The organism is Acinetobacter sp. YH12252 (assembly GCF_013417365.1).
Taxonomy (GTDB): domain Bacteria; phylum Pseudomonadota; class Gammaproteobacteria; order Pseudomonadales; family Moraxellaceae; genus Acinetobacter; species Acinetobacter towneri.
On record NZ_VPEA01000007.1, the window covers coordinates 1 to 115,343 of the forward strand.

The 115,343-nt window shown below is 40.9% G+C and carries 116 protein-coding genes, 1 tRNA gene and 1 pseudogene (1 of these 118 running past the window's edge); 81 read left to right on the plus strand and 37 right to left on the minus strand.

The genetic code is table 11. The features are described 5' to 3' along the window. Positions 1–180: 180 nt before the first annotated feature. Entirely contained in the window at positions 181–912 is a 732-nt protein-coding gene (gene gloB / locus FTV28_RS08285; protein WP_179990106.1) for a hydroxyacylglutathione hydrolase, read from the minus strand. Between the two features lie 209 nt (positions 913–1,121). Further along, positions 1,122–2,357, minus strand: coding sequence for a pyridoxal phosphate-dependent aminotransferase (locus FTV28_RS08290; RefSeq protein WP_004971448.1), 1,236 nt, complete (start codon positions 2,355–2,357; stop codon positions 1,122–1,124). A gap of 153 nt (positions 2,358–2,510) precedes the next feature. On the opposite strand from FTV28_RS08290, the gene msrB reads away from it, so the two are divergent. Further along, positions 2,511–2,930 (plus strand): peptide-methionine (R)-S-oxide reductase MsrB, encoded by a 420-nt coding sequence (msrB, locus tag FTV28_RS08295; protein WP_168419425.1) that lies wholly within the window; start codon positions 2,511–2,513, stop codon positions 2,928–2,930. Continuing rightward, positions 2,927–3,406, plus strand: a complete 480-nt coding sequence (locus tag FTV28_RS08300) for a glutathione peroxidase (RefSeq protein ID WP_096902294.1) — start codon at positions 2,927–2,929, stop codon at positions 3,404–3,406. Before msrB ends, FTV28_RS08300 begins: the two co-directional genes overlap by 4 nt. A gap of 73 nt (positions 3,407–3,479) precedes the next feature. Here FTV28_RS08300 and dapC read toward each other — a convergent pair whose 3' ends face one another. The 5 genes from dapC to FTV28_RS08325 form a co-directional block, all read right to left on the minus strand. Further along, positions 3,480–4,649, minus strand: coding sequence for a succinyldiaminopimelate transaminase (dapC, locus tag FTV28_RS08305; protein WP_104851821.1), 1,170 nt, complete (start codon positions 4,647–4,649; stop codon positions 3,480–3,482). A gap of 20 nt (positions 4,650–4,669) precedes the next feature. After that, positions 4,670–7,336 carry a [protein-PII] uridylyltransferase gene (gene glnD / locus FTV28_RS08310; protein WP_179990108.1) on the minus strand — a complete coding sequence of 889 codons (2,667 nt, stop codon included), beginning with the start codon at positions 7,334–7,336 and terminating at the stop codon, positions 4,670–4,672. A 27-nt stretch (positions 7,337–7,363) separates the two neighbouring features. Continuing rightward, positions 7,364–8,581, minus strand: a complete 1,218-nt coding sequence (gene purT, locus FTV28_RS08315; RefSeq protein WP_179988445.1) for a formate-dependent phosphoribosylglycinamide formyltransferase — start codon at positions 8,579–8,581, stop codon at positions 7,364–7,366. Between the two features lie 181 nt (positions 8,582–8,762). Next, positions 8,763–9,110, minus strand: coding sequence for an L-valine transporter subunit YgaH (ygaH, locus tag FTV28_RS08320; RefSeq protein ID WP_179989735.1), 348 nt, complete (start codon positions 9,108–9,110; stop codon positions 8,763–8,765). Next, complete coding sequence (locus FTV28_RS08325; RefSeq protein ID WP_179989883.1) at positions 9,107–9,844, minus strand: AzlC family ABC transporter permease; 738 nt, start codon at positions 9,842–9,844, stop codon at positions 9,107–9,109. Before FTV28_RS08325 ends, ygaH begins: the two co-directional genes overlap by 4 nt. 119 nt (positions 9,845–9,963) lie before the next feature. On the opposite strand from FTV28_RS08325, the gene FTV28_RS08330 reads away from it, so the two are divergent. Next, complete coding sequence (locus FTV28_RS08330; protein ID WP_026438320.1) at positions 9,964–10,455, plus strand: hypothetical protein; 492 nt, start codon at positions 9,964–9,966, stop codon at positions 10,453–10,455. 127 nt (positions 10,456–10,582) lie between these two features. Here the strand turns inward: FTV28_RS08330 and ychF are convergent, their stop codons facing one another. Beyond that, positions 10,583–11,674: a redox-regulated ATPase YchF gene (gene ychF, locus FTV28_RS08335; protein ID WP_004971435.1), complete on the minus strand. Its 1,092-nt coding sequence runs from the start codon at positions 11,672–11,674 to the stop codon at positions 10,583–10,585. 268 nt (positions 11,675–11,942) lie between these two features. Between ychF and FTV28_RS08340 the strand changes: the two genes are divergently transcribed. After that, positions 11,943–12,707 (plus strand): glutathione S-transferase family protein, encoded by a 765-nt coding sequence (locus FTV28_RS08340; protein ID WP_096902290.1) that lies wholly within the window; start codon positions 11,943–11,945, stop codon positions 12,705–12,707. 79 nt (positions 12,708–12,786) lie between these two features. Here FTV28_RS08340 and FTV28_RS08345 read toward each other — a convergent pair whose 3' ends face one another. Continuing rightward, the gene (locus tag FTV28_RS08345) at positions 12,787–13,791 is read right to left on the minus strand and encodes a hypothetical protein (RefSeq protein ID WP_218944927.1); all 1,005 of its coding nucleotides are present in this window, start codon (positions 13,789–13,791) and stop codon (positions 12,787–12,789) included. A 488-nt stretch (positions 13,792–14,279) separates the two neighbouring features. Between FTV28_RS08345 and FTV28_RS08350 the strand changes: the two genes are divergently transcribed. After that, positions 14,280–14,750: an Lrp/AsnC family transcriptional regulator gene (locus FTV28_RS08350; RefSeq protein ID WP_004971430.1), complete on the plus strand. Its 471-nt coding sequence runs from the start codon at positions 14,280–14,282 to the stop codon at positions 14,748–14,750. A gap of 85 nt (positions 14,751–14,835) precedes the next feature. On the opposite strand, the gene FTV28_RS08355 is transcribed toward FTV28_RS08350, so the two are convergent. Both FTV28_RS08355 and FTV28_RS08360 read right to left on the minus strand, forming a co-directional pair. After that, a complete protein-coding gene (locus tag FTV28_RS08355; protein WP_070155957.1) occupies positions 14,836–15,585 on the minus strand; it encodes a YebC/PmpR family DNA-binding transcriptional regulator in 750 nt (249 codons plus the stop codon). A 99-nt stretch (positions 15,586–15,684) separates the two neighbouring features. Then, on the minus strand, positions 15,685–16,263 hold the full coding sequence (locus FTV28_RS08360) for a 1-acyl-sn-glycerol-3-phosphate acyltransferase (protein WP_104851825.1): 579 nt from the start codon (positions 16,261–16,263) through the stop codon (positions 15,685–15,687). A gap of 307 nt (positions 16,264–16,570) precedes the next feature. Between FTV28_RS08360 and FTV28_RS08365 the strand changes: the two genes are divergently transcribed. Both FTV28_RS08365 and FTV28_RS08370 read left to right on the plus strand, forming a co-directional pair. Next, entirely contained in the window at positions 16,571–16,714 is a 144-nt protein-coding gene (locus FTV28_RS08365) for a hypothetical protein (protein ID WP_154320842.1), read from the plus strand. A gap of 138 nt (positions 16,715–16,852) precedes the next feature. Then, positions 16,853–16,929, plus strand: a tRNA-Ile gene (locus FTV28_RS08370). Between the two features lie 124 nt (positions 16,930–17,053). Here the strand turns inward: FTV28_RS08370 and tehB are convergent. Beyond that, positions 17,054–17,920 carry an SAM-dependent methyltransferase TehB gene (gene tehB / locus FTV28_RS08375; protein WP_179990110.1) on the minus strand — a complete coding sequence of 289 codons (867 nt, stop codon included), beginning with the start codon at positions 17,918–17,920 and terminating at the stop codon, positions 17,054–17,056. Positions 17,921–18,199: 279 nt separating this feature from the next. Here tehB and FTV28_RS08380 point away from each other — a divergent pair, with 279 nt between their 5' ends. From FTV28_RS08380 to FTV28_RS08405, 6 genes are all read left to right on the plus strand, one after another. After that, positions 18,200–18,826 carry a 2'-5' RNA ligase family protein gene (locus tag FTV28_RS08380; RefSeq protein ID WP_096901204.1) on the plus strand — a complete coding sequence of 209 codons (627 nt, stop codon included), beginning with the start codon at positions 18,200–18,202 and terminating at the stop codon, positions 18,824–18,826. Then, on the plus strand, positions 18,823–19,344 hold the full coding sequence (gene cobU, locus FTV28_RS08385; RefSeq protein ID WP_096901203.1) for a bifunctional adenosylcobinamide kinase/adenosylcobinamide-phosphate guanylyltransferase: 522 nt from the start codon (positions 18,823–18,825) through the stop codon (positions 19,342–19,344). Before FTV28_RS08380 ends, cobU begins: the two co-directional genes overlap by 4 nt. Further along, positions 19,341–20,399, plus strand: a complete 1,059-nt coding sequence (gene cobT, locus FTV28_RS08390) for a nicotinate-nucleotide--dimethylbenzimidazole phosphoribosyltransferase (protein WP_179990112.1) — start codon at positions 19,341–19,343, stop codon at positions 20,397–20,399. Before cobU ends, cobT begins: the two co-directional genes overlap by 4 nt. Continuing rightward, positions 20,396–21,001: a histidine phosphatase family protein gene (locus FTV28_RS08395; protein WP_179990114.1), complete on the plus strand. Its 606-nt coding sequence runs from the start codon at positions 20,396–20,398 to the stop codon at positions 20,999–21,001. Before cobT ends, FTV28_RS08395 begins: the two co-directional genes overlap by 4 nt. Continuing rightward, entirely contained in the window at positions 20,998–21,741 is a 744-nt protein-coding gene (locus FTV28_RS08400; RefSeq protein ID WP_004976907.1) for an adenosylcobinamide-GDP ribazoletransferase, read from the plus strand. The genes FTV28_RS08395 and FTV28_RS08400 overlap by 4 nt, the downstream gene beginning before the upstream one ends. Before the next feature lie 665 nt (positions 21,742–22,406). After that, entirely contained in the window at positions 22,407–22,616 is a 210-nt protein-coding gene (locus FTV28_RS08405) for a hypothetical protein (RefSeq protein WP_004976903.1), read from the plus strand. A gap of 85 nt (positions 22,617–22,701) precedes the next feature. On the opposite strand, the gene bioB is transcribed toward FTV28_RS08405, so the two are convergent. Next, the gene (gene bioB, locus FTV28_RS08410) at positions 22,702–23,694 is read right to left on the minus strand and encodes a biotin synthase BioB (RefSeq protein ID WP_104851863.1); all 993 of its coding nucleotides are present in this window, start codon (positions 23,692–23,694) and stop codon (positions 22,702–22,704) included. Positions 23,695–23,973: 279 nt separating this feature from the next. Continuing rightward, on the minus strand, positions 23,974–25,083 hold the full coding sequence (queG, locus tag FTV28_RS08415) for a tRNA epoxyqueuosine(34) reductase QueG (protein WP_218944928.1): 1,110 nt from the start codon (positions 25,081–25,083) through the stop codon (positions 23,974–23,976). 21 nt (positions 25,084–25,104) lie between these two features. Between queG and FTV28_RS08420 the strand changes: the two genes are divergently transcribed. Then, the gene (locus tag FTV28_RS08420) at positions 25,105–26,625 is read left to right on the plus strand and encodes an NAD(P)H-hydrate dehydratase (protein WP_179990116.1); all 1,521 of its coding nucleotides are present in this window, start codon (positions 25,105–25,107) and stop codon (positions 26,623–26,625) included. A gap of 24 nt (positions 26,626–26,649) precedes the next feature. On the opposite strand, the gene ruvC is transcribed toward FTV28_RS08420, so the two are convergent. Continuing rightward, positions 26,650–27,195, minus strand: a complete 546-nt coding sequence (ruvC, locus tag FTV28_RS08425; protein WP_004976895.1) for a crossover junction endodeoxyribonuclease RuvC — start codon at positions 27,193–27,195, stop codon at positions 26,650–26,652. 200 nt (positions 27,196–27,395) lie between these two features. On the opposite strand from ruvC, the gene FTV28_RS08430 reads away from it, so the two are divergent. The 3 genes from FTV28_RS08430 to FTV28_RS08440 all read left to right on the plus strand — a co-directional run bounded on the left by FTV28_RS08430 (position 27,396) and on the right by FTV28_RS08440 (position 29,329). Beyond that, positions 27,396–27,779 (plus strand): YkvA family protein, encoded by a 384-nt coding sequence (locus tag FTV28_RS08430; RefSeq protein ID WP_179990118.1) that lies wholly within the window; start codon positions 27,396–27,398, stop codon positions 27,777–27,779. 168 nt (positions 27,780–27,947) lie between these two features. Beyond that, complete coding sequence (locus tag FTV28_RS08435) at positions 27,948–28,523, plus strand: FxsA family protein (RefSeq protein WP_004976892.1); 576 nt, start codon at positions 27,948–27,950, stop codon at positions 28,521–28,523. Positions 28,524–28,693: 170 nt separating this feature from the next. Next, positions 28,694–29,329, plus strand: coding sequence for a LysE family transporter (locus FTV28_RS08440; RefSeq protein ID WP_096901197.1), 636 nt, complete (start codon positions 28,694–28,696; stop codon positions 29,327–29,329). A 20-nt stretch (positions 29,330–29,349) separates the two neighbouring features. On the opposite strand, the gene FTV28_RS08445 is transcribed toward FTV28_RS08440, so the two are convergent. Further along, positions 29,350–29,559, minus strand: coding sequence for a hypothetical protein (locus tag FTV28_RS08445; RefSeq protein ID WP_154320816.1), 210 nt, complete (start codon positions 29,557–29,559; stop codon positions 29,350–29,352). Positions 29,560–29,871: 312 nt separating this feature from the next. On the opposite strand from FTV28_RS08445, the gene FTV28_RS08450 reads away from it, so the two are divergent. Continuing rightward, a complete protein-coding gene (locus FTV28_RS08450) occupies positions 29,872–30,105 on the plus strand; it encodes a hypothetical protein (RefSeq protein ID WP_004976885.1) in 234 nt (77 codons plus the stop codon). 152 nt (positions 30,106–30,257) lie between these two features. Here FTV28_RS08450 and FTV28_RS08455 read toward each other — a convergent pair whose 3' ends face one another. Then, positions 30,258–30,569 (minus strand): monooxygenase, encoded by a 312-nt coding sequence (locus tag FTV28_RS08455; protein WP_096901196.1) that lies wholly within the window; start codon positions 30,567–30,569, stop codon positions 30,258–30,260. Between the two features lie 158 nt (positions 30,570–30,727). Then, positions 30,728–31,894 (minus strand): methionine adenosyltransferase, encoded by a 1,167-nt coding sequence (gene metK / locus FTV28_RS08460; protein WP_004976883.1) that lies wholly within the window; start codon positions 31,892–31,894, stop codon positions 30,728–30,730. Positions 31,895–32,643: 749 nt separating this feature from the next. Between metK and tkt the strand changes: the two genes are divergently transcribed. The 6 genes and pseudogenes from tkt (at position 32,644) to FTV28_RS08490 (ending at position 37,419) form a co-directional block, all read left to right on the plus strand. After that, entirely contained in the window at positions 32,644–34,632 is a 1,989-nt protein-coding gene (gene tkt / locus FTV28_RS08465) for a transketolase (RefSeq protein WP_179990120.1), read from the plus strand. A gap of 152 nt (positions 34,633–34,784) precedes the next feature. Continuing rightward, positions 34,785–35,000, plus strand: coding sequence for a hypothetical protein (locus tag FTV28_RS08470; protein WP_004976879.1), 216 nt, complete (start codon positions 34,785–34,787; stop codon positions 34,998–35,000). Between the two features lie 221 nt (positions 35,001–35,221). Further along, positions 35,222–35,485 (plus strand): hypothetical protein, encoded by a 264-nt coding sequence (locus FTV28_RS08475; protein ID WP_179990123.1) that lies wholly within the window; start codon positions 35,222–35,224, stop codon positions 35,483–35,485. Between the two features lie 132 nt (positions 35,486–35,617). Next, positions 35,618–36,475 carry an IS982 family transposase gene (locus FTV28_RS08480; protein ID WP_179990197.1) on the plus strand — a complete coding sequence of 286 codons (858 nt, stop codon included), beginning with the start codon at positions 35,618–35,620 and terminating at the stop codon, positions 36,473–36,475. Between the two features lie 15 nt (positions 36,476–36,490). After that, positions 36,491–36,697 (plus strand): annotated as a pseudogene (locus tag FTV28_RS08485) (GNAT family N-acetyltransferase); the annotation flags it as partial. Between the two features lie 137 nt (positions 36,698–36,834). Further along, positions 36,835–37,419 (plus strand): YceI family protein, encoded by a 585-nt coding sequence (locus FTV28_RS08490; RefSeq protein ID WP_179990125.1) that lies wholly within the window; start codon positions 36,835–36,837, stop codon positions 37,417–37,419. Between the two features lie 231 nt (positions 37,420–37,650). Here FTV28_RS08490 and FTV28_RS08495 read toward each other — a convergent pair whose 3' ends face one another. After that, positions 37,651–39,162 (minus strand): aldehyde dehydrogenase family protein, encoded by a 1,512-nt coding sequence (locus FTV28_RS08495; protein WP_004976873.1) that lies wholly within the window; start codon positions 39,160–39,162, stop codon positions 37,651–37,653. Between the two features lie 245 nt (positions 39,163–39,407). On the opposite strand from FTV28_RS08495, the gene FTV28_RS08500 reads away from it, so the two are divergent. Continuing rightward, positions 39,408–40,589: a hypothetical protein gene (locus FTV28_RS08500; protein ID WP_004976871.1), complete on the plus strand. Its 1,182-nt coding sequence runs from the start codon at positions 39,408–39,410 to the stop codon at positions 40,587–40,589. 64 nt (positions 40,590–40,653) lie between these two features. Here FTV28_RS08500 and FTV28_RS08505 read toward each other — a convergent pair whose 3' ends face one another. Beyond that, entirely contained in the window at positions 40,654–41,649 is a 996-nt protein-coding gene (locus tag FTV28_RS08505; RefSeq protein WP_179990127.1) for an alpha/beta hydrolase, read from the minus strand. A gap of 246 nt (positions 41,650–41,895) precedes the next feature. Beyond that, on the minus strand, positions 41,896–43,068 hold the full coding sequence (locus FTV28_RS08510; protein ID WP_004976867.1) for an iron-containing alcohol dehydrogenase: 1,173 nt from the start codon (positions 43,066–43,068) through the stop codon (positions 41,896–41,898). 456 nt (positions 43,069–43,524) lie between these two features. On the opposite strand from FTV28_RS08510, the gene FTV28_RS08515 reads away from it, so the two are divergent. From FTV28_RS08515 to FTV28_RS08535, 5 genes are all read left to right on the plus strand, one after another. Next, positions 43,525–45,528: a hypothetical protein gene (locus FTV28_RS08515; RefSeq protein WP_179990128.1), complete on the plus strand. Its 2,004-nt coding sequence runs from the start codon at positions 43,525–43,527 to the stop codon at positions 45,526–45,528. A gap of 89 nt (positions 45,529–45,617) precedes the next feature. Continuing rightward, positions 45,618–47,330, plus strand: a complete 1,713-nt coding sequence (locus FTV28_RS08520; RefSeq protein WP_179990130.1) for an AAA family ATPase — start codon at positions 45,618–45,620, stop codon at positions 47,328–47,330. A gap of 140 nt (positions 47,331–47,470) precedes the next feature. Further along, positions 47,471–48,454 carry an ion transporter gene (locus FTV28_RS08525; protein ID WP_096901190.1) on the plus strand — a complete coding sequence of 328 codons (984 nt, stop codon included), beginning with the start codon at positions 47,471–47,473 and terminating at the stop codon, positions 48,452–48,454. A gap of 283 nt (positions 48,455–48,737) precedes the next feature. After that, entirely contained in the window at positions 48,738–49,658 is a 921-nt protein-coding gene (locus FTV28_RS08530) for a LysR family transcriptional regulator (RefSeq protein ID WP_131261626.1), read from the plus strand. A 130-nt stretch (positions 49,659–49,788) separates the two neighbouring features. Further along, complete coding sequence (locus FTV28_RS08535; RefSeq protein WP_154320808.1) at positions 49,789–50,964, plus strand: CynX/NimT family MFS transporter; 1,176 nt, start codon at positions 49,789–49,791, stop codon at positions 50,962–50,964. Positions 50,965–51,049: 85 nt separating this feature from the next. On the opposite strand, the gene FTV28_RS08540 is transcribed toward FTV28_RS08535, so the two are convergent. Further along, positions 51,050–51,505, minus strand: coding sequence for a DUF441 domain-containing protein (locus FTV28_RS08540; RefSeq protein ID WP_004976854.1), 456 nt, complete (start codon positions 51,503–51,505; stop codon positions 51,050–51,052). Positions 51,506–51,664: 159 nt separating this feature from the next. Between FTV28_RS08540 and FTV28_RS08545 the strand changes: the two genes are divergently transcribed. Then, positions 51,665–52,387: a pseudouridine synthase gene (locus tag FTV28_RS08545; protein WP_004976852.1), complete on the plus strand. Its 723-nt coding sequence runs from the start codon at positions 51,665–51,667 to the stop codon at positions 52,385–52,387. A 101-nt stretch (positions 52,388–52,488) separates the two neighbouring features. Here FTV28_RS08545 and FTV28_RS08550 read toward each other — a convergent pair whose 3' ends face one another. From FTV28_RS08550 to FTV28_RS08560, 3 genes are all read right to left on the minus strand, one after another. Then, the gene (locus FTV28_RS08550; protein ID WP_004976850.1) at positions 52,489–52,932 is read right to left on the minus strand and encodes a GNAT family N-acetyltransferase; all 444 of its coding nucleotides are present in this window, start codon (positions 52,930–52,932) and stop codon (positions 52,489–52,491) included. A gap of 93 nt (positions 52,933–53,025) precedes the next feature. Next, positions 53,026–53,382 (minus strand): type II toxin-antitoxin system RelB/DinJ family antitoxin, encoded by a 357-nt coding sequence (locus tag FTV28_RS08555; protein WP_004976848.1) that lies wholly within the window; start codon positions 53,380–53,382, stop codon positions 53,026–53,028. Positions 53,383–53,492: 110 nt separating this feature from the next. Then, positions 53,493–54,407, minus strand: coding sequence for a pseudouridine synthase (locus tag FTV28_RS08560; protein ID WP_154320807.1), 915 nt, complete (start codon positions 54,405–54,407; stop codon positions 53,493–53,495). Between the two features lie 216 nt (positions 54,408–54,623). Here FTV28_RS08560 and tsaE point away from each other — a divergent pair, with 216 nt between their 5' ends. From tsaE to hfq, 4 genes are all read left to right on the plus strand, one after another. Beyond that, on the plus strand, positions 54,624–55,100 hold the full coding sequence (tsaE, locus tag FTV28_RS08565) for a tRNA (adenosine(37)-N6)-threonylcarbamoyltransferase complex ATPase subunit type 1 TsaE (RefSeq protein ID WP_096901184.1): 477 nt from the start codon (positions 54,624–54,626) through the stop codon (positions 55,098–55,100). Further along, positions 55,093–57,075 (plus strand): DNA mismatch repair endonuclease MutL, encoded by a 1,983-nt coding sequence (gene mutL, locus FTV28_RS08570; RefSeq protein WP_154320806.1) that lies wholly within the window; start codon positions 55,093–55,095, stop codon positions 57,073–57,075. The genes tsaE and mutL overlap by 8 nt, the downstream gene beginning before the upstream one ends. A gap of 6 nt (positions 57,076–57,081) precedes the next feature. Further along, positions 57,082–58,026, plus strand: a complete 945-nt coding sequence (gene miaA / locus FTV28_RS08575; RefSeq protein WP_167845959.1) for a tRNA (adenosine(37)-N6)-dimethylallyltransferase MiaA — start codon at positions 57,082–57,084, stop codon at positions 58,024–58,026. A 92-nt stretch (positions 58,027–58,118) separates the two neighbouring features. Beyond that, on the plus strand, positions 58,119–58,640 hold the full coding sequence (hfq, locus tag FTV28_RS08580; RefSeq protein ID WP_104851882.1) for an RNA chaperone Hfq: 522 nt from the start codon (positions 58,119–58,121) through the stop codon (positions 58,638–58,640). 169 nt (positions 58,641–58,809) lie between these two features. Here the strand turns inward: hfq and FTV28_RS08585 are convergent, their stop codons facing one another. Further along, the gene (locus tag FTV28_RS08585; protein WP_179990132.1) at positions 58,810–60,108 is read right to left on the minus strand and encodes a peptidylprolyl isomerase; all 1,299 of its coding nucleotides are present in this window, start codon (positions 60,106–60,108) and stop codon (positions 58,810–58,812) included. Further along, complete coding sequence (locus tag FTV28_RS08590) at positions 60,108–62,555, minus strand: LPS-assembly protein LptD (protein WP_167845961.1); 2,448 nt, start codon at positions 62,553–62,555, stop codon at positions 60,108–60,110. The genes FTV28_RS08585 and FTV28_RS08590 overlap by 1 nt, the downstream gene beginning before the upstream one ends. 120 nt (positions 62,556–62,675) lie before the next feature. Between FTV28_RS08590 and FTV28_RS08595 the strand changes: the two genes are divergently transcribed. The 28 genes from FTV28_RS08595 (at position 62,676) to pyrF (ending at position 84,742) form a co-directional block, all read left to right on the plus strand. Beyond that, on the plus strand, positions 62,676–63,689 hold the full coding sequence (locus FTV28_RS08595) for an aminoglycoside phosphotransferase family protein (RefSeq protein ID WP_131261487.1): 1,014 nt from the start codon (positions 62,676–62,678) through the stop codon (positions 63,687–63,689). Then, positions 63,690–64,379, plus strand: a complete 690-nt coding sequence (gene murU / locus FTV28_RS08600) for an N-acetylmuramate alpha-1-phosphate uridylyltransferase MurU (protein WP_131261486.1) — start codon at positions 63,690–63,692, stop codon at positions 64,377–64,379. Between the two features lie 84 nt (positions 64,380–64,463). Then, a complete protein-coding gene (gene rsmG, locus FTV28_RS08605) occupies positions 64,464–65,096 on the plus strand; it encodes a 16S rRNA (guanine(527)-N(7))-methyltransferase RsmG (protein ID WP_131261485.1) in 633 nt (210 codons plus the stop codon). Between the two features lie 22 nt (positions 65,097–65,118). After that, complete coding sequence (locus tag FTV28_RS08610) at positions 65,119–65,901, plus strand: ParA family protein (protein ID WP_096901175.1); 783 nt, start codon at positions 65,119–65,121, stop codon at positions 65,899–65,901. Next, entirely contained in the window at positions 65,898–66,785 is an 888-nt protein-coding gene (locus tag FTV28_RS08615) for a ParB/RepB/Spo0J family partition protein (RefSeq protein ID WP_131261484.1), read from the plus strand. The genes FTV28_RS08610 and FTV28_RS08615 overlap by 4 nt, the downstream gene beginning before the upstream one ends. A 31-nt stretch (positions 66,786–66,816) precedes the next feature. Next, entirely contained in the window at positions 66,817–67,470 is a 654-nt protein-coding gene (locus tag FTV28_RS08620) for a MotA/TolQ/ExbB proton channel family protein (protein WP_168460246.1), read from the plus strand. Positions 67,471–67,479: 9 nt separating this feature from the next. Further along, positions 67,480–67,902: a biopolymer transporter ExbD gene (locus FTV28_RS08625; protein ID WP_004976812.1), complete on the plus strand. Its 423-nt coding sequence runs from the start codon at positions 67,480–67,482 to the stop codon at positions 67,900–67,902. Continuing rightward, positions 67,902–69,629, plus strand: coding sequence for a lipid A export permease/ATP-binding protein MsbA (msbA, locus tag FTV28_RS08630; RefSeq protein WP_179990134.1), 1,728 nt, complete (start codon positions 67,902–67,904; stop codon positions 69,627–69,629). Before FTV28_RS08625 ends, msbA begins: the two co-directional genes overlap by 1 nt. A 3-nt stretch (positions 69,630–69,632) precedes the next feature. Further along, positions 69,633–70,646 carry a tetraacyldisaccharide 4'-kinase gene (gene lpxK / locus FTV28_RS08635; RefSeq protein ID WP_179990136.1) on the plus strand — a complete coding sequence of 338 codons (1,014 nt, stop codon included), beginning with the start codon at positions 69,633–69,635 and terminating at the stop codon, positions 70,644–70,646. Positions 70,647–70,657: 11 nt separating this feature from the next. Continuing rightward, complete coding sequence (gene kdsB / locus FTV28_RS08640) at positions 70,658–71,419, plus strand: 3-deoxy-manno-octulosonate cytidylyltransferase (RefSeq protein WP_004976805.1); 762 nt, start codon at positions 70,658–70,660, stop codon at positions 71,417–71,419. A 14-nt stretch (positions 71,420–71,433) separates the two neighbouring features. Beyond that, positions 71,434–72,423, plus strand: coding sequence for a DNA polymerase III subunit delta' C-terminal domain-containing protein (locus FTV28_RS08645; protein WP_154320798.1), 990 nt, complete (start codon positions 71,434–71,436; stop codon positions 72,421–72,423). Between the two features lie 10 nt (positions 72,424–72,433). Beyond that, positions 72,434–72,775 carry a PilZ domain-containing protein gene (locus FTV28_RS08650; RefSeq protein WP_026438361.1) on the plus strand — a complete coding sequence of 114 codons (342 nt, stop codon included), beginning with the start codon at positions 72,434–72,436 and terminating at the stop codon, positions 72,773–72,775. A 24-nt stretch (positions 72,776–72,799) separates the two neighbouring features. Continuing rightward, positions 72,800–73,573, plus strand: a complete 774-nt coding sequence (locus FTV28_RS08655; protein ID WP_004976800.1) for a TatD family hydrolase — start codon at positions 72,800–72,802, stop codon at positions 73,571–73,573. A 93-nt stretch (positions 73,574–73,666) separates the two neighbouring features. Further along, entirely contained in the window at positions 73,667–74,281 is a 615-nt protein-coding gene (locus FTV28_RS08660; protein WP_004976797.1) for a TetR/AcrR family transcriptional regulator, read from the plus strand. A gap of 6 nt (positions 74,282–74,287) precedes the next feature. Continuing rightward, positions 74,288–74,839: a prepilin-type N-terminal cleavage/methylation domain-containing protein gene (locus tag FTV28_RS08665; protein ID WP_131261481.1), complete on the plus strand. Its 552-nt coding sequence runs from the start codon at positions 74,288–74,290 to the stop codon at positions 74,837–74,839. Next, positions 74,829–75,209, plus strand: coding sequence for a type II secretion system minor pseudopilin GspI (gene gspI / locus FTV28_RS08670; RefSeq protein ID WP_179990138.1), 381 nt, complete (start codon positions 74,829–74,831; stop codon positions 75,207–75,209). Before FTV28_RS08665 ends, gspI begins: the two co-directional genes overlap by 11 nt. Then, complete coding sequence (gene gspJ, locus FTV28_RS08675; RefSeq protein ID WP_131261480.1) at positions 75,206–75,829, plus strand: type II secretion system minor pseudopilin GspJ; 624 nt, start codon at positions 75,206–75,208, stop codon at positions 75,827–75,829. The genes gspI and gspJ overlap by 4 nt, the downstream gene beginning before the upstream one ends. A gap of 13 nt (positions 75,830–75,842) precedes the next feature. Then, the gene (gene gspK / locus FTV28_RS08680) at positions 75,843–76,826 is read left to right on the plus strand and encodes a type II secretion system minor pseudopilin GspK (protein ID WP_171501107.1); all 984 of its coding nucleotides are present in this window, start codon (positions 75,843–75,845) and stop codon (positions 76,824–76,826) included. Between the two features lie 182 nt (positions 76,827–77,008). Next, on the plus strand, positions 77,009–77,605 hold the full coding sequence (locus tag FTV28_RS08685) for a 6-carboxytetrahydropterin synthase (protein ID WP_104851897.1): 597 nt from the start codon (positions 77,009–77,011) through the stop codon (positions 77,603–77,605). A gap of 37 nt (positions 77,606–77,642) precedes the next feature. Further along, entirely contained in the window at positions 77,643–78,356 is a 714-nt protein-coding gene (gene ung / locus FTV28_RS08690) for a uracil-DNA glycosylase (RefSeq protein WP_004976786.1), read from the plus strand. Continuing rightward, on the plus strand, positions 78,353–79,474 hold the full coding sequence (locus FTV28_RS08695; protein ID WP_004976784.1) for an enoyl-CoA hydratase/isomerase family protein: 1,122 nt from the start codon (positions 78,353–78,355) through the stop codon (positions 79,472–79,474). Before ung ends, FTV28_RS08695 begins: the two co-directional genes overlap by 4 nt. Positions 79,475–79,501: 27 nt before the next feature. Further along, positions 79,502–80,029 carry a tRNA adenosine(34) deaminase TadA gene (gene tadA, locus FTV28_RS08700; protein ID WP_179990140.1) on the plus strand — a complete coding sequence of 176 codons (528 nt, stop codon included), beginning with the start codon at positions 79,502–79,504 and terminating at the stop codon, positions 80,027–80,029. A 65-nt stretch (positions 80,030–80,094) separates the two neighbouring features. Beyond that, a complete protein-coding gene (locus FTV28_RS08705; protein ID WP_004976780.1) occupies positions 80,095–80,526 on the plus strand; it encodes an SRPBCC family protein in 432 nt (143 codons plus the stop codon). Between the two features lie 16 nt (positions 80,527–80,542). Next, a complete protein-coding gene (gene cmk / locus FTV28_RS08710; protein WP_179990142.1) occupies positions 80,543–81,235 on the plus strand; it encodes a (d)CMP kinase in 693 nt (230 codons plus the stop codon). Positions 81,236–81,354: 119 nt separating this feature from the next. Beyond that, positions 81,355–83,031, plus strand: coding sequence for a 30S ribosomal protein S1 (rpsA, locus tag FTV28_RS08715; protein WP_004976774.1), 1,677 nt, complete (start codon positions 81,355–81,357; stop codon positions 83,029–83,031). Between the two features lie 159 nt (positions 83,032–83,190). Beyond that, positions 83,191–83,496, plus strand: a complete 306-nt coding sequence (locus tag FTV28_RS08720; protein ID WP_004976773.1) for an integration host factor subunit beta — start codon at positions 83,191–83,193, stop codon at positions 83,494–83,496. Between the two features lie 17 nt (positions 83,497–83,513). Next, positions 83,514–83,879, plus strand: a complete 366-nt coding sequence (locus FTV28_RS08725) for a lipopolysaccharide assembly protein LapA domain-containing protein (protein ID WP_104851900.1) — start codon at positions 83,514–83,516, stop codon at positions 83,877–83,879. 182 nt (positions 83,880–84,061) lie between these two features. After that, the gene (pyrF, locus tag FTV28_RS08730) at positions 84,062–84,742 is read left to right on the plus strand and encodes an orotidine-5'-phosphate decarboxylase (RefSeq protein ID WP_178867766.1); all 681 of its coding nucleotides are present in this window, start codon (positions 84,062–84,064) and stop codon (positions 84,740–84,742) included. Positions 84,743–84,863: 121 nt separating this feature from the next. Here the strand turns inward: pyrF and FTV28_RS08735 are convergent, their stop codons facing one another. Then, positions 84,864–85,769 (minus strand): lysine exporter LysO family protein, encoded by a 906-nt coding sequence (locus FTV28_RS08735; protein ID WP_004976767.1) that lies wholly within the window; start codon positions 85,767–85,769, stop codon positions 84,864–84,866. A gap of 67 nt (positions 85,770–85,836) precedes the next feature. Further along, positions 85,837–87,315, minus strand: a complete 1,479-nt coding sequence (locus FTV28_RS08740) for an NAD(P)/FAD-dependent oxidoreductase (protein ID WP_179990144.1) — start codon at positions 87,313–87,315, stop codon at positions 85,837–85,839. 169 nt (positions 87,316–87,484) lie between these two features. Here FTV28_RS08740 and FTV28_RS08745 point away from each other — a divergent pair, with 169 nt between their 5' ends. The 5 genes from FTV28_RS08745 (at position 87,485) to FTV28_RS08765 (ending at position 94,695) form a co-directional block, all read left to right on the plus strand. Further along, a complete protein-coding gene (locus tag FTV28_RS08745) occupies positions 87,485–88,492 on the plus strand; it encodes an AraC family transcriptional regulator (RefSeq protein ID WP_171501106.1) in 1,008 nt (335 codons plus the stop codon). An 89-nt stretch (positions 88,493–88,581) separates the two neighbouring features. Beyond that, positions 88,582–89,736: a cell division protein ZapE gene (gene zapE, locus FTV28_RS08750; RefSeq protein ID WP_004976758.1), complete on the plus strand. Its 1,155-nt coding sequence runs from the start codon at positions 88,582–88,584 to the stop codon at positions 89,734–89,736. Between the two features lie 358 nt (positions 89,737–90,094). After that, the gene (locus FTV28_RS08755; RefSeq protein WP_004976757.1) at positions 90,095–92,260 is read left to right on the plus strand and encodes a malate synthase G; all 2,166 of its coding nucleotides are present in this window, start codon (positions 90,095–90,097) and stop codon (positions 92,258–92,260) included. A 199-nt stretch (positions 92,261–92,459) separates the two neighbouring features. Beyond that, positions 92,460–93,902: an aldehyde dehydrogenase family protein gene (locus tag FTV28_RS08760; RefSeq protein WP_131261472.1), complete on the plus strand. Its 1,443-nt coding sequence runs from the start codon at positions 92,460–92,462 to the stop codon at positions 93,900–93,902. 115 nt (positions 93,903–94,017) lie between these two features. Continuing rightward, the gene (locus FTV28_RS08765) at positions 94,018–94,695 is read left to right on the plus strand and encodes an SOS response-associated peptidase family protein (protein WP_179990146.1); all 678 of its coding nucleotides are present in this window, start codon (positions 94,018–94,020) and stop codon (positions 94,693–94,695) included. Between the two features lie 54 nt (positions 94,696–94,749). Here the strand turns inward: FTV28_RS08765 and FTV28_RS08770 are convergent, their stop codons facing one another. Continuing rightward, positions 94,750–95,214, minus strand: coding sequence for a MarR family winged helix-turn-helix transcriptional regulator (locus FTV28_RS08770; RefSeq protein ID WP_004976754.1), 465 nt, complete (start codon positions 95,212–95,214; stop codon positions 94,750–94,752). 777 nt (positions 95,215–95,991) lie between these two features. Between FTV28_RS08770 and FTV28_RS08775 the strand changes: the two genes are divergently transcribed. Beyond that, on the plus strand, positions 95,992–97,515 hold the full coding sequence (locus tag FTV28_RS08775) for a TerC family protein (RefSeq protein WP_004976753.1): 1,524 nt from the start codon (positions 95,992–95,994) through the stop codon (positions 97,513–97,515). Positions 97,516–97,782: 267 nt separating this feature from the next. Here FTV28_RS08775 and FTV28_RS08780 read toward each other — a convergent pair whose 3' ends face one another. Continuing rightward, positions 97,783–98,643: an alpha/beta fold hydrolase gene (locus FTV28_RS08780; RefSeq protein WP_179990148.1), complete on the minus strand. Its 861-nt coding sequence runs from the start codon at positions 98,641–98,643 to the stop codon at positions 97,783–97,785. 140 nt (positions 98,644–98,783) lie between these two features. On the opposite strand from FTV28_RS08780, the gene FTV28_RS08785 reads away from it, so the two are divergent. Further along, positions 98,784–99,236 (plus strand): hypothetical protein, encoded by a 453-nt coding sequence (locus tag FTV28_RS08785; RefSeq protein WP_004976749.1) that lies wholly within the window; start codon positions 98,784–98,786, stop codon positions 99,234–99,236. 173 nt (positions 99,237–99,409) lie between these two features. On the opposite strand, the gene FTV28_RS08790 is transcribed toward FTV28_RS08785, so the two are convergent. Further along, entirely contained in the window at positions 99,410–99,646 is a 237-nt protein-coding gene (locus tag FTV28_RS08790) for a hypothetical protein (protein ID WP_004976747.1), read from the minus strand. Between the two features lie 572 nt (positions 99,647–100,218). Next, positions 100,219–101,511 (minus strand): branched-chain amino acid transport system II carrier protein, encoded by a 1,293-nt coding sequence (gene brnQ, locus FTV28_RS08795; protein ID WP_154320787.1) that lies wholly within the window; start codon positions 101,509–101,511, stop codon positions 100,219–100,221. A gap of 366 nt (positions 101,512–101,877) precedes the next feature. Here brnQ and FTV28_RS08800 point away from each other — a divergent pair, with 366 nt between their 5' ends. The 3 genes from FTV28_RS08800 to map all read left to right on the plus strand — a co-directional run bounded on the left by FTV28_RS08800 (position 101,878) and on the right by map (position 104,619). Further along, a complete protein-coding gene (locus tag FTV28_RS08800; RefSeq protein ID WP_168391406.1) occupies positions 101,878–102,492 on the plus strand; it encodes an IS607 family transposase in 615 nt (204 codons plus the stop codon). Continuing rightward, on the plus strand, positions 102,489–103,646 hold the full coding sequence (locus FTV28_RS08805) for an RNA-guided endonuclease TnpB family protein (RefSeq protein WP_179990150.1): 1,158 nt from the start codon (positions 102,489–102,491) through the stop codon (positions 103,644–103,646). Before FTV28_RS08800 ends, FTV28_RS08805 begins: the two co-directional genes overlap by 4 nt. A gap of 178 nt (positions 103,647–103,824) precedes the next feature. Further along, positions 103,825–104,619 (plus strand): type I methionyl aminopeptidase, encoded by a 795-nt coding sequence (gene map, locus FTV28_RS08810; protein WP_004976729.1) that lies wholly within the window; start codon positions 103,825–103,827, stop codon positions 104,617–104,619. A gap of 223 nt (positions 104,620–104,842) precedes the next feature. Here map and FTV28_RS08815 read toward each other — a convergent pair whose 3' ends face one another. Together FTV28_RS08815 and FTV28_RS08820 are read right to left on the minus strand one after the other, a co-directional pair. Further along, positions 104,843–105,742, minus strand: a complete 900-nt coding sequence (locus FTV28_RS08815; protein WP_004976726.1) for a LysR substrate-binding domain-containing protein — start codon at positions 105,740–105,742, stop codon at positions 104,843–104,845. Between the two features lie 74 nt (positions 105,743–105,816). Then, positions 105,817–106,245, minus strand: coding sequence for an HD domain-containing protein (locus FTV28_RS08820; protein WP_004976725.1), 429 nt, complete (start codon positions 106,243–106,245; stop codon positions 105,817–105,819). Between the two features lie 120 nt (positions 106,246–106,365). On the opposite strand from FTV28_RS08820, the gene FTV28_RS08825 reads away from it, so the two are divergent. Continuing rightward, complete coding sequence (locus FTV28_RS08825; protein ID WP_167845971.1) at positions 106,366–106,695, plus strand: hypothetical protein; 330 nt, start codon at positions 106,366–106,368, stop codon at positions 106,693–106,695. A 94-nt stretch (positions 106,696–106,789) separates the two neighbouring features. Here the strand turns inward: FTV28_RS08825 and glnG are convergent, their stop codons facing one another. After that, on the minus strand, positions 106,790–108,268 hold the full coding sequence (gene glnG, locus FTV28_RS08830; RefSeq protein ID WP_096901419.1) for a nitrogen regulation protein NR(I): 1,479 nt from the start codon (positions 108,266–108,268) through the stop codon (positions 106,790–106,792). Continuing rightward, positions 108,255–109,364: a nitrogen regulation protein NR(II) gene (gene glnL / locus FTV28_RS08835; RefSeq protein ID WP_179990152.1), complete on the minus strand. Its 1,110-nt coding sequence runs from the start codon at positions 109,362–109,364 to the stop codon at positions 108,255–108,257. Before glnL ends, glnG begins: the two co-directional genes overlap by 14 nt. A 349-nt stretch (positions 109,365–109,713) precedes the next feature. On the opposite strand from glnL, the gene rimO reads away from it, so the two are divergent. The 7 genes from rimO to rseP form a co-directional block, all read left to right on the plus strand. Further along, positions 109,714–111,057: a 30S ribosomal protein S12 methylthiotransferase RimO gene (gene rimO, locus FTV28_RS08840; protein WP_179988732.1), complete on the plus strand. Its 1,344-nt coding sequence runs from the start codon at positions 109,714–109,716 to the stop codon at positions 111,055–111,057. Positions 111,058–111,141: 84 nt separating this feature from the next. Further along, on the plus strand, positions 111,142–111,870 hold the full coding sequence (gene pyrH / locus FTV28_RS08845; RefSeq protein WP_004976712.1) for a UMP kinase: 729 nt from the start codon (positions 111,142–111,144) through the stop codon (positions 111,868–111,870). Positions 111,871–111,958: 88 nt separating this feature from the next. Then, positions 111,959–112,513 carry a ribosome recycling factor gene (gene frr / locus FTV28_RS08850; protein WP_004976711.1) on the plus strand — a complete coding sequence of 185 codons (555 nt, stop codon included), beginning with the start codon at positions 111,959–111,961 and terminating at the stop codon, positions 112,511–112,513. 3 nt (positions 112,514–112,516) lie between these two features. Then, complete coding sequence (gene uppS / locus FTV28_RS08855; protein ID WP_004976709.1) at positions 112,517–113,269, plus strand: polyprenyl diphosphate synthase; 753 nt, start codon at positions 112,517–112,519, stop codon at positions 113,267–113,269. Positions 113,270–113,272: 3 nt separating this feature from the next. Then, a complete protein-coding gene (locus FTV28_RS08860) occupies positions 113,273–114,097 on the plus strand; it encodes a CDP-archaeol synthase (protein WP_136143951.1) in 825 nt (274 codons plus the stop codon). Then, a complete protein-coding gene (gene ispC, locus FTV28_RS08865; protein WP_179988733.1) occupies positions 114,098–115,294 on the plus strand; it encodes a 1-deoxy-D-xylulose-5-phosphate reductoisomerase in 1,197 nt (398 codons plus the stop codon). 3 nt (positions 115,295–115,297) lie between these two features. Continuing rightward, positions 115,298–115,343, plus strand: partial view of an RIP metalloprotease RseP gene (rseP, locus tag FTV28_RS08870; RefSeq protein WP_179988734.1) — the 5' end (the start) only. 1,310 nt of this gene lie beyond the right edge of the window; the window shows 46 of its 1,356 coding nt (coding positions 1–46); it begins with the start codon at positions 115,298–115,300; its stop codon lies off the right edge, out of view.

Here is a 115,343-nt window from a genome sequence, read left to right on the forward strand (position 1 = left end):
GTTCAAATGGCGATTCAGCGTTTAATTGGTTTTGGGAAAAAAGAAGAGTTTAAGGAAATTTTGGCAATTTTAAGAAAGCAGAATCCTGATAGGATAAGGGTTCTGTGAAATTTGTCGTGTACAGAGTCAGATTTTATAATCCGAGAGAAATATCAGATGCTTTATGATCAAAGCATCAATTTAAAAGTTGTCTTTGAGTTCACGTAATTTCTGAAATTCTTCGACACTTTCGGCTCTTAAAAATGGATTGGTTTCCAGTTCTAGTTCGATGCTGCTTGGCAAAGTGGGTTGATTAAGCATGCGTAAACTTTCAATTTGTTGATAACGCTCTTGAATGGCAACATTGTCGGGTTCTACATGCAGTGCAAATTGTGCATTCGCCAATGTATATTCATGGGTGCAATATACTCGGGTACGCGGAGGCAGCGCTGCCAAGCGGTTTAAAGATTGATACATTTGCAAATATGTACCTTCAAAAACACGCCCACAGCCCATCGCAAATAAAGTGTCGCCACAGAACAATACATCCAACGCATCTATAAAATACACAATATGCCCCAAGGTATGTCCCGGAACGGCAATAACATCGACCTGTAAATCATGAAAATTGATATGGTCTTGGTTTTGTAAAGGATGCGTGATAAACGGAATTTTGCTCAATTCTTCACGTGGCCCATAAACAGGTAAATTACGTTCTGCAATGAGTTCAGGCACACCGCCAATATGGTCTTGATGCCAATGCGTCAACCAAATTTGCGCGATCTCTAAACCATGATTTTGGCAAAAACCTTCAACAGGTTTGGCATCAGTTGGGTCAACCACCACCACTTGTTTGCTGGCACAATGTTCAAGCAACCAAATATAGTTTTGTGATGGTTTCTGCGCATCAATAAGATGAACTTGGTAGTGCATGCTCAGTTCCTGAAACTTAATCGCTTGTGGCTATTACAGCATGCTTTTGCGGGCGTGTAAAAGTGTATCCCCAAGTGTCTGAGTATCGCTTTGCTATGTGACCACTTGATGATGAACAAGAGATGTAAAGATAAAATAGAAATAAAAATCAAATCCATAAAAAATGCCGTGTTTAACACGGCATTTTACAACAGAGATTCGGTGAAGTCTTAGCGGATTTTTGCCAAGAAACGACCTAAACGTGTCATTGCTTCACGTAATTCATTTTCTGCTGGCAAGAACACCACACGGAAATGATCAGGCGTTGGCCAGTTAAAACCTGTACCTTGAACCAACAAAACTTTTTCTGCTTTGAGTAAATCGAGCATTAACTTTTCGTCATCTTCAATTGGATAGACGTTTGGATCAAGTTTCGGGAAGCAATACATTGCACCCTCAGGTTTGACACAAGACACGCCAGGAATGTCGTTCAGCATTTCCCATGCAATGTTACGTTGTTCGTATAAACGACCACCCGGACGAATCAAGTCATTGATAGACTGATAACCACCCAATGCTGTTTGAATCGCGTACTGCGCCTGATGGTTGGCACACAAGCGCATAGACGCCAACATGTCTAAACCTTCAATGTAGTCTGCAGCGCGTGATTTATCGCCTGTAATCGCCATCCAGCCTGAACGGAAGCCCGCAATGCGATACGATTTAGACAAGCCATTAAATGAGATACAGAGTTGATCACCCGCTAAAGCTGCAACCGCAACATGCTCAATGCCGTCATAAATAATTTTGTCGTAAATCTCATCGGCAAATAAAATTAAGTCATATTTTTTTGCCAATGCTACAATTTGTTCCAACACATGACGTGGATAAACCGCACCCGTTGGGTTATTCGGGTTAATAATGACAATACCGCGCGTATTTGGCGTGATTTTGCTTTCCATATCGGCAATGTCTGGATACCAAAAGTTTTCTTCATCACATTTGTAGTGAATAGCAGTACCGCCCGATAAATTCACTGCCGCAGTCCAAAGCGGGTAGTCAGGCATTGGTACCAGCATTTCATCGCCATCGTCCAATAAGCCTTGCATCGCCATAACAATCAGTTCAGACACACCATTGCCGATATACACGTCATTTACGTGCATATCAAAAATGCCTTTTTGCTGATAGTACTGACAAATGGCCTTACGCGCAGGAAAAATCCCTTTAGAGTCGGTATAACCAATTGCATTGGGTAAGTTCAATGCAACATCATTAATAATTTCCTGTGGAGCTTCAAAACCGAATGGGGCGGGGTTGCCAATATTCAGTTTAATAATTTTATGACCGGCCTCTTCCATTTCATTGGCCGCTCGTAACACAGGTCCGCGAATGTCGTAGCATACATGCTCGAGTTTTGATGATTTTTTTATTTCGCGTGGAGTCGTGTTACCAAGTACGGACATAGTTCCATCCAATGATTTTAAGATAAACAAAATATAGATTACTGAAATATCACAATCTATGCTGAAATTTAGCTAGATATTTTGCAAGCTCTAGCGTAAATATGGAAGTACTGAAGCATGACACTGAATGTCAAAGATTTAAAGGAGTTAGTGATGGGAAAACTCAATAAAACAGACCGAGAATGGCAAAGAGAGTTATCACCAGAGGAGTTTCGGATTACACGACAAAAAGGGACAGAGCCTGCGTTCACGGGGAAATATTGGAATACTAAACAAGAGGGTGTGTATAGCTGCCGTTGTTGTGGAACAGCGTTATTCTCATCTGAAACAAAATATGACAGTGGCAGTGGTTGGCCTAGTTTCTATCGTCCAATTCAGCCTGGAGTAGTTGAAGAGCACCATGACAGTTCACATGGTATGCAACGTACAGAGATTGTTTGTCATCATTGTGACGCACATTTAGGGCATGTTTTTGACGATGGGCCACAACCAACAGGATTGCGCTATTGTGTCAATTCGGCTTCTTTAGAACTCAAAACACAAGAAAAAAATGATGAGGGAAATTATCCATGACCAACATTTATCAGTTTGAAGCTGAGTTGTTAGATGGACAAAATAAAGCCTTTAGCGATTATGAAGGGAAGGTTTTGTTGATTGTAAATACAGCCAGCAAGTGTGGTTTTACGCCTCAATTTGCGGGTTTGGAAAAGTTATACCAACAATATAAAGACCAAGGTCTTGAAGTTTTGGGCTTTCCGTGCAATCAGTTTGGTGGGCAAGATCCAGGTTCCAATGAGCAAATTGGGAGCTTCTGCCAAAAAAACTATGGTGTCAGTTTTCCAATGTTTAGCAAAATTGATGTGAAAGGGCCTGAAGCACATGCGATTTTCCGTTACCTGACCAATAACAGTAAAGGTATTTTGGGCAACGGAATTAAATGGAATTTCACCAAGTTTTTAATTGGCAAAGATGGCAAGGTGTTGAACCGTTTTGCTCCGACCACAAAACCTGAAGATTTGCAGGCGGAAATTGAAAAGGCTTTACGATAAAGGCTTGCGCTTGTGCAAGTAAGATAATTAAGGCGATCAGATGATCGCCTTAAATTTAATTGAAATCATTAACTTATAAAATCGCTTTAAGACGTTGAATTACTTGTTCACATTGCGCCAAATCTGCAACCAAAGCTAAGCGAACATGGTTTTCACCCGGGTTACCTTGTGCGGTTTCACGAGATAAATACCGACCTGGCAGCACTTTAATATGGGCTTTTTCCATCAATATTTTGGCAAAATTTTCATCATGGTCGACTTTGAGCCAGTAATAAAAACCTGCATCTGGTTTTTTTAATGGCAGTAAATGCCCAAGTTCCGTTTGGAATAATTCAAACTTGGCGCGATATTGTTGACGATTATCTTCAACGTGCTGTTCATCATCCCAAGCTGCAATAGATGCCAATTGATGTTGTACAGGCATTGCCGCACCATGATAGGTACGATATTGCAAATAAGGTTTTAATAAGTTGGCATCGCCCGCAACAAAGCCTGAACGCATGCCGGGTAAGTTTGAGCGTTTAGACAAAGAATGGAATACGATGCAGTTTTTGTAGTCATCGCGTCCAAGTTCGGCACAGACTTCCAGTAAACCTGTAGGCGCTTGGTCAAACCATAATTCTGAATAACATTCATCAGATGCAATGACAAAATTATATTGATCTGACAGGGCAATCAGCTTTTTAAATTGTTCTTTTGAAAGGACAGCACCCGTTGGATTTCCCGGTGTACAGACAAATAATAAAGCAGTTTTTTCCCAGACTTTTGCAGGTACAGCATCAAAATCACCCAAGTAATTATTGTCTTCGGTGCAATTGATGAAATAGGGTTGAGCACCTGCCAATAAAGTTGCCCCTTCATAAATTTGATAAAACGGATTGGGCATCACTACATAAGGTGCATCTTCACGTCGAATCAATGCTTGTACGAAGGAAAAAATCGCTTCACGTGTACCTGAAACGGGGAGAACTTGAGTGTCTGGGTTAACTTGTTTTAAATGAAAGCGTTGTGTCAGCCAATGGGCAATGCTGTGACGTAATTCAGGCAGACCTTTGCTGTTCGGATAAGTCGATAAATGCTGAAAATTATCAATAATGGCTTGTTTGACAAATTCAGGTGCAGGATGTTTAGGTTCGCCAATAGACAGTGGAATTAACGGCAAATTTGCAGGTTGTACGTCCTGAAATAGTTTGTTTAGCTTTTCAAAAGGGTAAGGATGTAATAAGGACAAACTTGAGTTCATGGATGTTCCGTAAATTGAAGTTAATGTTGACCACAGACCTGATTAGAGGCCTCATCTAAAGCAGCTTTGAGCTGGATGGCAAAGGTATCTGCTTCAGACTTTGTCATTGGGTTGCCATCTTTTTTTGTGACAAAGAAAATATCTTCAGCACGTTCGCCCAGGGTGGCAATTTTGGCGGAGTGAATATCTAAGCCTTGCATCATAAACAAGCCACCAATTTTGGCGAGTAACCCGGGATGATCTAGTGTGGCAATTTCGACCATGTTTTGATTCAGCGCTGCATTGAACGTCACTTCTACTGTGTTTTCAATGTCAAAATGACGTAATTGACGTGGAATGCGGCGTTGCATCAGACCCGGATATTTATCTGACTGTCTCAAGGCATTCACTAAAGCCTCAATCACCATTTCTTCACGTTCAGGGTCTGTTAAGAGTGTGCCAAAACGGTCTAAGACCACGTAAGTATCCAAACTAAAGGCTTTGGTCGCAGTAATAATTCGTGCATCCTGAACGTCAAGGTTCATGCGGTCTAAAATAGCGACAGTTGTGGCAAATAGGTTGGGTTGGTCTTGCGTGTAAATAAAGATTTGTACTGCGTCTTGTGCTGATTTTCGGTGCGCGCGCATGAGTACTAATGGTGCAGGATTATCGCCATGCTCCAAAATCGCGCGGGTATGCCATGCAATTTCATCGGCAGATTCTTTAATAAAGTATTCATCGCCCAGTTCTTGCCAGACTTTTTCAACAGCACTGAGTTCAAAATCTTTAACCAGTAACTCGCTTGCCGCAAATTTGGTGTCTTCAATCAGCATTTGATAATCGACGGGACGCCCAAGTCCTGAGCGAATGACATCACGCGCTTGCGTATAAAGTTGGCGCATTAAGGATGCACGCCATGAGTTCCAGAGTGTTGGATTAGTCGCATTAATATCAGCAACCGTTAAGGTATAGAGATAATCTAAATGCTCCATATCTCCCATTTTTTCGGCAAATTCCTTGACCACATCGGGGTCAGAAATATCTTTTTTCTGTGCTGTGACTGACATCAACAAGTGATTTTTGACTAACCATGCCACAAGGTTACATTCACGTTCAGTAAATCCGTGTTTACGGCAAAACTCAATCGCATCTACCGCACCAAGTTCACTGTGATCACCACGACGACCTTTAGCAATATCATGGAAAATCGCAGCCAAATAAATAATGTCACGACGGGCTAAACGCTGAAATACCGAACTGACCACAGGAAAATCTTTCGCGAATTCAGGTTCTTTGAAGCGGCTTAAATTGCGGAGTAATAGTAAAATGTGCGCATCGACTGTATAAATATGGAATAAGTCGTATTGCATTAAACCTGTAATTTGACCAAAAGCGGGGATGTAATTGCCCAATACACCTAAGCGTTTCATAGTCACCAAGGTATTATACAAGCGGTGCGGTGAGCGCAAAATTGCCATAAACAGCGCTTGATGCGTTGGATCATCACGGAAACTTTGGTCAATACGCTTGGCTGCAAGTGTCAGCAGGCGCAGTGTTCGTGCGCGAATTCCTTCAATTTCAGGACGATTGGCCAATAAATAGAAAATTTCTAAAATTGCGCTTGGTTTTTCTGAGAAAATTTTGTGGTGCTGCACGGCAAGTTTGCCATCGACCAGTTTAAAATTTTCATTAATTTCTTCAATGTTACGTTCATAATTAGGCAAACGCGGGGTAATGACCGACTCATTAAAATAGGCCAGCAACATTTCATTTAAAGTGGAAACTTGCTGTGCAGAGCGATAATAACGCTTCATAAATTGTTCAATCGGGTAATTTTGCGGTTTACCTTCTTCTCGAACATAGCCAAAAGTTGCTGCAATATCTCGTTGATAATCAAACAATAAACGGTTTTCATCACGTTTGGTTAAACGATGGAGATGATGACGGATTTCCCATAAAAAGCTTTCGGCTTCTTCAAGTACACCCAATTCAAATTCTGAAATAAAACCTAAATGCACCAAGTCGTAAATACGATTGACGCGAAAATGGCGTTTGGCAATCCAGCCAATTTGGTTGATGTCACGAATACCGCCCGGAGCATTTTTAATATCAGGTTCTAAATTACTTTCGGTGTCATTGTGCTGCGCGTAACGCTTGCTTTGCTCCTCCATTTTGGCATCAAAAAAGGTTTTATCTGTCCAAGTCTGCGAAACAATACGACGCGGCCATTTGGCAAGCTGCTGATTTCCTGTAATTAAACGCGCTTCAATCAAGGCAGTTGCAACAGTTAAATCACTGGTTGCCTGAATCACACAGTCTTGAATAGTCCGCACGCTGGTGGCAGGTTTGAAGTTGCCAACATCCCATAAAGACGAAATAAAGGTCGAAATAAGTTGTTCTTGTTCTGCTGTAATTGCATCTTCCGATAACACCATAATATCGACATCTGAATAGGGCAGCATTTCTTTGCGCCCATAGCCACCTACCGCAAATAGGCTTAAATCGGTTTTGTCTAATTCAGCATGTTGCCATAAGAAAGTGAGCGCTTCATCAATCAGGTTAGAACGCGCCAAAATCACTTCACGAATGGATTGTCCATTTTCAAAACATTGTTGTAGCTGATTTTCGACATCGGTGCGCCATTGGTTAATGGCCTGAATGTCATGGTTGCTTTTTACATAATTCAGCAAGGGTAATGTAATGATCATGGACAATTCCGTTATGCAATGACGAGCTTAATTTTGATTTTCGTTTAAATGAACACGAACAGTGTCCGCAGTCTGCTGAGCTAGCTCACGCGCTTGCTCTGTGGTTTCTGCTCGCGCAGTGGCAACGCCCATACGACGACGTTCAAAACCTTCAGGTTTGCCAAATAAACGTAAATCTGTATCGGGATGTGCTAATGCAAGATTCAGGCCAGAAAATGAAAGATTTGTTGCATCGACACCTGCATAAATCACCGCACTGGCTGCAACGCTATGGCGTGTGGTATTGACAGGTAAGCCTAAAATCGCGCGGGCATGTAATTCAAATTCACTTTGGAATTGTGAAGCCAATGTCACCAAACCTGTGTCGTGTGGACGTGGAGATACTTCACTGAACCAGACTTTATCGCCTTTCACAAACAGCTCTACACCAAAAATACCGCAACCACCTAAGGCAGTAGTCACTTTGTGTGCAATTCGTTTGGCTTCAGTCAAGGCAGCATCACTCATGGCTTGAGGTTGCCAGCTTTCTACATAGTCGCCTGCATCTTGACGGTGACCAATTGGGTCGCAATATGAAGTTTCGATCGCACCAGTTTCTGGGTTTTTAGCACGTACGGTTAATAAGGTAATTTCAAAATCGAAGTCAATTTGTGATTCAACAATCACAGTGCCTTGATTGACGCGCCCGCCAGTCTGGGCATATTCCCAAGCTGCATCAACTTCATCAAAGCAGGTGACACGCGATTGTCCCTTGCCTGAAGATGACATCACAGGCTTCACAAAGTTTGGATAACCAATGTCATCACATGCAGCGCGGAAAGATTCGAGAGAATTGGCAAAGCGATAAGCGGATGTCGGCAAACCTAATTCTTCTGCAGCCAAACGACGAATGCCTTCACGGTTCATGGTCAAATTTACCGCTTTGGCAGATGGAATCACTGTTGCAATATTTTGCGCTTCAATTTCAAGTAAAACTGATGTCGCAATGGCCTCAATTTCAGGCACAATTAAATTGGGTTGAATTTTTTCAATCAGTTGTTTTAATTCTGTGGCATCTGCCATGTTTAAAGTATAAGCATAATGTGCGACTTGCATGGCTGGCGCATGGTCGTAGCGATCGGCGGCATGTACTTCTACGCCTAAGCGTTGCAGTGAAATTACCACCTCTTTACCGAGTTCCCCTGAACCCAATAGCAAAACTTTAAAAGCAGAAGATTGAAGGGGAGTACCAATGGTCACGCTCATGTGAATCGTCCTTGCTAAAGTGGGCTTTTAGCATAGCAGAACTGTTCCATGAGTTAAGCCCTGTTTGCAACAAAATCATGATTTTGTCATCTACTTATATTGCATTCAGTGCTTTAAAGCAGTTAAGGCTGAATCCTGAAATAGATCATTTGGACGATTCAACCTCTAAATTTCAGCAACATTAGAACGAAAATGGCACATAAGTATAAATTAAACCATAGGTGATGGCTGCGGTAAGCGTTGCAGGTACGATTTTCTTAAACTTAAAATACAAACCTGTCAGCACTAAAAAGCCAATCAACATCGCAAAACTTTTATTGGGTGTTTCAAGCAAAGGTGGCAAGGTTGCAACCACGAGCATAGAGCTAATTGCGGCTATACCAATGCTGCCCAAAGCGATTTTAAGCCATAAAGCACCACGTTGCTGTGAGCCTTGTTGAAACTTTTGAATCACAAAAAATGGCCCAAAACGTGAGGCGAAGTTTGCGATACCGACTATAATACCGACCAAAATAATTTCTAAACTCATGATTTTGATCCTGTATGTTCAGGGTCGGGTTGTTTTAAAACATAGTGTTTAAATAATCCCGCCAAAATACCTGAAGAAATCCCAATAAAAATTGCAGCAGATAAGTCAATAAAATAACAAGCTACGGCAGATACTAGAATGGTGATTCCCACGACAAAGGTGTGTTTCTTTTCAAATGCTGCCAATAAGAAGCTAAGGAATAAAGCGGGCAGTAAAAAGTCGAGCGCCGCTTGCAAAAACTGTGGCATTTTAGTGACTTGATCGGCAAATAATCCGCCTAATAAAGAGCCTAATGCCCAAGACAACCAACTAAATAAACTCAGTCCAAGCATCCATGATTCAGACCATTCCTGACGGCGCTGTGACAGTTTAATCATGCCTGAGGCAAAAACTTCATCGGTCAGACCCCATGACCAAATTGCAGTTTTTTTTAGGTTTAAACGATCTTGAATCAGGTTTTGTAAGGCCGGGCCGTAAAGTAAATGTCGAATATCCAAGGCGATTACCGTTAATGCGGTCATCCAGATTGAAGTTCCACTGCCCAATAAGGCAACGACTAAAAATTGACTCGCCCCTGCATACATCGAGCAAGATAAAAATAAGGCTTCCCATGCGCTAAAGCCGAATTGAGTTGCAGAAACACCAAAAGCAAAAGAAACAGGCAGATAGGTGAAAATAATCGCCTGACTATCTTTTGCACCTTGCCAAAAACTTGCTGCGGGCGCAGTTTGAATATTGTGTACGGACACGACACACCTTGTGGGAGAAAGTTGAACGATGGGTCAAATGAAGATTGTGTATTATACTTGAATTCATTAGCATGATGCCGAATTGTTTGTATGGGCGAACCGATATGTTGAAATTGAAAACACCTGTAATCCTGCTTGCTTCAATGTTATGCAGTAGCCTGTTATTGCAAGCGTGTAGCAATGACAACAACCCGCAAAAAACAGTAGAAATTAAGCCTGCGCCAAAACTCACCAATGATGCGACTGTGTATGCGCAAGCCGCGTGGGAATTAATGAATGAAGTTGAGCCGTACGTGTATCGTAAACAGCGTAACTTAATTGAAGATAAAGTCCGCAAACCTGCCCGTAAATTAAGTACCGACTGGCGTATTAATGTCAAAATGACCGACTCTGTAACGGAAGGGAAATATGCGCTGTGTCGTAAGGCTTTGACCAGTTTGGAAATTTGGGCACGTGCGACGATTGACAGTTCAAGCAGTCTTGCACAAAAACAAGCCGATTATGAACGTGATAAAAAACAATGTGCCGATGCTTTGGCGCATCCTGAATTGGGTAATACCGACCCGAAACAAAAGGGCAATGTGGTGCAGTCTTAGTTGAGATTATTTTGCATTGATGTGATGCAGAATCGCCTATAAAAAAACCTCGATGCTTACATCGAGGTTTTTTTATTGAATCAATGCTCGGCTGTAAGCATTGTTCTAAAACTAAACATAAAAACAATTAAACATTAAAACGGAAGTGTAAAACATCACCGTCTTGTACGATATAAGTTTTACCTTCCAAGCGCCATTTACCTGCTTCTTTTGCACCTGCTTCGCCGTTGTATTGTACGAAATCCTCATAAGCAATACATTCTGCGCGGATAAAGCCTTTTTCAAAGTCAGTGTGAATTACGCCTGCTGCTTGTGGTGCAGTTGCACCTACTTTCACTGTCCACGCGCGGACTTCTTGTACGCCTGCAGTAAAGTAAGTTTGCAGACCTAACAGCGCATAACCTGCACGAATCACTACGTTCAGCCCTGGTTCTTCCATACCAAGAGCTTCTAGGAATTCTGCACGGTCTTCATCTTCAAGTAATGAAATTTCGGCTTCAATTTGGTTGCATAAAGGCACCACAATCGCATTTTCTTCTGCAGCAAGTTTTTTGACTGCATCTAAGTGCGGGTTGTTTTCAAAGCCATCTTCTGCCACGTTCGCAATATACATGGTTGGTTTTAAGGTTAATAAACCAAAACCACGAACCAATTTGCGTTCATCGTCATCTAAATTGGCTGCACGTGCAGGCTTGCCATCATCCAGTAAAGGTTGGATTTTTTCTAAAACGGCTTTGGTCGCTACGGCTTCTTTATCGCCACCTTTGGCAGATTTTGCTAAGCGTGTAATGGCTTTACTTACCGTTTCTAAATCGGCCAAAGCAAGTTCGGTATTGATGGTTGCAATGTCATCTAATGGGTCAATTTTACCATTTACGTGAATGACGTTTTCATCTTCAAAGCAACGAACTACATGCGCAATCGCATCGGTTTCACGAATGTTGGCAAGGAATTGGTTACCTAAACCTTCACCTTTAGATGCACCTGCAACCAAACCTGCAATATCCACAAATTCCATCGTGGTTGGTAATACACGTTGTGGATTTACGATTTCCGCCAATTTGTCCAAACGTGAATCTGGCACAGGTACAATGCCTGTATTTGGCTCAATGGTACAGAACGGGAAGTTTTCCGCTGCAATTGCAGCTTTGGTTAAAGCATTAAAAAGCGTAGATTTACCAACGTTTGGCAGGCCCACAATACCACAATTAAAACCCATGAATAACTCACAACGTGTTATTTAAAAATTAGGCACGATTTTACATGAAAGGGCAGATAAAGTCAGGTCATCGGACAGATGTTTCTCCAATCTAGCGTGCTTGATGCTGTACGTTGAATTTCTTTTCGGAATTGATTTTGAATTGCTGACTGTTTCGCCTGAATTTTGAATAAAAAGTACATTGTAATTATAAGAGGCTATGACTAAAGTATGACAAGCACAGTATTGATACTGCTTTGGATATCAAAATTTTAAATATGGAGATTTTATGCGCATCTTATACCAGTTTCCTTTGTCTCATTTTTGTGAGAAAGCTCGCTGGTTATTGGATCATAAAGAGTTAGATTATGATGCGCAAAACTTAATTCCAGGCGTGCATCGCGCTTTTGCCCAATTAAAAACAGGGCAAAATAAATTACCTATTTTACGTGATCAAGACCGCTGGATAGCAGATTCGACTCAAATTGCTTTATATCTAGATGATATTTACCCCGAACATGCCTTGTTACGCAGTGATGCCGAACAATATAAACATGCGTTGGCCATAAATACTTTGGCTGATGAATTGGGGCAGCATGTGCGTCGATGGGGGTTGGCGCATGCATTATCTGAAAGTGAAGAACCTTTGGAAATTTTAATTGGCGAAAAAGGCTATTTGCGTCAATTTTCTAAATATTCCAAGCCAATTATTAAAGCCTTGGTGTCTAAGGGCTATCAGCTCGATCAAGATAAAGTTGCAGAATCCAAACAGCGGATGGATGAATTAATTGTCATTTTAAATCAGCATTTGATTGATAATTACGGGCGTTATTTTGTGGGTGAGCGTTTAGGTTTGGCCGATATTTCAGTGTGTTCGATGCTTGCACCTATTTTGGAAATTTCTGGAACGCCGTGGGAAAAAGAACATGATGAAGTGATTTCTGAAGAATTTAAAGATTATAAAAAATATTTGCTGGATTTACCTTTAGGGCAATATGTTTCTCGTATTTATCAAACTGAGCGTAATGCACGTGTAGATTGGCGCGGTATTTAAATGTTATCGCCTCAGATAAAATACGCGCAATCTGCGCGTATTTTTTTGGATACTGATGTATAAAATCTAGAACTAAGAGTTAGAACAAAGAATTTAAGTTATTCAAATCAAAATTCTGTACCAAATTTGGCAGGGTAGCTAAATCAAATTGAGTGTCTGATGTGCCACCAGTTAAATTGCCAAATGCATCGCCTAATGCAGGGACTAAGCTATCAATATTGATCTCTGAACTGGTTGTAGATGACGCACCTTGCAGTAAGTCGCTGATGTTAAAATCTGAACCAGAAATTAAGTTGTCAAAACCATCACTCAAGCCATCTAAGCTGAAACCACCAGTTGTATCTCCAGTCAGATTATTTAATAAACCACCTAGATCAAAGTCACTTGCAAGCTGACCTTCAGGATTAAGCAACGCAAGAATTGGTTCTAGAGCAGCGATATCTAGACCACCTAAATCACCACCGATGTTACCGCCAATTAAGCCGCTTGCCAGTTGCGCAATTTGTGCAATATCAAGATCGCCATTGCCTTGCATTAAACCGCCTACTAATTCAGCAATGACCGCGATATCCATACCGCCTAAACCGCCACCGATATTGCTGCCAATCAAGCCGCTTGCCAGTTGAGCAATTTGCGCAATATCAAGATCGCCATTGCCTTGCATTAACCCGCCTACAAGTTCAGCAATCACTGCGATATCTAGACCGCCTAAACCTCCACCGATGTTGCCACCAATCAAGCCACTAACCAGTTGAGCAATTTGAGCAATATCAAGATTACCCGTATTACCACCGATTAACCCACTCACTAATTGGGTGAGTTTCGTAATATCTAAATCACCTGCATTGCTGTCAATCATGCCGCTGAGTAAATTGGTGATGGAAGCAATATCGAAGCTACCGCCATTGGATTGTGTCAGTTTGCTAATTAAACTGGTGATATCTAAGTTGGTATTCGAGCTTGAAAATTGGCTGATTAGATTGGTTAGGCTAGAACTATCTAAGCTGCTGCCAGAGGGTAAACTTTTTAATAAAGAATCTAGGGTAGGGGTGGTCGAGGTCGAACTAGTCAGGCTGCCAAGCAAACCAGAAAAGGTATTGCTTAAAGAGCTACCACTTAAGAGTCCATCGAATAAAGAGCTGGTCTGAGTTTCAACGGTAAATACAGAGCTAATTTTATTTTCAGCAAGCTTAGAGATTTAAAAGCCATGACGACTCCTTGTATTTTTATTGGTTTTGTTGTGCTGCATTGTGCTTATTGTCGAGCGCATCTGTTTTAATACATTTCTATACACTTGTAAAAGATAGACGGTCGGGATTGTGAAAATGTATGAGTAGATTCGTTGTTTTGTTGAGTTTTTTAAATTTAAAAATTTGAAAATCAATAAATTAGAAAGCTGTTCCGTTTGTCTGTTAAGTTGTTCAAAACGATAAGCGGTGATCTGTTGAATCATAAACATTTTGCTTTAATAATGGAAAATAATTTTCGATAAAGATGCTTAGTCTGCAAAATAATTTAAGTATAATGGCAGCATGAGTTTAAATTTTATCAGATTAGATTGAGTGCTTGAAAATGGAATTAGATCGCTACGATAAGCATATTTTAGAAATTTTAAGCAATGAAGATGTCAATTTGAATGAACTTTCCGAGCGGGTTAATCTGTCGGTAAGTTCGGTGCATCGCCGTATTAAAAGTCTGATCGATCATAAAATTATTTCAGGTTTAAAGCGTGAAATTAATTATCAAAAACTGGGCTTTAGTTTGCATGTGTTGTTGCAGGTGTCTTTGAGCAAACACGATACCGATATTTTTGCCAAATTTTTGGATGAATTGGAAAGCATTCCTGAAGTGATACGTGCATTTTTGGTGACAGGACAGACTGCAGATTTTATTGTAGAGGTTGTGGCACGAGATATGGAAAATTACAGCGAAATTTTATTAAAACGGATTGGTAAAATTGAGCATGTGGCAGGTTTGCATTCTAGCTTTGTGATTAAAGAATATGATGTTTTAAACTGTCATGGTTTATTAAATAAAGTTTAATTTATTAGAATCTTAGAATTATTTTGACTGGATCTATAAAAAAACGCACGAGAACGTGCGTTTTTAGGAATTGCAGTTAGACCGATTATGCGTCTAATTGTGCTAAAACTTCATCAGAGAATTCAACGTTGGTATATACGTTTTGAACATCATCTAAATCTTCAAGCATATCAATCATTTTCATAATTTTTTTCGCTTGATCGATGTCTGTAATTTCTGCTTTGGTCGATGGACTCATAACCACTTCAGCATTGTCAGATTTCAAACCTGCTGCTGTTAGCGCATCTTGAACTATACCAAAAGCTTCTGGCGTAGTAATAACCAAAATGCCATCTTCAGACACTTCAATATCTTCTGCGCCAGCTTCTAAAGCCACTTCCATCACTTGATCTTCTAAAGATGAATCTTCAAATGAAATTTCACCACGTTTGGTGAATAGGAATGCTACAGAACCATTGGTGCCTAAGTTACCGTCAGTTTTAGAGAAACAGTGACGTACATCTGGCACGGTGCGGTTTAAGTTGTCTGTCATGGTTTCTACAATAACCGCAACACCACCTACACCATAACCTTCATAGGTTACTTCTTTAAGATCGTCGTTATCTTCACCGCCTGCACCACGCTGGATGGCACGGTTAATGACGTCACGTGTCATGTTAACTGAAAGTGCTTTTTCCACAACAGCACGTAAACGAGGGTTACTTGCCGCATCTGGACCGCCGAGCTTTGCAGCAGTTGTTAATTCACGAATAAATTTGGTAAACAACTTACCACGACTAGCATCTTGTTTGGCTTTACGATGCTTAATGTTGGCCCACTTGGAATGACCCGCCATGCGAACTATGCTCCTTACAGATTGGCAGTATGCCTATCAAAATTTCGCCCATTCTAACATAAGCCCTTTTTTTAGATAAAGGGCAGAGTTTTAGGTTTTTTAAGTGTTGCTTTGAGTTGTTTTTGGCTCAGGAATGACAATATCTAAGCCCACTTGTTCTTTATATAATTGTTGGATAAGTGCCATATCGTGATCTAAATCTGTCGGATAGATTTTGCCAAAAATCCCACCTTGTTTGGTTTGTGAGTTGGCATACATTAAAACGATAGGCACATTGGCTGCTTTGGCAATATGCCAAAAACCTGTACGAATTGGCTTGCGGGCTTCACCTGTTTTTGCGCGAGTTGCTTCGGGTGCGATGACCAAATTGAAATGTTCATTTTGATCAAAAAGTTCGACCATTTGCGACACAATATCTTTGTTAGATTTACGGTCTACTGGAATACCGCCGACTTTTTCTAAAATAGGTTTAAGTGGCCCTTTAAAAAGCTCTTTTTTGATTAAAGTATGGATTTTAATATCATAAATTTGGAACAGAGCAAGCGAGAGGATTGCATCCATCATTGAGGTGTGTTCAAAACCGACGATCACTTGTTTGTTTTCGAGTACGTTGGGTTCTACCTGATATTGCCATCCTGCAAGTTTGAATGCGGATTCGCCTATAAATTTTTTCAACATAGATGTAACAGCTGATGAATCTGGAAATGCATAATTTCTGCTTGTTTTATATAAGAGTCAACAGAAAAATTGTTTGAAATATAGCAATCTCAAGTGATGCAGTTGATATAGCGTTATATCTTTTATTGGTTTTAACTCTAAATACTTTGTTTTTAATATTAAAAATATATGAATTGAGAGAAATTAAGTCTTAAATTGAGCAAAAATGCACTATTCAAATGATTTGTAAATCATTAGACTTTGGTCGTAATTAGCTATGATTCTATTCATCATTTCACTATTCCACGCATCATGGAAGGATACTAAAGTGGCTTATTTGACGACTTTTCTTGTGGCATTGACTGTGTTGTTATTGGTCTTGGTATGGTCAATGTTTGAGTTGTTTTTAGAAGTGCGTAAAGAGAAGCGTTTAAAGTTGCATCGGGCAATGTTTCGGAAAGTGAAGGTGTAGTTTTTATATTTCAATAATAATCAAATTCGTCTGCTGACTATCTATACAGCAATTTCTGAAAATGGCTTGTGTTTTTAAAAAATCTTCGCTAGTATTCTTTGCGCTTGAACTTGTTGAAATATAACAAATTCAATTATAGGGCCTATAGCTCAGTCGGTTAGAGCAGCGGACTCATAATCCGTTGGTCGACAGTTCAAGTCTGTCTGGGCCCACCATATAAAACAACCACTTACGTGCACTAATCGTAAGTGGTTTTTTATTTTAAGCTTTATGTAAGCAATTGAAATCTAGTCTGTGAGCAGCTCAAAAGCTTATTCATTTAAGATTCCACTTGCACATCTACTTCTTCCTCGCCAACAATGTCGCAAAACGCTGTTTAATTCGATTACCATCTGCATCTGTGCGGTGCAATTCACCGACATTTTCATTGTATTTCACAATATCCCAATCAGCATAATAAGCACTTAACTCACCCGCTTTAAAACTAAAAGGGAAGTCCTGTTGCACAGGGTAATCTTCAGTATTCATCGCGCAAACAATTAAGTTAAAGCCTTGAGGTTTGGTCGCTTGCTGCATATGCTGAATAAGAGGAGGGATAGTTTCAGGCGCCAAAAACATCATTACTACGATACAGTTGATGAAGTCATATTCACCAGTAATAGTGGCATCCTGATTGAAATCCCGAACAGCAGTTTGAATAGATGAAATCTGTTCTGCAGCAATAATTTCATTTAATTTTTGGATACTCACTGGGTTCACATCCCAAGCATCCACTTGAAAACCATTTTGGCTCAAATATAGCGCATTTCGGCCTGTACCACAGCCAACATCCAAAGCTTTACCCACGGTTAACTGTGGAAGTGCCATTAAAATTTCAGAATGTGTTGGGCTTAATTTATATTTTTTAACAAAATAATCTTGAGGCAAACAATAAAAACTAAGCTGGCACTCAATATCATCACTGGCAGATACAATTTTATGCCACGCTTGCGGTTCAATAAATGGTGGTTGATTTTCCACGGAAAAAATATGCTCAGATTGTACTTCACCAGATTCATGCAGCATCGAAAAATGCAATTCGCCTTTTAAAATAGTCAACTTCGCCCATGTGCCGACTTGGGTATTGTGTTGTTTTTTAAACCCTTGTGGAATTGAGTCATGATTCCAAATAGGAAGTTGTTTATAACAGATCAATTCTTGTTGCATCATAAACTCCAGTTATACCGATTCTGATGGGGTAAAGCTTCACAGTAATGTAGTGTCTTGTGTAGATTAGAAAATATCATCTTCATTTCAGCATAACATTGCAGACCTGTTTCAGCCATCTTCTGAATTTTATCCATCTCATTAAAATCAAAATTATTTAAATGATGTAGATGGTTAAAATACCAAACTGAAAAATATTCACCTCAAATTGCATGATTTTCATGTCTATTCAGTTGTGAATGTTTTACCATAAGCTGTTTTAATTCATTGAATTATCCCGTGTTTATTCAAGCCAATCAGTACGTTATTCCAACACAGCAGCATGATTATCCTGAATGGCATCGTGGGCGTGAGCGTTATGTGCTTTGGTATTTAGCTGTTCAACATCCAGCTTTAGAATGTTATTTACAACAATTAAAACAGCAATTTTCAGATGTATTATTTCGCCCAAACACTCGCCAGTTTCATATCACCTTATATATTTGTGGGTTTTATGCAGCAAAAAAGCATTGGGAAGATGACTTTCTCGAGTCACAATTTCAACAACAAGTTCAAGCCTTACAGCAGTTGCAACTAGAGCCTTTTCAACTGAAAGTGGGCGGCATCAATAGTTTTGATAGTGCTTTATTTGTAGAAGTGCAAGATCAATCACAGCAACTGGCGCGTATACGTCAGGCACTTAGCGTAGGCGGGGCTGAAATCGCAGCTTTACAGTATCATCCACATATTACTTTGGGTTTATATCAAACAGCGTGTTCAACCAATTTGATTTTGCAGCGTATTCAAAATCTCCCCGTGCAATATTTCGATTTAGATATCCATCATTTAAATTTTGGTTATTATCAGGCACACACTTTACAAGGTCAGCTATTTAGCACGCATCAATTTCCTTTGGAGCACATGTGATTCAACTTATTTTGGGCGGTGCGCGTTCGGGTAAAAGCCGTATGGCTGAGCAAACCGCGCAGCAACTTGGCAAATCCGTCATTTATGTAGCAACTGCACAAGCGGGCGATGCAGAAATGCAGGCGCGGATTCAGCATCATCAACAACAGCGTCCGCAGACTTGGCAATTGTGCGAAGAGCCTTTGTATTTGGCGGAGCAGTTAAAGATGCTGGATCATCCGAATGCTGTGATTTTAGTAGATTGTCTGACCTTGTGGATGAGTAATTTGTTGATGCAATCTGCAGAAAGCTTTGCCGAACAACAAATTTCAGCATTGCTCGAAGTTTTACCTCAGTTGCAAGCCGATATTATTTTAGTGAGCAATGAAACAGGTTTGGGCGTTGTACCGATGGGCGAAATAACCCGAAAATTTGTCGATGAAACAGGGCGATTACATCAGCAATTGGGACAAATTGCAGACAAAGTGCAGTTCTGTGTCGCAGGTTTTCCAATGCTTTTAAAAGGAGAGAAGAAATGACTTGGTGGTTTGCAGCGTGTCAAAAGCCAAATGAACAGATGAAACAACAGGCAATTGCACGACAACTTCAATTGACCAAACCAACAGGTTCATTGGCAGCATTGGAAAATATTGCGATTCAACTGGCGGCTTTGCAAGGAACAACGCAGCCGAATATTGAACGTCCGTGGATATGTATTTTCGCAGGCGATCATGGCGTGATGGAAGAAAATATTTCCGCCTATCCCCAAGCCGTGACTCGGCAAATGCTACAAAATTTTGCCACAGGTGGGGCATGTATCAGCGTCATCGCCCGACAATATCAGGCGCATTTACAAGTGGTGGATTGCGGCTCGGTCGGGGAAGCGTATGAATATGCAGGAGTAGAGCGGCATTGTATTCGTGCAGGCACAGCGAATTTTGCTAAAACCCGCGCCATGACTGAACAAGCGTGTGCAGATGCGATGGCACTTGGACGTCAAAGTGTGGAAGATGCCATCGCACAGCAGGCCTCGATTTATGTCGCAGGTGAAATGGGTATTGGAAATACCTGTTCGGCATCAGCCTTGTCTTGCTTTTTATTACAAGAACCTGCTGAAGCCTTGACTGGCATAGGCACAGGAATTGACACTGCACAATTGCAACATAAAAAACAGGTGATTGATGCTGCTTTAGCTCTACATCAGAACTATGTGCAAGATGATGCTTTTAAAGCCTTATGTGCAGTTGGTGGATTGGAGGTCGCTGCAATGGTGGGCGCGTATATTCGCTGTGCGCAGTTGGGCTTGCCGATGGTGGTGGATGGTTTTATCAGCAGTGCTGCTGCATTAGTTGCAGTGCGTTTAAATCCTCAAGTCCGAGAATGGATGTTGTTTGGGCATCAATCGGCTGAATATGGACATCGTCGCTTATTAGAAGCATTAGGTGCACAAGCCTTGCTGCATCTAAATTTATGCTTAGGTGAGGGCAGCGGTGCGGGCGCGGCATTGGGCATTATCCAACTGGCCTGTGCCTTGCATAATCAAATGGCGACTTTTGCCGAAGCTGCGGTTATTGGTGAGAAAGTATCTTTATGATCATGCTAGACCTATTAAGACATGGCGAAACAGAATTGGGTCATACTTTGCGTGGCTCAACCGATGATGCTTTGACTTTACAAGGTTGGCAAGACATGCAGCAGACTTTAAACACGGCAATAGCTACAGGGCAACGATGGGATATCGTAGCGAGTTCGCCTTTACAGCGTTGTGTGCAGATTGCTCAGACTTTTGCGCTGGAACAGCAATTGCCACTGTATATTGATGCACAATTTCAGGAAATGCATTTTGGTGCATGGGAAGCTATTTCCACCCAAACTTTGTATGAACAATACCCTGAAGATTTAGCTAAATTTTGGATGACACCAACCCAGTTTTGTCCACCACAAGCAGAATCTTTGCCAAATTTTCAGCAGCGCGTTTTGCAAGGTCTGTCCGATCTCAACCAATATTTACAACAACTTGAGCAACAACCTAAACGTGTGTTATTGGTTACGCATGGCGGGGTAATTAAATTACTCAAAGTGATGGCGCAGAAACAACCTTTAGACGATATTTTAAAAATGTCTGCAGCGTTGGGGCAATTGAGTTCATTCCAGTTACATCCCAATGGCAACATTTGCATGCAGGGGCAAACATGACACCTTTTTGGATTGCCTTGCAATTCCTGAGCACTTTTCCTGTTTCTTTAAAACAGATGCCAACTGCAGCGCAAAATGCACAATCACTGCTGTTTTATCCGCTCGTTGGCTTACTAATTGGAGCTGCGCTGTGGGGGATGGCGCATTTATTGCAATTCTTGCCTTTGGTTCTGAGTAGCAGCTTAATTTTAGTGCTCTGGATTTGGCTGACAGGTGGTTTACATTTAGATGGACTGGCTGATACTGCCGATGCATGGGTCGGCGGTTTTGGTGATCCTGAACGTAGCTTAAACATCATGAAAGACCCAAGCAGCGGCCCGATTGGAGTATTGAGCTTACTGATCTGCTGTTTATTAAAATGGTCTGCGTTGTATGTATTGCTCGAACAACAGTATTTGGCATTTTTGCTGTTTGTACCCGTATTGGGACGATTAAGCGCTTTGGTTTTATTTTTAAGCACGCCTTATTTACGTGCCAATGGTTTAGGCACTGCTATTCAGGCACATTTGCCTAAAACAGGCACAAAAATTGTGATCGCATTGACCTTGCTTGCAGGAGTGCTTTGGGGATGGGTGGGTTTGGTGACCGTTCTGACTTTTATCCTTAGCACCTTGTATTTGCGATATAAATTTATGCAGCGTTTAGGTGGAATTACGGGCGATACCGTTGGTGCGAGTATTGAAATAACAGAAAGCATGATGTTATTGGCTATTGCGATTCTTTGGTTTTTAATAAATTAGCTTTTGAGCAGTTTTTCTTGTTTCAAGTGCGCTGAAAATTGAAATAATATAAGCGAATGAATTTACAGCTATTTATGCACTCAATTTCAGCAAGTATGCAGATGAATTTGTCATTTGTCGGAAAGTTCCTAAATTAGATTTGCTATTTTTTTTAAATATGATAATAGTAGTTTATGTCAATCAGCCTTGATGGCATTTGTATCTCAGGATGAGATCACAAACGTGATGTATAAAAATCAAAAGGAATGTCATTTATGATCAAACTGTTAAAGCAAATTTTCTGTATCCATATTTATGAATATGACGCAATGGAAGAAATCGGGGCGCATTTAGAGTGTCGTAAGTGTGGGGATTCTAAGACACAATAATGTTAAGTATTGAATCTGTATTAAAACCAAGTGAGTCTTTATGACTCACTTTTTTATTTTAGGCTAATAGCCTGAATATTTTGCTTAGTCTTGCCTGCATGTATAGATTAGACTGCACTTATCCATCTTCAAAACTACATATATCATTCCCACCTCTTTTGGTGGGGAGACTTCTCATGCTGTACGAAGTTTGATTTATACAAGTGCACAATTAAATTTTCTATCCTCCGCACACTTTATCCCACAAGGTATTCCGCTTAAAATTCTGTATCTAGAAATATTGAACTGACCGTATTTATGGCTAAAAACTTTCAAGAAAAAACGTATATTGTAGATGACAATCTAGCAGATACTTTGACGTGGTTGCTGCATCATCAGGACTGTTATGATCGGTTTTATTATGATGCGATTCAGCAACAACTGACGGTAGAACATGCCAACGGGGTAGATATTATTAAAACAGGGCAGTATTTAAATGCCAGTTACGGAATTTTAATCACCTCTTAAAAGCATTGCCGCATAAACTTATTTTGCTGCATAAAAAACAAAGTCCCTTTGCGGGACTTTGTACATTTGGATGGATGCTAAAACTTTAAGCCATTGCCATCGCATCTACCGACAATTCAGAAACCGTTGGTTTAGCACGTTCAGGCACTAAGCCTAACTTTTGGAACAATTGTTTGTCTTTGCCTTCGCCTGCGTTTGGTGTAGTTAAAAGTTTTTCACCTGAGAATAACGAGTTCGCACCTGCCATAAATGCCAATGCCTGATCTGAATCAGACAACGATTCACGCCCTGCAGACAAACGAATATAGCTGTTTGGCATGATAATACGTGCAACTGCAATAGTACGAATCCATTCAATCACATCTAGCTTTTCGACTTCAGCCAGTGGTGTACCTTCAATCGGAACTAACATATTGATTGGCACAGATTCAGGGTGTAACGGTAAAGTCGCCAATTCATGTAACAAACCAATACGGTCTTGGGTGTCTTCACCTAAACCGACAATACCGCCACTACACACTTTCATACCTGTTTGACGCACAATATCCAAAGTATTTAAGCGGTCATCAAAGCTACGAGTACTAATGACATTCGGATAATATTCACGCGATGTGTCTAGGTTGTGGTTGTAATAATCCAAACCTGCATCTTTTAAGCGTTCTGCCTGAGATTGATTCAACATCCCTAAAGTCATGCAAGTTTCTAAGCCTAGAGCTTTGACTTCACGCACCATTTCTAAAACATACGGCATATCACGTTCATGCGGATTACGCCAAGCAGCGCCCATACAAAAACGTGAAGAGCCTGAGGCTAATGCTTCTTTCGCTTCCTGAATGACTTTATCAACTGCAATACGTTTTTCAGCTTCAAGCTGTGAATCATAATGCGCAGATTGCGAGCAATATTTGCAGTCCTCAGGGCATTTGCCTGTTTTAATAGACAATAAGGTACTGACTTGTACGGTATTGGCAGCAAAATGTTGGCGATGCACACGCTGTGCTTCAAAGACTAAATCCAGAAAAGGTTGTTCATATAACTGCTGAATTTCTTCTCGAGTCCAATCATTGCGTACTGACATAAGTAAAAGTCCATCATCCCTATTATTCATAGTCTGTATCATACACAAATAGTTTGAATCAGAAAGGCATAATCTCCCAATTTCGTGACAAATATTCGACAGAATAGAATTAAAATCATGCAGTCTATTTAGTTGCAAACTTAAGCAATTTTTCTGATATTTCGCTGCAAAATTAAATTTTATGGATTATTATTTTTGCGATGAATTGGTTGCTAAAATTTAGTTATTTGCATAAATTGGCAAGAAAACTGCACTTAAAATATCGCACTATTTGGGTGGTCATTTTTGTTTAATTTTAGGCTGTTTAAGCAATTGTTCCTGAATCGCCCAATCCATATGGATTTGCACAATCTCATCATGCTGTGTTCGCGTTTGCTGCAAAATTTGTAAAATTTGTGCTGAAAAAGGGGCATTACCAAGCCCGATGGCAATATTACGCATAAAACTTTGATAGCCTGTACGACGCAATGGACTACCTTCAGTTTTGGCTAAAAACGTGCTTTCATCCCATTGCCATAAATCTAGCAAGCTGATCTGATCTAAGGCATGTCGAGGGTGAAAATCCTCCACCGTGGTGACTTGGGCAAAGCTATTCCACGGGCAAATCAGTTGGCAATCATCACAACCAAACACACGATTACCAATGCCACGGCGTAATTCTTCAGGAATCACACCTTGATATTCAATGGTTAAATAAGCGATACATTTACGCGCATCCAACATATAAGGTTCAACAATGGCCTGCGTTGGACAAATGTCGATGCAGGCTGTGCAAGAACCGCAATGCGAGGTTGCAGGCGCATCAAAAGGCAAATCTAGTGAAGTAAACAACTCGCCCAATACAAAAAAAGATCCAGATTTTTTATGAATCAGTAAGGTATGTTTACCTGTCCAACCCATACCAGCACTTTCTGCCAGTGACTTTTCAAAAATCGGGGCTGAGTCCGCAAAGGGGCGTGATTCAAAATTCCCCACTTTTTCACGAATACGGGTGGCAAGAGTTTTTAGGCGTCCGCGCATGACTTTGTGATAATCGCGCCCACGTGCATAACGGGCAATAATTGCAGAGTTAGGTGCATCGGGAATGTGTCGTGGACGTGGTGTTTCCACCAAATAATTCATCCGCACACAAATAATACTTTTTGTATTCGGGACTAACAGTGTGGGATTAGCGCGCTTGTCTAAATTTTCTTCTAGAAACTTCATATCCCCATGATAGCCACGTTTTAAATATTCCTGAAAACGTGCTAATTCTGCTTGAGCATCTGGTTTGGCAATGACACAATCAGCAAAACCAAGCGCCAAAGCTTGAGCTTTAATCCACGCTTTCAAGGCGGCTGGATCGTCTTGATGCAGAGAAATATGTGCTGAAGTGGTGGATGTTGCCATAACAAAATAGAAGGGAAGAAAATGCCGCAGCAAGTGTACCATAGCCCTGTTTATCATAGTCAAAGTATTCAAGCGTGGGAGCAGCGCTGGTTTGCCCGTCAAAATAGTTCTTACGGTTTAATGCAGCAAGTGGCGTGGACACTGCATTTACAAATTCGCAAAATTTTTGCAAAACAGCCATCTACAATACAAAAAATTGCTGTGTGTTGTGGACAAGGCAATAACGCAGGCGATGGCTATTTAACTGCAAAATATTTAAAACAAGCAGGTTTTCAAGTCGATATTTATGCCGCAACACGCGGTTCATCGGCAGATTTACATCAGGCTTTTTTAGAAGCTCAGACAGAACAAGTCAATATAATTCAAGGTTTTGCATTTCAACAAAGTTATGACTGCTATATTGATGCATTATTTGGTATTGGTTTAGATCGTCCTTTAAATGATGAGTGGCAGTCGCTTATTCACGCAATGAATCAACAAGCGGGTTTAAAAATTGCGGTTGATATTCCAAGCGGTTTAAATGCCAACACGGGGCAGCCCTTGCCATGTGCAATTAAAGCCGATTACACCTTTACAGCTTTGGGTTTGAAAGCAGGGTTATTTACAGGGCAGGCACAGGAATATACTGGACTGGTCGATGTGCTGGATTTGATTCCAGCCGATGCAGAACTCAAAGCGTTGGCCCAACTCACACCACATTTGATTCAATTACCCGCACGGCAGGCTTTTGGACACAAAGGCAGTTATGGGCATGTGTTGATTGTGGGCGGACATGTGCAAATGGGTGGTGCGGTGATGATGGCTGCAGAAGCCGCATCAAGCGCAGGTGCAGGGAAAGTGACTGTGGTCTGTCATGCCAAACATCATGTGGCGATATTAAGCCGTGCGCCGAATTTAATGTTGCGGGATATAGACGCACTGACAGGCGCAGAAATTCAGCACTTAATTTCACAGGTCGATGCCGTGAGTTTAGGGATGGGACTAGGACGAGATGCTTGGGCAGAACAGCATTATGCAGACTGGTTTGCCGCGCTAAATCAGTCCGAGGTAGAAGTAGTTTACGATGCCGATGCCTTGTGGTTTTTGGCGAAACAAGCGCATTCATCGCATCATCCAGCCCAACTAAAACCGAACAGTTATGCCACACCACATTCAGGTGAAGCTGCGACCTTGCTCAATACTACGGTTGCAGCCATTGAAGCAGACCGTATTGCCGCGATTCAGCAATTGCAGCAACGCTATGCAGGCGATTGGGTGTTAAAAGGTTCAGGTAGTTTGACTTTGCAAGCTGCATCTACAGAACCGCAAGCAAGTTCATTGTGGATTTGTACCGCAGGCAATCCTGGTATGGGTACAGGTGGTATGGGCGATGTGTTGGCAGGCATGATTGCCAGTTTAAAAGCCCAGTTTCATCATAAAATTCAATTGCATGAAATTGTCATGTTACATGCCTTGGCGGGGGATGTATTGGCACAGCAGGGCATGCGCGGTTTACAGGCACAGCACATGAGCCAAGCGATTTATCAGGTTGTGAATCGGTAAAATATAAGCGATGGCGATGCTGATTTAGCGACGTCTGGAGCTTGAGCGACTGCGCCCGCGAGCCATACCGCCCAAGGCATTGAGCACAGCCAATTTGGTCATGCTGCCTGATGCATGAGCATGGCAAATTGCAGCAGCCAAAGCATCGGCAGCATCTTGTTGTGGTTTAATGGATAGATTTAATAGTTTCATGACCATCATTTGTACTTGTTCTTTATCGGCAGCGCCATAACCCACGACAGATTGTTTAATTTGACGGGCGGTATATTCCGCCACTTGTAAATCTAAATTCACCAAAGCGGCAATCGCTGCACCACGAGCCTGTCCCAATTTCAAGGCAGAGTCTGGGTTTTGCGCCATAAACACTTGTTCAACTGCAGCTTCAGTCGGGCCGTGAAATTTCACAATCCGTTCAATCCCTGCAAAAATCCGTTTTAAGCGTTCGGGCATTTCACTGGTTTCGGTGCGAATGGTTCCTGCATCTACAAAACGTAATTTAGCGCCATCACGTTCAATAATGCCGTAGCCCGTTAGACGAGAACCAGGGTCGATTCCAATAATAAGTGACATGCCAAGCCTTAAAAAATTACATCAAGTTGAATTATAGGAGTTTAAATCTCTTTTGTGTGGAGTAATTTCAAAACATTCGGTCAGTAAGCTGCTGTTTAAACCATTGGAATGTATCCCACTCCACATTTTCAATTTTGGACTTCATTTTATTTTAAGTTTTGAGGTGTATATTTTATATACGGTAGCAAATGAGAGTGGCAATGAAGTGGATTGATAGGCTAAAACAGTGGGCGAAGCAAATTAAACGAAATGTTTATGCGGTTTGGTTTGTCGCACGTGATCCTGAAACGCCGTTTATGGCAAAGCTTTTGGGATTGTTGGTCGCTGCTTATGCCATTTCTCCCATTGATTTAATTCCAGACTTTATACCTGTTTTGGGTTATTTAGATGACCTGATTTTAGTGCCATTGGGCATCATGTTGGTATTGCGTTTAGTACCTGCTGAAGTAATGCAGCGTTGTCGCTTACAAGCCGATGCGATCAGTCAAAAACCGAGCAGTTATATTGCAGCATCAGTTTTTATTGCGTTGTGGTTATTATTGGCTTATGCCGCATATTTTTATCTTTATCGTTTAAATATATAGACGTATTAAGTCTGTTATTGGGTGATGATGAAAATATTAATGACAGACTTAACCTTTAAAAATACAATAATGCCCATATTGAAACAACAGCGAATCAAAAAAGCTTGATCCCGATGAAGCACTTGGTTACTGCATTTTATTTATTTTGTTGAGATTAGATTAATTTTCATGAAATTATTTCTTATTGTTCTAATTGGCTTAGTTCTTGAAGTCTTCGTCTGGATTGGTGTGGGCGACCTAGTGGGGAGCATGTGGTACGTGTTCTTTTGGTTTGTCGCTGCTTTCTTCATTGGTTTGAACCTGATTCGTAAATATTCTGCAGGCGTGATGCCACAAATGCAGCAAATGCAAATGGGGCAGATGAGTGCCGATCCTGCGCTGAGCAATAATTTACCTAAAATTTTTGCGGGTTTTTTATTGATGATTCCAGGATTAATTAGCGATGTTTTGGCATTGCTGGTGATGATTCCTGCCGTACAAAATGCCTTTAAAGCGGCAATGATGAAAGCCATGATGAAACGTCAGCAAGCCATGATGGATCAAATGATGGGTGGCATGATGGGCGATATGAATGGCATGGGCGGAGCAGGTCAAAACCCGTTTGCAGATTTAATGCGCCAAATGCAAGACATGCAAAATCAGCAGGGTGGTGGTCGTGATTCCAGTATTATTGATGGTGAAGCACGTGAAATTACCCCCGATGCGAAAAAAATTGAAATGAAAGATGTCAATCCACCTAAATAATATAGGTGATGCTTGATATCAAACCGAATCGTGCTGATTCGGTTTTTTTTATGGGTATTTTTTGGTGAATATGCACGTGAGTGTTTAAACATTGAGGTGTGCATTTAAAGCCTTATTTATTCTCCTACCGCACAAGGTATAATCGGATTTTCAATTCTCCTGATGTATTTATGTCTTTGTTATTCACCATTTGTGCGCTGCATTTTGTGGCACAGCTTAGTCCAGGACCAGATGTTTTATTAATTGCCAAAAGTGCAGCCAGCAATACCCGCCGTAATACCTTGCAGATTATTGCGGGTATTTCATCAGGGATTGTGGTGTGGGTGGTGCTGACCTTATTAGGTTTTACGGTTTTGGTGCAGCAATTTCCTTGGATTCAGCAAGTCTTAATGCTGATTGGCGGTTTATTTCTTGCCAAAATGGGATGGGGCATGTTGTCGGGCGGTTGGCATAGTTGGCAGCAGCGCAAACAGTTTGATGATACTCAAGTGCAAATTCCAGCCGCAAAAAACTACTTTTTATTGGGGCTATTCACCAATTTATCTAATCCGAAAACCTTAATTTATTTTAGTAGTGTATTTGCTTTGGCGTTGAGTTCATCGGCAAGTGCATCTTTGAAAGCCCAATTGGCAGTGATTATTCCAATCCAAACTTTTGTGACATTTACACTATTTATGTTGCTACTTTCTACACCAAAAATGAAAAAGTTATATCAGCGTTCAGGCAGTTATATTGATATGGTCTCGGGCGGATTATTTTTATTATTTGCTGTGTGGTTGTGGTTAGATGCACTGCGTATGTTTTAAAACATAGGTTTTGATGCCAATTAGTTAGATGATTTGATGTTGTCCAAAGCCAAGTTTGACGATTTTTCATTCAGTATTTCGGTTGCAGTCGTGTTTTCAGTTTTATCTAAATGATTGGGCTGATAAGTACGGTTTGATTGCAAAGTTGCTTCGGTATTTTCCGAACCTTGGTATTTACGACTACGGTTGGCACGTTCTCGCAAGCCACCTTTTTTAATGAGTTGCACCACTTTAACTTTACTCCGTGTAATAAAAAAATATGTGCTGAAAGCCAAGCTTGAGTCTAAACTTCAAGTAATCGAGCATGCAGAATTTTAGCATGGCATACCTATTTTAGATGGATAAAGTGACTGTTTATTCAAAAATACGATTTGCGCGAATTGCAGAACTTTGACATTCTAATTCACAAGCGATTGTGTCAGTTAAATCATCCAAAGGATGCAGGCTACAAAGTGTCACAGTTGCTTAAACAAAATTACACTGCATCAGGGTAGATGGTGTAACAATAAAAACAAGAATTACAGTGAAGTAGGAGAATACCTATGCTGTATCATCAGTATCGTTGCGCATGTTGCAATCGGGTGGTGGAATCATCAGAAAAAGAATGTGGTACTTGTGGTTCACACAATATTCGTAGTCCTTATGGTTTCTGGTTATTCTGTATTTTGGCATGCTTGGCAGCAGCCGTTGTGTTTAAAGTCGTGCATGTTTATTTGCAAGATCATCAAGAAGTGCCCGTGCAACAATCGGTGCTTGAGGTGATTCGTACGCAATAACTGCTGCATCCAAGCTTAACGCTTATTTCGTCTATACAAGATTTCAAAAAATCCTGAATCATTAAATGGCTCAGGATTTTATTCAACTGTTTTTTCAATATTGAAGAGACTCACCATTTTATTCTTCAATATGGATGAGCAATTTAAAAAGATTAGCGACTTAAGAAGTCAGCTTGGTTGATTGCAGACAGTGCAGCATTCACCTCAAAAATCTTGCCACGAATATCCTTCACGCCAAAACTTTCTAAACGTGCAGTGTGCATTTTTAAATAGCGTTCAGCATTGGCCGCATGATCAAACAGATAGATTCCACCTGCTTCCTGTGTTTGACCGTTCTCAGTCCAAATTTTCCAAAGCATGCCAGTTTCTAGGTTAATGCTTTCTGCAAGTTCACGGTACGCTTGGCTCATGCTTTCGCCAAATGGGCCTTCAGAAGGGAAATCGACTTGAAGAATAACCGCCATAATAAACTCCTACATCATTATCTTAGATGAGTATTTAAAAAATCTCAGGAATGATTCACTATAACATATTCGTATTTTGTATATTGTGGTTTGACAGCTAAATTTTAGGCATAAAAAAGCCCACCGAAGTGAGCTTGATAAAACTGAAAAGTTTTACATTACAGACCTGCAGAAGCTTTTAACGCCTCAACTTTGTCGGTTTTTTCCCATGTAAATGCAGTGTCAGAACCTTGACGACCAAAGTGACCATAGGCTGCAGTTTGCTTATACATCGGTTGTAACAGGTTCAACATGTTGGTAATGCCGTATGGACGTAAATCGAAGTGTTCACGTACTAAAGCAATAATCAACTCATCTGCCACTTTTGCAGTGTTGAAGGTGTTGATTGAAATTGATGTTGGCTCTGCAACACCAATAGCATAAGACACCTGAATTTCACATTTGTCTGCCAAGCCAGCTGCCACAATATTTTTGGCAACATAACGGCCTGCATAAGCAGCAGAACGGTCAACTTTAGATGGGTCTTTACCAGAGAATGCACCACCACCATGACGCGCCATGCCGCCGTAAGTATCTACAATGATTTTACGACCTGTTAAGCCGCAGTCACCTACAGGACCGCCAATCACAAACATACCTGTTGGGTTGATGTGGAATTTGGTGTCTGCATGGAACATTTCTGCAGGAATCACTTTTTTCACAATTTCTTCAATTACCGCTTCTTTAAGCTGAATTTGAGAAATTTCAGGATCATGCTGAGTAGATAACACCACCGCGTCCAAACGTACAGGCACACCATTTTCATAAGCAAAAGTCACCTGACTTTTTGCATCTGGGCGTAACCACGGCAAAGCACCACTGCGACGTAATTCAGCTTGCTTTTCCATTAAGCGGTGTGCGTAAGAAATTGGGGCAGGCATTAATACATCAGTTTCACGGCTGGCGTAACCAAACATCAAACCTTGGTCACCTGCGCCTTGATCTTCAGGCTTTTGACGGTCTACACCTTGTGCAATTTCAGGTGATTGTTTACCAATCATGTTAATGACCGCACAGGTTGAACCATCAAAACCTAAGTCAGAATGATGGTAACCAATGCCATTTACGGTTTGACGAACAACGGCTTCAAAATCGACATTTGCAGTTGTTGTGATTTCACCTGCCAGTACAACCGCACCCGTTTTTACAAGCGTTTCACAAGCAACCCGCGCATAAGGGTCTTCTTTTAAGATTGCATCCAAAATGGCATCACTGATTTGGTCAGCCATTTTATCTGGATGGCCTTCGCTTACAGATTCCGAGGTAAATACAGCGTACTCGCGCATAAGTCCTATCACAGTTAAATTCAAAAGACGCAATATGTTACATCGAGTTAGACTTTAGGACTAGCGCATTACGACTAAAATGGCTGAATTTATTTCAATTCAATGACTTTTTATCGCATATCTTTTGCTAAAAAATAGATAAAGTATCGGTATGACTATATTTTGACTCAAAAATATTCATGTTGGCTAAAGTATGCTGTCATAATTTTAAACTAAGGAGCACCTTGTTTTTAAGTGGTGAATCATTTTTAAAAACAATATTGTAGATGGGTAATTTAAAGACTTTGAATTGACTTTATCTGCATCAAGCTGCATTTTCAAAAGCTGTTTTAAAATTTTGGACGATGGCTGTGATTCAATTTATTGTGTGAAAAGTGAATAAAATTCAAGATGTGTTAAAATCTGTCTATTATTTCTACAGAATACTGTTGTGTTTTAACTTGTTGCTAGACATTTGATTGGAGTTGCTGCAAGAGCGACATCACAATTCCATCCTGCGTCTATAAATTGAAATATCTATACTTTAGAATTTTGCCAAGAATAGAGCTTAACACGGCAATTAGCTATTTTCTTGTTGTTATAAACGTGAAAACGTCTTTGAATTTGCACGAAAAATACCCTGAATGGGAATTAATGCGGAAATATTGTTGCATAGGCTTTACCCCTCAGGCGTTTTTTTGAGAGAATAGCGGCTGTTTTGAATTCTATTCATCTTCTTCTATTTAACGATTTTTTGTGGACTCTGACCTATGACGACCCCGCTTAACGAACGTCGTATTGCAAACGCAATTCGTGTATTGGCAATGGATGCTGTGCAAAAAGCAAATTCAGGACATCCAGGTGCACCGATGGGGATGGCAGATATTGCCGATGTGGTGTGGCGTGAATTTTTGAATCACAACCCAACCAATCCACAATGGGCAAACCGCGACCGTTTTGTATTGTCTAATGGTCATGGTTCAATGTTGCAATATGCGTTGTTGCATTTAACAGGTTATGATCTTTCAATCGAAGATTTAAAAGCGTTCCGTCAGTTACACTCTAAAACACCTGGCCACCCAGAATTGGGTTATGCACCAGGGATTGAAACCACCACTGGTCCACTCGGTCAGGGGATTGCCAATGCTGTTGGTTTTGCTTTAGCAGAAAAAACACTGGCTGCACAATTTAATAAAGAAGATATTCAGGTTGTAGACCATTTCACTTACTGTTTCTTGGGTGATGGTTGCTTAATGGAAGGTGTTTCACACGAAGCATGTTCATTGGCAGGTACTTTAGGTTTAGGCAAGCTGGTTGTTTATTATGATGACAACGGCATTTCTATTGATGGTGAAGTAGAAGGCTGGTTCTCTGACGATACCGAACAACGTTTCTTATCTTACGGCTGGCAAGTCTTAAAAGTTGATGGTCACGATGCCGATGCAATTCGTGCTGCAACGGTTGAAGCAAAAGCTGAAACGCAAAAACCGACTATTATTATTTGTAAAACTGTTATTGGTTTAGGTTCGCCAAACAAACAAGGTAAAGAAGACTGTCACGGTGCGCCATTAGGCCATGATGAAATCGCTTTGACGCGTCAAGCATTAGGCTGGACAGATGAAGCATTTGTTATTCCTAAAGATGTATATGCCGCTTGGGATGCTAAAGCGAAAGGTGCAGAAGCAGAAGCAGCATGGAATACAACTTTTGATGCCTATGCAGCAAAATATCCAACGGAAGCTGCAGAACTTAAACGCCGTTTAAGCGGTGAACTACCTGCAGAATTCATCGCGCAGGCAGATGCGTTTATTGCTGAAACCAATGCTAAAGCTGAAACTATTGCAACGCGTAAAGCCAGCCAAAATACTTTGCAAGCATTTGGCCCATTATTGCCTGAATTATTGGGTGGTTCTGCAGACTTGGCAGGTTCAAACTTAACCCTTTGGAAGGGTTGCCAAGGCGTTCAGGACAATGCAGCAGGGAACTACGTGCATTATGGCGTACGTGAGTTTGGTATGACTGCTATTGCAAATGGTGTAGCACTTCACGGTGGTTTCATTCCTTACGTTGCAACATTCTTAATGTTTATGGAATATGCGCGTAATGCCGTGCGTATGTCTGCATTAATGAAGCAACGTGTGATTCATGTGTATACCCACGACTCGATTGGTTTGGGTGAAGATGGTCCAACACACCAACCGATTGAACAAATTGCATCTTTACGTGGTACGCCAAACTTAAATACATGGCGTCCTGCAGATACCGTTGAAGCGGCTATTTCTTGGAAATCTGCATTAGTACGCAGCGAAGGTCCAACTGCTTTAATTTTCTCACGTCAAAACTTGCCATTCCAAACTCGTACTCAAGCGCAAATTGAGAACGTGGCAAAAGGTGGTTATGTCTTGGCTGAAGAAAAAGGTGAATTGAAAGCCATTATTATTGCAACAGGTTCAGAAGTGGGCTTGGCAATGGAAGCATACGCGCAGCTTGAAGGTGTACGTGTTGTGTCTATGCCGTGTGCAGAAGAATTTGTGAAGCAAGATGCAGCATATCGTGAAGCGGTATTGCCATCACATATTCGTGCACGTGTTGCGGTTGAAGCAGCGCATGTAGACTACTGGTGGAAGTTTGTCGGCTTAGACGGTAAAGTTATTGGTATGACAACTTATGGTGAATCTGCACCTGCAAAAGACTTGTATCAGTACTTTGGCATTACCACTGAAGCGGTTGTTGCTGCAGTAAAAGAATTAACAGCTTAATTTTTTAATCCAGTGTTTTTAAAGGCGTTCCTGCAAAGGGACGTCTTTTATTTTTGCATATTTGTTTGGTATTCGATGTGATGATCCAACAAATTTTTTCAGTGTAAGTCAGGTTTGTGAATAAACCTCTGTGTAATTGAGTGAGATGAGAAATGAGTTTGTACGAGCAAATTAATGATGAAGTCACTTTAATGGATGCGGGTGAGCAAAAGTGGATTGGACAAGATTTACCACTTGAAGCTATGGTGGCGGTAGAGTTGTTGTTACAGGATTTGGCTGAAGATCAGCAAATCAAAATTCGCCGTAAGAACCATGAAAAGCAATCAGGCTTAAAGCAAGTTGATCGTATTTTGATTGAGAAGCTTTAATCTATTGCGATGAATGCGGTGCATTAAATGGTGTATCGTCAAAAATAGCTTTATTCTATGCGTAGGGTAAAGCTTTTTTTATTGCTGAAAAATAGTTTATAAAATAGCCTAAGCATAATATTCAATGTGAATCATCAAGCATTTCAAGATATAACAATTAGGCAATATCCAAGCATGCAGACAACACAAGTACAGCATAACTAAGTCAAAAAATAGATATTGTGCCGTTAAGCGGAATTCAGTTTGAACAATGGCAAGCACTTTGGCAAGGCTATCAGCAATTTTATCGGGTGCAACTCAGTGATGACGTGACACAACAGACTTGGTCAAAACTAACTGATCCTCAACGACCCTATATTTATGGCTTGGCTGCCGTATATCAAACTCAAGTTGTCGCCATTGTGCATGTAATTGAACATGACAGTTGCTGGACGCTTAAACCTTATGCCTATTTGCAAGATTTATTTAACCTGAGTTCGATATAAAAAAAGAGTAGAAAAAAAGCCCTGTATTTGTAACATATTGGTTCTCAAGACAAAATGTTATAAAACAAGGCTTTTGAATGGATCATATTACCGAATTTTTTTGTATTTTGTATTTTGTATTTTGTATTTTGTATTTTGTATTTTGTATTTTGTATTTTGGATCATTTCTGCAAAAAATTTAATGAATCTTTAGAGAAAGCTTTAATTTCTGATCAAAAAACTAGGTTGAAAAAGTCAGCTTTAAGCTTGTCTGAAGCAATGACCATTGTCATTTTATTTCATCAATCTGGGTTTAGATTCTTTAAATATTTTTATTGCCAAATGATCGTTCCATTCTGGAAATCTGCTTTTCCTAAACTGCTTAGCTACAACCGATTTATTGAAATCATGCCCCGTTGTTTGCAAGCGCTGAGTAGTTTCTTCCATCAAGTGAAAGGAAAAGATACGGGAATCAGTATCATTGACTCCACTAAATTGGTGGTTTGCCATAATCTTCGGATTAAAAGACATCGTGTATTTAAAGGTTTGGCTGGTCGAGGAAAAAGTAGTACGGGGTGGTTTTATGGTTTTAAATTACATTTGATTATCAATAATTTGGGGGAAATTATTAAACTCAAACTGACATTTGGAAATGTTCATGATGTTGCTCTATTGGACTCTTTAACTCAAGATTTAAAAGGGATCCTACTCGGAGACAAAGGCTATTTGAGCAAAGCCAAAGCCGAAGCTTTAGCAGCAAGAGGACTGAAAATATTGACCCCATCACGTCGAAATATGAAAAACAAACCTATCCAAACAGAAGAAGAAAAACAATTGCTTTGCAGAAGAGGATTGATCGAAACAGTGAATGATCAATTAAAAAATTTACATCAACTTGAACATTCACGTCATCGTTCGGTAAATAACTTCATGGTGAATATCATGGCTGCTGTAGTGGCTTATTGTTTGAATCCCAACAAGCCAACTTTCCAAAATATGCTAAAAGGCTAAATGGATTTCATCGAACTCAGGTTATTTACCTTGCCTGAGTATAGAGGGATGGGAATTGCTCAGCAGCTTATTCAGCAGGTGAATCAAACAGCACAACAGCGTGAATGTGATCGGGTATATTGGCTGACCCATGAAGATAATTTACAGGCACGGCAGTTGTATGATCGTGTCGCAAAAAGAACAGGTTTTATTCAATATCGCAGTCCTGTAACGGCGATGTAAAACGCGCACGCATATTTTTACAAATTTATCGTTTCAGTCATGCAACATACCGTTTTATCTTTAATCCTGTATTTGCAGCAAAAATCTATAAACTAAACCTTATTGAAAACGTATCAACACTTTTAGAGATGAACAATATGAACATGAAATCACTTGCTTTAGGTTTGGCTATCGCGTCTGCAGCAACAATGACAATGGCTAAACCAGTGGCTTATCAAATTGACCCAACGCATACGGCTACTGTATTTACTTGGGATCATTTCGGTTTTTCTACGCCATCAGGTAACTTCTCAAACATCCAAGGTACCATCAACATTGATGAGAAAAAACCAGCGAACTCATCTGTGAATGTCACGATTCCATTAAGCAGCATCAACACCAACGTAAAAGCTTTAGATGAGCACTTAATGGCAGCAGATTGGTTTGATGCAGCAAAATATCCAACCATTACTTTTAAAAGTACCAAAGTTGAAACTCAAGACAAGAAAAACTTTAAAATCACAGGTGATTTAACGGTTAAAGGTGTAACTAAGCCAGTTGTTCTTGATGCGGTATTGAACAAACAAGGTCCACACCCAATGACTCAGGCAGCGACTGTTGGTTTTAATGCAACAACATCATTCAACCGTTCTGCATTTGGTATCGCAAGCTATGTACCAAACGTGGGTGATAAAATTACTGTTAACATCACTACTGAAGCATCTGTAGCTGCAAAAAAATAAGCAGTTGTGATTTGATCAAAAAGCATCATTTTTTAAATGGTGCTTTTTTTATGTCCGTGATTTCATCTGCATGACTTTGATGTTAGTAATTTTAGGTCTATGACTTGTAAATCTATGTAGATAAATGGCTTTTTCTGTTTTTCTTTTTGTCCATCTGTACATCCCAAATATAAAAAAATGCGAACCGAAGTTCGCATTTTCATTCATCATGTTAAGGTTGAATTAACCAACTTAGAAGAAGCCAGCAGGTTTAGTTGAGTAGCTCACCAACAAGTTCTTGGTTTGTTGATAATGTTCTAACATCATCTTGTGGTTTTCACGGCCAATACCTGATTTTTTATAACCACCGAAAGCGGCATGCGCAGGGTAGATGTGGTAACAGTTCGTCCAAACGCGACCCGCCTGAATAGCACGGCCTGCACGGTAAGAAGTGTGCGCAGAACGTGACCAAACACCTGCACCTAAACCGTAAATGGTGTCATTGGCAATTTTAATGGCTTCATCAAAGTCTTTAAATGTAGTCACAGAAAGCACTGGGCCGAAAATTTCTTCTTGGAAAATTTTCATGTCATTGGTGCCTTTGAAAATTGTCGGCTCAATATAGAAACCACTGCCAACTTCATGACGTTCACCGCCACCTGTTAAAACTTGCGCACCTTCGGCACGACCTGTCGCAATACAACCCAAGATTTTGTTTTGTTGTTCTTGCGATGCCTGCGCACCAATCATAGTTTCAGTATCAAGCGGGTGACCTGTTTTAATACGTTTAACACGTTCAATGGCTTTTTCAAGGAAACGGTCAGCAATACTTTCCTGTACGAGCGCACGTGATGGACAAGTACAAATTTCACCCTGATTCAGCGCAAACATAGCAAAGCCTTCGAGTGCTTTGTCTAAGTAGTCGTCATCTTGCGCCATAATATCTTCAAAGAAAATATTTGGAGATTTACCACCAAGCTCTAAAGTCACTGGAATGATGTTTTCAGTGGCGTATTGCATGATCAATTGACCGACCTGGGTTGAACCTGTGAATGCAATTTTGGCAATACGTGGATTGGTTGCCAATGGGCGACCCACTTCTACACCGTAACCATTGACTACGTTTAATACGCCTGCTGGCAATAAATCTTGAATCAGTTCGACCAAAACTAAAATACTAGCAGGGGTTTGCTCCGCAGGTTTAAGTACAATACAGTTACCCGCAGCCAAAGCAGGTGCAAGTTTCCATGTTGCCATTAAAATTGGGAAGTTCCATGGAATAATTTGCCCCACAACGCCCAACGGCTCATGAAAGTGATAGGCAATGGTATCTTCATCAATTTCAGAAATTCCGCCTTCTTGGGCACGAATACAGCCTGCAAAATAACGGAAATGGTCAATCGCCAATGGAATGTCGGCAGCCAATGTTTCCCGAACAGGCTTACCATTATCCCATGTTTCTGCCACTGCCAATAATTCTAGATTTTGTTCTAAACGATCTGCAATTTTAAGCAGAATGTTGGAGCGTGTGGTTGGAGATGAGCTGTTCCATTGTGCTTTGGCTTTATGGGCTGCATCTAAAGCCAGTTCAATGTCTTCTGCCGATGAGCGTGGGACTTTGGTAAATACTTTGCCATCTACAGGAGAGATATTTTCAAAGTATTCGCCTTTTACAGGGGCGACCCACTCGCCACCAATAAAGTTTTCGTATTGTGCTTTAAATTGAACTTTTGAACCGGGTTGATTGGGATCTACGTAACGCATAATTCTCTTCCTTTGATGGTTTTTTATAATCTGCCGTCATCTTTACCTTTTATCACAATCCTGTGTCTAAAATCAGGTTAAATTTACGGCTAAGGTATAAGGTACTTTAGTACGTTATTTGATTAGCATACCAATATAAGGTTGGAAAAAGGTTGGAAAGTTGCAGGTTTACAAGCAGCGAACAAATCCTTACAAAAGTAAGCAGTACAATGGATGTAATGCCCACAGGATTGTGAGAATCAGTCATGATGAAAAAACAAGATCTATTGGAAAAAAAACTGCATATTGAACGGTTTAGACAAAGCAGTAGTTTATCGCCGCTGCATGCGCAGCAAATTCAGCAGAGTATTTTAAATTCTTGGCAACGCTCTGAAATTGCAGAAATTCCTGTAGATCGGCAGGCTGCTCCGTTAAATTCCAGTTTATCGCATCCGCAAGGCGGTTCGGCTTTACAGAGAGCTGTGCAAAATTGCGCAGAAGATTTAAAACATATCGCGCAGCAGTCCGACATGGTGGCAGCCGTGGGCGATGTGGGCAGTACGATTATTTGGACGGCAGCGAGCGCTCAAATGCGTAATGTGGCGGAACGAGTACATTTTGTAGAGGGTGGACAGTGGCGTGAAGAGTTGGTGGGTACCAATGCTTTGGCTTTGTCACTCAAAACTCAGCAAGCCAGTTGTGTGTTTTCCAGTGAACATTATATGTCATCGTTACATGACTGGGTTTGTTATGCTGCACCAATTTTAGACCCACATTCCAAACAAGTGTTGGGCGTGATTGATTTATCGACCACTTGGAAAAATCATAACAGTTTGGGTTTGTTGGCAGCAGAGCGCTGTGCTTCTTTAATTCAAAATGCGTTGCTGGAACAGCAAAAACAGCAGCTTTATATTCGCGCGTTTCGTGTGCCACAGGTGTTATTTAATGGCAAAGTGGTGGTGATGACACCGCGTCAAATTGAAATATTGGTGATTTTGGCACTTTGCCCACAAGGCATGAGTTTAGACACTTTACACCAAGCACTATATGGTGAGCGTAAAGTCAGCATGGGAACGCTAAAAGCTGAAATGTCGCAATTACGCGATATTTTAGGGGGGATGCTCGGCTCGCGTCCTTACCGAGTTTTGGCGCATATTGAAGCCGATTTTTTACAAGCTGAGCAGGCTTTAGATGCAGGTTATGTGCAGTCTGCCTTGCAAACGTGTGCAGGGGTATTTTTGGCGAAAACTGAAAGTCCATTTTTATGCGCATGGCGAGATTGTTTAGAATCACGCCTGAGTGATGCCATTTTTAATGCACAAGATACCGATGTATTGCTGAAACATTTGGCGCATAGCCCTGAAGCGATTGATGCGGTAGAGCGTTTAATTGAACTGATGCCAAAGCATCATCCTGCACATCAAATTTTATTAAAATACAAAGCCTAAATGACGAATCAAGTCTTTAGGCTTTCATTTCACTGTCCTTTAGTCTTACTGTTTTTTTTAGTTTTTACAGCCCTTTGCGGTTTAACCAGTCAAACAAGGACTGATACACTTCCGCGCGGACTTCTGGCGCAGAAAGCACCAAATCATGCACGCCATCTTCAATTTGGCAAAGCTGAATATCGCCATGCATGTGATGCCCATATTTTTGCATATCTGCAACATTTAAAATTACGTCAGTGCGTTGCGCAATCTCATTCCATTGGCGTGGATAACTACTTTGACTCGCATGCATAATTAAGGTGGGTACACCCAAATGCACACTGGCATGAATTTCTTTTTGCGCTTCATGAATTGCACGAACAAAACTTAATCGCACTTTTGGATAACGCGGTTTCTTCCATTCCAAATTAAATAACCATTCACCATGATATTGTTTGTGTAGACTTGGTACATAAAATGGATTAAGGCGGCTTGGAAATTTCATTTCTGGCAGCAATTTGCCCAATTGGCTTAAACGAGGAATGCCGAATTTTTTCTCAATCTCGCTCATATTGAAATCATAAAAAGGGCTGTTGCACCATAAACCACGAATCAGTGGATGATTGGGATGATGTGCCACATATAACGTGGTGATTAATCCACCTGTTGAATGTCCTGCCAAAATTACTGAGTCATGTTCTTCTGTGGCAATTTGCTCAAGTGCAGCGGAAATTTCTGCATCATATTCAGACAAGCTGCGCACATTGTACCAATTTTGATGTGACAAATGCGAACGCCCATATTTACGTAAATCTAGGGCATAAAAGTCATAACCATGCTGATTAAACTGGTCTGCCATTTCTGTTTGAAAAAAATAGTCAATAAAACCATGAATATAAAGTACGGCTTTACGGGTTTCCTGTTCGGCTTTTTTGCGTACCAAGGTAGCAATCACTTTGCCTTCATAATCCGAAGGAAAATCCAGCGTCATTTGTTGGTAATCGGCACCCAAAATATCGGGTTGATAGCTTGGTGTTGTTTTTTGTTTTTTACTTAACAGCATAAGGTGTTCGTCATCCATTTTATTTTGACTATATCCTTGATGAGCTGTGCGCATTTGTCAAATTGAATTATGCAAACCCTCTGCATCTAAATCGCTTTAGTTTTATGCTGCGAGTTCATTTTGTTCTGAACAGCAAAAAAAGCAGAACGCATCTGAGATGGTTCTGCCAAAGGGAAGGATAAAAATAAAACAGCAACAGACGAAAATTGAAAAAAGGATGGGAGATGCTGAGCAAATCGTGATTCACTCAGCAGGAGATTCAAATTACATCGCGGCTTTAAAAATTTCGACCACTTGTGCATGATTGGCTTTACGTGGGTTGGTGAGCATGCAGGCATCTTTTTGTGCATTTTCAGCCATAATCGCCAAGTCATCTTCTTTAACGCCTAACTCTGCTAAACCTGTTGGAATACCAATTGAGCTAGATAATTCACGAATTGCATCAATTGCGGCATAGGCGGCTTCTGTGGTGGTTAATCCGTCAGTATTGACTCCCATCAATTCTGCAATATCTGCATAACGCTCAGGGCAGGCAATCAGGTTAAATTCGCAAACATGCGGCAGTAAAATTGCATTACAGACGCCGTGCGGCAAGTTGTAGAAACCACCGAGTTGATGCGCCATGGCATGCACATAACCCAATGAGGCATTATTAAATGCCATACCAGCCAAATATTGCGCATAGCTCATGGCATCACGTGCTTCAATATTTTCACCATTTGCCACGGCAGGGCTAAGCCACTGGCTAATCATACGAATAGCTTTTTCAGCGCAGGCATCGGTAATAGGATTGGCTGCAGTTGAAACGTAGGCTTCTACAGCATGGGTTAAGGCATCCATGCCTGTTGCTGCGGTTAAACCTGCAGGTTTGGCAATCATGAGTTTTGGATCATCAATGGCGATGAGTGGTGTGCAGCGCCAATCGACAATTGCCATTTTAACGTGCGTGTCGGTATTGGTAATGATACAGAAACGGGTCATTTCCGATGCTGTACCTGCTGTGGTGTTAATGGCAATTAGTGGAGTCATTGGCACGGTACTTTTATCAATGCCTTCATAATCACGAATATGCCCACCACCTGCGGTAACTAAGCCAATGCCTTTGGCACAGTCGTGTGAAGAACCGCCACCTAAAGACACAATAAAGTCGCATTGATTGGCATTGTAGGCATCGACACCTTTATGTACGTTAATGTCGGTTGGGTTTGGCTCAGCACCTGCAAAGATATGGCTAGCAACGCCTGCTTCGGTGAGATAGCCTGCAATGGTATCGGCTACGCCAAATTTAAACAGTCCTTCATCTGTCACAATCAGGGCTTTTTTAGCACCTAAATTTTGCGCTCTTACGCCAATTTCTTTGGCACAACCAGGGCCGAAGAGAGACACACAAGGAATATAAAAACCGTTGGTTTGATCTGCAATATTTTTAAAAGCCATGCTCAGATTCCTTCTTGCATTGGGTATTGGAATAATGTGTTGTTATCGCGGTGTTGAACCGTGATTTGAGTATTCAATGCTTTGTGGTGAAATCCTACCTACCAAACACCAACCCTATTTTCTGAGTAAATAATGCAAACTAATCAATTGAAATTTATTTGTTTTTTAATGGGTTTTTATTTTTTCTGAAGTTGTGCGCAGGCTATAGGCAAGGGCTTAAATCTTGTTTATAGTGTTTTTGTATCTCTAATTTTAAGGTGTAGATACCGTTCACATAAATTTCAGGTGTAATTCAATTAATAAGTGGCTTAAGCTCGATTGAAGAATTGTCCACTTTTTGCAGATGGAAATAAAAAACAAAAAATAGGGATGTATCACGTGATGGGTCTAGTCGGTGCAATCAAATAAAAATAAGATGACACTTAGATAGACCGCACTTAAGCATGAGGAGCGTATATGCAGCCAATTTGCCAGCATAGCCAGTTGCATGCCGTTGCACAGCAATTGGTTCGTATTTCCAGTGTGGCCGCAGAAATCTATCAAGATCAAATGGATTTGGTTGGACATTTTACAGCACAAAATTTGTTTCGGATCGATCCTTTGCAGCATCGGGTTGAATTGCTAAACGGTCTATTTAGCCTTGAATTTTATCCGCCTAAATCTAACCCTAGTTTAATTCAGACGCAGTTTGAGTTTGCGGGGCTGCATCAAGAAGCGTTTGAAGATTTTTTTCTGCATGATTTACAGTTTCACACGGGCGATTTAAAGCCACAACACTCCTTATTTTTGCGTAATCAGGCGCAGCAATTACGACATCTGATTATGCAGCAAGCCTATATGTGGGTGGATGGTGCTGCACGTGTTCAACAGTTGCTGCTGCATTTAGATGGTGTACAGGCTCAGATTTTAGATCAAGCCTTGATTCAGTCTGATTATGCCCAACACGCTGTTTTTACAGGTGCTGTACAGCATGGTGCGGTCATTCCAGAGGAAACTTTGACTGCTTTATCTGCATTGTGTGCTTTAGAATTTATTGAGGGTGATACCTTTTTGCCTGTGCAAGCCTTAATGCACAGTTATGATGATTTTTGTTTTAGTGCAGCACAGTTTTTGCCTAAAGCCATGTATCGTATTTTGGCGGTGTCCTTTCCTGAGCGTTTTAATTTGCAGGATTTAATTGACCATCAGGATGATATTCAGTTGTTGTATCGGCATGCCGAAGAAAATGGTCATTTACTGGGTTTTGCCCGCTTAATGCATCGAGAAGTGTGGCAGCGTTCCGATGCATTGGCAAAACCGCATTTCTTAAAATCCTGTCCTTTAATTTGGCAAAAGAAGGTTGCCAAACTGCCGTTATTTGATTATCCACGAGCGGTGAACTGGCTGTTTAAACAGTCTGCACAAGTGTTGGATTGGCTCAGTTTAAATATGCAGCATACCAGTGTGCGGGTCGCAGTGACTGCGCTCAGTTTTGTCGATTGTAGTCAGGCACATCCGCGTATTATTTTAGCGACATTGCAATATTTTCAATATTCTGCGGCGCGTATGTTTATTCAAAGCTGTAATGTGTATGCAACACAGCAGGCTTGGTTTGCGCATGCACATAATGTCAGTCTAATGCCACATGGTGAAAAGCAATCTGTAGATGATCCACGTGTTGCGATTAGTCCTTCCATTTTGTATTTGGATGAATGGATGAGTTTGCTAAAAACCGTGGCGCAGCAAGATGAGTATTTGGTTAAGCATGTATTTAGACGTTTGAGTCGTGTCATGCAAAGTTATATGACTTATTTGCAGCAAATCACACAGGATTTACAGCCTACTTTGTTGGATTATATTCAGCCCGAGAGTCAGCAGCAGCGTGATTTTTATACGGTATTGCAGCGTTATCAGCTTCAACCCGATGATTTTAGGCAGCGTTTTTATTTACGGGCGCAGCATACGCGAGTTTCAGTGTTTGACAGTTATGTGCGTGACTATTTACTGGAATATTTTGCAGCGCATACGCATATTCCTAAAAGTCTGAGTTGGTTGGGGCTGTTTCATCAGGCGGTGCGTTGGCATCAACAAGTGTATAAAGCAGAGCTATTTGCCAAACTGAAAAAAGAAATTCCGTGTAGCACATGGCAGGCGAAAAGCCCGCAGCAAATATTGTACTTTTCAGGTTGGTGTTTTGAAGAACTGACCGATTTAGACCGTATTATTGAAGAATCGAAAAACTTTAAACACTGTTTGGCACTTAGCTATGCCAAGCTAATGAGTGAAGGGCAATATGTGGCTTTTCACATGGCATCGCCACATTATGCGCAGCAATTGACTCTGGGCTGTCATTTTCGGCAGGGGCAACTTGAATTTGATCAGTTGGAATATCCGAATAATCAAAAAGCGGAACAGTTACTGGTGACCATTGCAGAGCAGTTTATTGCATGGCTGAATCCACAATTGCCAGCTAAAGCATAAGACAACAGTTGTCGTATTCGCAGACTTGAGCCTTAACTTTTAGGCAAAAACTCGTTAGGCTATAGCCGTTCAGCAATGGTATAGGTCTTATGAAACAGGAAACTGCACTTAAACTTTTAAAAGCAGGCGAAAATGTCTTTTTAACAGGCTCTGCTGGTGCGGGTAAAACCTATACCCTGAATCAATACATCAATTATTTAAAAGCACGAAAAGTACCTGTAGCCATTACAGCATCTACAGGTATTGCTGCAACGCATATGAATGGCATGACCATTCACACGTGGGCAGGTATTGGTATTAAAGACTTTTTGTCCGATGCCGACCTAAAAAATATGAAAGAGCGCAAATATCTCAAAGAACATTTAGAAAATGCGCAAGTGTTGATTATTGATGAAATTTCGATGTTGCATGCCAAGCAACTGAATTTAGTCAATCAGGTTTTAAAATATTTTAAAGACAGTGATGAAGCCTTTGGCGGCATTCAGGTAATTGTTGCAGGAGATTTTTTCCAGTTACCGCCTGTAGGAAAAAACGATGAGCGCAATCGTGACAAGTTCTGTTTTATGTCAGAGGCGTGGGTCGAAGCTAAATTTCGAGTCTGTTATTTAACTGAGCAGCACCGTCAGGGCGACGATTATTTAAATGACATTCTCAATGCAATTCGTGCACAAAGTATTGATCATCAACATATTCAGGCTTTGGAGCACACCCGCCATCAAGATATTGGCGACACTTTCACACGTTTATATACGCACAATATGGACGTGGACAATATCAACTTTAAGCATCTGAATGAAATTGAAACTGAGAGCAAGCAGTTTGATGCCGTGTGTGATGGCAATGAAAAGTTGATTGAAACGCTGAAATCATCCGTACGTGCGCCTGAAATTTTAAATCTAAAAAAACATGCCAAAGTGATGTTTGTTAAAAACAACTTCGATATGGGCTATATCAACGGCAGTTTGGGCGAAGTGATTGGCTTTGAAGAAGATGACGATCACGGTATTTTGCCTAAAGTAAAATTGACCGATGGCACAGTATTACTGGTCGAGCCTGAAACTTGGTCGGTGGATAATGATGCAGGCAAAACCATTGCCAGTTTCCAGCAAATTCCGCTGCGTTTGGCATGGGCAATTACCATCCACAAATCACAAGGTATGACCTTAGAAGCGGCAGAAATCAATCTTAGCCATACTTTTGAAAAAGGGCAGGGTTATGTGGCGTTGTCACGATTAAAATCGTTAAGCGGTTTGCGTTTATTGGGATTTAATAGCCAAGCTTTGGAACTCGACAGTTTAGCGATTAAGGCTGACCGCCGTTTTCAGGAATTGTCTGAAGAAGCTGAAACGCACTATGAGCTGTTGGATTTAACACCACAACATAATGCATTTATTCGTCACTGTGGTGGCACGTTGAACGAAACCGAAATTTTGCGCAATGAAAAGAAAATTGCCAAAGGTGGAAAAACCAATTATGCGACTGCCACGTTAGATGAAACCCGCGCTTTATTTGAAGAAGGTTATGATATTCAGGATATTGCAGTAGAGCGAGGTTTAACTCCTGCAACTATTATCAACCATTTGGCACGTTTGCAAAAAGAACAAAATCTGGATATTTCAGTGGCACATCCAGGTGAAGAAGTGGTGGAAGAGGTCCGTAAAATTTATAAGCGATTAATGAAGCGTCAAAATGCAGAGCACTTCAGCGATGATGGCGCAATTAAACTGCGCCCGATTGTTGAAGCGACTAGTCCACGCATGGGCTATGATCAGGTGCGTTTAGCATTGCTGTTTATTCAGTAGTTTAGTCATTTGGATAATGATGACTTATACTGCAATTCTGCATTAAAAATGCCCGCTTAACGTCACATAAAATACTATCGTTTTGAGAAAAACTTCGGTTAAACTGCCATCACTGTAAGCCTTAAAATATAATATTCGGTATGGCATTTACACCGTGGTACACATTTCGAAAATTTGTCTATAACAACTTACACGACGATGACTATGAAACATGGTTTAGTCGTTGCATTAACTATTTTTTAATTTTACTGATTTTAGGCAATGCCAGTGCGGTTATTTTAGAGTCGGTGAATGATGTCTATCTTGCCTATCAGGTATTTTTTGACCATTTTGAAAACTTTTCCATCGCAGTGTTTACGCTTGAATATTTGCTGCGGATTTGGAGTATTGCCGAAAAAGACCCGTTTATTTCGCCGTGGAAACAGCGTGTAAAATGGCTTACCAGCGGTGGGGCAATTATAGATTTGTTGGCGATTCTACCTGCTTATATTAACTTCTTTGTGCATCTAGATTTACGGTTCCTAAGAATTTTACGTTTGCTGCGTTTGTTAAAACTGACACGTTACTTTGTATCATTGCAAATTTTATTAAGAGTGATCGAACGGGAAAAAGGATCATTTCAGGCAGTCATTTTTATTCTCTCTATTATGATTGTGATGTCTGCCGCAGGTGTGTATGTGGTGGAAAGCAAGGCACAGCCTGAAGCCTTTAGCTCAATTCCCGCTTCGATGTGGTGGGCAGTGGTGACTTTAACCACAGTCGGTTATGGCGATGTCACACCAATTACCCCTTGGGGCAGAATTTTAGGTGCGTTAATTACGGTATTGGGTGTCGGCTTGGCAGCATTGCCTGCAGGTATTTTAGCCACAGGTTTAGCCAACGAACTTGAACAACGTAAGCAGCATTTAGGGTTGAAATTTAGAGAGCTATTGCAAAATAGTGAGATTGATCTGTTAAATGATCAAGAAAAAATTGAAGATTTACGCAAACAAGTCGGTTTAACCACTGAGCAAACCCAAGATATTTTATTGCAGTTAATTCGTGAGCGTCGTGAAGAAGAGCTGCGTTTAGAACAGGAGCCTTATAAATACTGCCCACATTGTGGAGAGAAGTTGTCGGAGTAAGCGAGGCTTGGGTTAAGAATTTCAATTCTAGTTTGGCTCTGCACGTTGGAAGCCTAAAACATGCTTGCTGAAAGCCATATTATTTTTATGGAATTGTATTGATTTCGTAGTAAATATCATCGAATAAAAACTAAGATGAAGAAAACTCATTATTTACATGCTAAGATTAAATTAATTCATTATTAAATTGAATCATGTTTGGCTTTGTTTCTTATTTTGCAAAATAAAAATGCGACCTAGGTCTAAACATGCAGTCAATAACTTGAAAAACTAGGAACAAGCAATGCTTGAAATTCGCCACTTAAAAACGCTATCAGCCCTGCGTGAACATGGTTCTTTGGTTGCTGCCGCCAATGATTTATGTCTGACGCCATCTGCCATTTCTCATCAACTCAAAGAACTAGATCATTGGTATGGCGTAGAAGTGGTGAACCGTCGTAGTCGCCCTGTGACATTTTCCAATGTCGGACAGCGTTTATTGAAACTGGCGGATGATGTCCTGCCACAAATTCAAATCACCCAAACTGATATTACCCGCATTGTGCATGGTCAAACGGGGCGAATTATTTTTTCTTCGGAATGTCATAGTTGCTTTGACTGGTTGATGCCGCTGCTGAATCAATATCGTCAGCAATACCCTGATGTAGATTTAGATTTTGCTTCAGGTTTTGAAGCCAATCCGCATGAATTATTGCAAAACGCAGAATTTGATTTATTGATTACCGCAGACCCGATTGCCTTAAAAGGTATCGAATATTTTCCAATTTTTGAATATGAATCGCGTTTGGTGTTGTCAAATACTCATCCTTTAGTACGTGCCGAGCGCATTACCGTACAGGAGTTGGCAGAAGAAACCCTGATTACCTATCCTGTCGATAAACACCGTTTAGATATTATGTCTAAGCTATTCATTCCAGCCAATATTCAGCCAAAAGCTATTCGTACTACAGATTTAACCCAAATGTTGATTCAACTGGTGGCGAGTGGGCGAGGGATTGGCGCATTGCCAGATTGGGTGGTGAATGAATATGAGCAAAAAGGCTGGGTAACTTCACGTCGTTTAGACTGCGTTGCTGCGGGAGGATTACGCCGTACCTTGTATGCGGGTTATCGTAGCGAAGAAAAAGAAAAGTGCTATTTTGAAGGCTTTTTGAAGCAATTAGAGAAATTTTCCCAAAAACGCACGCAGTATTATTCAAGTTAAAAATCGTACGATCAGCATCGTAAAGAGAATGCTAATTTATCGCTAAAAACACTAAGCTCATCTAAATCTCCACTAAAAACAGTGAGATGTTCTTGCTAAGCTTGCCTTGCGAAAATTAAGGGAGAGCGCAGTGAGTTCGGTACGTTGGCTGACAAAGGATTTGTGGATTGTTGCTGCGGGTTTTATGGCAGCAATGCATATTGGCAAGTTGCCACCGACTGTACCCATCCTACAAGCTGAACTCGGAATTAGTTTGGTTCAGGCAGGTTTTTTGCTGTCTTTGGTACAAGCTGCGGGCATGTCTTTGGCGTTGTTGCTAGGCAGTTATACCGCAAAAATTGGCTTAAAACGCTGTGTACTTTTGGGTTTGTCTTTATTGGCAGGTGCAAGTTTTGTTGGTGGTTTTGTACATAGCTTTTCCGCACTATTAAGTCTGCGTGTAATTGAAGGTTTTGGCTTTTTACTGATTACACTCAGCGGCCCTGCATTTATTCGTCAACTGGTTGCAGTGGAGCAGTTGCCTGCTAAAATGGGGCTGTGGAGTGCCTATATGGGCGGTGGGATGGGTATTGGTTTACTAAGTACGCCGTTTTTACTGCCCATCTTGGATTGGCAAGGCGTGTGGATGTGTTTGGGATTGTTATCCTTTGCGCTCGCAATCATCATTTATAAAGCCGTACCAAGTGTGCAGATCAGCACGCAAGCCATTGCCATCTTTGAACTGATTAAAAGCACTTTGAGCCATCCACCCGCATGGATATTGGCTTTGGTTTTTGGTGTTTATGCAGGGCAGTGGTTCAGTTTGGTGGGTTTTTTGCCGACCATTTATCAGCAATATCAAATATCTTTACAAACCGCAGGTGTGCTCACAGCTATGGTTGCAATGGCAAATGCGGTGGGTACATTTGTATGTGGGTTGTTATTACAGCGTGGGCTGAGAGCGCAAGTGTTGATGCAAATGGGTTTTGCGGTATTGATGCTATGCGCACTGAGTTTTTATATTTTGCGTGATGTTTTACCATTCATTGTGCAGTTTTTATTGGTCATCCATTTCTCTTTATTTGGTGGTTTAGTCGCAGCTGTGGTATTTGCGCAAGTACTTAATTTTGCACCACAACCGATTGCGATTAGTACCACCGTAGGTTTGGTGTTGCAGTGCTCGGCAATTTCACAATTTTTATTGCCGCCTGTGGTCGCAGCTATCGTATCTGCCACAGGAACATGGCTTTGGGTTGGTATTTTAATGGCCGTTTTATCTGCAATGGGAATGATATTAACATCTATCTTGTTTCGCAAAGTGGCTTAGATTTGGATGGTTTTTATTGAAATTGGTTGATACAAGACGATGAATTCAAGCAAAACCATCTAAACCAAGCGTCCCTAAATCTATGTTAAGAATAGCCAATAAACAAGGTGAGAATTCCTGCTGCAATCAGTGGTCCCACAGGCACGCCACGTAGCACAGCAACACCTGCGACTGTACCAATCAATAAGCCTGCGACCACATCAGGCTGATTGGTCATGAGCTTGACACCACGCCCGCCTAACCATGCCACAAAAACACCAATTGCAATCGCAAGTAAAGATTTCCAACTCAGGAAAGATTTTAGAATTGCTTCGCCTGGAAGTTTGCCACTGGCAATGGGTGTCAGTACGCCAATGGTGAGAATGATAATGCCCAGATTTAAGCCATGCTGCTGCAATAGTGGGAAAAATTCACTTAGCGGCGTAATTCTAAAAACAATCAGTACTGCTGCGGCAATGGTCACAGCCGTATTTTGGCTAAAAATACCGCATGCGAGTAGAACGATCAGCACCATCAGGTTAAGGTCTAATTGAGAGAGCATGGTGATCCATAAAAGGGGAAATAAATTGGAAAAGTGCAGTTATTGTAACTGTTTTGAACTACAAGCGGGCAAGGTACGCAATGTGTTCAGAATTTACGGTGTATTTGGTTTAGAATAGTAGCAAATATATTTATACTTTTTATCATTAGGTCGCTCATCATGTTGTTGGAAAAAATGTTGCAATCACAAGGCTTTGGATCACGTAAACATTGCCAACAACTCATTAAAAATGGTGCAGTCACCATTATGGGCGAAACCCAGACCAATCCTAAATTCGCGATAAAAATTGCGCCTGAAACGGTTTTGCAATTTTCGGTGTATGGGCAAAATTATCAATATCGTGAAAAGGTCTATATCGCCTTACATAAACCACAAGGCTATGAGTGTTCGCATCAGGCGACCCATCATTTTAGTGTGTTTGACTTGTTTGATGATGTATTGCTGAATCGTGGTTTGCAGTGTGTTGGACGCTTAGATCAGGACACCACAGGGCTGTTATTGCTGACGGATGATGGACAGTTTTTACAAGCATTGACCCATCCTAAAAAGCATGTGGCAAAAGTGTATGCTATGCACACCGCAGACCCGATTAATGCAACACAAATCCAGCAACTTGAGCAGGGTGTCGCATTGCGCAATGAATCAGGGACATTTGCTGCAACAGAGGTACAACAGCTTGCTGAACATGAATTGCAGATGACCATTCATCAAGGTGTTTATCACCAAGTTAAACGTATGCTGGCAGCAGTGGGCAATAAAGTAGAACAATTACATCGTCAGCAAGTTGGTGCATTAAACTTGACTGATTTGGCTTTAGATGTGGGTGAATGGATGTATTTAAGCCCTGAACATGTCGAGTTGGCAAAAAGCCGTATGGAATAACATGAGTTTAGCTGAGCTTTCATCAATAGCTTATGAGCAATGGCTTGGGCTAGGTTAAATTTAAATCCATTGTCTAACTCTGCAATCGTCAGATCAGATGACTATTTTAAAAAGCAGTGATAGGTTTGAAATTCATCATCTTTGACAAAACCCATCTTTTCATACAATTGGTGGGATTGGTAATTACTTTTCTGTGTTTCAAGGCTAATCCGTAGCGCATTTTCATGTCGTGCAAATAAAATTGCAGTATCAATGAGCTGTTTGGCCGAACCTTGTCGTCTAAAAACAGGGGTGACATAAACGTCATCTAAAATATAGTAGGTCGAGCAGGCAACCGAAGAAAAGCCTAAATAAAGTAATACAAATCCAGTGATTTTTTGATCTTTGATATGAATGAAAATCACACTTTCCTGATTTTCAAAACGCTGTTTTAAGAATGCTGCTGAAAGGCTTAAATTCGAGGATGCACCATAAAACTGACGATACTCATCGAACAATACAGCAAGCTGGTCTAAGTCTTCTAAAGTGGCACGTCTTACAATCATTACGATACTCCATGCTTTTTTATTGTCCTTGCATGAAGCATAGCTAAGTTTTTAAAGTAAATTTTTAAAGAATTGTTTAAAAATGCAACACTGTTAATTTTTGTCAGTTTCACCCAAAATTGCATTGAGTTCATCAAACAAGTCTAGATGTTCATCATCCAGTTCAAAATCTTCAACACTATTATTGCCAGTTACAGATGCTTCATTGCTTGGGGTTGCATCCACTAGCGTTGCTTTTTGCTCTTGTTTTAATTTGCGTAACTTAATCAATTGTTCCAGATTAATATTCTGATTTTCAATTGAAAAGGGAATTGATTTAGTCAGCACGACTTGCTTAAAAAACAAACGTACCGCTTGCGCAGGCGTAATCCCCAACTGTTTAAACACAGCAAAGGCTTGTTTTTTCTCTTGAGAGTCCAAGCGTACTTGATAGACTTCAGTTTTTCTCATAATTTTTAATAGAAGGAAGTAGATTTAAATTTTAGCAATATTGTAAACAATTCATTTGTAATTTCAATATGACTACAACGAAAATCCACTATTTTGTAATGACAAACATATTACAATGTCAATTCTTGCTGTGCGCTAAAGTGGAATTGTTGCTGGCTAATCGGGTCAAAAAAACTTAAATGCTTGGCAAGCAATTGTAGCGGTGCAGAAAAATCATCTGCTTGTTTGTGCTGTAAAATGGGATAAAACGGGTCGTTCTTAATCGCAATACCTAAGCTATTTAAATGCACACGCAGTTGGTGCTGCTTGCCTGTTGTAGGCTTTAATTCATATTTTGCCCATGTTTGATTATGTTCAAGCAAACGAATTTCTGTTTCGCTGTTAGGTGTGCCTGCCACGACGTGCATCAAATAAAAAGGTTCACCTTTTTCCATGCGTAATTGCACAGTACATGGTAGTGACAAATTAGCTTGATAAGGCGCAATGGCATGGTAGGTTTTTTGCACCTGACGTTCTGCAAATAATTGCTGATACACCGCCCGAGTTTCTGGTTGTTTGGAAAACAGCACCACACCCGCAGTTTCGCGGTCTAAACGATGAATAGGTGTGAGCTGCTCATTCTGTGTTTGTTTTTTTAAGCGTACTAATAGGGTTTCTTGTACATATTGCCCTGTAGGGCTCATGGTCAAAAAATGTGGTTTATCTACAACCAATAAGTGTTCATTTTCAAATAAAACTTGATGCTGAAAAGGCACGGCAACTTCATGCGCTAAAAAACGATAATAAAAAATATCCTGATGTGCGCTATAAGGTGTATCTAAATCTAAACGCTTGCCTTCGGCATCATAAACCAGACCATCCTCAAAGCGTTGCAGCCATTCCTGTGCAGAAATATGGGCAAACTGGGCACATAAATAACGAAAAATTGATTCAGGCTGTGTGCTTAATTTGGGTAAATGCAATTTGCTGGCGCTCACACCATCTAGCATGGGTGGAACAAAGGTGTTGGGATGAGTCGACTTCATCTGCAAATTGCTCATATTCAGGTGGGAGAGTTTCTTTTTTATCATATTGAAAATAGCCTAAGCAGTTTGGGTGCTAAGCTTAATAATCTTGATTCATTGCCTTGTCTAAACTTGTTATAAATTGTCCACATTTACACAGTTTTATCCATCAGTACATAGGCTTTAAAGCAGTGCGATGCTATCATAATTGGTCTTTTGAATCATGTCGTGAGCGTTATGCAGTATTCATTTAATTTGGCTTTAAATAATGAGCAAGATACCCAAAATCTGGCGCAGGTTTTGGCAACGCATTTTCGGTCGGGTGTGATTTATTTAATTGGTGATTTAGGCGCAGGAAAAACCACTTTATCGCGTTATTTTCTACAGCATTTGGGGCATCAGGGCGCGGTTAAAAGCCCGACTTACACCTTGGTGGAACCTTATCAAATACAAGGACAAGATATTTTTCATTTTGATTTATATCGTTTAAATGATCCTTATGAATTAGAGCTGATGGGCATTCGTGATTATTTAGAAACCCCAAATGCCTTGTTTTTATTTGAATGGCCATCAAAAGGTGGCGATGAAATTCCGCCCGCAGACCTGATCATTGAAATTAAAAAATCGGAAGATGAATTAAGCCGTACTGCAACGCTAAGTTCGTCTTCGGTTGCATTACAACAAGCTTTGGAGCAACAATTTAATCATGCCTAATGATGTGTTAAATCTACGTCGGATCCACACGCTTGAACCTGCCTTAGCCAACCAAATTGCTGCAGGTGAGGTGATTGAACGTCCTGCCTCTGTGGTCAAAGAACTACTAGAAAACTCCATTGATGCAGGTGCAACCGAGCTAATTATTCGGGTGGCACAAGGCGGCAGTACACTCATTGAAATTATTGATAATGGTCGTGGCATTCATGCTGAAGATTTGCCTTTGGCGGTGACTCGTCACGCGACCAGTAAAATTCAAACGGCTGATGATTTACATGCTATTGTCAGTTTAGGCTTTCGTGGTGAAGCACTGGCATCAATTGCAGCAGTATCGCGTTTGACTTTGGTCAGCAGCCAAACTGAAGATGGTGTTGGTTATCAGGTTGAAGTCAATGGCACTGCCTTTGACCATCAAGATATTCAGGCCGTTGCTGCACAAAAAGGCACACATATTCGGGTGCAGGATTTATTTTTTAATGTGCCTGCACGACGTAAGTTCCTGAAAAAAGCAGGTACAGAATTTGGACATATTGAAGAAATTGTCCGTCGTTTGGCGCTGACACATTTTGATATTCGTTTTGTTTTGGAACACAACGACAGCATTAAACTGAATTTACCCATTGCAGACAGTGGCGAATTGCGTTTTCAGCGCGTGCAGCAACTTTTAGGACGAAACTTTGTCGAAAATGCCTATTGGATTGATGCTGATAGTGTCACCATGCGCTTATCGGGTTGGTTGGGGCATCCTTCCGATGCACGTTCACAAGCCGATTTACAGTATGTGTATGTGAATGGACGTATTGTAAAAGACAAGACCATCTCCCATGCTTTGCGTATGGCATACGAAGGTATTTTGCATGGACATCAACATGCTGCATATTTGCTATTTTTAGAAGTAGAACCTGAAAATATTGATGTCAATGTGCATCCGACCAAGCATGAAATTCGCTTTTTAAATCAGCGAGAAGTTCATGAGTTTGTAAGACATTACGCCAAAGAAACCTTAGCGCAATTTCAAACTGCAACTGCAGATTTAGCTACAGCCATGAAAGCCGATCCTATCGAACAAGCTGCGCCTTATGTGGTGCAACCGCGTTATCAGGAACAATTTTTACTGCACAAACATGCCGAGGCAAATCCTTACAATTCCGCTGACGATGCAGTAGATGCGTACACGATGCAGCCCGCTTCACAAGCGGGAAGTGAGTTACTTACCGATTTTAATCAGAGTCAGCCGCAGACAGTTCAATATAACCGACCTGTGCAGAGTAATTATCAAGGTTCGCAACAGCTCAACAATGCTTTAAAAAGCTATCTCGCGCCTTTACGTGATCTAGATCAAGACTCAGCCAATCTTACGCAAACAAACACAACACCTGCGGTGGATGAGCATCCGCTCGGCATTGCAATTGCGCAATTGCATGGTATTTACATTCTGGCGCAAAACAGTGAAGGCTTGATTATTGTAGATATGCATGCCGCCCATGAACGAATTGTGTTGCAACAGATGAAAGCCGCTTGGGATAAACCTGAGTTTTGGACTTCGCAGCAATTGCTGATCCCCAAAGTTATCAGCATTAGCCGCATGCAAGCCATGCGGGTGGATGATTTAAAAGAACAATTGGCACGACTGGGCTTGGAAATAGACCAATATGGCGATGAACAGGTCATTGTGCGCGGTGTGCCCGCGATTTTGCATAAGGCAGATTTTGCCGAATTAATTCCTGAATTACTTGATGATTTAGACCCAAATGATGAAGCGCAGGCGTTACTGCAAAAGCGTGATCATATTTTGGCGGGAATGGCATGTCATAGTGCAGTACGTGCACATCGGATGTTAAGTCTTTCTGAAATGAATGCCTTATTGCGTCAAATGGAACAAACCGAATTTGCTAGCCAATGTAATCATGGTCGCCCGACTTGGCGTGCCTTTCCATTGGCACAACTAGATAAACTTTTTGCTCGAGGAGAGTAGCGTTACATGTCAAATCAATTGCCGGTCATCAATTTAATGGGACCAACTGCAAGCGGTAAAACTGCTTTGGCATGTGAGCTGTATGAAATGGGGCATTTTGAGCTGATTTCAGTCGATTCTGCGCTAGTTTATCGAGATATGGATATTGGTACAGCCAAACCAACTAAAGCGGAACAGGCGCGTTATCCGCACCATTTGATTGATATTATCAGCCCGCTTGAAGTTTATTCTGCTGCACAGTTTGTGGAAGATGCTTGTGCCTTAATTGATGATATGCACGCGCGTGGCAAAACCCCAATTTTAGTGGGTGGAACCATGCTGTATTTTAAAGCTTTGCTTGAAGGACTATCTTCCAATTTACCCAGTGCCAATTACGACGTCCGTGCAGAAATTGAAGATAAAGCTGCACGCGAAGGTTGGGAAGCGGTCTATGCAGAGTTGTGTGCAGTAGATGCACTGGCGGGTGAAAAATTTAAGGTATCAGATAAACAACGTATTATTCGTGCACTAGAAGTTTATAAATTAACAGGAACGCCAATTACCCAGCTTCAGGCGGAACAACCCAAAAATGTACCATATCGTTACACTTTTCATAACCACGCCTTGATGCCTGATCGGGTAGAATTACATCAGCGTATTCAAAAACGCTTAGAGATTATGTGGGAAATGGGTTTTTTGAATGAGGTGCGACATCTTATTGAAAATTACGATTTAGATGCTAATTTACCCTCTATGCGTTCAGTTGGCTATCGTCAAGCTTTAGAGTTTTTGCAAAACGGTGATGAAAGTCGCGAAAAAATGCAGGAAATGGAGGATAAGGCGCTATTCGCGACACGACAACTCGCGAAACGTCAATATACTTGGCTCAGATCGTTGCAAGAATCGCATAAATTTCACACATATTTTACGATAAAGCAGGCTCAAGAAGACTTGCGAAACTGTTACGGATAAAGCAAAATTTACCTACTGTCTTTTTTATAATTTTTAATTGAAAAATAGAGATAGTTTTTGCGCTGATTTTTAATTATTTTTGGAGTTATAACATGTCTAAAGGTCAAACTTTACAAGATCCGTTCTTGAATTCTCTCCGTAAAGAACGTATTCCTGTTTCTATCTTCCTTGTGAACGGTATTAAGCTACAAGGCCATATTGAATCTTTTGACCAGTATGTTGTTTTATTAAAAAATACGGTAAGCCAAATGGTTTACAAACATGCAATTTCTACAGTTGTTCCTGCACGTAATCCACGTCCTGCTGGTGCACCTGCTGGTGGTCAAGGCGCTGGCTTTGGCGGTCAAGGCGGTGGCTTCGGTGGTCAAGGTGGTGGCTTTGGTGGTCAAGGCGGCTTCGGTGGTCAAGGTGGTGGCTTTGGTGGTCAAGGTGGCGGTTTCGGTAGTCAAGGTGGCTTTGGTGGTCAAGGCGGTGGTTTCGGTGGTCAAGGCGGCGGCTTCGGTGGTCAAGGTGGCTTCGGTGGTCAAGGTGGCTTCGGTGGCGGTCAAGCAACTGGCGGTTTTGACAACGATTCTAAATTTGAAGAATCTTCAGAAGACGATAACAACCGTTAATTGATCTTCTTAAAAAACCTCTCGAAATGAGAGGTTTTTTTATGTCTATGGTTTTTTTATCAAAGTCGTATTTTGGTAGTGGCTAAGATGAAGTGCATATGGTAAAAAAGCATAAAAAACCAGTGTTGCTACACTGGTTTTAATTTTGGAAATAGCAGAAAACTTAAGCTTAGTTTTTCTTGCGGTCTAAGCTTGGGTCTTTAATTTCTACAAAAGCATTGTTACGTGTTTCACGTAACCAGCTATCCAATTCAGTATCAAACTGGCGTTCACCTAGTATTTGACGTGCCATACGTTCTTGGTATTCACGAGTCATATCTTGCTGGCGTGTATCGGTCACTTGCAGTACATGCCAACCAAACTGGGTTTGGAATGGTGCGCTAATTTCACCTTTTGCAGTATTTTTCATTTGATTTTCAAATTCTGGCACCATCACGCCAGGATTCACCCAGCCTAGACTGCCGCCATCACGTGCAGAGCCAGCGTCATTAGAGAACGTCGCTGCTAAGGTTGCAAAGTCTTCACCCGCTTTTAAACGGTTGTGAATACTGTCAATCATGTGTTTCGCATTTTCAGGGCTTACGACTTCACTTGGCTGAATCAAGATATGTCGAGTTTGATATTGTGGAACTAGTGCACGTTGCTCAGTACTTTTGCGCTCCAGTAATTTTACGACATGAATACCATCACGGACTTCAATCAGTTCACTGGTTTGCCCCACATCTAATGGCGTAATACGTGCAGCAAGTTCCGCGGGAATATCGGTCAAGTTACGTAAACCCATGTCTGCAGACTGAACGGTTACACCATTGCCTGTATATTTTTTACTAATGGCTTGAATGTCATTGTTCTGCGCCAATTCAGCTTTGACTTGTTGCGCAACTTGTGCGGCATTTTCTGCTCCAGAAACACGCACATGCAAAATATGTACTTGATTGCCTAAGGCAGCCTGACCTTGTGGTGTTTTCAGGAAATTATCAACATCTTGGTCGCTAATTTGAATACGTGACATTACGACTTGCTGACGTAAGCGATTCATTGCCAAATCTTCAGCAATACGGTTACGTAAAAACGCATAACTGCCTGGTGCAGATTTATCTAATTTTTGCTGAAAAGTTTCTAGGCTGTTTGCGCCATTTTTCTGTGCAACTTTTAAAACTGCTTCATTTAAAGATTTTTCATCAGCTTTAATGTTGTAGCGTTTGACTTGCTCTAATTGCGCTTGGCGTACAATCAGTTGTTCTAAAGCTTGTTGTTCTAAAATGTGTTGTGGTGGAACAGGGCGCTTTTGCATCTCAAGTTGTTGTTTGAGTTCAACCACGCTTTGCGCTAAATCACTTTTTAAAATGACACTATTGTCAACTACAGCCACAATTTGATCATTCGCAGCAAATGCAGGCAGCGCTGCTGTCATGCAAAGTGCTAAGGTTGATGCTTTTAAAAATCGTTTTAACTGTTCTGTTTTCATTAACGTTGTGTCCAAGATTGATTAATTTTATTAAAACCTAAAATACGGTTTTCAAGTAAAGATGCAAGTTTATTATTGAAACTGCCTAAACCTTTTAAATTTAACTCTGCCATAATGGCACGTTTGGGTTTAACGCCCGCATCCGTCACATCATCCAAGTCGTTATAGTAAGAGCGTCCATAGACTGAAATGCCCCAACAGCAAGATTCATAATTCACCCCTAGCAAATATTCACGGGCGACGCTATGGTCTAGGTCGTATTGCGCATGACCTAAAATACGCCAGTTGTTGTGAATCGGCTGAATAAACGATGCCACAACTTGATCATAATGATCTTGACGGTTTGGAATAACACGACGGTTAATATAACCAAAGCTATATAAGTTGCCTTGATCACCCGTGTAAAGCATATTGACACTGCGCTGTGCATTGTCGCCATTTGACATCCATGCAGCATTGGCACCCACACTGAGGTTTTGACTTAGCTGACTGGTTAAGCTCACAATTGGCCCAGTACGGTTTTCCGTATTAAATTCGTCTTCGGTATTATCCAGCGTGACACGACGATCTTCAAAGTAAAAACTTTGACCAATTCCTGCTCTAAGGCGTTCCAAACCAATTTCATCAAATAGGCTATAGTTTAAACCCAAAGACAAAAAGTTGTTGTCTTCTAAACGGTCATGACCATAGAAACGGTTTGGACTGAACAACTGGTCATAATTAATCGAAGCTGTTGCAGAGTCAAAGTTTGGGTGGTCGTTTTGATTGCGGTACGGTGCATAGGCATAGAACGCGCGCGGGGTAATGGTTTGCAAGAAGCGACCATCTTTTTCAAAGGTAATCCCTGTGTCTAAAGTGAATTGCGGAACAGTAACCGACTCACTTTTACTTGAAGATTTATACGTGTCTGTACTTAGAGTTTCTTTATCATAGAAGGTGTTGATGTTGCGTAACGATACTTCTGGAATCACAAATGACCACGGGTTACGGTAGTTGTAACGCACTGCAAAGTCATTATAAATACGCGTACCACTTGGTTCCCCATCTTGCGCAGCTAGATCTTTTTGGAAGTAAGCCGTGTCGTTATTAAATTCGACTTGGAAGCCTTGAGGATTACCTGTTTTATAGTTCAATAAAAATTGTGGTAGGCGTGCATAAGGGCGATCTACAGATGGAATCGTCTTATCCAGGGTTTGGAAATCCTCAACTTTGAGCTGTGCTTTTAAACCCGGTATACCGTTACGATAATTCAACTCCCAAGCACGACGTAAATTCAGGTCGGTTTTAGAGTTCGGGTTGTTATTTAAATCGGCAAAGTAGTCTTTGTCCGATGCATAGTTATATTCTAGGTTGGTTGAAAATTGCTCGTTAATTTGCCAGCCGTGTAAAAAATGTAGATCTTTACGGTCTTGATCAACATATTTGGCATCCGATGCTAAATAACCGCCCCAAATTTTACCTGAACCAAAATTTTCAGTTAAATAACGGAATTCACCTTCTAGCATCGCGCCACGATCGGCAATATAACGCGGGCTAACGGTTGCATCAAAATTCGGTGCAAGGTTTAAATACACAGGCACAGACAGCTCGACACCACCATCATTGGTAAAGCCAAAACTAGGCGTCAAAATACCTGTGGTACGGCGGTCATCAATTGGGAAATTGAAGTAGGGTACAGCTAAAACTGGTACATTTTTCACATACAATTTGGTGCCGCGTGTTTCACCGCGTCCCGTTTCCTGATTCAGCTTAATTTCATTGGCTTGAATTTTCCAGGTTGGCGCTTGCTCGGGTGGGCAGGTGCTGTAGGTGGCGTTATTGAGTACCATGGTATTGGTTGAGGTACGTGCAATTTTTTCTGCCATGCCATGCGCATGCTGTTTTTCAGCAATATAAAAACTGTTATTTAAATCGCCTTGCTGAGTTTTAAGGTTGTAGTTAATTTCATCACTTTGCGCAAGTAAACCAGCTTGTGCCATTTGTACACGACCTTCGGCTTTGGCAAAGGTTTGGGTTTGATCAATGGTAATTTTATCGGCGCGAATTTGACGGCCTTGCTGGTCAATCAGGACATTGCCTTCCAAGACGGAATCGCCATTTGGGTCATAGTGACCATAATCGGCAGTAACGGTAGAGGTCGCTTCTGCAGCATCTACGGCAACGGTGCTTGAGCTGATTGGTGTTAGCCATGCACCTTCACAATAGGCAGAACTTTGAGTGTGCCCAAATTGTTGTTGTGCTTCAGGTGCAGCTTTATCAACATAATATTGCTCAAAGAACTGCTGCCCAGGATAAGCTTCCTGAATGGTGTGTTTAAGCTGCTGGTTATTGAGATTTGTGACAGATGAAGTCTGATCTGTGGTCTGCGCATAGCTGGAAACAGAGTGACCACATAACAGAGTTAAGACCGCAGTCGCTAAAGGATTAAATTTAAACTGATGCTTCATTTATCTCATCAACCAAGAATGCTTAATCGCAATTAATTATTGTCGCATCATAGAGAAAAAGCGCAGAAGTAGCTACACTTAGCACTTTAAAAACTCAGCCTGTATTAGAATTTATTGCAAATGAATACACAACGCGAACAATTGATACAAACATGGATAACATCTGTACTTGGTTCAGATCAATTTGAAACTCATTTTTTAGCAGGCGATGCAAGTTTTCGTCGTTACGCACGAATCAAGTTGAATAATAAAACATTTATGCTCATGGATGCACCACCAGAAAAAGAAGATTGTGGTCCTTTTGTGACGATTGATGAATTTTTTGCTGCCCATGGCGTGCGCGTGCCAAAAATTGTAGCCAAAGACCTGACACAAGGCTTTTTGTTGCTTGAAGATTTTGGTGATGTCTTATTATCTACCTTGCTGAATGATCAGACTGTAGATGACTACTATGCGCAGTGTTTTAAGCAGTTAATTCAATTACAAGATATTGATGGTACGGCACATTTCCCTGAATATTCCTATGACAAACTCATCAGTGAAATGGAGTTACTCACCGATTGGTTATTGCCTGCCTTACAGATTCAGCCAACGGCTGAAGAAAGTGCATTAATTAAACGTACATTTGCAATTTTGGCCAATGCCGCTTTGGCTCAGCCACAAGTGATTGTGCATCGCGATTTTCATAGTCGTAACTTAATGAAAATTAATGATGATACCGAGCTAGGTGTAATCGATTTTCAGGATGCAGTGATTGGTGCAGACACCTATGACCTGATTTCAATTACGCGTGATGCTTATGTACAGTGGAATGCTGAGCGTGTGTATCGCTGGTTTAAAATGTTTTATGACTTGTTGCCGGCAGCATCTAAGCAAGACCGTGATTTTGAACAATTTAAAAAAGATGCCGATATGATGGCGATTCAGCGTCATATCAAAATTTTAGGTATTTTTGTGCGTTTATTTGAGCGTGATGGTAAATCGGGTTATCTCAAGGATTTACCGCGCGTAATGTGGTATTTACTTGAAGAAAGTAAACCTTATCCAGAATTACAACCATTTATGCACTTTATTCACACGACAGTAATGCCAAAATTTACAGCCAAATATGGTCAGTATGAGGTGGTTGCCTAAATGAAAGCCATGATTCTTGCTGCAGGCATGGGTAATCGTATGCGTCCTTTAACGTTGCATACACCTAAGCCATTATTGGAAGTCGGTGGTAAGCCTTTAATTGTGTGGCACATCGAAAAATTACAAAAGATGGGTGTGCAGGAAATTGTCATCAATACGGCATGGTTGGGTGAAAAACTTGCAGATGCTTTGGGTGATGGTTCGCAATTTGGTGTGAAAATTTTGTGGTCGCATGAAGGCGAAGGCTTAGAAACTGCAGGTGGCATCATCAATGCGTTGCCATTATTGGGCAATGAACCTTTTATATTGGTGAATGGCGATGTTTGGACCACCATGGATTTTGCGCCACTATTAAATGTGCAGCTTCAAGACGACTTGGCACATTTGGTTTTGGTGGAAAACCCTGTGCAGCATCCGCAAGGTGATTTCACTTTGGCTGCAAACAAAGCCTATACTTTTGAGCAAGCACGCTCAGGTGAAAATCTGACTTATAGTGGCGTGGCGGTGATGCATCCGCAAATGTTTAACGGTTTGGAATCGGGCAAACGTCCGCTTGCGCCATTGCTCAAACAAGCCATGCAGCAAGAAAAAATTTCTGCACAGAAATTGCAGGGTGTTTGGGTGGATGTTGGCACTCCTGAACGATTAAATACGCTAGATCAACAAATTCAGCAGGGTGTGTACGCTTAAGTGCATATTCACTAAGCATTCGCCCCTATGACTGCAACTATAAATCGGTATACTTCCATTAACTTTTTCGAGATGTGAATTGTGATGCATTCGTTTTTTCAGGAACTCAAGCAAGGTAGTCAGGCTTTAGGTTTAGAGCTCAGTGATGAGGCTTTAAATTTATTACTCAAATACCAAGATGCTTTGGTGCTATGGAACAAAGCGTACAACCTCACTGCAATTCGTGACCCGAAAGAAATGCTAGTGAAGCATTTGCTAGATAGTCTGAGCATCCTCAAAGATTTGCCTGCAGGTCGTTTACTGGATATTGGTACTGGCGGTGGTATGCCGGGCATGATTATTGCCTTGTGTCAGCCTGAGCGCGATTGCGTGTTATTGGACTCGAATGGTAAAAAGATTCGTTTCTTAAAACAGTTTATTGCCGATTTAAAACTGAAAAACGTCGTGGCAGTTCAGACCCGTGTTGAAAATGAAGACAGCATCCGCGAGTTAGGTCAGTTTGATGTAATTACCAGTCGTGCTTTTGCATCTTTAACTGACTTTGTAGCCGCGTCAAAACCATTTATGCATGAGCAAAGTATTATTGCATCTATGAAAGGTTTGATTCCTGCCGATGAAGTAGAGGCATTGAAAGATGAATTCAGCTGTGAAATTATCGAGCTTAAAGTTCCGCGCTTAGACGAACAACGTCATTTACTTTTATTAAAACGTATCTAATTTTCAAAGGACTGGGGTGATCATGGCACAAATTATTGCGATTGCGAACCAAAAAGGTGGTGTCGGAAAAACCACAACCGCAGTAAATTTGGCAGCATCTTTGGCTGTTTTGAAAAAGCGCATTTTATTGGTCGATATGGACTCACAAGGCAATGCCACCATGGGTTCAGGCATTCAAAAAAATGATTTGCTGTATTCAGTGACCGATGTATTGTTGGGCGAAGTGCCGATTGAAACTGCAATTAGCAAGGCAGAAGTTGGTTATAAAGTTTTGGGTGCCAATCGTGATTTGGCTGGGGTTGAATTGGTGATTGCTGAGCAAGAGGGGCGTGAGTTTATTTTGCGCAATGCCTTGCAAGAAGTTGCCAAAGACTTTGATTATATTATTGTCGACTGTGCACCAAGTTTAAGCTTAATTACAGTAAACGCTTTAGCAGCAGTGCAAAGTGTAATCATTCCAATGCAGTGCGAATATTATGCACTTGAAGGTTTGGCTGACCTGACGCAAACCATTGACCGTATTCAACAAGCACTCAATCCTGATTTAGAAATTATTGGTGTATTACGCACCATGTATGATGCGCGCAATGCCTTAACCCGTGACGTGTCTGAAGAATTATCGCACTATTTTGGTAAAAAATTATACGATACCGTGATTCCGCGTAATGTACGCTTGGCAGAAGCACCTGCACACGGTTTACCCGTCATTTATTTTGAAAAAAGCTCGAAGGGTGCAGTTGCCTACCTGAATTTAGCAGCTGAAATGTTGAAAAAAAGCAAAGTGAAAAAAGGAAGTAAAGCATGACCACAAAAAAACGCGGATTAGCCAAAGGTCGTGGTTTGGATGCCTTATTGGGGTCAATCCAGAAAGAAAAATTACAACTTGAAGTGCAATCTTTAGATCATGGTCAGCTCAAACAAATTGATGTCAATTTATTAAAACGTGGTGAATATCAACCGCGTCGTTTTATTCAAGAACAAGATTTGCAGGAACTGGCGGCATCTATTGAAAAACATGGTGTAATGCAGCCAATTGTGATTCGTCCTATTGATGACGAACTACATCCTTATGAAATTATTGCAGGTGAACGTCGCTGGCGTGCTGCACAGTTGGCTGGTTTAACTGAAATTCCAGCAATTGTGCGTGATTTGACCGATCAGGTCGCGATTGCTTTGGCATTAATTGAAAACATTCAGCGCCAAGATCTTAATCCGATTGATCAGGCAATGGCGCTGCAACGCTTTCACGATGAGTTTGGCTTGAGTCATCAAGAAATTGCCGAAACAGTAGGTAAAGCACGTACCACGGTCAGTAATTTATTGCGTTTACTCACTTTGGCTGAGCCTGTTAAAGAGTTGATGCAGCAAGGCTTGCTAGATATGGGTCATGCACGTGCTATTTTAACTTTGAAAGCTAAAGATCAGCTCAAAGTCGCGCAGCATGTAATTGAAAAGAATTTATCGGTACGTCAAACCGAACAGTTGGTACGTGACTTTAATGCGCCAAAACAAGAAAAGCCGAAAACGGCTATTGCGCCTGATATTCAACAACTCACGCAACGTCTTTCTGAGCGTTTTAGTGCAGATGTTAAAATTGATTATAACAAGCAAGGTAAGGGCAAATTGACCATCAGTTATCACTCTCTGGAAGAGCTGGATGGTATTTTAAATATTTGCCTGTCCGATTAATTTTAATTCGTATTTTATTGGGGAAAAGCGAATGTGGGAATTGGTAAAAGCAGGTGGCTGGCTGATGCTGCCGTTGGTATTGTGCTCGGTATTTACCGTTGCAATTACCATTGAGCGTTTTATGCGTTTAAAGCGTGCTGGCGTGTTACCAAATGCACTGTTATTAAACCGTGGACAGAGTTTGTCTACAGTGTTGCAACAGTTGAACCAAAGTGAAAGCTTAAAAAACAGTACCCTAGGTCGTATTTTTACTGCTGGCGCACGTAACCAACAACAATCAGAACAATATGCACGTGCACAAATGGAAGCGACTGCATCACAAGAAATTGGTTATTTAGAAAAAAATATTAATTTTTTAGGGACGCTTAGTGCTGTTGCGCCATTATTAGGTTTGTTAGGTACAGTGCTTGGAATTATTGAATCATTTTTAGTGATTGATGTAGGCGCAAGCAATCCCACACTCATGATTCCAGGGATTTCTAAAGCTTTGATTACTACAGCGGCGGGGATGTTAATTGCAATTCCTGCGTTATTTGCCTATCGTTATTTTCAGCGTTTGGTGCAAGAATATGTTGCGGAATTAGAGCAGCAATCGACCCTATTTCATGCGGGACTTTTTCATCAAAAAACACTTACTCAGGCTGAACCTGAGTTGAATGCGCAAGATGTGAAGAAAGTTAGCTAGGGTGAAGATATGAAATTCAAACGCTCGCAAGTCGAAGATATTCATATTAACTTGACACCAATGATTGACTGTTTATTGTTTATCTTGGTGTTTTTATTGCTTTCGACCACATTTAACCAGTTTAGCCGTATGAATTTAACTTTGCCAGATGCGCAAGGCGTACCACCAAAATCTTATGAACATAAAATTGAAGTCGTGGTAGATTCTTCAGGGCATTATTCTGTCAATGGTCAGGCACTTTCGACTAAGGAAGTGGCAGATTTAAGCACAGCAATTAAACAAATTTCTCAAGATCGACGTGATTTAATGTTTATCATTGCTGCAGATGCCAAAGCCACTCATCAAGATGTGATTCGAGTGATGGATGTCGCAGGACAACTTGGTTTCGTCAACATCAATATCAGTACGAAAGTCCCAACTCGAGGTTATTAGTGAAGAAGGATTTACAGGTCTATCGCCGTCTTCTGAGATATTTGCTCCCATTTTGGGGCTTGGCAATCTTGGTGATTATCGGTTTCGCCATTAATGCAGCCACAGAAGTATCTGTGGCAAAACTCTTGGAAAAAATTATTAATGCCATTCAGGAGCGTGACCAATCTTTCACCACACTATTTCCGCTATTAGTCATTGCACTGATGTTTTTCCGTGGTTTGGGAACTTTTATTGGCGGTTACTATACCGCAGTGATTTCACGTAATTTGGTATTCAATATCCGTCAGGAAGTCTTTGCTAAATTGCTGCGTTTACCTGCACAGTATTACTTAGATAATACCAGTGGGCACATTACTGCCAAAATTATGTATAACGTAGAGCAGTTGACCGCTGCATCTACAGAATCGCTGCGTACATTGGTACAACAGGGTTTGATTACACTCGGCTTGCTCGGCTATTTGCTGTATACCAACTGGCGTTTGACCCTCTGTATTTTGGTATTTGGCCCATTAATTGGCTTGCTGATTCGTAAAGCTGCAAAACGCATGCGTCGTTTATCTATTCAAGTACAAGACACCATGGGGGATGTAAACCACGTGGTGCAAGAAACGGTGAATGGTAATTTGGTCGTCAAAGGTTTTGGTGGTCAGACCTATGAACAAAGCCGATTTAAAGAAAACTCTTTAGAAAACCTGCGTCGTGGTTTAAAGATGGTGGCAGTGCAGCAATTGAACAGCCCTGTGGTGCAGTTCATTATGTCCATTGCTTTGGCAATTATTATCTGGATTGCCTTACGCCCAGAAATTCTACGTGATATTTCAGCAGGCGAGTTTGTAGCCTACATTACTGCCGCAGGTATGTTGAGCAAACCAATTAAAGCCCTTACCGATATTAATGAAAAATTACAACGCGGTTTGGCAGCAGCGCATTCGGTTTTTGAATTGCTCGATATGCCTGAAGAAGACAATCACGGGACGCTTACACCAGACCTAAAAGGCAATTTGCAATTTAAAAATGTGAATTTGGTGTATTCCGATGGACACCATGCCATTCATGATTTCAATCTAGATGTCAAAGCAGGCGAGACAGTGGCTTTGGTCGGTCGTTCAGGTGCGGGTAAAACCTCATTGGTCAATCTGTTGGTACGTTTTCAGGAAGTATCTTCAGGGCAAATTTTGTTTGATCAGCATGATATTCGTGACATTGAGCTGAATAGCCTGCGTTCACAAATTGCTATGGTCAATCAGCAAGTGGTATTGTTTAACCGTACAGTGCGTGAAAATATTGCCTATGGTCAGCTTGAAGGTGCGAGTGATGAAGCAGTGATTGCTGCAGCCAAAGCGGCTTATGCACATGACTTTATTATGGCTTTACCGCAAGGCTACGACACAGCATTAGGTGCGCAAGGTTTGAATTTGTCGGGTGGTCAGCGACAGCGTATTGCCATTGCACGTGCAATCTTGAAAAATGCACCGATTTTAATTTTAGATGAAGCCACCAGTGCTTTAGACAATGAATCTGAATACTTTATTCAACGTGCATTTGATGCGGCCATGCAAGACCGTACCACCATTGTCATTGCACACCGTTTATCTACCATTGAAAATGCTGACCGTATTGTGGTGATGGATCAGGGGCGTATTTTAGAACAAGGAACTCATCAGGAACTCATAGCGCAAAAAGGCGCGTACTTCCAGTTGCATCAACGTAACTTCGAGGAACATTAACTCATGGCTTTGGCACAATTTATTCAGGACGCTTGGCAGCAACAGGCCAAATGGCTGGTTGTGCTTAGACCCTTGTCTTTATTGTACCGTGGTGTGAGTTTGCTCAATCAAAATTTATATCGTTCAGGTATTAAAACCGCTTATACCGCGCCCGTACCTGTGATGGTGATTGGCAATATTACTGTGGGTGGCAGCGGCAAAACCCCTTTGCTGATTCACTTGGTCAAATATCTACAAAGTTTAGATGTTCGTGTTGGCGTGATTAGCCGTGGTTATGGCGGAAAAGGCCCATTTCCAGCCTATGTCAGCATTGACGCTAATGTTGACGTAGTGGGCGATGAACCGACTTTGATTGTGCAATCTACAGGCGTACCGATGGCTGTGGGGCCAAATCGTCAAAAAAGTATTGAATTGTTACTTGCACAGCATGAATTGGATTTAATTATTAGTGATGATGGTTTGCAGCATTTGGCTTTAAACCGTCAATTGGAATGGATTGTTTTAGATAATAATCGTGGTTTGGGTAACGAGAAAATATTGCCCGAAGGTTATTTGCGTGAACCAAAATCTCGATTAGAGCATGCCACGGTGATTGAACATGCAGCGCACCCGAGTTCTGAATTAAATATGCATTTGGCCGTTGCAGCGCCATACTTATTGCATCCCGCACAAGAATTAATTTTTGATCCGACCCAAAATTTTTATGCTGTCGTGGGCATTGGCTTTCCTGAGCGGTTTTATAAAACTTTAGAGTCGATGGGTGTGACCCAATTTCAATGCCATGAGTTTCCAGACCACCATGACTATGAAATTACCGATTTGCAGTTTGAAGATTCGCAACCGATTATTACCACAGAAAAAGATGCAGTAAAGTTATTGCCTCTGTTAAAACAATATCCAGATTTTCAGCGTGAAATTTGGGTTGTACCTGTAGATGCAGTATTGTCATCGGCCTGCTATGTCACCTTACATCAACAATTGAAACAATTGGGTTTAAACCTGCCTGAAAGACCATGATAAGGAAAATTATGAAGCACATTGTTATCCCTGCACGTTATGCTAGTTCACGCCTGCCAGGCAAACCTTTACTGGAAATTCATGGTCGTGCCATGATTTTACGTGTGGTTGATCAGGCAAAAAAAGTGGCAGGTTTTGATGACTTGTGTGTGGCGACCGATGATGCTCGTATTGCAGAATTATGCCGTGCCGAAGGTGTAGATGTAGTGCTGACTTCGGCAGACCATCCATCAGGTACAGATCGTTTAAGTGAAGTGGCGCGCATTAAAGGTTGGGATAAAAACGATATTATCGTCAATGTGCAGGGCGATGAGCCACTTTTGCCTGCGCAATTGGTGCAACAAGTGGCGCAGTTGTTAGAAGCTCAACCTGAATGCTCGATGTCTACGCTATGTGAGCCGATTCAGCAACTAGATGAATTTACTCGCGACAGCATTGTTAAAGTGGTCATGTCTAAACACAATCAGGCTTTGTATTTTAGCCGTGCCACGATTCCTTATGACCGCGATGGTGCGAAAGCAGCGACACCACAATTGCATGCACATGCGTATCGCCATTTAGGTTTGTATGCGTACCGTGTGGAATTGCTGCAAGAATATGTGACTTGGGAAATGGGAACATTGGAAAAGCTGGAAAGCCTAGAGCAATTGCGTGTCTTGGAAAATGGACATCGTATTGCCATTGCAGTTGCAGAAGCCAATTTACCACCGGGTGTAGATACCCAAGCAGACTTAGACCGTTTAAATGCAATGGATATTGCCCATTTTGAGTAAGTGAATCACCGACCATGCAACGTGATGTAATTGGACAAGTATATCCTTGGCAGCAACAAGTTTGGGAAAACCTGACAGGGCGATTTCCCAAAATGGGGCATGGTTTATTGTTTTTTGGCAAACAGGGTTGTGGTAAAGAAGCCTTTGCACAGCAATTTGTGGCTTGGATTTTATGCCAACAGCGTGATGTGCAGTCACAGCCTTGTGGTGAATGTAGCAGTTGTCAGTGGTTAAAATCAGATACACATCCGAATTATGTCTATATCAGCACCGATGAAGAGAATAAAAAGCAAAACGCGAAAATTAAGATCGAGAAGATCCGTGATTTATTACCTTTTGTCCAGCAAACGGTAGATGGCTGGCGGGTGATTGTGATTGAACCTGCTGAAGCCTTAAATATTGCATCTTCCAATGCGTTGCTGAAAACCCTCGAAGAACCGGGTGATCGCATCGTGATTATTTTGCTGGCAGATCATTATCTTAAATTACCTGCAACCATTCGTAGCCGTTTGCAGCATTTTGCTTTAGACCGTATTGATGCTGCACAGGCTACGGCATATTTGCAGCAGCATTTGCCCGATTTAGATGCAGACAAACAGCAATTGTTGATGAATTTGTCTAATCAAATGCCGTTGCAGGCTTTGCAGTTGGCACAGACAGAATGGCTAGAACAGCGTACAGATTTTCTCAAAGACTGGTCTAAACTGGTAACGCAAAAAAATATGCCGATGGCAATCGCAACCAAGTGGAACAAGGCGCTGAGCTTTACTGATTTTAGTCAGATGTTTGAATACTTGTTGTGTGATTTAATTTGTGTCAAGCTAAATCAAAGCATTAAAAATTTGGATTTAAGCACCGCTTTGCAGCATTTGGCTGAACAATATGACTTAGAAAGTCTGTTTGGTTTATATGCAGAATTACAGCAAGCCAAGCCAATGCTTGAGCAAAACGTGCAAAGTAATCTAGTGCTTGATCAATTATGTATTAAGTTGATGAATATTTAAGGGGAACATGATGCAACCACGTATGGGCGGTATTATTCAGGCCAATATTCCTGATGTCGAAACGCTATATTTAAGTTATATGCCATACGTTGTGGGCGGTGGCTTATTTGTACCCTCAAAACAACCTGTAAAAATGGGTGAAGAAATCTTCGTGCTTGCAACTTTGCCTGAACAATCACAAAAAATTCCACTTACAGGAAAAGTCATCTGGATTTCGCAAAAGCAAAACGGCATCAAATTGCAGGGCTTTGGCATTCAACTGAGCGGTGAAAAAGGCGTTTATTACAAATCTGAAGCCGAAAGAATCCTTGCGGGGCTTAAGTCTGACAACCGTAACAGTTACACTATGTAGGTTGTTTGCTTTTAGGAAAAAATCGTGTTTGTAGATACACATTGTCATTTAACGATGTTGGATTTAAGCCCTTATGATGGTGACTTAGATGCAGCAATTGCACAGGCACGCCTAGCGGGTGTGTCTAAAATTATGGGTATCTCTGTCGATTTAGACGATCATATTGCATTGTCAAAAATTGCAGCACGCCATGCCGATGTTGGTTATAGCGTGGGTGTGCATCCTTGTGAAAATGCTGAAAATATGGCGCGTGCCACCACCGAGCAACTGATTGCTTTAGCACAAGCAGACAAAGTCTGGGCTTTGGGCGAAACAGGTTTGGACTATTTTCACAGTACCGATTTTGTCGCAGAGCAAAAAGCCTGTTTTGCACGGCATATTCATGCGTCACAAGCTGTAAAAAAACCTGTGGTGGTACATACCCGTGCTGCCAAGCAAGATACAGTAGATATTATCCGTGCGGAAAAATCGACGCATGGTGTATTACATTGCTTTACTGAAGACTGGGCAACCGCCAAAGCGGTGTTAGATTGTGGTTATTATGTGTCGTTTTCAGGCATTGTTTCCTTTAAAAATGCGCAAGATTTACGTGATGTGGCTAAGCAAGTACCTTTAGACCGTGTCTTAATTGAAACTGATAGTCCATATTTGGCACCTGTGCCATATCGCGGTAAGACAAATGAGCCAAAATACGTTCCGTATGTAGCCAAAGCCCTAAGTGATGTATATGATAAGTCCTTAGAGGAAATGGCTTTCATAACAACACAAAACTTTGAAAACCTGCTCAAAGGACATTAATTTGCATAGTGGAATGATGCAAAAATTTAATGTTCTGGTGATATTAAAAATTTCCATTGATTGAATAGTGAAAAGAGAGTTTATCGGGTGAAGATGGATCGTCAGGCTCAGTTTCGAGCAAGAGAAACGTTAATTTTCCAAGTGGCAGAGCAGTTGCTTTTGGAAAATGGTGAAGCAGGAATGACCCTTGATGCTTTGGCAGCAGAACTGGATTTGGCCAAAGGTACTCTATATAAACACTTTCAAAGTAAAGATGAACTATATATGTTGCTTATTATTCGTAATGAGCGCATGTTGCTAGAAATGATTAAAGATGCGGAAAAACAGTTTCCTGAACATCTAGCATTTTTTATGCTGCATCACTTACATCATCCTGAACGTACTGTGCTTTTTCATCAAATTGAAGAACGCCTTTCTACAACGGGTGTTGGCATTGGCTTGTTGTTTAGTGAACTATATCAGGTTCGTAAAAGCCGATTACGCATCATTATCCGTATGACTGAACAATATTTGGAATCTATTAATAGTCACATGGAAGTGCGTGATTATCTGGCTTCAATTTGGGCACTTACGCATGGTGCGGCAGCCATTTTAAACTCAAGTTTCTATCAGCGTTATTTAGGTTCCCGGGATACTTTACGTGTGGCCTATATCGATCAAGCGTTGGCGATGCCCAAACAAGCACAATCTTTCGAGCAATTGAATTAATACGCTATGAACACACCACTATCTTCGGTTCGCGGTTTTACGCTCATTGAATTGATGGTGGTGATAGTCATTATGGCGATTATGGCATCGCTGGTTTTAATGAATATCGGTGGTGTTGATCAGCGTAAAGCCATGCAGGCGCGGGAAGTGTTTTTATTGGATTTGCGTAAACTGAATCGTGAAGCCAATGATCAAGCGCGTATTTTTGCACTCAATTTGCATCAAGCAACCGATGTTTCACCTGCGCGATATGATGTACTGGAATATCAGCCTTATGCTTCAGAACAACAATTAACCCTGCAAAATAATCAAAAATGGCAAAACTATGGCGAATTTAAAAGCAGAACGTTGCCTGAACAAGTTTCTATCCAAATTTTATCTTTAGAACAAAGCTATCCGAATGCTAACAATAGTGAGTTGCTGCAAGGTAATGCACCCGCACTGATTTGGCTGGGCAATGGTGAAGCCAAACCTGTGCGTATTCAGTTCTATTTAGAACAGCGTCCTGTAGGTGCGGAAATAGAGGTCGATCATTTAGGAAAAATCCATGAAAGCTAAAGGATTTACACTACTTGAAGTTATGGTGGCTTTGGCAATTTTTGCAACAGCAGCTATGGCAATGACCAAAGTGGCGATGCAATATACCCAATCCACCGCCAATGCAATTTTAAGAACCAAAGCACAATTTGTGGCTTTGAATGAAGTGGCATTGATGGAAATGAATCGGCAATGGTTAAGTGGAACAGAGTCAAATCAAGTGACACAACAGGGCGAAACATGGCAAATTGACAAGTCCACACAGCCAACCATTAGTCCGAATGTGCAACGTGTCGATCTTCAAATCAGTTTATATAATCAAGACACAGGACAAGTTGAAGCAGGAGTGACTTCTTTGGTGTTTTTTAATGCCCGTGAGCAGCAATCATGAGTACAAAGAAAGGCTTCACTTTAGTTGAGTTGCTAGTCGCTATTGCAATTTTTGCAGTGCTGTCTGCTTTGGGTTGGAAAGTATTTGATTATCTCGCCAAAGTCAAAGATCGCAATGCGATGCATGAAGCCAATCTAGAACAGTTGCAAGAAAGCTATCAACAAATATTACGTGACACGATGCAGGCTGTTCCATTAACGGCCAATGTCAAAGGGCAGCAACAACCTGCTTTGGTTTTACAAAATGGACGTTTTAATTTCAGTAAAACAGGGGTGACCGATCCTTTGCAGCAGAGTATTTCACCCCATGAGCGTGTTGAATATCAATATCGTGCCGATGAAAAAAAATTGTATCGTTTAAAATATCGTAATTTGCATCAAACGGGCAATGATCAGCCTGAGTCGAGCGTGATGTTGGATGAAGTCGAAGCCTTTGAGATTATGGTTTTGAATCCAAATGAATTGAGCAGTTGGCCTGAAAGCAGTGTCGATTCGCAGCAAACTGAACAATTAAGGCTACTCCCGAAAGGAATAAAAATAAATTTAACCGTGCGTGACGTGCAATACGAATGGATATTTAGCTTATTGCAGACTGATTTTTTAAAGAAGAAAGACAATTAAAGGCACAGTGGCAATGTATTCAAAATCGACTCAGCGCTTAGGTAGCATCATCAAATCACAACAAGGCATCGCCTTGATTACGATTTTGATGTTGGTTGCCTTAGCTACGATTTTGGCAGCGACCATTGCCAAGCGGCAAATGTACACCAGTGAAAATACCGCCTATTTGATGCGTCAAAATCAGGCATTGTTATATGCCAAAAGTGCTGAAGTATTTTTTGCAGAATTACTGCAAGATGATGCTGAAAATGCAGGCCAAGTTGATCACTTACAAGAGAACTGGGCAAAACCGATGCCGCCATTTCCAGTCGAAGATGGTTATGTATCGGGCGTGCTGCAAGATGAGTCAGGGAAATTTAATTTAAATAGTTTGCTGACAACCGAAGATCAAGTGAACGAAAAAGCAAAAAAATATTTTGAAAAACTGTTGCAGCGTGTTGGGCTACCTGCTCAATTAAGTGAAGCCGTGATTGACTGGCAAGATGCAGATGATGAGCCGAGTGGTGCAATGGGTGCAGAGTCGAGTTATTACCAAGGTTTGCCAATTCCTTATTTACCGCCCAATAGCTTGTTTCATAGTGCGGAAGAATTAAAACAAGTCCGTGGTTTTGAAGGTGCGAAGTATCAGCAAATTGCACCTTATGTGAGTGCCTTGCCAAAACGAGATACCACTATCAATATTAATACCGCACCTGCTTTAGTTTTGGCGAGCTTTGATGAAAAATTGGATGTGGTTGCTGTGCAAAATCTACTTGATCGTCGTAATGCCAATTTAGAGCACTTTAGCAATGTAAATGCTTTGTGGGAGTTAGATGGCTTTCAAGCTGTCGATAGCGCGATACGCAATGAATTTACAAGTTTATTGGGTGTGCAATCCCATTATTTTAAAGCCAAAATTGAAGTGGTATTGGGCGAGCGCAAACGTCAATTTAGCAGTGATTTGGTGCGTAGCGAAAAATCTGTCAATGTCAGTGGGCGAAGTCTGGCGCCATTTTAAGTATTAGCATTAACCTTGACTTAGTTGCTGTTATTCGGATGCAAATGCATTGCATATCTGTACTGAAACTGATCATTACGATTTTTGTCTGGCAATCTGCGGGCTAAAATTGGCTTATTGTTCACGTTTTGCATTATAATTAAAAAGAATATCCCCCAAATATTTTGATGACGTTAAGACCCATGTTAATTCGAAAGTTATTTAAGTTTGAAAATGCGCATATTGTGCGTAATTGCACTTCAGACCGCTGTAAGCGCTCGATTCATGGTCATAGCTATAAAGTAGAATTATTACTGAAAGCTTCAAAACTTGATCATGGACAAATGGTGTATGACTTTGGTTTGCTTAAAGGTGTAATCAAAGAATTATTTGATGCCTTCGATCATGCCATTTGTTTTTGGGAGCAGGATGACCCTGCATATATTCAAGCCTGCAAAACGTTCAGCGCACGTTGGGTATCTTTACCAGTATCGCCATCAGCAGAGCAGTTTTCACGTATTTTCTTTTATTTGGCACAGCAAGTTTTGGCATCGACCATCACGCAAAATGGGGAAGGTGATGTAGAGGTCTATTCTGTGATTGTACATGAAACTGATACAGGCTATGCACAAAGCTTTTTGGAAGATATTGAAAATGCGCAGATGGGATTGCTAAGTCTGGATCAAATTCATTTCTCTGAGCAAGTACAGACAGAATGGTCAGACCCACAAATGTATGAAAAATTAAAACAGGGGATGACATTCCAAAACCCGAATGTCGAGTTACAAGTTAAACTTTAAATCACATCATTAGACATCAACAAGGATTGATAGCGGTATGTCTTTTACTGAGCAGCAATATGCGAGCTTAAATAAAGTTCAGTTAGATGAGAGTTGGAAATACAATCTAGCTGAATTTTTATTGAGTCCACAAATGGATGCGCTACGCGATTTTTTGTTGCAGGAAAAACAACAGAATAAGGTGATTTATCCACCAAGTTCACTGATATTTAATGCTCTAAATACCACGCCTTTAAATCAGGTGAAAGTCGTGATTATTGGGCAAGACCCTTATCATGGACCTAATCAGGCACATGGACTTAGTTTTTCTGTACAAAGAGGGGTTGCATTGCCACCATCTTTGCGTAATATTTTCCATGAGTTACATACAGATTTAGGTGTGCCTATTCCAAGACACGGTGATTTAACGCATTGGGCAGAGCAAGGGGTATTGCTGCTCAACAGCGTGTTAACGGTAGAAGCAGGACAACCAACCTCGCACCAAAAGCAGGGTTGGGAAGATTTTACAGATCATGTGATTGATGTGTTAAATCAACAACGTGAGCATATTGTGTTTATTTTGTGGGGCGCGTATGCACAACGTAAAGGACAACGTATAGATCCAAATAAACATCTGATTTTGAAGGCAGCGCATCCATCCCCATTGGCAGCAAACCGCGGTGGTTTTTTTGGATGTAAAGTATTTTCAAAATCAAATAATTATCTTAAACAAAATGGCATTGAGCCTATAGACTGGCAGCTGGACGCATGACACATTCTCCCATTTCTAAAGAATATCATCCGGATTTAATTGTCGAAGAAGCAAATAACGGTTGGCGCATTGTACGTTTGAATCGCCCAAAATCTTTGCATGCTTTAGATGAATCTATTGTTTCTGCATTATTGGCAGTATTTGAAGACTTTCATACCGATGATAGCGTAAAAGCAATTTGGCTAGATTCGACCACACCAAAAGCATTTTGTGCAGGCGGTGATGTGCGTAAATTACGTCAGCTTGTCATTAATGATGAGGTTGCAACTGCCAATAAATTCTTTGAGCAAGAATATGCGTTGGACTTGTTGCTACATAACTATGCCAAGCCTGTTTTAGTGTGGGGTGAAGGTTATGTCATGGGTGGTGGCTTGGGTCTATTTATGGCTGCACCATTCCGTTTGGTGACACCGTATTCACGTTTAGCTATGCCAGAAATTAACATTGGTTTATACCCAGATGTAGGGGCAACTCGTTTCTTGGCTGACCGTGGTGCGATTGGCTTGTTCACAGGTTTAACGGGTTCAATTATGACTGCTGCAGGTGCGTATGGTATTGGTTGGGCAACCCATATTTGTGATGCACAACGCGCTTCTGTATTAGAAAAAGTCATTAATATTGACTGGAATCATTACCCTGCAGGTGACTTCCGTGCCATTGATGATACCTTGAACAGCATGCACCGTCCTGTAGGGCCTGGGCCGCTACAGAATTCTTTGGATGTGATTCAAAGCGTGTGCCGTGGTGTGAGTTTTGAAAGTGATTATGAATCCATCATTGGTCTAAGCGATGCACGTAGCGATTGGTTACGTCAAGCCAGTGAAAACTTGCAAAAAGGTTCACCAACCACAGCAGCTTTAACGTGGTTACTATGGCAATGGGGTAAGAAGGTTCACGCTTGGAATGAAGTGTTTGAACTGGAAACGCAAATTTCAGACTGGAAAATTCGCCACGCAGATTTTGTCGAAGGTGTGCGCGCACGTTTGGTCGATAAAGACCTTGCACCAGCTTGGCAGCAAAATGGGCCAGTGCAGCTCAAAACCATTTTTGCAGACAATCCACCTGTGACGAGCATTGAAAGCTGGAATGAGTTATTGAAACAATACGAGATTATTTAATTCGTATTGATTTTTACTCATATTTAAATGTCAGAACAGAACTATAGTGATGAAGACTGGATGCAGCTTGCCTATGCGCAGGCTGCTTTGGCTGCAGCACAGGGGGAAATTCCTGTGGGGGCTGTCATCGTTAGTCAAAATCAAGTGATTGGCGCGGGTTATAACGCGCCTATTTCCTTACACGACGCAACCGCACATGCCGAAATTGTGGCAATCCGTGCAGCATGTGATCATATTCAAAATTATCGTTTACCTGAAGATGCCACGCTTTATGTCACACTGGAGCCTTGTACCATGTGTGTGGGTGCGCTCATTCATGCGCGAATCAAACGTGTGGTATTTGGAGCAACTGAACCCAAAGCTGGCTCATTAATCAGTGCCAGAAAGCTTTTAGAGTCGGGTTATTACAATCATATTTTTGAGTATCAATCAGGTTGTTTAGAACAGCAATGTTCAGCCCAATTGAGCGACTTTTTTAAGCTGCGCCGGGCGCAAAAGAAACAACAAAAACAGCAACAGTTGATAAATGACCTTCATGATCAAAACCAGTTCTGAGTTTTAGGCTTGATTTGCGTTAAACTAAATCAAACACAACACAGCATTCATCATCAGGGCAAACTATGCACGCTATTCAAATTAAAAAAGAATTTAATGCGCCAGTTGCGCAAGTATTTGAATTACTTTCTAAACATGCAACTTATAATATTGCATTTGCACCAATGCAAGTGGTACGCATTAAAGATTCTGCCGATCCTGAACGTCCAGATGGGGTGGGTTCGGTGCGTCGTATGGGGATTGGGCCAATTAAACCTTTGCAAGAGCAAATTACCGTGCTTGAACCGAATCAGCGGATTGAATATAAAATCATTAAAAATCCATTGATCAAACATCATTTGGGTACCATTGAATTTCAGCAAGTGGCAGATCACAAAACCTTGGTCACGTATCGCATTGAGCTACAAGCGCGAGTTCCATTTGTGAGCAAAGCTATTCTTGCGCAGTTGAAAACTGCAATTAAAATTGGTTTATCCAAACTCGCAAAATCTCTCTAATCATTTCGGAAACAGCATGACGGTTCAAATTATTACCATTGATGGCCCTAGCGGTTCAGGTAAAGGCACACTCGCGGCAAAATTGGCAGCATATTATCAGTTTCATTTACTCGACTCTGGTGCGTTGTATCGTTTGTTGGGTTTGGCGTTACATAAGCAGAATTTGCTAGATCAACTTGATACTGAACTGAGTCAATCCGTTGCCATTGCAACACAGCTCAATATTCAATTTGTGACCCAGCCAGATGGCACACAAGTGTTGCTTGATGGTGAAGATGTCACGCAAACCATACGTACCGAACGTGTGGGGGAATATGCCTCAAAAGTTGCGGCAGTACCTGAATTGCGCACAGCATTACTTGCACGTCAGCATGCCTTTGCCCAAGCACCAGGCTTGGTTGCAGATGGACGCGATATGGCGACCAGTATTTTTCCAAATGCGCAGGCTAAAATTTATTTAACTGCTTCGGCAGAGTCGCGTGCACAAAGACGAGTAAAACAGTTGCAGGGTATGGGGCTGGATGCTAAAATAAGCGACATTTTAGCGAATATACAGGCTCGCGACAAACGAGACATGGAGCGCACAGTTGCTCCGCTCAAGCCCACAGAAGATGCTTACATCATTGATAGTTCTGAGTTGAACATTGATGAAGTGTTTGCATTAATGACGGCTTATGTCGATCAGAAGCTTGCTATTTGCCGCGCTTAACCGCGTGAAATAAACCTATTCAGCGAACGCATAGCTTGATCAGTTCTATACGGACTATGTAGACGCTTAACTAAACCGGCCTTGTCTGATCCAAGACCGCTGACTTTATCAGGTATATCATGACCGAATCTTTTGCAGCCCTCTTTGAAGAAAGCGAATTAAACCTCAACGTTGAAAAGGGTGCTGTCATCCAAGGCGTTGTAGTAAGCATCGACTCTGACTGGGTAACAGTTGATACTGGCCTTAAATCAGAAGGCGTTGTTGACCGCGCTGAATTCTTAAACGAACAACGCGAACTTGAAGTTCAAGTTGGTGACACCGTTGATGTTGTTGTTGAAGCACTTGACAACGGTATGGGCCAAACTGTTTTATCACGTGAAAAAGCGAAACGTGCTGAAACTTGGACTAAACTTGAAAAAATCTTTGAAGACGGCGAAATCGTTACTGGTGTTATCTCTGGTAAAGTTAAAGGCGGTTTCACTGTAGACATCGGTCCAGTTCGTGCGTTCTTACCAGGTTCTTTGGTAGACACTCGTCCTATCCGTGACACAACTCACCTTGAAGGTAAAGAGTTAGAGTTCAAAGTTATCAAACTTGATGCTAAACGTAACAACGTTGTTGTATCTCGTCGTGCAGTTATGGAAGCTGAATCTTCAGCTGACCGTGAAGCGCTTCTTGCTCAGCTTGAAGAAGGTCAAACTGTTACTGGTACGATTAAGAACCTTACTGACTACGGTGCATTCGTTGACCTTGGCGGTATTGACGGTCTTCTTCACATCACTGACATGGCTTGGAAACGTATCAAGCATCCATCAGAAGTGGTTGAAGTGGGTCAAGAAGTTACTGTTAAAGTACTTAAATTTGACAAAGAGCGTAACCGCGTATCTTTAGGTCTTAAGCAATTAGGCGAAGATCCATGGTTAGCGATCATGAGCCGTTATCCTAAAGGTTCTATCGTTAAAGCTCGCGTAACAAACTTAACTGACTACGGCTGTTTCGCAGAAATCGCTGAAGGCGTTGAAGGTTTAGTACACGTTTCAGAAATGGACCACACTAACAAAAACATCCACCCATCTAAAGTTGTTCAGATTGGTGACGAAGTTGACGTTATGGTTCTTGAAGTGGACGAAGAGCGTCGTCGTATTTCTCTTGGTATCAAACAAACTCGTGCTAACCCATGGGAAGAGTTTGCTAAGAACCACGACAAAGGTGAAAAAGTTTCAGGTACAATCAAGTCAATCACTGACTTCGGTATCTTCATCGGTTTACCAGGCGGTATCGATGGCCTAGTTCACTTGTCTGACATTTCTTGGAACGAGCAAGGCGAAGAAGCTATTCGTCGTTACAAGAAAGGTGACACTGTTGAAGCGGTTATCCTTTCTGTAGACGCTGAAGGCAACCGTATCAGCCTTGGTATCAAGCAATTGAACAGCGATCCATTCAACGATTTCTTAGCTGCTAACGAACGTGGTGCTTTGGTTAAAGGTACTGTAACTGCTGTTGATGCTCGTGGCGCAACTGTTAAGTTAGCTGACGAAGTTGAAGCAACACTTAAAGCATCTGAAATCAACCGTGATCGCGTTGAAGATGCAACTAAGTTCTTGGAAGTTGGTCAAGAAGTTGAAGCGAAAATCATCAACGTAGACCGTAAATCTCGCTCTATCAACTTGTCTATCAAAGCGAAAGACGAAGCTGAAGAGAAAGAAGCTGTTGCTAACTTGAAAACTGCAACTAGCGGTCAAGACAATGGTCCTAAGACAATTGGTGACTTGATCAAAGCTCAAATGGGCAACTAAGTTGCGGGTAAACTGTATGGTTAATGTAAATTAGCACATACTTTTTACACAAATACTGTAAACGGTAGCGTAGTATTCAATTATTACGCTACCGTTTTGTATTTAAACAGGTTATTATCAGTTTAGGTAAAAGTAGCTTGATAATTAAAGAGGTCGCAGATGACTACTGAAGCACTTAATAAGTCTGATTTGATAGAACGAATTGCTTTGAAAAATCCACATTTGGCTGAGCCATTGGTGGAAGAAGCTGTGAAGATCATGATTGATCAAATGATTGCATCACTATCGGCAGATAACCGAATTGAAATTCGTGGATTCGGTAGTTTTGCATTGCATCACCGTGAACCACGTGTAGGTCGTAACCCAAAAACAGGTAAGTCTGTAGAAGTTGCGGCTAAAGCTGTACCGCACTTTAAACCGGGTAAAGCACTACGTGATGCAGTAAACGAGTCTGTAAATAAATAAAATTCCTAGGGGTGTTTATGCGTTACGTTCTAGTCGCTATTTTAGTTATTCTATTTGGATATTCTCTGGCATTGGTTTTGCAAAACGGCACTGAACTTTCAGTTGACCTGTTATTTACTCAAGTGCCTGCAATGCGTTTGGGTCTATTGCTACTGATTACATTGGCACTTGGTTTGGTGCTAGGGTTATTGTTGGGCGTGCAGGTTTTCCGTGTATTCCAAAATAGTTGGGAAATTAAGCGACTACGTAAAGATATTGAATACCTACGCAAAGAGCAAATTCATGTAGCTCAACTGGCTGCTGCTGAAGCTGCTGCGCATACTCGTCATGAAAAAACGGTATTAGATGTGCATACTGAAGATCGTTCTTCTAATGCACTTTAATTTGCTCTGTTGAGCGAATTGATCATCAACACCTCAAGGTTATCTTGGGGTGTTTTTTTATGTGTGCCTTTGACGAATGGCTGATTATCGCTGCGATGGGGGATAAGCTGTCTTTTTGACTATCTGCTTGGCACGAATCACTTTATAATAGCGACTCTTTGTCAAATCCATAGGTAATTCTCTTGAGTATCATTGTTGCCCTCGATGCTAAAAGCCAATATGACGCCTTAACCATTGCAGAACAATTAGACCCTGCATTATGTCGAGTAAAAGTTGGTAAAGAGTTATTTACCCATGAAGGTCCTGCAGTCGTGAAAGCCTTGCATGACAAAGGTTTTGAGGTTTTTCTAGATTTGAAATTTCACGATATTCCAAATACAACGGCTCAGGCTGTATGTGCTGCAGCAGATTTAGGCGTATGGATGGTCAACGTGCATGCCTCAGGTGGTCGTAAAATGATGGAAACCTGTGTGGAGCGTTTAAAAGCAGGGAATTATCAGACTCAACTGATTGCAGTGACTGTACTAACCTCTATGGGGCGTGAAGATTTAAAAGATTTAGGTTTAGATATTGAGCCTTTTGAGCAAGTTCAGCGTTTAGCTAAACTCACTCAAGAAAGTGGTTTAGATGGTGTGGTGTGTTCTGCGCAAGAAGCCAAAATGTTGCGTGAAATCTTAGGGCAGAATTTTGCCTTAGTAACTCCAGGGATTCGTCCTGAAGGCTCAAATGCCGATGATCAAAAACGTATTGTGACTCCCAAACAAGCTATGCTGGATGGTTCTACGCATTTGGTGATTGGTCGTCCAATTACAAAATCTGAAAATCCACGTCAGACTTTGAAAGATATTTTAGCGACGCTTTAATTTTACTATCGCTGACTCTCTAAAAGGGAGATAAGCCCTCTCTCTAACTCTCGCCTAAATAGAGCGCAAACCCTCTCTCCAACTCTCTCCCAGAGGGAGAGAGGACAATTGTTGATTCTTTTTAAATAGCAGCCAATACACTTACAGCAATGGGTGCAAGGATTGACAATACAAATCCACTGACCATGGCATGTGGAATAAAATCGTTGCCACAGGCTTGTTTTACCATGGGCAAAGTGACGTCCATGGCAGTTGCGCCTGCGGCAGAAATTGCAGCACGTGGATAACGCCATCCCAAAATATACATCAGCAATATCGCAAAAATCTCTCTGAATAAATCATTCATTAACGCAATACTACCCAATTCGGCATTGCGAAGTTCCGACACCACAATCCCGCTCATGGAATAAAATCCATAACCTTGTGAGAGCATAAGCAAATCTTGTAGAGCGATGGGGAGCCAAAGTGCGCAAAGTAGTACCCCTGCAACTGAACCGAAAATACAGCCTACGGGCACCATTAAAATTTTCCAATTCAGCCAAGAACGATCTAAAGGCGAATAAGCGAGATCGAGTCCAATCATCCACATAAACAGCAACAGTAAATACCAAGTGTTGATCTGAACTTGGAAATCCATAGCACTAAAAAGTAGATGCAGCACGTAGCCTGCCAAAAGTGCAAAAAAGGCATAACTGATGTTGATGCAGGATTGAATCAACAACTGTAATGAAACTTTGCCTTGCGTTGCTTGCAGCCCCAAACCTTTGTAAAGCAAATAACAACACAGAAAAGCACCAATTGATGTAGCAAATGCAATCTGTAAAGCTGTAGATAGAATATGCGATGGCTGCTGTAGTGAACCGAGCGTTTGTGAAAATTCCATCGCAATTGCAATTAGCAGGATATAGCTAAAATATGGAAGCAGTTGAAACGCAATTTTTTCGATTATTCGAGGGAGGCGTTTTGCCAGTACAAAGCCTAGACATAAACAGCAGAGTAATTGGAAAATCAGCCAAAGAGATTGCATGAGATCAACAGGTGGGAGATAGATAAAAACCTGTTGATTATGCCAGTTTGCTTTTAAAAGCGGAAATTTATGCCGCTTTACTGATTAATCTGAAATCACTCGGATGCAGCGACTTGGTTTTTAGCCAATATTTCCAAGTATAGGTTGGCCAAAGTGCAAAGTTTTTTCCACCATCTTGTTGATACCAACTTACACAGCCAGATTGCCAAACCGTGTTATTTAGCATGTCTTGCACATCGTGGTTAAATTGATCTTGTACTTGATCTTTTACTACAATTGCATTGCTCTGTGATTGTGCCACCAAATCCATCATTTGCAGAATGTAATCGACTTGCGATTCGATCATAAAAATAACCGAGTTATGCGCCAAAACTGTATTTGGCCCAAGCAACTGAAACAGGTTCGGAAAACCTTTGTGGCTAATGCCGTAATAGCTTTCTGCGCCATCTTTCCATGCCTGTTTTAATTCAACGCCATGTTCACCAATGCAGCTAAATGGCTGTAGATAGATACGCGGATCGGTAATAAAGCCTGTGCCATAAATCAGACAATCAATTTTTCGCATTTTACCATCTTTGGTGATGATGCTGTCTGCAGTCAATTCCTGTATTGCATCAGTCACTAATTCGACGTTGTCACGGTTAAAAGTTGGGAAGTATTTATTGGACACTAAAATACGTTTACATCCCATAATGTAGTCAGGCGTGAGTTTTTGTGCCAATTGTTTGTCTTTGACCTGAAAACGAATAAAGGCTTCTGCAAGTTTTTGGGTATATTTCATCACGCTAGGTTGCATGATTGGAATTGCACGTGATTCATTCGACCAATACAAACGCGCACGATGCAATTTTCTAAACCAGTCTGCTTGTTTAAACAGTTTTTTCTCAATATTCAGATATTTGCGTTCATCTCGTGGAATGACCCATGCAGCTGTACGTTGCATGACATATAACTGTTTAACTTGAGGTGCAATTTCAGGAATGTATTGAATCGCGCTGCCGCCTGTGCCAATAGATGCCACAACTTTGCTATTTAAGTTGTATTGATGATCCCATTGAGACGAGTGAAAAACCTTGCCCTGAAACTTTTCAATGCCTTTAATGTGCGGGATTTGTGGCACATGCAGTGGGCCAGAAGCAAAGACTAAATATTGGCAACTCAATTGTCTGCCATCTTTTAACGCAACATGCCATACACAGTCTTTTTCATGGTATTCGGTATGCACCACTTCGCTGTTAAATTGGCAATATTCGCGCAGATTAAACTGTTGCACCACATCTTGAATATACTGAAAAATTTCTGGTGCTTCGGCATAGCGTTTTGACCAGTCAGTTTTGGGTGCAAATGACAATGAATACAGATGCGACTTCACATCACAAGCCGCGCCAGGGTATTGATTTTCACGCCAAGTACCACCCACTTCATTAGACTTTTCTAAAATCACAAAGTTATGAATGTTGCGTTGTAGCAAACGAATCGCCATGGCTAATCCACCAAAGCCTGCGCCAATAATTGCGACTTGATAATGAGCTGCTGCATCCTGCATGAAGACATCCTTATATTTATTTTGTTTGACTTGAGTTTGTTTGAGTCAGGATAGAATAAGCCAGCATGTGGTAACATGATCGTGCTGACATAAAAATTGATATTTTCGGCAATTTCTATCTGTGGACGAATCGGGTAAAAAGGATATTCCGTTTCGCACTGTTCATTTTATGAAAAGATCCATACTTGGCTTAATGTATTTAATACAAGGCATGCGTAAAGCAGGCGTTGATGTCGATGCAAAATTGCAAAGTATCGGCTTGCGTGCAGATGCGCTAGATACCAGTTCAATCATTCATCCGAGTTTGGAATGGGATATTCTAAAAGTGATTGGTGAAGATGTAGAACCTGAAATGGGGCTGTTTATTGGACAGCATTATGCTTTGGCAGGTTATGGTCCTTTATTGATGTTATTGGTGACCAGTCCAGATATTGCCACTGCATTAGAAAAAGGGATTCAATATCAGGGATTGACGCATTTAAGCGGGAAACTAAGTTTACAACATAGCACGCGGCATATTGCATTGTGTTATCAACCCAATGATTTACATAGTAGTTTAGGTGTATTACGTGCGCAGTGTGAAATTTCAGGCACATTCAAATTTATTCAAGACCTATATAAAATGATGGGGATGAGTGCGCCACGTATTCGCATAGAATTGCCATTTGTACAGCCGCAGCAAAGTGAAGTTTTGCAAACTTTTTATGATTATTACGGTCAAGATATTGTTTTTAATCAATCACAAGCAGCATTTTGGTTTGATGATGCAGTTCTCACAGCACGTATTCCCTCTGCCGATGCAGTCACTTTTAGCAGTTATGAAGCCAAGTGTGTGATTGAGTTAGAGCGACTTAAACTTGAAGATGATGCGCCTTCGGTAGTGCAGCGCGTAAAAGATTATTTGGAGTTACAACAGGGCAGTATGCCGAGCATGGCAGAAACAGCACATGCTTTGCAAATTCCTGAACGGACATTGCGCCATCAACTGCAACAACTGAACACCAGTTATAAACAAATTCGTGAAGATCTCATCAAAGATAAAGCATTGCGATTAATTGAATATCAGGAATATTCAATTGAAATGATTGCAGAGTTACTTGGTTATTCAGAACCCGCAGCATTTAATCATGCCTTTAAGCGGTGGTTTGGACAAAGTCCACGCCAATATACAAAATAGCCTAAGTATTTTGCAAACTATGCCAAAGTGCTATATCTCGTGATTCGATCTTCGTTATAATCTATTTGCCCAAATAAGTACTGATGAATATGTCTGATTTTAATTCGCCACAAACCACAGCCTTTACTCCATTATCGCCTGCGGAGCGTTATGCACAAGCGTTAGCCTCTGGACAATTTATGCCAGATGATGCGCAGGCGCAGGCTGTACACGAACTTGAGCGTGTGTGGCAGGAATTAATTCAACGCTATAAAGCATCAAAAAAAGCGTTCCGCCGTTTCCGCCGCCAAACAGCACCACAGGGTGTTTATATGTGGGGTGGTGTAGGTCGTGGTAAAACATGGCTCATGGATCAGTTTTACGACTCGATTCCATTTAGACGTAAAACACGTATGCACTTTCATCACTTTATGCAGCATGTGCATCGTGAACTGAACAAACTTTCAGGGCAGCGTAACCCGCTCGATTCTGTTGCAGACCAAATTTATAAAGATGCAGTGGTGATTTGTTTCGATGAATTTTTCGTATCTAACGTGACTGATGCGATGATTCTGAGTGACTTGTTCCAAAAATTATTCCATCGTGGCATTACTTTGGTGGCAACATCTAACATCGCCCCAGACGGTTTATATAAAAATGGTATCCATCGAGATCGTTTTATTCCAACCATTGAAATGGTCAAAAAACATTGCCAAGTGCTAAATGTCGATGCTGGTGTAGATTATCGCTTACGTGTTTTGAAACAGGCGCAATTATTTAAATCGCCTTTAACGCATGATAATCAAAACTGGATGGCACAGCGTTTCAGTGCTTTGAGTAATACACAACATTATTCTTCTGAGCCAATTATTATCAACCAACGTATTGTTGAAACAATTGCGCATACTGAAGATGTGTTGTGGTGTGAATTTTCAGAACTGTGCTTTAAACCGCGTAGTCCTGCAGACTTTATTGAAATTGCCAACATCTACAACACGGTTTTGGTGAGCAATGTACCGCATTTAACAGACTTCTTGTCTGAAGGAACACGTCGTTTTATTTATTTGGTCGATGAATTTTATGATCGTGGTGTCAAGTTATTACTGACTTCTGAAGATTCGATTATTGAAATTTATCAGGGCGAAAAACTGGCATTTGAAATTGAACGCACACGTTCACGTTTATTGGAAATGCAGTCTGATGATTACTTAAATGAAGAACATCGACAGATACAGGCCACCGAAGCCAAACATCAAATCAGTTGATCTTTTAAGCGCCTAGAACTAGGCGCTTTTTTATGATAGAAAAGATGTGACTGTTGGTTTTATCGACATTTTGTCATAAACATGGCTTAATCTTGAAGGGTTGCAATAAGACTGACGTCGATTTTTACAACAAAATCTGAACTTAAGTCTAATTTCGACATTTCAAAAACTTTATACACTGTAAAAGTGTATTTAGATGAGTAATAGTGTCGTGTTTCTGATCAGGATTTATGATGATTGTTGTCATTCATCTTGTAATAAATGATCGTTATTTTGAAATGTGATAATACTATTCAGCTAAATATAAATCAGTATACTAGAATCTCTTGTATAAAAAGTAGCAATATCAGGAAAGACAATGACTGCACGTATTCAAAAAGGCAAGTTAGCGATTGCTAAAGAACTTTACGATTTCATCGAAAATGAAGCATTACCAGGTTCTGGTTTGGACAGTGATACATACTGGAAAAACTTTGAGCAAGTCGTTGTCGATCTTAGCCCTAAGAACAAAACATTACTCGCAAAGCGTGATGAGCTTCAGGCTAAAATTGATGAATGGCACCGCAATAATACATTTGAATTAGAAGCTTACAAAGCTTTCTTGACTGAAATTGGCTACTTATTACCAGAAGTAGAAGATTTTCAAATTACCACCGAAAATGTTGATGAAGAAATCGCATTATTGGCTGGTCCACAGCTCGTAGTACCTGTACGTAACGCACGTTATTGCTTGAACGCAGCAAACGCACGTTGGGGTTCGTTATATGACGCACTTTACGGTTTTGACGTTATTTCTGAAGAAAATGGCGCAGAAAAAGGTAAAGGCTACAACCCAGTTCGTGGTGAAAAAGTAATTGCATTCGCGAAAAACTTCTTAAATGAAACTTTCCCATTGGCGCAAGGTTCACATGCCGACGCGACTCAATATGCTGTAGAAGCAAACAAACTTGTTGTTCGCCTAAAAGATGGTTCTACAACAACTGTTGCGGATAGCTCTAAATTCGTTGGTTACAATGGCGAAGCTTCTGCACCAACTGAAATCGTACTGAAAAATAACGGCCTGCACGCAGTCATCCAGATTGATGCAAACAGCCCAATTGGACAGACAGATGCAGCTGGCGTGAAAGATGTTGTGCTTGAAGCGGCTGTAACGACGATTCAAGACTTGGAAGACTCTGTTGCAGCAGTTGATGCTGAAGAAAAAGTTGAAGGCTACCGTAACTGGTTAGGCTTGATGAAAGGTACGCTTGAAGAGTCTATCGAGAAAAATGGCAAGACCATTACCCGTAAACTAAATGCTGACCGCACCTTCAAAAATGTTGAAGGCGGTGAGACCAAGGTTCATGGCCGTTCATTGATGCTGCTTCGTAACGTGGGTCACTTGATGACAAACCCGGCGATCCTTGTAGATGGCGAAGAAATTTATGAAGGCATCATGGATGCATTGGTCACTCCATTGCTTTCTGTGGCTGATATCCGTGGTGAGAACACGATCAAGAACTCACGTACCGGTTCTATGTATATCGTTAAGCCAAAAATGCACGGTCCAGAAGAAGTAGCATTTGCGGTTGAGCTGTTTGAACGTGCTGAACAAGCGCTTGGCTTACCTGCTAAAACCCTGAAAATCGGTATCATGGATGAAGAGCGTCGTACCTCTGTTAACCTGAAAAACTGTATTGCTCAGGCGAAAGACCGTACCATCTTTATTAACACCGGTTTCATGGATCGTACAGGTGATGAAATCCATACCTTCATGGAAGCAGGTCCATTTGTTCGTAAAGGCGAAATCAAAGGCCAAAAATGGTTCCCAGCTTACGAAAACCGTAACGTCATGGTAGGTCTACAAACAGGTCTACGTGGTAAAGCACAGATTGGTAAAGGCATGTGGCCAAAACCAGACATGCTGTTAGACATGTACAAAACCAAGACTGAACATCCTGAAGCAGGCGCAAGCTGTGCATGGGTTCCGTCTCCAACAGGTGCAGTGATTCACGCGATTCACTACCATCAAATTAATGTAGCAAACCGTCAGCAAGAATTGCTTGCAACTGAAGCATTGCCTTTAGATGATTTGTTAACTCCACCTCTTGCAACTGATACCAACTGGTCTGAAGAAGAGAAACTAAAAGAACTGGAAAATAACTGCCAAGGTATCTTGGGTTATGTCGTTCGTTGGGTTGATCTGGGTGTAGGTTGTTCTAAAGTTCCAGACATCAATGATGTGGGCCTGATGGAAGACCGTGCAACTTTACGTATTTCTTCTCAGCACGTTGCCAACTGGTTACGTCACGGAATTGTAACGCGTGAACAGGTTGAAGAAGTAATGCAGCGCATGGCGAAAATTGTAGATCAACAAAATGCTGATGATCCACTATACACGCCTATGTCTAACGACTTTGCTAATAACATTGCATTCCAAGCTGCATCTGACTTGATCTTCAAAGGTGGCGAGCAACCTTCTGGTTACACAGAGCCACTTTTACACGCAGCGCGTTTAAAGTTAAAAGGTTATACAGGTGATTAATCCTTTAGGATTTGATTTACTGATTGTGTAATACAAACAAATGAGCCTCTTCGGAGGCTTTTTTGTTGCCTGTATTTTGCTTATGGTTTTTTGAAAATTTTGCAGCTGAATAGTTACAGGATGTACTTGCTGCTAGAAAAACATCAAGCTGCGGAGTAGAGTGAAAGTCATATATAAAAAGTAGCGCAAGGACAAATACATGCCAGCATATCAAGATTTGAATCAACAATTTATTGGCGGCAAGTGGTCGGTTGGGACATCTACTAAAACCATTCCAAACTTGAATCCATATCATCAAACTACAATTTTTGAGATGCAGGGCGCCAGCGTGGTAGATGTTGATAGTGCCTATAGTACAGCGCAAAAAGCTTTTGATGAACAATTGATTCAATCCACAAGTCTGCGTCAATACATCATTAAGAACTTAGAGCAAGTCATTCAGCAACGACGCGAAGAAATTATCCAGTGGCTGATTGATGAGTCGGGCAGTACCCGTTTAAAAGCCAATATCGAAGTCGATGCTGCTTTAGGGATTATTCAAGAAGCTGCACAATTTCCCGAGCAAATGACCACGACGCAACTGGAAAGCAAAGATCCGAAAGTCCGTAGTGTTGTTTTGCGTAAACCTTTGGGTGTTATTGCTGTGATCAGTCCGTGGAATTTCCCTTTCCATTTGTCTATGCGTTCAGTGGTTACAGCGATTGCTTGTGGTAATAGTGTAGTGCTCAAACCTGCCAGTGATACGCCAGTCACAGGTGGAACTATACTCGGTAAACTGTTCGAAGAAGCAGACTTGCCTGCAGGCGTACTCAATGTGGTGGCGGGTGCGAGTCGTGAAATTGGTGATTACTTTGTTGAGCATGTAACTCCTAAAATGATTTCATTTACAGGCTCTACAGAAGTTGGACAGCATGTAGGGCAACTGGCCGTTGCGGGTGAGCATTTAAAACGTGTCGCCTTAGAACTCGGTGGCAATGCACCTTTAGTCATTTTGGATGATGCAGATATAGATTTGGCCGTAGAACTAACTGTGATGGGGCGCTTTTTGCATCAAGGTCAAATTTGCATGAGTACCAATCGGGTCATTGTCGATCAGTCTATTTATGCAGCCTATCTTGAAAAATTGTTAGCAAGTGTGTCGCAATTAGTAGTAGGTGATCCGAATAAAAATGACACCTTGATTGGGCCAATTATTAATGCAGAACAGGTGAAAAAGCATCAGCATATTATTCAAAAAGCACAGGCGCAGGGTGCAGAATTGGTTTATGCGGGCGGGGTTACGGGGAACTTAGTTGCACCACATGTTTTTGTGAATGTCGCTGCCGATTCAGAAATTGTACAAAATGAAAGTTTTGGACCTATTTTACCGATTCTCAAAGCAGCAGATACCGCACATGCCTTACAGTTAGCGAACGATACACGCTATGGTTTATCTGCTGCTGTATGCACTACAAATGTAGAACGCGGTGCAGAATTTGCAGCACAGTTTGATGTTGGAATGACACATATTAATGGTATTACCGTTGCCGATCATGCCAATGCACCGTTTGGTGGTGAGAAAAACTCAGGCTTAGGTCGTTTTAATGGGCGCTGGATATTTGAAGAATTTACCCGCACGCATTGGCTGACATTGCCAGCTTAACGGTAATTATTTGTCCTGCGTTTTGTTTGAGTAAGAAGGAATGCGTGGGTGCGCACTTACTGTTCATGATCAAAACGCATAATATAGTGCGTGTGTCTAATCATCCAATTTGTATATGTGTGCCAATTTTAAACCAATAAGCATAGCGCAATTATCTGCATTAGGTCTGCCTGAAATTCCGTTTGAATATGCTGAAGAAGCGTATCCAAATTCGAGTGTGCCACTATTGTTTAAGTCTGAACAAGGTTTAGAGTGGCGCTCGGTGAATTTTGGCTTGATTCCCAAATGGGCGGAAGACAGAAGTATTGCGCAAAAAACCTATAATTGCCGTAACGAAACTTTATTAGAAAAACCAAGTTTTAGTGAAGCTGCTTATAAGTGTAAATTTGGCGCGATTGTTGTGTCAGAATTTTATGAATCCAAATATATAGACAGTAAACCGCAGCGTTGGGGTGTACGTCGTAAAGATGGACAGGCCTTTTTTATTGCAGCACTGTATGAAATTTGCCGTTTAAAGGATGGGCAAGGCACGGAAGAAATTGTCCGTTCTGCGAGTATGATTACCATGGACGCAATTGATCACGCGATGATGAAGGAATTGCATGAGCCTGGGCCAGTCAAACGTTCTGTTATTGTTATTCCACATGCACGTTTAGATGAATGGCTAAGTTTGAAAACACCGAACATACACAGCTTTGTGCAGGGCTTTCCTTTAGACGAGTTTGAGTGTTCACATGTACCAAAAGCAAAGATCGAAAAAGTAAGCCCCCAGCTCAATTTTTTCGATCTTTAAGTACATCTTGTGCTTATATAGGATAAGAACAGATGTGGAACAATAACGTGATGTTTAGCGTGCTAAATTATTAAAAATATGACGTAAACTTTCCATCATTTTTTCAATTTGTAGTGGAGTTAAACCATCAAATGACTGCTCTAAAACAACGCTAGTCAGATCATTAATTTTGTTGGTCATCTCATTACCTTTTTCAGTAAGCACGACACGAGTGATACGCGCATCATCATCACAAGAATAAGTTTCAACCAAACCTTCATCTTTTAAACGATAAACAATTTTAGTTGTAGTTGACATTTTTGACACCACCATGTCTGACAAATCAGACACACTCGCATGTGCTTTTGACCTTAATGCCAATAAAATACGACGGCGAGAATTATCTAAACCATACTTTTTAAGTGCCTGATCGACATTCTGTACATATTGAGCATGTACTTGTGTGACCCAATAATACGGAAATTGTTCAATATCATATTGGTCGGCGGATGGTAGAAATTTTGAATATTTCTTGGACATTGCATATTCCCTGCATTGTTTTAATTGTATTTTTGATATTTCACATTTTATGTGAAAACTCATGTGCTTAGCAAGATGCTTTCAGTGGCTAAAATTTGGTTGAAATCTGACGAAATATGATGAATCTCGATTTAGAAGCTGGCTTTGAAATGGCTATTTTTCCAAGCGCGTAGGCATTTGTTTAAGTTCAATCCATATTCATGTGTCATATCAATTAATCCTATAGAATTGTTTTAGTTTGGATTAGTAGTGAGTTATCTGGTTTTATAAGTTGAATTATCAATTTAACCATCAACTTAGGCTGCATTTTAGTTAAAAAAATACATTTGTACACTTGGCTTTTAGGTAAAAGTGCGGGTTATTGCGTTGAATTTTGCAAAAAAATTATAAGCTTTGGTCTAATCTTTTAACAATAGTTGTTTTTTATCAATATTTTAAGTTTAGATTAAAGTGTGGGTTGGCTTACAGTTGTAATCTATGACTAATGCGTCTAAAAATACATTACAATTCATTTGACATTTTTAATCCATTCTCACGGCTTTTGTTTGGCTGTCATCGCTCTAAAAAAATTAAGAATGTGAAAAATAAAGTAAAAACCATCTTATAGATCGTACTGTTTAGTTTTATTCAAAAAAATTAAAAATTTAATTACAAATGTTCAAGATTGTGCATAATTAAGCTATCTATTGCTAAAAAGGTTACTTTTATGGATCCGTCGCCGTGCGCAGGTCTACTTTATATTTCGATTTCTGCTAACTATCTCGGAGCTATGAACTAATGGAGTTTTTATTAGATCCGGGAATATGGGTTGGTTTAATTACACTTATTATTCTAGAAATCGTATTAGGTATTGATAACCTAGTCTTTATTGCAATTCTTGCAGAAAAATTACCCCCAGAACAGCGTGATAAAGCCCGTGTGATTGGCTTATCTTTAGCGTTGTTTATGCGTTTAGGATTGTTATTTGCAATCTCTTGGTTGGTTACTTTAACCGAACCGTTAATTACCTTATTTGAAAAAACCTTTTCAGGGCGTGACCTCATTCTCTTGGGTGGCGGTTTGTTCCTCGTCTATAAGGCGGTAGGAGAGTTGCATGAGAAGATGGAAGGCAAACCCGAAGTCAAAGTCACGACCAATGTGGTTTATGCAAGTTTTGCCGCAGTTGTAGCACAAATTGTTGTTCTAGATGCAGTTTTCTCTTTAGACTCAGTCATTACCGCAATTGGCATGGTCGACAACATCTATGTGATGATGGTTGCCATGGTGGTTGCAATGTTGGTGATGTTACTTGCATCTAAGCCATTAACTGCTTTTGTGAACCGTCATCCAACAGTGGTGATTTTGTGTTTAAGCTTCTTACTATTAATTGGTATCAGCTTGATTGCAGAAGGTTTTGGCTTCCATATCCCTAAAGGTTATATCTATTCGGGTATTGGTGTTGCGATTGCTATTGAAGCGTTTAACCAATTTGGTCAGCGCAATGTTGCAAAACATGAAGCAAAAATTCCGTTACGTCACCGTACTGCAGATTCAATTTTAAAATTGATGGGGGGGCGAGTTGAAACCAGTAGCCCTGATTTGCATAACGAAGCGCAAGAAGCGTTTGCAGATGAAGAACGCTACATGATTGGTGGTGTCTTGACCTTGGCAGAGCGTTCAGTCGCATCAATTATGACGCCACGTAGCCAAATTTCATGGGTCGATATTGAAGATTCACCTGAACAAATCCGCGAACAGATTCTATCTGTACCACACAGCTTATTCCCAGTGTGTCGTGGTAGTTTAGATAAAGTCATTAGTATTGTACGTGCCAAAGAGTTGTTGGATGTATTGGACGAAGAAGAAGAGCTTAAAGCTTTAATTAAACGTCAGCGTCCAATTTACATTTTTGAAAAAATGAAAGTGATTGATGCGATCAATACGTTACGTACCTCTAAAGGTTCTTTGGTTTTAGTCAGCGATGAGTTTGGTAATGTTCAAGGTTTGATTTCACCGCTTGATGTGTTTGAAGCGATTGCAGGTGAATTCCCTGATGCAGACGAACAGTTAGATTTGGTTAAAACCAATGAAAACGAATGGAAAGCAACAGGTATGCTGGATTTATACCAGCTTGAACTTGAACTGGGTATGATGGATCTGATTGAAGAAGATGCAGGCTACATTAGCGTTGCAGGTTTGATTTTAGATAAAACCCAAGGTGAAGTTCAGGTCGGCACGCAGTTGGATTATCAAGGTGTGCACTTTGAAGTGACAGAACTTGATGGTAACCGTATTAAAACTGTGATGATTCGCTTACGCTAATTACTAAGCTTTGAATTAAATCACTCAAAAAGCTCTACCGAAATGGTGGAGCTTTTTTATGGTGTAATAAAAAGATTGTGATGTTTCATCCTGAAAATGTGTATCAGCGATAAGTCTGGATTTTAAAAGCTGAACATGAAATGTGGCATGGAATAGAAAAAAAGAAACAACCAAACAGGATTACAAATTTGGTTGCTTAAACAGGGAAAAGAAAAAGCGAGAAACTAAAACAAATGTTTAATTTGTATGTGACTTCGCCACTAAAAATTAAACTGCCAATTGATTTTCAATCACATTCCATAAATTTCGATGTGACTTTTTAAACATCGCCATATGCCCAATGGCTTTATGCTGATAACGCTTTGGTTTAAGTTCAATCATATTAGTCGATGCATGGGGATAGAGACGGAGTAAATCTTTCACATTGGCTTCGGTGGCAATCTCATCATCCGAACTCCAAATAGCAGTAATCGGGCAACGAATTTCATCGTGATAATGCTGTGAAACTGTTTTGCCTATAGCATTGATGACATAGCCGGGTTTGCTACAAAATTGTGCCCATTGTTGGGCCACATTTTTAGGTAGGTTTTCGCCCATGCCAATTGCATTGGTTGGGCCATAACCATGTGTGATTCTGGCAAGTGGAAAAATAACTTTAAATATCACAGGGGCAAGTAGGCGAGTACGACCTTTTAAACCTTTTGTGTGGCCTGTAGAGCCTGAAACAGCTACGACTTTTGCCACTTTATGATATTCAGGATTAATCCCCAGTAATTGTCCGCCTGCGCTGTGTCCCAATAAAACCACTTGTTCAGCTTGCGTTTTTTGCAGCAAAGTATTTACTGCTGCAGGAATATCTAACTGCCCCCAATCAACAATACTGGCTTCACATTGTTTCAATGGTTCGTGTAACGAATCACCAATACCACGAAAATCAAAACACAGCACAGCATAGCCTTGTTCATTTAGCCATGTGGCAAAAGCGTGATAAAAATTCTTGGTAATGCCTGTCGCGGGACAAATCAAGACGGGTAGACGCTGTGCTTGTGTATATTGATTTGGATAATAACGGGCAGCGAGGGCATAACCATCTGCACATATAATATTTAAGCTTTCAAATGTGCTCATAATGTTTTAAGGATGATGAGAATAAAGTTACTTTACACGAGTTCCAAAAAGAAACTTGTATTTATTCTGACTCTAAAGTCAAGCTTAGTAGTCTGCGAGTGTAGTTAAATAGCCACACGAAAAATAAAAGAGTGTTAAACATGGAAAGTTTATCTTTGGCAGTGCGCCTTGCGATTATTTTCAGTGGAATATTTTTGTGGGTGGGGATGCTTACAGGCGTGTGGAAATATTGGCAAATTCGTGCTTCTGCCCAAGCGCGTGCTCATTATTATGTGGATATCGCACATCGCAGTAGTTTGTTATATGCACCTGCAAGTTTAATTTTAGCGGTCTTGGCTTATTTTTGTATTTGGGATGCCACTGTAATTTTAATTTGTGTGATTCTAAATTTAGTATTTTTTAGCTTTTCTATTCTGAGTTATATCTTGCATGGATTGCTTAAAGATACCACTAATCAATTTAAACAACCGCATCAAATTGCAGCATGGACATTGCCAAGTTGGTGCATGAGTTTGGCGATGCTGTTATTGATTGTGGCTGAATTGGGTGGGACTAGTGTGTTATTGCTTGGCGCAATCTATGGATTGTTGTAATTCTAATTGCTCAGTTTAATTTTTTCTTGGTAGCCCGTAGAAGATTTTGAGATTTTTGCTGTAGATCAGGAATGATGATTAGAATCTACTTTTTGAGTTTGGCGGCAGAGGAGTGATCCATCTGCCGCAAAGTGAAAGCGAAAAAGCTAAAATGAGTGGGTGCTAGGGTATGATTAATGAACTTCTACGTTTTTATGTTCACGAAACTTTTGGTCAATGGATGTCCAAATCGCAAAGGCTATACATACCAATAAGGCATATAAAAAATAGGTTGGTTTCAAGTTGCCTTGAATTGAGCCTTGGAGCAATAGGGTCAGCATCAGTGCAAAAGTGGTGCTTAAAAAAGTAACTAGATTTTGGTTAGCCTTCAGAGCGTTAATGAAGACTTGCGTATTGAAATGTGAAAACATCTCAATCCCTCCTTGTTATAAATCACTAAAATCAGAGCATTTTAGTCAGATTGGTTTTATTGTTCTACCTTGTTTAGCAAACTATTTCAAGCCCTTATAGTCATATTTTGATAAAAAACATCATTTTCATATGAAATACTACTATTTGTTATCATTTATTTACAAAATAATAAAAAGTAGTGTGTTTTTTAAGCCATTTAAATACGATTTCAATCGTACTTGCATATTTTATGCCAGCTAATTTTGAGGGCGACTATACGACTTTAGCGTTAATTTGAGCTCTGCTTAAAATGGGTGAATGATTTATTTTGTTTTAGTTTTTTATTGAAAATATTTTAATTTCATTTGTTTATTTATACCAAATAATTATTTGGGTTGCTATTATCATGACTGATAAATTGCCTTAAAAAGAGGCAGTTTTAGCACAAGAAACAATAAGTGCGGGTTTGGGTAAAACCTGACAATTATTGTCTAACTTAAATTCGTATTTGGATAAAACACGACTTTAATACAATACAGCTCGAAAATAGAGCATGACTTGAAAAAATAGCCGAGCTCGAAGTCCGTACTGGCTATTTTTTCATTCGATCATGAATTGTAGCGAATACAAAAATCAGTAATGCAGGAATCAACCAAGCGAGGTTTTGTTCACTCAGGGGAAAATTGGTCAGTGTGGTTGGCAAGAATCTAGCTAAGTCTGCGGCCTTCATTGCATCAATGATGCCAAAGAGCAATGCAACTGCGGCAGTAGGTGCAATCACGCGGGTTGGAATACGGAATAATCCCCAGAAAAAGCTGAGTAGAATGACCACAATTGCAGGTGGATAAATCGCGCTTAAAATAGGCACTGAAACTGCAATGAGTTTGGTGAGTCCAAGATTGGAAATAACAAAGGCAAAGCCCACTAAAATAAATACCCAACGGCGATAATGAATTTTAGTAATTTGCTCAAAATATCCAGCACATGCGCATGTCAGTCCAATTGCCGTAACCATGCAGGCAATAAAAATCATTGCAGCTAAAAATACCGAGCCAAATCCGCCAAAAGCATGTTGCACATAGGCATGTAAAATGACTGCACCATTACTGGCATTGGCGGCAACATCGTGACTGCCCATCCCCAGTTTAAATAGGCTTAGATAAACTAAAGTTAAACCGATCCCTGAAATTAAACTTGCCCATACCGCATAGCGGGTGATGAGTTTTTTATCAGTTACGCCACGTGAACGAATCGCATTAATAATCACAATCCCGAATACCAATGCACCTAAGGTATCCATAGTGAGATAACCGTTAATAAAGCCTTCAGATACAGGACTGTTCACATAATTGTGAATGGCAGGTGAAATTGTACCTGTCGGAATAATAAATGCAGTGATGCCTAAAATTAGTAATGACAGAATTTTAAGCGGGGAAAGTACATAGCCCACTGTATCTAAAATTTTGTGTGGATACAGTGAAACTAACATCACCAAGGCAAAATAGATGGCGCTATAAATGAATAAGGTGCTCGCGGAATCGCCAAAATAGGCAGAGAAACCAATTTCATAAGATACGGTAGCGGTACGTGGTGTGGCGAAAAGCGGGCCAACCGCTAAATAACAGACGACTGTTAAAATTAAGCTCGCGATTTTGCCTAAAGGCGAACTTAAAATTTGTATAGAACCTTCGACACGTGACAACGCCATAATGGTAATCACGGGTAAGCCAACTGCGGTAATGAGAAAACCGAGCGCAGCAAGCCAGACGTGTTCGCCCGCTTGCTGTGCCACGATAGGTGGGAAAATAATATTACCTGCACCAATAAACAGCGCAAAGGTCATAAAACCCAAGGCAATAATATCCCGTGTGCGTAAATTCGTCATGGGAGAGAAATAAGATGTAAACAAAAGAAAGCGATTTTAGTAGATCGAGCTATGATTTTCTAATTTATTTTATAGGTCATATGAATATTTTTTATGATATGTGTTTGTAGGCTATTTTAATCTTCACTATAAAAATTAAATAACTTACTGTTTATCTGATGTATTTTTGAAAAATGCTGATCCCACATAGTATAGATGGCTTATCTAGTATAAGTTTTGGTTGCTATTTTAAATGCGCAGTTCTTAAACAAAACTGTTGGTCGCATGACGATGGATACTTGTTTGGCAGCTTGAGCTGATTTTACAAGCCGAAAGGGTTAATAACTGCTAGTTGAAATCTACCTATTTCTATATTATTATATACAAATGAGTAGATATGTTAGTATTGGCGTTGCAGCTAAAACACTGGGTGTTTCCATCCAAACCCTAAGAAGATGGGATGAGGAAGGCACTTTAGTCGCAGATAGAACCCCAAAAAATCACAGACGTTACGATCTAAGCAAGATCACACCTGAACTTATCCATGATCTATCAATTCAGAACAGCCGAAAAACTATTGCTTATGCAAGAGTATCTAGTCACGATCAAAAGGCTGATCTTGAGCGACAAAAACAAGTTTTGGAAATGTACTGTGCCAAGCAGGGATGGACATTTGAGATTATTAGTGATTTAGGCTCAGGGATGAATTATCACAAAAAAGGGCTTAAGGCTCTTTTGGATGGAATTATTAATAATGAAATTGGTCGATTGGTTTTAACCCACAAAGATCGATTATTACGTTTTGGTGCTGAATTGGTTTTTGCTTTATGTGAAGCTCGGAATGTTGAAATTGTAATTATTAATCAGGGTGAAAATTTGAGTTTTGAGGAGGAACTGTCTCAAGATGTCCTGGAAATTATCACTGTATTTTCAGCACGATTATATGGAAGCCGAAGTAAAAAGAACCAAAAGCTAATACAGGCGGTCAAAGAAGCACTATGAGTCGATTTATACGAGGGCATATCATTGAATTGATGCCCAATAATAAACAAGCAAGCCATTTTGCTCAGGCAAGTGGTGTTGCTCGTTTGTCGTATAATTGGGCTTTAAGAGAGTGGCAGCGACAATACAAGGCTGATAAGGAATATCTAGATCAGTGTGAGTATTATGATGTTGCGGTGAATGAAATGCTTCTTAATAGACCTAAAGAGAGTAAATTAAGAAAGCACCTAAACACTTTTAAATTTGAAAAATATCCTTTCATGAAGAAAGTGACTAAGTGCGCACCACAGTTGGCGATTAAGCAGTTGGGTAGTGCTTTTGATAGATTTTTTAACGGCAAATCAGGATACCCCAAGCCAAGAAAAAAAGGCAAGGATGACCGTTTTTCATTATCAAATGATCAATTTAGCGTAAAGGGTCGGTCTATTAAAATCCCTAATTTGGGTTGGGTGAAAATGACTGAGAATCTGCGCTATAAGGGTAAAATTCTCTCGGCCAAAATATTTAAACAAGGTGGTAAGTGGTTTGTATCAATCGCTGTCGAACTCACCCAGATCGAAAAGCTTAAACCGAAAACAGGTTTAAGTATCGGTGTTGATTTGGGTGTCTCTAATCTTGCCACCCTTTCAAATGGTGAGGTTATTCCTTCTAATGCACCACTTAAAAGACAGCTTGCAAAACTAAGGCGACTCAACAAGTCTTTTAGTCGTAAGAAAAAAGGTAGTCAGAATCGAGAAAAAGCAAAAGCCAAGCTATCTCGCCTGCACTATAAAATTGCCTGTCTACGCAAGAATAATCTTCATCAAGTCACAACGGATTTGGTAACACGTTTTGATGTGATTGCGATTGAAGATTTGAATGTTAAAGGCATGTTGAGGAATCGTAAACTCGCAAGAGCTATATCCGATATGGGTTTTTATGAGTTTAAAAGGCAGTTGATTTATAAAGCCAAACAGCATGGAAAATCGGTACTTTCGGTTGGTCGATTCTTCCCAAGTAGTAAAATGTGTTCGTGCTGTGGTGAATTAAATCAATCTCTCACACTTTCTGCGCGAGAGTGGAAGTGCTTAGTTTGCCAAACCATCCAAAATCGTGATGTTAATGCATCAATTAATATCCTGCGATATGCGGATAAAGATTTAATCACTGCATAAGTGGTGATTAAGGCGGTGAGTTACACCGTGACAGCCTATGGAATTGAGGTAATCCCTAAAGCAAATGTTTTAGGTTCTTGATGGTGAAGTAGGAATTAAACATCAAACCCACATTGAGTAGGTTTGAGTAGGTTTTAAATAACGGCTATAATCTCAGGCTTCAGGTCAGGAGTTCATCATGCGTGCCCTTAAAGTCAGCATTAAATCAGAGCAAGATATTGAGAAATTACGCATTTCGGGGCGTTTGGCTGCTCAGGTGTTGCAGATGATTGGTGAGCATGTCAAACCCGGAGTCACGACAGAATACTTAGATGATTTGTGTCACGATTATATTGTAAATACCTTAAAAGTCATTCCTGCCAATGTGGGCTATCACGGTTATACCAAAACCACCTGTATTTCACCCAATGAAGTGGTCTGTCATGGTATTCCATCATCCAAAACCATTTTAAAAGATGGCGACATTATTAATATTGATGTGGCAGTGATTAAAGATGGTTTTTATGGTGATACCAGTCGTATGTACTATGTGGGTCAGGTGAAACCAGAAGCGAAAAAACTGGTCGATACCACTTATGAGGCGATGCGCGCAGGGATTCATGCGGTGAAACCGGGCGCGACTTTGGGCGATATTGGCTATGCCATTCAAAGTGTGGCGCATCGTGAAGGGTTTAGCATTGTGCGTGAATATTGCGGACATGGTATTGGGCAGGTGTATCACGAACAACCAAGTGTGCTGCATTATGGTCAGCCTGGACAAGGCTTGGTGCTTAAAAAAGGCATGGTATTTACCATTGAGCCGATGGTGAATGCGGGCAAAGCGCGTGTGAAAGAACTGAAAGATGGCTGGACGGTGGTGACGACAGATAAATCACTTTCTGCACAATGGGAACACATGGTTGCTGTGACTGATACAGGCTTTGAAGTGTTATCGCCGTGGCCAGAAGGTACGGGGAGTTATCCTGAAATTTAATGCACGAATGCTTTCAGGTTAAGACTGATAGATAAAACATCTTAGACTTTAGTTTTAAACTATTTGTTAAAAAATGAACAATCGCTATAATTGAAGTCAAAGATACTTGCTGTAGTTTCTTTGTTTTAGCTTTCTTATTTTAGATTGTAGTTTTCAAAGCTTATCTGTCTTAGATAAGCTTTTTTTTTGCTGTTTCGTATCTGAAATCAAAAGATCCTATGTGCTAACGAATGGTTAGCTTTTCGACCAAATAGTCGATAAATACACGTACAGCAGGTAATAAACCACGGCGTGATGGATAGACGGCATGGAAAATACCATGCGGTGCGTGCCAGTCGGGTAAAACACGAACCAATTCACCCGATGCAACATAATCTTCAACAATCGTGTCAGGCAACAACACAATGCCACAATTTTGTCGTGCCAATTGCGCTAGCATCATTAAATCTGAACCCATGACTGTAGGGTTGACCTTAATTTTTTTCGGTTGCTGTTGTTGATCATGCACAACCATGTATTGATCTAAATGCTCATCCGACATGCTTAAAATTTTATGATGACTTAAATCTTCAGGTTTTTTCAAATCGCCAAATTCATTCAAATAAGCCTGACTGGCAAATAGATGTTGTTCGATGTTGCTGAATTTGCGAATCACCAAACTTGGATCATCATCTAAATTTGAGCGGACACGCAGGGCAATGTCGATCCCTTCGTTGACGATATCGACACGACGGTTGCTGACAATTAGCTGTACTTTAATTTCAGGGTAGGCTTTCAAAAACTCAGGCAAGATTTTGGCAATTTCATTTTGTGCAATTGAAACAGGTAAGCTGACTTTAATTACACCACGCGGTTGAATACTTAGGTGATCGACCAAGTCGTGCGCGGCTTGGGCAGCATTCATCATTACTTGCGCATGCCGATACACATTCATACCAATTTCTGTGACCGCAAAATGACGTGAGCTGCGCTGAATTAAACGCACACCTAAGCGTTCTTCTAGGTTGTGTACGCGTCGGCTAAGTTTGGATTTTGGAATATCGGTGGCGCGTTCTGCTGCACTAAATCCACCATGTTCGACCACTTGGGCAAAACAATAAAAATCATCCAAATCTGTAAGCATGACTAAATTCCATTTATGCAACAATACTTAAATTAAAGTGGCATCGTTGCATGTTGTCAATCTTTAATTGTGCTTTATTGCTGTGCTTTTTGCAGAATCTCTAAAACTTGTCGGTATTCTTCTAAACGGGCTAAATCACGTGCTGTAGGATTGGGAATCCGCGTTAAATTCATGTTGTCTTGCACATCTGCAATTTTTACAGCACAGGCAAGCGGGTTTTGTGCAGTACGCATAGCCGCTTGAACACGAGTTTCATGCGGCAGTTTGGTGAGCGCCTGAATTGCTTGAATAATATGCGTTTGAAATCCTAAATTTTGCAGGTCTTGTGCTGTGGTGTGGGTATCTTCAAGAATGTCGTGCAGTACAGCGACAATTTGCTGATCGGGCTGTTGTAATTGCAACATTACACGTAAGGGATGCAAAATATAAGGCTGACCGCCTTTATCTAGCTGCCCTGTATGTTGTTGTACTGCAAGTGTAATTGCATTTTCTAGAGTTGCCATAAGTATAATTAAAAAAATTTCTATAATTATAAGCCGTGCTTAGCGCAAAATATAGAAATTGCTTGTTATGATGCAAACAGATTTTATGTTTATCTATTTTACTATTGGTGATGCTGCTCTATGCCATATCAACTCATTGAACTGAATACGCCTGCGACTGAAAATTTGCTTTGCCCACATTGCCAACATGCTGTTATTGATTGGGCAGAAGAACAATATATTCAGCCTTGCGAGCATACTTTGTTTGTCGCAATGGATTTGGGTTTTGAATATGCCTCAGATGTATTTGAACAAACCATGCCACGCAGTGTCGATGAAATTCATGCACATGATGATCAGTTGGATATGTGGCAAGAACTGACTTCAAGTCGTTATCCGCAATATTTGATTTATAAAACGGATTTAGGCGTGCAAGGTTTATCTCGCTATGTTGGATTTACCGCGGCTTAATTGCACTTAACTTAGAGAGTCTAAGATATAAAAATAGGGAAATTCAAAAGCTGAATTTCCCTATATTTTGATGGATTAGATATTTTTTCTGCGTTTAGCTCTCCATATCTTCTTCTATTTCATCATCGGCACTGTCCATTCCTAATTCTTTGAGTTTTCGCGTCAAAGTATTACGTCCCCAACCCAATAATTCAGCGGCATGACGTTTACGTCCACGGGTTTGTTGCAGTGCAGCATTAATTAAGGTGCGTTCAAACATTGGAATGGCGATATCCAGAAGTTTCATCTCGCCATTTTTTAACTTTTGTACTGCCCATTGCCCAAGTAATTCATCCCAATGCTGCATAGATACCCGATCTGCCACATGAAGCGCAGAATGTTCGGCTAATTTTTCAATTGGAATTTGCTTGAGTTCGGTTGGTAAATCTTCAGGATAGACCTCACGTCCTGTAATCATCACGGTAAGCCAGCGACAAGTGTTTTCCAATTGGCGCACGTTACCTTGCCACGGCAATTGCTGCATATATTCGACTGTTTCAGGACGCAATATTTTTGGACTCACGCCTAATTCTTTGCCTGCACGTGCCAAAAAGTGCTGTGCCAACATTGGAATATCTTCACTGCGATGCGCCAGTTTAGGAATATGAATCCGAATGACGTTCAGGCGATGATATAAGTCTTCACGGAAGCGTCCATCTTGTACCAGTTTTTCCAAATCCTGATGTGTTGCTGCGACAATCCGTACATCCACTTTGACAGGAATATGTCCACCAACCCGATAAAATTCACCATCTGCCAAGACGCGCAATAAGCGGGTTTGGGTTTCAAAAGGCATATCACCAATTTCATCTAAAAACAAGGTGCCGCCGTTGGCTTGTTCAAAGCGTCCCTGACGTTGTGTATTGGCACCTGTAAATGCACCTTTTTCATGTCCAAAAAGTTCGGTTTCAATCAAATCTTTCGGAATGGCTGCCATATTCAGCGCAATAAATGGTTTGCTGCTACGCGGTGAGTGTCGATGCAGTGCATGCGCCACCAACTCTTTGCCTGTACCTGATTCACCATTAATGAGCACAGTAATGTGTGATTGCGATAAACGACCAATCGCACGAAACACTTCCTGCATGGCAGGCGATTCACCAATAATTTCTGTCGATTGAATTGGCTGCACTGTCGATTTTGCAGATTCTTGCTGTTGTAGTTTGGTGATATGCAAAATTGCACGATTGACTAAAGCAAGTGCTTCATCAATATCAAAAGGCTTGGGTAGGTATTCAAATGCACCTGTTTGATAGCTAGATACTGCCGATTCTAAATCGGAGTGCGCAGTCATAATAATCACAGGCAAGTCGGGATAACTGACTTTGACTTTGCCAAGAAAAGTTAAACCATCAATTCCAGGCATGCGAATATCGGTCAAAATTACATCGGGTGCATCTTGGTTTAACTCATCTAGTGCAGACTGTGCTTCTTCAAAACTGGTGACTTCAAAACCTTCTTCTCTAAAAGTTTTTTCCAGTACCCAGCGCATTGCACGGTCATCATCAATCACCCAAATTTTATTTCGCGACATGACTCGCCTCCCAAGGTAAATATAAGCTAAATATTGTTTTTCCTGGAATGGATTGGCATTCAATCATTCCGTTATGTTGATGCATAATATTTTGTGCGATGCTCAAACCAAGTCCTGTACCGTTTGCGCGTCCAGTCACCAATGGATAAAACACGGATTCTAAAATGTCTTCAGGTACGCCTGGACCGTTATCTTCAATATCAACACGTACGGTAGAACGATTCAGCACACCATTAATGGTAACCAAGCGTTGAATACGAGTTCTTAAAATCAATTCAGGTCGATGCTCGGTAAAGAAATCGGGATGTTCGGTCATGGCTTGTACTGCATTGGCGCAAATATTCAGCATGACTTGAATCAATTGATCGCGGTCTGCCATGACTTCAGGTAAAGAAAGGTCATAATCACGGATAATATTTATTTTGTTTTTAGTTTGATTGACGATCAGGCTGCGCACCCGTTCTAAAGGTTCGTGAATATTGACCAGTTCATAGCTTGGTAGTTGGCGTGAGCCGAGCATGGTATCGGCCAAGTTTCTTAAACGATCTACCTCGCTAATAATAATGTCGGTAAATTCATCATATTTCGGGTCATTTAAACTTCGTGCTAACAGTTGTGTCGCACCACGAATTCCTGCAAGCGGGTTTTTAATTTCATGTGCCACACCACGAATCAGCTGACGTGCGACTTGATGCTGTTGAATAAAGTTTTCTTCTTTGGAAATTTTGAGCATCCGATCAATCGGATTCAATTCAATCAGCAAAAGAGGATGATAAGGCTTGCCTGCATTTAACTGTGATGCAGTGTAATCGACATGAATATCTTTAAAATTGACATTAATGGTCGCTTCACGGCGGGTGTAGGGTTGACCAGTTTTGATGGTATTCAGGAAAGCCTCTTGCGTATTGAACTCATCATCAGGCATGTGCAGCAGATTTAAAACAGGTTGTCCTGATGCACGAATTAAACTGATATCAAACAAGGCTTCACACGAAGAATTTAAATAAAAAATATTCAGGTCACGGTCAACCAATAAAATTGCAGTGCTTAAGTTGTCTACCAAGAGGCGGTAGTCAATGCTCTGGGTGTGATCCATTAGCGAATACTTCCTGTATTAAAATAGCGCAAGGGTATTATCATGTAGCAGCCATGTTCCAAATTTGGATCGAAGTGAGGCGAATTAAGCAAAATGCACGCCAACTTTAAGTTTTTAGTGCATTTATCTTCGCAAGTTCAAAAAAATGCGCTGCAACTGGACTGAATTTTCAAGATATAACGGATAACAGAAACACTGTAAATAAAAAATGCATTAAAATGGTGCAATAAATAAATCATTCAGCCTGAATGGTTGTATTTTGGTGCATTATGCAAAGAGTCGGCTATTTCTCTATTTTTATGCAAAGAAAAGTCATACAATACGCGCATTCTAGTGGAGTGCAGATTCTATGAAATCCCCCAAAGTCGGTTTTGTTTCTTTAGGTTGTCCTAAGGCATTGGTAGATTCCGAACGAATTTTAACTCAGTTAAAAACTGAAGGTTACGATGTTGCATCTGATTATGATGGTGCAGACTTAGTTGTTGTCAATACATGTGGTTTTATTGAATCTGCAGTACAAGAGTCCTTAGACGCGATTGGCGAAGCCATGAATGCCAATGGTCGTGTCATTGTGACAGGTTGCTTGGGTAAAGATGAAGATAAAATTCGTCAAATGCATCCCAACGTATTAAAAGTGACTGGCGCAGCTGCTTATCAGGACGTGATGGAAGCGGTGCATCAATATGTTCCTGAGCCACCAAAACATAATCCATTTATTGATTTGGTACCTGAACAAGGCATTCGTTTGACGCCTAAACATTATGCCTATCTTAAAATTTCAGAAGGCTGTAACCATCGCTGTACTTTCTGCATCATTCCAAGCATGCGTGGCGATTTAGTTTCGCGTCCTGTGGGTTCGGTATTAGAAGAAGCTGCGGCACTGAAACGTGCAGGCGTAAAAGAAGTATTGGTAATTTCTCAAGATACTTCTGCCTACGGCGTAGATACCAAATACAAATTGGACTTTTGGAACGGTCAGCCTCTTAAAACCAAATTCTATGATATGTGTGAAGCCTTAGGGCAATTGGGTATTTGGGTGCGTTTGCACTATGTCTATCCATATCCGCATGTGGATGCTGTAATTGATTTAATGGCACAAGGCAAAATTTTGCCTTATTTGGATATTCCATTCCAACATGCCAGCCCGAAAGTATTAAAGTTGATGAAGCGACCTGCGCACAGCGAAAACACGTTGGAGCGTTTAAAACTTTGGCGTGAAAAATGCCCTGAGCTGGTGATTCGTTCAACCTTTGTGGTGGGTTTTCCAGGCGAAACAGAAGAAGATTTCCAAATTTTGCTCGAGTGGCTAAAAGAAGCGCAATTAGACCGTGTTGGTTGCTTTACTTATTCACCTGTTGAAGGTGCGGCAGCAAACGACTTGCCAGATCATGTGCCAGAAGAAATCAAGCAAGAACGCTATGAGCGTTTTATGCAGGTTCAGCAAGAAATTTCAGCAGCTAAACTGCAAAAACGTATTGGTCAAACCATGACCGTGTTGGTAGATGATTTGGAAGAAGAATTTCCAGTCGCAGTGGCACGTTCTTATGCAGATGCGCCAGAAATTGATGGCAACGTCTTTGTAGAAGATATTGACAAGAGCGTGATTAAAGCAGGTGATTTACTTGAAGTTGAAATTACCGATGCCGATGAATACGACTTATTTGCCAAGCTGATTCAGGTCAAATCTGCATAATGCTTTGCAGATTTGGATTGCTAGCTGTAAGCCATACAAATTGTAAAAAATTAAAGTTTAGAATTTAGAATTGGAGTAATGACAATGTTAGATTCAAAAAAGCCACGTTATGCACGTATCTTGTTGAAACTATCGGGTGAGGCACTTGCGGGTAATAAAGACATGGGGATTGATGCGCAAGTGCTCGATCAAATGTCTTTGGCAATTGCACACTTGGTCGGTTTAGGTGTGCAAGTGGGTATTGTTGTCGGTGGTGGTAACTTATACCGTGGCAGCCAATTACAAAAAGATGGCTTAGTTGGCCGTGTAACAGGCGACCAAATGGGTATGTTGGCAACGGTGATGAACGGTTTAGCCATGCGTGATGCCTTGGTGCGCCGTAACATCAAAACCCGTTTAATGTCTGCATTGCCTATTGGTACAGTGGTTGAGTCTTACTCAAGCCGTGATGCGATTCGTCACCTGACTCAAGGTGAAGTGTGTGTGTTCGTTGCGGGTACAGGCAATCCATTCTTTACCACAGATACAGCAGCATGTTTACGTGGTATCGAAATCGAAGCTAACTTGATCTTAAAAGCGACCAAAGTAGATGGCGTATATAACAAAGATCCAAGCAAATACGAAGATGCGGTGAAATATGACACACTTACATTTGACCAGGTGTTGGATGAAAAATTAGGTGTTATGGATTTAACTGCAATCTGCTTATGCCGCGATCACAATGTGCCGTTGCAAGTTTTTGATATGAATAAAGCAGGTGCATTGCTTTCTGTAGTGATGGGCGAAAAAGAAGGTACTCACGTTACGAACTAATGTACGTGAGCCACAAAGCTCTTTATACTACGGTCTAATTTAACCCTATATTTTGACTCAAATTTTAGAATACAGTAAGGAAGATCTTATGATTAACGATCTTAAAAAAGACAGCGAAGAACGTATGAGCAAGACTTTAGAGTCTTTAGAACATGGTTTTGCCAAAGTACGTACAGGTCGTGCACATCCATCAATTTTAAATGGTGTGATGGTTTCTTACTACGGTTCCGATGTGCCACTTAACCAAGTAGCCAACATTGGTGTAGAAGATTCACGTACCTTATTGGTTCAGCCATTTGAGCGTTCAATGGTGTCTGCAATTGATAAAGCAATTCGTGAGTCAGATTTGGGTCTAAACCCAATCACAGCCGATGCAATTCGTGTACCGCTTGCAGCATTGACTGAAGAAACTCGTCGTGACATGCAAAAAGTTGCGCGTTCTGAAGCAGAAAATGCCAAAGTTGCTATTCGTAACATCCGCCGTGATGTATTGGGCGACATCAAAGCATTATTGAAAGAAAAAGAAATTTCTGAAGATGATGAGCGCCGTGCAGCAGATGACATCCAAAAAATCACAGACAAATACGTTGCAGAAGTAGACAAGCGTCTTGCTGCAAAAGAAGCTGAGTTGATGAAGGTCTAATCAATGACCACATCGGAAGACAGCGCGTCTTTGCCAAAACATGTTGCCATCATTATGGATGGCAACAATCGTTTTGCAAAAAAAAATCAAATGCAAAAAGGGGAAGGACATCGCTCTGGTAAAGATGTACTTGACCCGATTGTTGAACATTGTAGAAAAAAACACATTCAAGCTTTAACCGTTTTTGCTTTTTCGAGTGAAAACTGGAATCGTCCGCAGTTTGAAGTGGATTTACTCATGCAATTGCTGGAAACCACAATTCATGAGCAATTACCACGCATGGAAAAATTCAATATTGCCTTACGTTTTATTGGTGACCGTTCACGTTTGTCGCCGCATTTGCGTGAGTTAATGTTGCATGCCGAACAAAGGACTGCTAATTTCAACAGCATGACACTCACAATTGCCATTAGTTATGGTGGTATGTGGGATATGGCACAAGCTGCAAAACAAATTGCAGCAGATGTTGTGGCGCATAAAATTGATATTGAACAAATAGATACACAACTTTTTGGTCAATATGTCAGTCTTGCAGACCTACCACCTGTCGATCTGTTGATTCGTACAGGTGGCGATTTTAGATTGTCCAACTTTTTACTTTGGCAAGCTGCGTATGCTGAATTGTATTTTACCCAAACCTTGTGGCCTGAATTTAGCATAGAAGAATTTGACGATGCACTGGCAGTATTTGGTGGTCGCGAACGTCGTTTTGGTAAAACTTCTGAGCAAATTCAACAAGAGAAAATTGAGAATTAATACATGTTAGAGCGGATTATTACCGCATTGGTATTGGTTGCTGTGGTGTTGAGTTGTATGTTTGCAACTCAGTCGCACTATCCAATGTTTATGCTGATGATTGTTGCAGCAGGGGTTGCGGGCTATGAGTGGTTCAAACTCATGCCAAGAAAAACTAAATATGTCCTCAAACCTGTGGCTTGGGGCTTTGGTGTATTGACTGCCGCTTTGGCAGCAATGGCACTTTATTTTAGTGATATTGCCTTGTTACTTTGGGCAGCTTCTATTTTGACATGGTTACTCAGTATTTATTGGGTCAAGTCTTATCCAGAATACGATGCATGGTATAACCCAAGCTTAAGTTTTATTGGTTTTATTCTAATTTCTGCTGCGGTCACTGCAATTTTTTCCGTATGGAATAGTTCGCCGTGGTGGTTAATGTACTTGTTCTTGTTGGTTTGGGGTGCAGACTCAGGTGCTTATTTTGTTGGGCGTAAACTGGGCAAGAAAAAACTTGCACCGAATGTCAGTCCAAACAAATCAGTAGAAGGCTTATATGGCGGTGTTTTTACTGCCATGCTAATCGTGATTGTTGTTGAAGTGGTGTATTTAGACCTGACTTTGGCACAACATATTTTATTCCTGATTCTTTCGGTGATTACGGTATTTAGCTCGGTATTGGGCGATTTATTTGAATCCATGATCAAACGCCGTGCAGGTATTAAAGACTCTGGGCGCGTCTTGCCAGGTCATGGTGGTGTGCTAGATCGGATTGATTCTTTGCTTGCAGCAGCTCCAATTTTTGCTGCGGGTATGTATGTTTTAAAACTTATTGGCGTAGATTTATAAATGTCACAAGCTGTTTGTATCTTGGGTGTGACAGGTTCAATTGGACAAAGCACCCTAAAAGTACTGCAACAACATCCAGAGCAGTATTCAGTTTTTGCCGTGACGGCGCACAGCCGAATTCAAGAACTGGTTCAAATATGCAAACAGTACCATCCTAAAATTGTGGTTGTACCTGCGTCAAAAGTTGATGAGTTACAGCAATCACTTGCACAGCAACATATTTCTGAAATTGAAATTCTAAGCGATGAAGCGGGTCTAATCGCAGTTGCCGAACATCCTGAAGTGGATGTGGTAATGGCAGCCATTGTTGGTGCGGCAGGTTTGTTACCTACACTGGCTGCGGTTAAAGCGGGTAAACGCGTATTATTGGCCAATAAAGAAGCTTTGGTGATGTCGGGTGACATCATGATGCAGGCGGCACGTGAACATGGAGCTTTGTTATTGCCTGTAGATTCTGAACATAACGCGATTTTCCAATGTTTGCCTGAACATTATTTACAGGCTGAGCGGAATGGACAACCTAAGTTAGGTGTATCACAAATTTTACTGACTGCTTCGGGCGGCCCATTTTTAAACCACAGCCTAGAAGAACTGCAACACGTTACTCCTGCACAAGCTTGCAAACATCCAAATTGGTCTATGGGACAAAAAATTTCGGTAGATTCTGCAACCTTAATGAACAAAGGTTTGGAATTAATCGAAGCGTGTCATCTTTTTGCAATTTCAGAACACTTTGTTACAGTGGTGGTGCATCCACAGAGTATTATTCATTCCATGGTTCAATATGTGGATGGTTCAACTTTGGCGCAAATGGGTAATCCTGATATGTGTACGCCAATTGCGCATGCTTTGGCGTGGCCGCAGCGTATCCAAACGCATGTTCCGCCTTTAGATTTGTTTGTCAATCATCAGCTTGATTTTCAAGCACCCGATACCACCCGTTTTCCTGCTTTAAGTCTGGCACGTCAAGCCATGCAAGAAGGTGGTTTAGCACCTGCTATTTTAAACGCAGCAAACGAAATTGCAGTTGCAGCATTCTTGCAGCAAAAAATTCGTTTTACCGAAATCGCGACAGTGGTTGAGCATACCCTGAACCAAATACAAAATTCAGCCGCAGAAAGCATTGAACTGATTTTGCAGGCAGACCAAAATGCCCGTGCTGTTGCACAGCATTTTGTGTTGAATAAAGGAAGCTAAAGCATGAGTGCCTTATTTATTGTGGTTGCAGCGATTCTTTTGCTAGGAC

Excerpts from the sequence above, each read along its gene's own strand:
- tkt (WP_179990120.1), top strand. The coding sequence starts at position 32,644 with ATGACGACCCCGCTTAACGAACGTCGTATTGCAAACGCAATTCGTGTA.
- FTV28_RS08735 (WP_004976767.1), bottom strand. The coding sequence starts at position 85,769 with ATGCAATCTCTTTGGCTGATTTTCCAATTACTCTGCTGTTTATGTCTA.
- kdsB (WP_004976805.1), top strand. The coding sequence starts at position 70,658 with ATGAAGCACATTGTTATCCCTGCACGTTATGCTAGTTCACGCCTGCCA.
- FTV28_RS08395 (WP_179990114.1), top strand. The coding sequence starts at position 20,396 with ATGATCATGCTAGACCTATTAAGACATGGCGAAACAGAATTGGGTCAT.
- mutL (WP_154320806.1), top strand. The coding sequence starts at position 55,093 with ATGCCTAATGATGTGTTAAATCTACGTCGGATCCACACGCTTGAACCT.
- FTV28_RS08650 (WP_026438361.1), top strand. The coding sequence starts at position 72,434 with ATGCAACCACGTATGGGCGGTATTATTCAGGCCAATATTCCTGATGTC.
- FTV28_RS08775 (WP_004976753.1), top strand. The coding sequence starts at position 95,992 with ATGGAGTTTTTATTAGATCCGGGAATATGGGTTGGTTTAATTACACTT.
- FTV28_RS08400 (WP_004976907.1), top strand. The coding sequence starts at position 20,998 with ATGACACCTTTTTGGATTGCCTTGCAATTCCTGAGCACTTTTCCTGTT.
- FTV28_RS08770 (WP_004976754.1), bottom strand. The coding sequence starts at position 95,214 with ATGTCCAAGAAATATTCAAAATTTCTACCATCCGCCGACCAATATGAT.
- cobT (WP_179990112.1), top strand. The coding sequence starts at position 19,341 with ATGACTTGGTGGTTTGCAGCGTGTCAAAAGCCAAATGAACAGATGAAA.
- rpsA (WP_004976774.1), top strand. The coding sequence starts at position 81,355 with ATGACCGAATCTTTTGCAGCCCTCTTTGAAGAAAGCGAATTAAACCTC.
- ychF (WP_004971435.1), bottom strand. The coding sequence starts at position 11,674 with ATGGGTTTTAATTGTGGTATTGTGGGCCTGCCAAACGTTGGTAAATCT.
- FTV28_RS08695 (WP_004976784.1), top strand. The coding sequence starts at position 78,353 with ATGACACATTCTCCCATTTCTAAAGAATATCATCCGGATTTAATTGTC.
- FTV28_RS08685 (WP_104851897.1), top strand. The coding sequence starts at position 77,009 with ATGTTAATTCGAAAGTTATTTAAGTTTGAAAATGCGCATATTGTGCGT.
- FTV28_RS08530 (WP_131261626.1), top strand. The coding sequence starts at position 48,738 with ATGCTTGAAATTCGCCACTTAAAAACGCTATCAGCCCTGCGTGAACAT.
- FTV28_RS08780 (WP_179990148.1), bottom strand. The coding sequence starts at position 98,643 with ATGAGCACATTTGAAAGCTTAAATATTATATGTGCAGATGGTTATGCC.
- queG (WP_218944928.1), bottom strand. The coding sequence starts at position 25,083 with ATGGCAACATCCACCACTTCAGCACATATTTCTCTGCATCAAGACGAT.
- FTV28_RS08515 (WP_179990128.1), top strand. The coding sequence starts at position 43,525 with ATGCAGCCAATTTGCCAGCATAGCCAGTTGCATGCCGTTGCACAGCAA.
- tehB (WP_179990110.1), bottom strand. The coding sequence starts at position 17,920 with ATGCAACAAGAATTGATCTGTTATAAACAACTTCCTATTTGGAATCAT.
- FTV28_RS08785 (WP_004976749.1), top strand. The coding sequence starts at position 98,784 with ATGGAAAGTTTATCTTTGGCAGTGCGCCTTGCGATTATTTTCAGTGGA.
- FTV28_RS08290 (WP_004971448.1), bottom strand. The coding sequence starts at position 2,357 with ATGTCCGTACTTGGTAACACGACTCCACGCGAAATAAAAAAATCATCA.
- tadA (WP_179990140.1), top strand. The coding sequence starts at position 79,502 with ATGTCAGAACAGAACTATAGTGATGAAGACTGGATGCAGCTTGCCTAT.
- gspI (WP_179990138.1), top strand. The coding sequence starts at position 74,829 with ATGAAAGCTAAAGGATTTACACTACTTGAAGTTATGGTGGCTTTGGCA.
- FTV28_RS08455 (WP_096901196.1), bottom strand. The coding sequence starts at position 30,569 with ATGGCGGTTATTCTTCAAGTCGATTTCCCTTCTGAAGGCCCATTTGGC.
- FTV28_RS08355 (WP_070155957.1), bottom strand. The coding sequence starts at position 15,585 with ATGGCGGGTCATTCCAAGTGGGCCAACATTAAGCATCGTAAAGCCAAA.
- FTV28_RS08625 (WP_004976812.1), top strand. The coding sequence starts at position 67,480 with ATGAAATTCAAACGCTCGCAAGTCGAAGATATTCATATTAACTTGACA.
- brnQ (WP_154320787.1), bottom strand. The coding sequence starts at position 101,511 with ATGACGAATTTACGCACACGGGATATTATTGCCTTGGGTTTTATGACC.
- rsmG (WP_131261485.1), top strand. The coding sequence starts at position 64,464 with ATGCATTCGTTTTTTCAGGAACTCAAGCAAGGTAGTCAGGCTTTAGGT.
- FTV28_RS08590 (WP_167845961.1), bottom strand. The coding sequence starts at position 62,555 with ATGAAGCATCAGTTTAAATTTAATCCTTTAGCGACTGCGGTCTTAACT.
- map (WP_004976729.1), top strand. The coding sequence starts at position 103,825 with ATGCGTGCCCTTAAAGTCAGCATTAAATCAGAGCAAGATATTGAGAAA.
- FTV28_RS08665 (WP_131261481.1), top strand. The coding sequence starts at position 74,288 with ATGAACACACCACTATCTTCGGTTCGCGGTTTTACGCTCATTGAATTG.
- FTV28_RS08330 (WP_026438320.1), top strand. The coding sequence starts at position 9,964 with ATGTTGAAATTGAAAACACCTGTAATCCTGCTTGCTTCAATGTTATGC.
- dapC (WP_104851821.1), bottom strand. The coding sequence starts at position 4,649 with ATGAACTCAAGTTTGTCCTTATTACATCCTTACCCTTTTGAAAAGCTA.
- FTV28_RS08800 (WP_168391406.1), top strand. The coding sequence starts at position 101,878 with ATGAGTAGATATGTTAGTATTGGCGTTGCAGCTAAAACACTGGGTGTT.
- FTV28_RS08350 (WP_004971430.1), top strand. The coding sequence starts at position 14,280 with ATGGAATTAGATCGCTACGATAAGCATATTTTAGAAATTTTAAGCAAT.
- FTV28_RS08300 (WP_096902294.1), top strand. The coding sequence starts at position 2,927 with ATGACCAACATTTATCAGTTTGAAGCTGAGTTGTTAGATGGACAAAAT.
- FTV28_RS08495 (WP_004976873.1), bottom strand. The coding sequence starts at position 39,162 with ATGCGTTACGTAGATCCCAATCAACCCGGTTCAAAAGTTCAATTTAAA.
- FTV28_RS08555 (WP_004976848.1), bottom strand. The coding sequence starts at position 53,382 with ATGAGAAAAACTGAAGTCTATCAAGTACGCTTGGACTCTCAAGAGAAA.
- glnL (WP_179990152.1), bottom strand. The coding sequence starts at position 109,364 with ATGGATCACACCCAGAGCATTGACTACCGCCTCTTGGTAGACAACTTA.
- bioB (WP_104851863.1), bottom strand. The coding sequence starts at position 23,694 with ATGTCAGTACGCAATGATTGGACTCGAGAAGAAATTCAGCAGTTATAT.
- FTV28_RS08760 (WP_131261472.1), top strand. The coding sequence starts at position 92,460 with ATGCCAGCATATCAAGATTTGAATCAACAATTTATTGGCGGCAAGTGG.
- miaA (WP_167845959.1), top strand. The coding sequence starts at position 57,082 with ATGTCAAATCAATTGCCGGTCATCAATTTAATGGGACCAACTGCAAGC.
- FTV28_RS08360 (WP_104851825.1), bottom strand. The coding sequence starts at position 16,263 with ATGTTGAAAAAATTTATAGGCGAATCCGCATTCAAACTTGCAGGATGG.
- FTV28_RS08660 (WP_004976797.1), top strand. The coding sequence starts at position 73,667 with ATGGATCGTCAGGCTCAGTTTCGAGCAAGAGAAACGTTAATTTTCCAA.
- metK (WP_004976883.1), bottom strand. The coding sequence starts at position 31,894 with ATGCGCGAGTACGCTGTATTTACCTCGGAATCTGTAAGCGAAGGCCAT.
- FTV28_RS08740 (WP_179990144.1), bottom strand. The coding sequence starts at position 87,315 with ATGCAGGATGCAGCAGCTCATTATCAAGTCGCAATTATTGGCGCAGGC.
- FTV28_RS08540 (WP_004976854.1), bottom strand. The coding sequence starts at position 51,505 with ATGCTCTCTCAATTAGACCTTAACCTGATGGTGCTGATCGTTCTACTC.
- FTV28_RS08615 (WP_131261484.1), top strand. The coding sequence starts at position 65,898 with ATGACCACAAAAAAACGCGGATTAGCCAAAGGTCGTGGTTTGGATGCC.
- FTV28_RS08585 (WP_179990132.1), bottom strand. The coding sequence starts at position 60,108 with ATGAAAACAGAACAGTTAAAACGATTTTTAAAAGCATCAACCTTAGCA.
- hfq (WP_104851882.1), top strand. The coding sequence starts at position 58,119 with ATGTCTAAAGGTCAAACTTTACAAGATCCGTTCTTGAATTCTCTCCGT.
- zapE (WP_004976758.1), top strand. The coding sequence starts at position 88,582 with ATGTCTGATTTTAATTCGCCACAAACCACAGCCTTTACTCCATTATCG.
- ispC (WP_179988733.1), top strand. The coding sequence starts at position 114,098 with ATGTCACAAGCTGTTTGTATCTTGGGTGTGACAGGTTCAATTGGACAA.
- FTV28_RS08500 (WP_004976871.1), top strand. The coding sequence starts at position 39,408 with ATGATGAAAAAACAAGATCTATTGGAAAAAAAACTGCATATTGAACGG.
- msrB (WP_168419425.1), top strand. The coding sequence starts at position 2,511 with ATGGGAAAACTCAATAAAACAGACCGAGAATGGCAAAGAGAGTTATCA.
- purT (WP_179988445.1), bottom strand. The coding sequence starts at position 8,581 with ATGAGCGTGACCATTGGTACTCCCCTTCAATCTTCTGCTTTTAAAGTT.
- ung (WP_004976786.1), top strand. The coding sequence starts at position 77,643 with ATGTCTTTTACTGAGCAGCAATATGCGAGCTTAAATAAAGTTCAGTTA.
- FTV28_RS08340 (WP_096902290.1), top strand. The coding sequence starts at position 11,943 with ATGCGCATCTTATACCAGTTTCCTTTGTCTCATTTTTGTGAGAAAGCT.
- gloB (WP_179990106.1), bottom strand. The coding sequence starts at position 912 with ATGCACTACCAAGTTCATCTTATTGATGCGCAGAAACCATCACAAAAC.
- rimO (WP_179988732.1), top strand. The coding sequence starts at position 109,714 with ATGAAATCCCCCAAAGTCGGTTTTGTTTCTTTAGGTTGTCCTAAGGCA.
- FTV28_RS08430 (WP_179990118.1), top strand. The coding sequence starts at position 27,396 with ATGAAGTGGATTGATAGGCTAAAACAGTGGGCGAAGCAAATTAAACGA.
- FTV28_RS08820 (WP_004976725.1), bottom strand. The coding sequence starts at position 106,245 with ATGGCAACTCTAGAAAATGCAATTACACTTGCAGTACAACAACATACA.
- FTV28_RS08825 (WP_167845971.1), top strand. The coding sequence starts at position 106,366 with ATGCCATATCAACTCATTGAACTGAATACGCCTGCGACTGAAAATTTG.
- ruvC (WP_004976895.1), bottom strand. The coding sequence starts at position 27,195 with ATGTCACTTATTATTGGAATCGACCCTGGTTCTCGTCTAACGGGCTAC.
- glnD (WP_179990108.1), bottom strand. The coding sequence starts at position 7,336 with ATGATCATTACATTACCCTTGCTGAATTATGTAAAAAGCAACCATGAC.
- FTV28_RS08595 (WP_131261487.1), top strand. The coding sequence starts at position 62,676 with ATGAATACACAACGCGAACAATTGATACAAACATGGATAACATCTGTA.
- FTV28_RS08560 (WP_154320807.1), bottom strand. The coding sequence starts at position 54,407 with ATGAAGTCGACTCATCCCAACACCTTTGTTCCACCCATGCTAGATGGT.
- FTV28_RS08545 (WP_004976852.1), top strand. The coding sequence starts at position 51,665 with ATGTTGTTGGAAAAAATGTTGCAATCACAAGGCTTTGGATCACGTAAA.
- FTV28_RS08550 (WP_004976850.1), bottom strand. The coding sequence starts at position 52,932 with ATGATTGTAAGACGTGCCACTTTAGAAGACTTAGACCAGCTTGCTGTA.
- FTV28_RS08705 (WP_004976780.1), top strand. The coding sequence starts at position 80,095 with ATGCACGCTATTCAAATTAAAAAAGAATTTAATGCGCCAGTTGCGCAA.
- murU (WP_131261486.1), top strand. The coding sequence starts at position 63,690 with ATGAAAGCCATGATTCTTGCTGCAGGCATGGGTAATCGTATGCGTCCT.
- FTV28_RS08490 (WP_179990125.1), top strand. The coding sequence starts at position 36,835 with ATGAACATGAAATCACTTGCTTTAGGTTTGGCTATCGCGTCTGCAGCA.
- FTV28_RS08805 (WP_179990150.1), top strand. The coding sequence starts at position 102,489 with ATGAGTCGATTTATACGAGGGCATATCATTGAATTGATGCCCAATAAT.
- FTV28_RS08755 (WP_004976757.1), top strand. The coding sequence starts at position 90,095 with ATGACTGCACGTATTCAAAAAGGCAAGTTAGCGATTGCTAAAGAACTT.
- glnG (WP_096901419.1), bottom strand. The coding sequence starts at position 108,268 with ATGTCGCGAAATAAAATTTGGGTGATTGATGATGACCGTGCAATGCGC.
- FTV28_RS08470 (WP_004976879.1), top strand. The coding sequence starts at position 34,785 with ATGAGTTTGTACGAGCAAATTAATGATGAAGTCACTTTAATGGATGCG.
- FTV28_RS08440 (WP_096901197.1), top strand. The coding sequence starts at position 28,694 with ATGTCTTTGTTATTCACCATTTGTGCGCTGCATTTTGTGGCACAGCTT.
- cmk (WP_179990142.1), top strand. The coding sequence starts at position 80,543 with ATGACGGTTCAAATTATTACCATTGATGGCCCTAGCGGTTCAGGTAAA.
- tsaE (WP_096901184.1), top strand. The coding sequence starts at position 54,624 with ATGCAGTATTCATTTAATTTGGCTTTAAATAATGAGCAAGATACCCAA.
- gspK (WP_171501107.1), top strand. The coding sequence starts at position 75,843 with ATGTATTCAAAATCGACTCAGCGCTTAGGTAGCATCATCAAATCACAA.
- FTV28_RS08525 (WP_096901190.1), top strand. The coding sequence starts at position 47,471 with ATGGCATTTACACCGTGGTACACATTTCGAAAATTTGTCTATAACAAC.
- FTV28_RS08610 (WP_096901175.1), top strand. The coding sequence starts at position 65,119 with ATGGCACAAATTATTGCGATTGCGAACCAAAAAGGTGGTGTCGGAAAA.
- FTV28_RS08520 (WP_179990130.1), top strand. The coding sequence starts at position 45,618 with ATGAAACAGGAAACTGCACTTAAACTTTTAAAAGCAGGCGAAAATGTC.
- FTV28_RS08450 (WP_004976885.1), top strand. The coding sequence starts at position 29,872 with ATGCTGTATCATCAGTATCGTTGCGCATGTTGCAATCGGGTGGTGGAA.
- lpxK (WP_179990136.1), top strand. The coding sequence starts at position 69,633 with ATGGCTTTGGCACAATTTATTCAGGACGCTTGGCAGCAACAGGCCAAA.
- FTV28_RS08720 (WP_004976773.1), top strand. The coding sequence starts at position 83,191 with ATGACTACTGAAGCACTTAATAAGTCTGATTTGATAGAACGAATTGCT.
- FTV28_RS08505 (WP_179990127.1), bottom strand. The coding sequence starts at position 41,649 with ATGGATGACGAACACCTTATGCTGTTAAGTAAAAAACAAAAAACAACA.
- FTV28_RS08620 (WP_168460246.1), top strand. The coding sequence starts at position 66,817 with ATGTGGGAATTGGTAAAAGCAGGTGGCTGGCTGATGCTGCCGTTGGTA.
- FTV28_RS08790 (WP_004976747.1), bottom strand. The coding sequence starts at position 99,646 with ATGTTTTCACATTTCAATACGCAAGTCTTCATTAACGCTCTGAAGGCT.
- ygaH (WP_179989735.1), bottom strand. The coding sequence starts at position 9,110 with ATGAGTTTAGAAATTATTTTGGTCGGTATTATAGTCGGTATCGCAAAC.
- FTV28_RS08645 (WP_154320798.1), top strand. The coding sequence starts at position 71,434 with ATGCAACGTGATGTAATTGGACAAGTATATCCTTGGCAGCAACAAGTT.
- FTV28_RS08420 (WP_179990116.1), top strand. The coding sequence starts at position 25,105 with ATGCCGCAGCAAGTGTACCATAGCCCTGTTTATCATAGTCAAAGTATT.
- FTV28_RS08435 (WP_004976892.1), top strand. The coding sequence starts at position 27,948 with ATGAAATTATTTCTTATTGTTCTAATTGGCTTAGTTCTTGAAGTCTTC.
- frr (WP_004976711.1), top strand. The coding sequence starts at position 111,959 with ATGATTAACGATCTTAAAAAAGACAGCGAAGAACGTATGAGCAAGACT.
- FTV28_RS08860 (WP_136143951.1), top strand. The coding sequence starts at position 113,273 with ATGTTAGAGCGGATTATTACCGCATTGGTATTGGTTGCTGTGGTGTTG.
- pyrH (WP_004976712.1), top strand. The coding sequence starts at position 111,142 with ATGTTAGATTCAAAAAAGCCACGTTATGCACGTATCTTGTTGAAACTA.
- gspJ (WP_131261480.1), top strand. The coding sequence starts at position 75,206 with ATGAGTACAAAGAAAGGCTTCACTTTAGTTGAGTTGCTAGTCGCTATT.
- FTV28_RS08745 (WP_171501106.1), top strand. The coding sequence starts at position 87,485 with ATGAAAAGATCCATACTTGGCTTAATGTATTTAATACAAGGCATGCGT.
- uppS (WP_004976709.1), top strand. The coding sequence starts at position 112,517 with ATGACCACATCGGAAGACAGCGCGTCTTTGCCAAAACATGTTGCCATC.
- FTV28_RS08765 (WP_179990146.1), top strand. The coding sequence starts at position 94,018 with ATGTGTGCCAATTTTAAACCAATAAGCATAGCGCAATTATCTGCATTA.
- FTV28_RS08815 (WP_004976726.1), bottom strand. The coding sequence starts at position 105,742 with ATGCTTACAGATTTGGATGATTTTTATTGTTTTGCCCAAGTGGTCGAA.
- FTV28_RS08510 (WP_004976867.1), bottom strand. The coding sequence starts at position 43,068 with ATGGCTTTTAAAAATATTGCAGATCAAACCAACGGTTTTTATATTCCT.
- FTV28_RS08405 (WP_004976903.1), top strand. The coding sequence starts at position 22,407 with ATGGCTAAAAACTTTCAAGAAAAAACGTATATTGTAGATGACAATCTA.
- FTV28_RS08725 (WP_104851900.1), top strand. The coding sequence starts at position 83,514 with ATGCGTTACGTTCTAGTCGCTATTTTAGTTATTCTATTTGGATATTCT.